This window comes from Bradyrhizobium sp. Ce-3 (assembly GCF_022835695.1).
Lineage (GTDB): Bacteria > Pseudomonadota > Alphaproteobacteria > Rhizobiales > Xanthobacteraceae > Bradyrhizobium.
In genome coordinates this window covers 54581-169923 of sequence record NZ_BQUV01000010.1, presented here as the reverse complement: position 1 = coordinate 169923, position 115343 = coordinate 54581, and the positions used below count along the sequence as shown (strand labels likewise).

Annotated in this window: 97 protein-coding genes (2 of these 97 running past the window's edge); 45 read left to right on the top strand and 52 right to left on the bottom strand. The window is 65.6% G+C overall.

All coding sequences use genetic code 11. From position 1 onward, the window contains the following. From BRSPCE3_RS30220 to BRSPCE3_RS30175, 10 genes are all read left to right on the top strand, one after another. A protein-coding gene (locus BRSPCE3_RS30220; RefSeq protein WP_244069985.1) for an acyl-CoA dehydrogenase crosses the window boundary here: on the top strand, positions 1 to 540 show its 3' portion. Its footprint begins 522 nt before the window's first position; only the last 540 of its 1062 coding nucleotides appear in the window; its start codon lies off the left edge, out of view; the stop codon is at positions 538 to 540. Then, complete coding sequence (locus BRSPCE3_RS30215; protein WP_244069984.1) at positions 537 to 1700, top strand: acyl-CoA dehydrogenase family protein; 1164 nt, start codon at positions 537 to 539, stop codon at positions 1698 to 1700. Before BRSPCE3_RS30220 ends, BRSPCE3_RS30215 begins: the two co-directional genes overlap by 4 nt. A 41-nt stretch (positions 1701 to 1741) precedes the next feature. After that, positions 1742 to 3175, top strand: coding sequence for a CoA-binding protein (locus tag BRSPCE3_RS30210; protein WP_244070141.1), 1434 nt, complete (start codon positions 1742 to 1744; stop codon positions 3173 to 3175). Further along, positions 3172 to 4281 (top strand): acyl-CoA dehydrogenase family protein, encoded by a 1110-nt coding sequence (locus tag BRSPCE3_RS30205; RefSeq protein WP_244069983.1) that lies wholly within the window; start codon positions 3172 to 3174, stop codon positions 4279 to 4281. The genes BRSPCE3_RS30210 and BRSPCE3_RS30205 overlap by 4 nt, the downstream gene beginning before the upstream one ends. Positions 4282 to 4292: 11 nt before the next feature. After that, entirely contained in the window at positions 4293 to 5471 is a 1179-nt protein-coding gene (locus BRSPCE3_RS30200) for an acyl-CoA dehydrogenase family protein (protein WP_244069982.1), read from the top strand. 141 nt (positions 5472 to 5612) lie between these two features. Next, on the top strand, positions 5613 to 6878 hold the full coding sequence (locus BRSPCE3_RS30195) for a 3-hydroxyacyl-CoA dehydrogenase (RefSeq protein ID WP_244069981.1): 1266 nt from the start codon (positions 5613 to 5615) through the stop codon (positions 6876 to 6878). Positions 6879 to 7056: 178 nt separating this feature from the next. Beyond that, complete coding sequence (locus tag BRSPCE3_RS30190) at positions 7057 to 8487, top strand: MFS transporter (RefSeq protein ID WP_244069980.1); 1431 nt, start codon at positions 7057 to 7059, stop codon at positions 8485 to 8487. A gap of 19 nt (positions 8488 to 8506) precedes the next feature. Further along, positions 8507 to 9844 (top strand): alpha-amylase family glycosyl hydrolase, encoded by a 1338-nt coding sequence (locus tag BRSPCE3_RS30185; protein WP_244069979.1) that lies wholly within the window; start codon positions 8507 to 8509, stop codon positions 9842 to 9844. A 122-nt stretch (positions 9845 to 9966) separates the two neighbouring features. After that, positions 9967 to 10158: a hypothetical protein gene (locus tag BRSPCE3_RS30180; protein ID WP_244069978.1), complete on the top strand. Its 192-nt coding sequence runs from the start codon at positions 9967 to 9969 to the stop codon at positions 10156 to 10158. Positions 10159 to 10249: 91 nt separating this feature from the next. Then, positions 10250 to 10393, top strand: a complete 144-nt coding sequence (locus BRSPCE3_RS30175; protein WP_244069977.1) for a DUF5996 family protein — start codon at positions 10250 to 10252, stop codon at positions 10391 to 10393. A gap of 135 nt (positions 10394 to 10528) precedes the next feature. On the opposite strand, the gene BRSPCE3_RS30170 is transcribed toward BRSPCE3_RS30175, so the two are convergent. From BRSPCE3_RS30170 to BRSPCE3_RS30155, 4 genes are all read right to left on the bottom strand, one after another. Then, a complete protein-coding gene (locus tag BRSPCE3_RS30170; RefSeq protein WP_244069976.1) occupies positions 10529 to 12187 on the bottom strand; it encodes an alkaline phosphatase family protein in 1659 nt (552 codons plus the stop codon). A gap of 294 nt (positions 12188 to 12481) precedes the next feature. Beyond that, the gene (locus tag BRSPCE3_RS30165) at positions 12482 to 13315 is read right to left on the bottom strand and encodes an alpha/beta fold hydrolase (protein WP_244069975.1); all 834 of its coding nucleotides are present in this window, start codon (positions 13313 to 13315) and stop codon (positions 12482 to 12484) included. Continuing rightward, the gene (locus BRSPCE3_RS30160) at positions 13305 to 13703 is read right to left on the bottom strand and encodes a carboxymuconolactone decarboxylase family protein (RefSeq protein ID WP_198960895.1); all 399 of its coding nucleotides are present in this window, start codon (positions 13701 to 13703) and stop codon (positions 13305 to 13307) included. Before BRSPCE3_RS30160 ends, BRSPCE3_RS30165 begins: the two co-directional genes overlap by 11 nt. Positions 13704 to 13726: 23 nt before the next feature. Further along, positions 13727 to 14869 carry an FAD-dependent monooxygenase gene (locus BRSPCE3_RS30155; RefSeq protein WP_244069974.1) on the bottom strand — a complete coding sequence of 381 codons (1143 nt, stop codon included), beginning with the start codon at positions 14867 to 14869 and terminating at the stop codon, positions 13727 to 13729. Between the two features lie 345 nt (positions 14870 to 15214). Here BRSPCE3_RS30155 and BRSPCE3_RS30150 point away from each other — a divergent pair, with 345 nt between their 5' ends. The 10 genes from BRSPCE3_RS30150 to BRSPCE3_RS30105 all read left to right on the top strand — a co-directional run bounded on the left by BRSPCE3_RS30150 (position 15215) and on the right by BRSPCE3_RS30105 (position 23202). Continuing rightward, the gene (locus BRSPCE3_RS30150) at positions 15215 to 16531 is read left to right on the top strand and encodes a dicarboxylate/amino acid:cation symporter (RefSeq protein WP_244069973.1); all 1317 of its coding nucleotides are present in this window, start codon (positions 15215 to 15217) and stop codon (positions 16529 to 16531) included. Positions 16532 to 16555: 24 nt separating this feature from the next. After that, entirely contained in the window at positions 16556 to 17485 is a 930-nt protein-coding gene (locus BRSPCE3_RS30145) for a LysR substrate-binding domain-containing protein (RefSeq protein ID WP_244069972.1), read from the top strand. A gap of 126 nt (positions 17486 to 17611) precedes the next feature. Continuing rightward, a complete protein-coding gene (locus BRSPCE3_RS30140; protein WP_244070140.1) occupies positions 17612 to 18508 on the top strand; it encodes a tripartite tricarboxylate transporter substrate-binding protein in 897 nt (298 codons plus the stop codon). Positions 18509 to 18699: 191 nt separating this feature from the next. Beyond that, entirely contained in the window at positions 18700 to 19710 is a 1011-nt protein-coding gene (gene pstS / locus BRSPCE3_RS30135; RefSeq protein ID WP_244069971.1) for a phosphate ABC transporter substrate-binding protein PstS, read from the top strand. 191 nt (positions 19711 to 19901) lie between these two features. After that, entirely contained in the window at positions 19902 to 20618 is a 717-nt protein-coding gene (locus BRSPCE3_RS30130; RefSeq protein ID WP_244069970.1) for a TetR/AcrR family transcriptional regulator, read from the top strand. A 48-nt stretch (positions 20619 to 20666) separates the two neighbouring features. Continuing rightward, complete coding sequence (locus BRSPCE3_RS30125) at positions 20667 to 20918, top strand: hypothetical protein (RefSeq protein WP_244069969.1); 252 nt, start codon at positions 20667 to 20669, stop codon at positions 20916 to 20918. Positions 20919 to 21077: 159 nt separating this feature from the next. Beyond that, entirely contained in the window at positions 21078 to 21794 is a 717-nt protein-coding gene (gene minC / locus BRSPCE3_RS30120; protein WP_244069968.1) for a septum site-determining protein MinC, read from the top strand. A gap of 21 nt (positions 21795 to 21815) precedes the next feature. Continuing rightward, on the top strand, positions 21816 to 22631 hold the full coding sequence (gene minD / locus BRSPCE3_RS30115) for a septum site-determining protein MinD (RefSeq protein ID WP_244069967.1): 816 nt from the start codon (positions 21816 to 21818) through the stop codon (positions 22629 to 22631). Beyond that, a complete protein-coding gene (gene minE / locus BRSPCE3_RS30110) occupies positions 22631 to 22909 on the top strand; it encodes a cell division topological specificity factor MinE (protein ID WP_244070139.1) in 279 nt (92 codons plus the stop codon). The genes minD and minE overlap by 1 nt, the downstream gene beginning before the upstream one ends. Then, a complete protein-coding gene (locus BRSPCE3_RS30105) occupies positions 22906 to 23202 on the top strand; it encodes a hypothetical protein (protein ID WP_244069966.1) in 297 nt (98 codons plus the stop codon). The genes minE and BRSPCE3_RS30105 overlap by 4 nt, the downstream gene beginning before the upstream one ends. A gap of 110 nt (positions 23203 to 23312) precedes the next feature. Here BRSPCE3_RS30105 and BRSPCE3_RS30100 read toward each other — a convergent pair whose 3' ends face one another. Then, positions 23313 to 24155: an NAD-dependent protein deacetylase gene (locus BRSPCE3_RS30100; protein WP_283843182.1), complete on the bottom strand. Its 843-nt coding sequence runs from the start codon at positions 24153 to 24155 to the stop codon at positions 23313 to 23315. A 114-nt stretch (positions 24156 to 24269) separates the two neighbouring features. On the opposite strand from BRSPCE3_RS30100, the gene BRSPCE3_RS30095 reads away from it, so the two are divergent. Further along, the gene (locus tag BRSPCE3_RS30095; RefSeq protein WP_244069965.1) at positions 24270 to 24650 is read left to right on the top strand and encodes a cytochrome c family protein; all 381 of its coding nucleotides are present in this window, start codon (positions 24270 to 24272) and stop codon (positions 24648 to 24650) included. A gap of 20 nt (positions 24651 to 24670) precedes the next feature. Here the strand turns inward: BRSPCE3_RS30095 and BRSPCE3_RS30090 are convergent, their stop codons facing one another. From BRSPCE3_RS30090 to BRSPCE3_RS30080, 3 genes are all read right to left on the bottom strand, one after another. Continuing rightward, positions 24671 to 25840, bottom strand: coding sequence for a LysM peptidoglycan-binding domain-containing protein (locus BRSPCE3_RS30090; RefSeq protein WP_244069964.1), 1170 nt, complete (start codon positions 25838 to 25840; stop codon positions 24671 to 24673). A 119-nt stretch (positions 25841 to 25959) separates the two neighbouring features. Further along, positions 25960 to 26634, bottom strand: coding sequence for a hypothetical protein (locus tag BRSPCE3_RS30085; protein ID WP_375709978.1), 675 nt, complete (start codon positions 26632 to 26634; stop codon positions 25960 to 25962). 2 nt (positions 26635 to 26636) lie between these two features. Then, positions 26637 to 28037, bottom strand: a complete 1401-nt coding sequence (locus BRSPCE3_RS30080) for a selenium-binding family protein (RefSeq protein WP_244069963.1) — start codon at positions 28035 to 28037, stop codon at positions 26637 to 26639. 358 nt (positions 28038 to 28395) lie between these two features. On the opposite strand from BRSPCE3_RS30080, the gene BRSPCE3_RS30075 reads away from it, so the two are divergent. Then, on the top strand, positions 28396 to 29958 hold the full coding sequence (locus BRSPCE3_RS30075; protein ID WP_244069962.1) for a serine hydrolase: 1563 nt from the start codon (positions 28396 to 28398) through the stop codon (positions 29956 to 29958). Between the two features lie 79 nt (positions 29959 to 30037). Here BRSPCE3_RS30075 and BRSPCE3_RS30070 read toward each other — a convergent pair whose 3' ends face one another. Further along, the gene (locus tag BRSPCE3_RS30070) at positions 30038 to 30244 is read right to left on the bottom strand and encodes a hypothetical protein (RefSeq protein ID WP_244069961.1); all 207 of its coding nucleotides are present in this window, start codon (positions 30242 to 30244) and stop codon (positions 30038 to 30040) included. Between the two features lie 296 nt (positions 30245 to 30540). Between BRSPCE3_RS30070 and BRSPCE3_RS30065 the strand changes: the two genes are divergently transcribed. After that, complete coding sequence (locus tag BRSPCE3_RS30065; RefSeq protein ID WP_106324687.1) at positions 30541 to 30783, top strand: hypothetical protein; 243 nt, start codon at positions 30541 to 30543, stop codon at positions 30781 to 30783. A gap of 21 nt (positions 30784 to 30804) precedes the next feature. Here BRSPCE3_RS30065 and BRSPCE3_RS30060 read toward each other — a convergent pair whose 3' ends face one another. Beyond that, entirely contained in the window at positions 30805 to 31269 is a 465-nt protein-coding gene (locus BRSPCE3_RS30060) for an Lrp/AsnC family transcriptional regulator (protein WP_244069960.1), read from the bottom strand. Positions 31270 to 31457: 188 nt separating this feature from the next. Here BRSPCE3_RS30060 and BRSPCE3_RS30055 point away from each other — a divergent pair, with 188 nt between their 5' ends. From BRSPCE3_RS30055 to BRSPCE3_RS30045, 3 genes are all read left to right on the top strand, one after another. Continuing rightward, positions 31458 to 32471: a 1-aminocyclopropane-1-carboxylate deaminase gene (locus BRSPCE3_RS30055; RefSeq protein WP_244069959.1), complete on the top strand. Its 1014-nt coding sequence runs from the start codon at positions 31458 to 31460 to the stop codon at positions 32469 to 32471. Between the two features lie 199 nt (positions 32472 to 32670). After that, entirely contained in the window at positions 32671 to 32919 is a 249-nt protein-coding gene (locus tag BRSPCE3_RS30050) for a hypothetical protein (RefSeq protein ID WP_244070136.1), read from the top strand. A 205-nt stretch (positions 32920 to 33124) separates the two neighbouring features. Then, positions 33125 to 34390 (top strand): S1C family serine protease, encoded by a 1266-nt coding sequence (locus BRSPCE3_RS30045; protein WP_244069958.1) that lies wholly within the window; start codon positions 33125 to 33127, stop codon positions 34388 to 34390. Between the two features lie 160 nt (positions 34391 to 34550). Here BRSPCE3_RS30045 and BRSPCE3_RS30040 read toward each other — a convergent pair whose 3' ends face one another. The 5 genes from BRSPCE3_RS30040 to recQ form a co-directional block, all read right to left on the bottom strand. Next, positions 34551 to 35492 (bottom strand): metallophosphoesterase, encoded by a 942-nt coding sequence (locus BRSPCE3_RS30040; protein WP_244069957.1) that lies wholly within the window; start codon positions 35490 to 35492, stop codon positions 34551 to 34553. An 83-nt stretch (positions 35493 to 35575) separates the two neighbouring features. Then, complete coding sequence (locus BRSPCE3_RS30035; RefSeq protein ID WP_244069956.1) at positions 35576 to 37324, bottom strand: NAD(P)/FAD-dependent oxidoreductase; 1749 nt, start codon at positions 37322 to 37324, stop codon at positions 35576 to 35578. Between the two features lie 167 nt (positions 37325 to 37491). Then, positions 37492 to 38694 carry an MFS transporter gene (locus tag BRSPCE3_RS30030; protein WP_244069955.1) on the bottom strand — a complete coding sequence of 401 codons (1203 nt, stop codon included), beginning with the start codon at positions 38692 to 38694 and terminating at the stop codon, positions 37492 to 37494. A gap of 139 nt (positions 38695 to 38833) precedes the next feature. Further along, on the bottom strand, positions 38834 to 39532 hold the full coding sequence (locus tag BRSPCE3_RS30025; protein ID WP_244069954.1) for an alpha/beta hydrolase: 699 nt from the start codon (positions 39530 to 39532) through the stop codon (positions 38834 to 38836). Between the two features lie 138 nt (positions 39533 to 39670). After that, positions 39671 to 41539, bottom strand: a complete 1869-nt coding sequence (gene recQ, locus BRSPCE3_RS30020) for a DNA helicase RecQ (protein ID WP_244069953.1) — start codon at positions 41537 to 41539, stop codon at positions 39671 to 39673. Between the two features lie 133 nt (positions 41540 to 41672). On the opposite strand from recQ, the gene BRSPCE3_RS30015 reads away from it, so the two are divergent. From BRSPCE3_RS30015 to BRSPCE3_RS30005, 3 genes are read left to right on the top strand one after another with little or no spacing between them, the layout of a single operon-like run. Next, positions 41673 to 43016 (top strand): cytochrome c, encoded by a 1344-nt coding sequence (locus BRSPCE3_RS30015; protein ID WP_244069952.1) that lies wholly within the window; start codon positions 41673 to 41675, stop codon positions 43014 to 43016. Next, entirely contained in the window at positions 43013 to 43504 is a 492-nt protein-coding gene (locus BRSPCE3_RS30010) for a (2Fe-2S)-binding protein (RefSeq protein ID WP_244069951.1), read from the top strand. The genes BRSPCE3_RS30015 and BRSPCE3_RS30010 overlap by 4 nt, the downstream gene beginning before the upstream one ends. Continuing rightward, on the top strand, positions 43501 to 45723 hold the full coding sequence (locus tag BRSPCE3_RS30005; protein ID WP_244069950.1) for a molybdopterin cofactor-binding domain-containing protein: 2223 nt from the start codon (positions 43501 to 43503) through the stop codon (positions 45721 to 45723). Before BRSPCE3_RS30010 ends, BRSPCE3_RS30005 begins: the two co-directional genes overlap by 4 nt. Before the next feature lie 5 nt (positions 45724 to 45728). On the opposite strand, the gene BRSPCE3_RS30000 is transcribed toward BRSPCE3_RS30005, so the two are convergent. Next, complete coding sequence (locus BRSPCE3_RS30000; RefSeq protein ID WP_244069949.1) at positions 45729 to 46946, bottom strand: DUF2235 domain-containing protein; 1218 nt, start codon at positions 46944 to 46946, stop codon at positions 45729 to 45731. A 63-nt stretch (positions 46947 to 47009) separates the two neighbouring features. Next, on the bottom strand, positions 47010 to 47279 hold the full coding sequence (locus tag BRSPCE3_RS29995) for a hypothetical protein (RefSeq protein ID WP_244069948.1): 270 nt from the start codon (positions 47277 to 47279) through the stop codon (positions 47010 to 47012). Here BRSPCE3_RS29995 and BRSPCE3_RS29990 point away from each other — a divergent pair. Then, positions 47271 to 47798 carry a hypothetical protein gene (locus tag BRSPCE3_RS29990; RefSeq protein WP_244069947.1) on the top strand — a complete coding sequence of 176 codons (528 nt, stop codon included), beginning with the start codon at positions 47271 to 47273 and terminating at the stop codon, positions 47796 to 47798. The genes BRSPCE3_RS29995 and BRSPCE3_RS29990 overlap by 9 nt on opposite strands. 14 nt (positions 47799 to 47812) lie before the next feature. Here BRSPCE3_RS29990 and BRSPCE3_RS29985 read toward each other — a convergent pair whose 3' ends face one another. The 10 genes from BRSPCE3_RS29985 to BRSPCE3_RS29940 all read right to left on the bottom strand — a co-directional run bounded on the left by BRSPCE3_RS29985 (position 47813) and on the right by BRSPCE3_RS29940 (position 56947). After that, a complete protein-coding gene (locus BRSPCE3_RS29985; RefSeq protein WP_244069946.1) occupies positions 47813 to 49189 on the bottom strand; it encodes a VWA domain-containing protein in 1377 nt (458 codons plus the stop codon). A gap of 6 nt (positions 49190 to 49195) precedes the next feature. Then, positions 49196 to 50149, bottom strand: a complete 954-nt coding sequence (locus tag BRSPCE3_RS29980) for an AAA family ATPase (protein ID WP_375709985.1) — start codon at positions 50147 to 50149, stop codon at positions 49196 to 49198. Positions 50150 to 50415: 266 nt separating this feature from the next. After that, the gene (locus BRSPCE3_RS29975; protein ID WP_244069944.1) at positions 50416 to 50733 is read right to left on the bottom strand and encodes a hypothetical protein; all 318 of its coding nucleotides are present in this window, start codon (positions 50731 to 50733) and stop codon (positions 50416 to 50418) included. 172 nt (positions 50734 to 50905) lie between these two features. After that, on the bottom strand, positions 50906 to 51538 hold the full coding sequence (locus BRSPCE3_RS29970; protein ID WP_375709984.1) for an HAD-IA family hydrolase: 633 nt from the start codon (positions 51536 to 51538) through the stop codon (positions 50906 to 50908). 170 nt (positions 51539 to 51708) lie between these two features. Then, positions 51709 to 52389, bottom strand: coding sequence for an isoprenylcysteine carboxylmethyltransferase family protein (locus tag BRSPCE3_RS29965; protein ID WP_244069943.1), 681 nt, complete (start codon positions 52387 to 52389; stop codon positions 51709 to 51711). A gap of 97 nt (positions 52390 to 52486) precedes the next feature. Further along, positions 52487 to 52825: a hypothetical protein gene (locus BRSPCE3_RS29960; protein WP_244069942.1), complete on the bottom strand. Its 339-nt coding sequence runs from the start codon at positions 52823 to 52825 to the stop codon at positions 52487 to 52489. Positions 52826 to 52861: 36 nt separating this feature from the next. Next, positions 52862 to 53041 (bottom strand): hypothetical protein, encoded by a 180-nt coding sequence (locus BRSPCE3_RS29955; RefSeq protein WP_244069941.1) that lies wholly within the window; start codon positions 53039 to 53041, stop codon positions 52862 to 52864. 54 nt (positions 53042 to 53095) lie between these two features. Continuing rightward, positions 53096 to 53290 (bottom strand): hypothetical protein, encoded by a 195-nt coding sequence (locus BRSPCE3_RS29950; protein WP_244069940.1) that lies wholly within the window; start codon positions 53288 to 53290, stop codon positions 53096 to 53098. Positions 53291 to 53466: 176 nt separating this feature from the next. Then, positions 53467 to 55920, bottom strand: coding sequence for a S8 family serine peptidase (locus BRSPCE3_RS29945; RefSeq protein ID WP_244069939.1), 2454 nt, complete (start codon positions 55918 to 55920; stop codon positions 53467 to 53469). A gap of 352 nt (positions 55921 to 56272) precedes the next feature. After that, positions 56273 to 56947, bottom strand: a complete 675-nt coding sequence (locus BRSPCE3_RS29940) for a response regulator transcription factor (RefSeq protein WP_244069938.1) — start codon at positions 56945 to 56947, stop codon at positions 56273 to 56275. 436 nt (positions 56948 to 57383) lie between these two features. On the opposite strand from BRSPCE3_RS29940, the gene BRSPCE3_RS29935 reads away from it, so the two are divergent. After that, positions 57384 to 58145 carry a trypsin-like serine protease gene (locus tag BRSPCE3_RS29935; RefSeq protein WP_244069937.1) on the top strand — a complete coding sequence of 254 codons (762 nt, stop codon included), beginning with the start codon at positions 57384 to 57386 and terminating at the stop codon, positions 58143 to 58145. A gap of 172 nt (positions 58146 to 58317) precedes the next feature. On the opposite strand, the gene BRSPCE3_RS29930 is transcribed toward BRSPCE3_RS29935, so the two are convergent. From BRSPCE3_RS29930 to BRSPCE3_RS29920, 3 genes are all read right to left on the bottom strand, one after another. Beyond that, entirely contained in the window at positions 58318 to 60540 is a 2223-nt protein-coding gene (locus BRSPCE3_RS29930) for an acetate--CoA ligase family protein (protein WP_244069936.1), read from the bottom strand. A 166-nt stretch (positions 60541 to 60706) separates the two neighbouring features. After that, a complete protein-coding gene (locus tag BRSPCE3_RS29925; RefSeq protein WP_244070134.1) occupies positions 60707 to 61297 on the bottom strand; it encodes a class GN sortase in 591 nt (196 codons plus the stop codon). Positions 61298 to 61530: 233 nt separating this feature from the next. After that, a complete protein-coding gene (locus BRSPCE3_RS29920) occupies positions 61531 to 63747 on the bottom strand; it encodes a marine proteobacterial sortase target protein (protein WP_375709983.1) in 2217 nt (738 codons plus the stop codon). Between the two features lie 251 nt (positions 63748 to 63998). On the opposite strand from BRSPCE3_RS29920, the gene BRSPCE3_RS29915 reads away from it, so the two are divergent. Beyond that, positions 63999 to 64763, top strand: coding sequence for a helix-turn-helix transcriptional regulator (locus BRSPCE3_RS29915; RefSeq protein ID WP_244069934.1), 765 nt, complete (start codon positions 63999 to 64001; stop codon positions 64761 to 64763). A gap of 239 nt (positions 64764 to 65002) precedes the next feature. Here BRSPCE3_RS29915 and BRSPCE3_RS29910 read toward each other — a convergent pair whose 3' ends face one another. Continuing rightward, positions 65003 to 66223 (bottom strand): ABC transporter substrate-binding protein, encoded by a 1221-nt coding sequence (locus tag BRSPCE3_RS29910; protein WP_244069933.1) that lies wholly within the window; start codon positions 66221 to 66223, stop codon positions 65003 to 65005. A 122-nt stretch (positions 66224 to 66345) separates the two neighbouring features. Continuing rightward, positions 66346 to 67887 carry a long-chain fatty acid--CoA ligase gene (locus BRSPCE3_RS29905; RefSeq protein ID WP_244069932.1) on the bottom strand — a complete coding sequence of 514 codons (1542 nt, stop codon included), beginning with the start codon at positions 67885 to 67887 and terminating at the stop codon, positions 66346 to 66348. 216 nt (positions 67888 to 68103) lie between these two features. Between BRSPCE3_RS29905 and BRSPCE3_RS29900 the strand changes: the two genes are divergently transcribed. The 4 genes from BRSPCE3_RS29900 to BRSPCE3_RS29885 all read left to right on the top strand — a co-directional run bounded on the left by BRSPCE3_RS29900 (position 68104) and on the right by BRSPCE3_RS29885 (position 72160). Further along, positions 68104 to 69240, top strand: coding sequence for an acyl-CoA dehydrogenase family protein (locus BRSPCE3_RS29900; RefSeq protein ID WP_244069931.1), 1137 nt, complete (start codon positions 68104 to 68106; stop codon positions 69238 to 69240). A gap of 144 nt (positions 69241 to 69384) precedes the next feature. After that, positions 69385 to 70551 (top strand): acyl-CoA dehydrogenase family protein, encoded by a 1167-nt coding sequence (locus BRSPCE3_RS29895; RefSeq protein ID WP_244069930.1) that lies wholly within the window; start codon positions 69385 to 69387, stop codon positions 70549 to 70551. Further along, positions 70551 to 71207 (top strand): glutathione S-transferase family protein, encoded by a 657-nt coding sequence (locus tag BRSPCE3_RS29890; protein ID WP_244069929.1) that lies wholly within the window; start codon positions 70551 to 70553, stop codon positions 71205 to 71207. Before BRSPCE3_RS29895 ends, BRSPCE3_RS29890 begins: the two co-directional genes overlap by 1 nt. Positions 71208 to 71323: 116 nt before the next feature. Further along, a complete protein-coding gene (locus BRSPCE3_RS29885; protein WP_244069928.1) occupies positions 71324 to 72160 on the top strand; it encodes a helix-turn-helix domain-containing protein in 837 nt (278 codons plus the stop codon). Positions 72161 to 72299: 139 nt separating this feature from the next. On the opposite strand, the gene BRSPCE3_RS29880 is transcribed toward BRSPCE3_RS29885, so the two are convergent. Continuing rightward, positions 72300 to 73523 (bottom strand): ABC transporter substrate-binding protein, encoded by a 1224-nt coding sequence (locus tag BRSPCE3_RS29880; RefSeq protein WP_244069927.1) that lies wholly within the window; start codon positions 73521 to 73523, stop codon positions 72300 to 72302. Between the two features lie 215 nt (positions 73524 to 73738). Here BRSPCE3_RS29880 and BRSPCE3_RS29875 point away from each other — a divergent pair, with 215 nt between their 5' ends. From BRSPCE3_RS29875 to BRSPCE3_RS29860, 4 genes are all read left to right on the top strand, one after another. Beyond that, complete coding sequence (locus BRSPCE3_RS29875) at positions 73739 to 74605, top strand: 3-keto-5-aminohexanoate cleavage protein (protein WP_244069926.1); 867 nt, start codon at positions 73739 to 73741, stop codon at positions 74603 to 74605. A gap of 120 nt (positions 74606 to 74725) precedes the next feature. Beyond that, positions 74726 to 76324, top strand: a complete 1599-nt coding sequence (locus tag BRSPCE3_RS29870) for an AMP-binding protein (RefSeq protein WP_244070133.1) — start codon at positions 74726 to 74728, stop codon at positions 76322 to 76324. Next, positions 76324 to 77940 (top strand): acyl-CoA carboxylase subunit beta, encoded by a 1617-nt coding sequence (locus BRSPCE3_RS29865; protein WP_244069925.1) that lies wholly within the window; start codon positions 76324 to 76326, stop codon positions 77938 to 77940. Before BRSPCE3_RS29870 ends, BRSPCE3_RS29865 begins: the two co-directional genes overlap by 1 nt. Beyond that, positions 77937 to 79916, top strand: coding sequence for an acetyl-CoA carboxylase biotin carboxylase subunit (locus BRSPCE3_RS29860; RefSeq protein WP_244069924.1), 1980 nt, complete (start codon positions 77937 to 77939; stop codon positions 79914 to 79916). Before BRSPCE3_RS29865 ends, BRSPCE3_RS29860 begins: the two co-directional genes overlap by 4 nt. A 152-nt stretch (positions 79917 to 80068) precedes the next feature. On the opposite strand, the gene BRSPCE3_RS29855 is transcribed toward BRSPCE3_RS29860, so the two are convergent. The 9 genes from BRSPCE3_RS29855 to BRSPCE3_RS29815 form a co-directional block, all read right to left on the bottom strand. Continuing rightward, complete coding sequence (locus BRSPCE3_RS29855; RefSeq protein ID WP_244069923.1) at positions 80069 to 81085, bottom strand: ABC transporter ATP-binding protein; 1017 nt, start codon at positions 81083 to 81085, stop codon at positions 80069 to 80071. Then, a complete protein-coding gene (locus BRSPCE3_RS29850) occupies positions 81082 to 82095 on the bottom strand; it encodes an ABC transporter ATP-binding protein (protein ID WP_244069922.1) in 1014 nt (337 codons plus the stop codon). The genes BRSPCE3_RS29855 and BRSPCE3_RS29850 overlap by 4 nt, the downstream gene beginning before the upstream one ends. After that, on the bottom strand, positions 82095 to 82988 hold the full coding sequence (locus BRSPCE3_RS29845) for an ABC transporter permease (RefSeq protein WP_244069921.1): 894 nt from the start codon (positions 82986 to 82988) through the stop codon (positions 82095 to 82097). Before BRSPCE3_RS29845 ends, BRSPCE3_RS29850 begins: the two co-directional genes overlap by 1 nt. A 4-nt stretch (positions 82989 to 82992) precedes the next feature. Beyond that, positions 82993 to 83940 carry an ABC transporter permease gene (locus tag BRSPCE3_RS29840; protein ID WP_074129975.1) on the bottom strand — a complete coding sequence of 316 codons (948 nt, stop codon included), beginning with the start codon at positions 83938 to 83940 and terminating at the stop codon, positions 82993 to 82995. A gap of 36 nt (positions 83941 to 83976) precedes the next feature. Further along, a complete protein-coding gene (locus tag BRSPCE3_RS29835; RefSeq protein WP_244069920.1) occupies positions 83977 to 85572 on the bottom strand; it encodes an ABC transporter substrate-binding protein in 1596 nt (531 codons plus the stop codon). A gap of 285 nt (positions 85573 to 85857) precedes the next feature. Continuing rightward, on the bottom strand, positions 85858 to 86745 hold the full coding sequence (locus tag BRSPCE3_RS29830) for a TauD/TfdA family dioxygenase (RefSeq protein ID WP_244069919.1): 888 nt from the start codon (positions 86743 to 86745) through the stop codon (positions 85858 to 85860). A 79-nt stretch (positions 86746 to 86824) separates the two neighbouring features. After that, a complete protein-coding gene (locus tag BRSPCE3_RS29825; RefSeq protein ID WP_309296341.1) occupies positions 86825 to 87523 on the bottom strand; it encodes a DUF2270 domain-containing protein in 699 nt (232 codons plus the stop codon). Between the two features lie 122 nt (positions 87524 to 87645). Further along, entirely contained in the window at positions 87646 to 89196 is a 1551-nt protein-coding gene (locus tag BRSPCE3_RS29820; RefSeq protein ID WP_244069917.1) for an AMP-binding protein, read from the bottom strand. 39 nt (positions 89197 to 89235) lie between these two features. Beyond that, positions 89236 to 90390 carry an iron-containing alcohol dehydrogenase gene (locus BRSPCE3_RS29815; RefSeq protein ID WP_244069916.1) on the bottom strand — a complete coding sequence of 385 codons (1155 nt, stop codon included), beginning with the start codon at positions 90388 to 90390 and terminating at the stop codon, positions 89236 to 89238. Positions 90391 to 90843: 453 nt separating this feature from the next. On the opposite strand from BRSPCE3_RS29815, the gene BRSPCE3_RS29810 reads away from it, so the two are divergent. Then, a complete protein-coding gene (locus BRSPCE3_RS29810; RefSeq protein ID WP_244069915.1) occupies positions 90844 to 91146 on the top strand; it encodes a DUF6916 family protein in 303 nt (100 codons plus the stop codon). Here the strand turns inward: BRSPCE3_RS29810 and BRSPCE3_RS29805 are convergent. The 5 genes from BRSPCE3_RS29805 to BRSPCE3_RS29785 form a co-directional block, all read right to left on the bottom strand. Continuing rightward, positions 91128 to 91685: a GNAT family N-acetyltransferase gene (locus BRSPCE3_RS29805; RefSeq protein ID WP_244069914.1), complete on the bottom strand. Its 558-nt coding sequence runs from the start codon at positions 91683 to 91685 to the stop codon at positions 91128 to 91130. The genes BRSPCE3_RS29810 and BRSPCE3_RS29805 overlap by 19 nt on opposite strands. A 7-nt stretch (positions 91686 to 91692) precedes the next feature. Then, positions 91693 to 92223: a phage tail protein gene (locus BRSPCE3_RS29800; protein WP_244069913.1), complete on the bottom strand. Its 531-nt coding sequence runs from the start codon at positions 92221 to 92223 to the stop codon at positions 91693 to 91695. 12 nt (positions 92224 to 92235) lie between these two features. Beyond that, positions 92236 to 92724 (bottom strand): phage tail protein, encoded by a 489-nt coding sequence (locus BRSPCE3_RS29795; protein ID WP_244069912.1) that lies wholly within the window; start codon positions 92722 to 92724, stop codon positions 92236 to 92238. 42 nt (positions 92725 to 92766) lie between these two features. Further along, on the bottom strand, positions 92767 to 93264 hold the full coding sequence (locus BRSPCE3_RS29790) for a phage tail protein (protein WP_244069911.1): 498 nt from the start codon (positions 93262 to 93264) through the stop codon (positions 92767 to 92769). Between the two features lie 328 nt (positions 93265 to 93592). Continuing rightward, the gene (locus BRSPCE3_RS29785; RefSeq protein ID WP_244069910.1) at positions 93593 to 101632 is read right to left on the bottom strand and encodes an S-layer family protein; all 8040 of its coding nucleotides are present in this window, start codon (positions 101630 to 101632) and stop codon (positions 93593 to 93595) included. A 797-nt stretch (positions 101633 to 102429) separates the two neighbouring features. On the opposite strand from BRSPCE3_RS29785, the gene BRSPCE3_RS29780 reads away from it, so the two are divergent. From BRSPCE3_RS29780 to BRSPCE3_RS29770, 3 genes are all read left to right on the top strand, one after another. After that, positions 102430 to 103701, top strand: coding sequence for an efflux RND transporter periplasmic adaptor subunit (locus BRSPCE3_RS29780; RefSeq protein ID WP_244070132.1), 1272 nt, complete (start codon positions 102430 to 102432; stop codon positions 103699 to 103701). After that, complete coding sequence (locus tag BRSPCE3_RS29775; RefSeq protein ID WP_244069909.1) at positions 103698 to 106868, top strand: efflux RND transporter permease subunit; 3171 nt, start codon at positions 103698 to 103700, stop codon at positions 106866 to 106868. Before BRSPCE3_RS29780 ends, BRSPCE3_RS29775 begins: the two co-directional genes overlap by 4 nt. Positions 106869 to 107104: 236 nt before the next feature. Further along, the gene (locus BRSPCE3_RS29770; protein ID WP_244069908.1) at positions 107105 to 108295 is read left to right on the top strand and encodes an ABC transporter substrate-binding protein; all 1191 of its coding nucleotides are present in this window, start codon (positions 107105 to 107107) and stop codon (positions 108293 to 108295) included. A 160-nt stretch (positions 108296 to 108455) separates the two neighbouring features. Here BRSPCE3_RS29770 and BRSPCE3_RS29765 read toward each other — a convergent pair whose 3' ends face one another. The 5 genes from BRSPCE3_RS29765 to BRSPCE3_RS29745 all read right to left on the bottom strand — a co-directional run bounded on the left by BRSPCE3_RS29765 (position 108456) and on the right by BRSPCE3_RS29745 (position 113932). Then, positions 108456 to 108845, bottom strand: a complete 390-nt coding sequence (locus BRSPCE3_RS29765) for an MAPEG family protein (protein WP_244069907.1) — start codon at positions 108843 to 108845, stop codon at positions 108456 to 108458. Positions 108846 to 108948: 103 nt separating this feature from the next. After that, positions 108949 to 110034, bottom strand: a complete 1086-nt coding sequence (locus BRSPCE3_RS29760) for a lipocalin-like domain-containing protein (RefSeq protein WP_244069906.1) — start codon at positions 110032 to 110034, stop codon at positions 108949 to 108951. After that, a complete protein-coding gene (locus BRSPCE3_RS29755) occupies positions 110024 to 112483 on the bottom strand; it encodes an ABC transporter permease (protein WP_244069905.1) in 2460 nt (819 codons plus the stop codon). The genes BRSPCE3_RS29760 and BRSPCE3_RS29755 overlap by 11 nt, the downstream gene beginning before the upstream one ends. After that, positions 112480 to 113133 carry an ABC transporter ATP-binding protein gene (locus tag BRSPCE3_RS29750; protein WP_244069904.1) on the bottom strand — a complete coding sequence of 218 codons (654 nt, stop codon included), beginning with the start codon at positions 113131 to 113133 and terminating at the stop codon, positions 112480 to 112482. The genes BRSPCE3_RS29755 and BRSPCE3_RS29750 overlap by 4 nt, the downstream gene beginning before the upstream one ends. A gap of 40 nt (positions 113134 to 113173) precedes the next feature. Then, positions 113174 to 113932 (bottom strand): class I SAM-dependent methyltransferase, encoded by a 759-nt coding sequence (locus BRSPCE3_RS29745; protein WP_244069903.1) that lies wholly within the window; start codon positions 113930 to 113932, stop codon positions 113174 to 113176. 237 nt (positions 113933 to 114169) lie between these two features. Here BRSPCE3_RS29745 and BRSPCE3_RS29740 point away from each other — a divergent pair, with 237 nt between their 5' ends. Next, a protein-coding gene (locus tag BRSPCE3_RS29740; protein ID WP_244069902.1) for an MFS transporter crosses the window boundary here: on the top strand, positions 114170 to 115343 show its 5' portion. It continues 155 nt past the right edge of the window; 1174 of the gene's 1329 nt are visible here — the first part of the coding sequence; the start codon lies at positions 114170 to 114172; its stop codon lies beyond the right edge, outside the window.

Sequence of the window (115343 nt, the reverse complement as noted above, 5' to 3'; positions counted from 1 at the left end):
GCCCTGCACGCCGCAGGCGCCAGCAGCGTTCGGTTCGACGGCACGCCGATCCTGACTTGGCATGATCCGCTACGCGCGGCGCGAGCCCTGGCCAGAATCAGGGTCTATTACGCGTCGCTGATCCTGGGTGTGCTCTCTGACGCGGCCGGGTTCTCGCGCGGCTACGCGCTCGACCGTGTCGCGTTCGGCAAGCCGATTGCCCATCATCAGGCGCTCGCATTCCTGATCGTCGACATGTTCGTCGCCGTCGAACGGCTGGGACTTCTGATCGAAGACGCGGCTCGCGCGATCGACGCGGGTGAAGGCCGCGCCATCGGCGCGGCGGCCGCGGCTTTCGTCGATGCCGTCGAGGCGAGCCGCTTCATCGGTCCGAATGGCGTTCAGATCCTCGGCGGCCACGGCTTCATGCGTGATTTCCCCGTCGAGAAGGCGATGCGCGACTGTCGCGCGCTCGGCCTGCTGGCGGGCGGATGCGATGCCGCGCGCGAGCAGGCCGGCGCGGCGCTTGCGGCCACGATCTCGGAGAGGAGCGTCGCGTGAACAATTTCAGCGCCGCGCTCAATGCGCATATCGAGCGGGCCCGGGAGTGGGGGCAGCGTGAGGTCCGGCCGGCCGGACTGGAGGCCGATCGCAACGCTGCACCGTTGCCGCCCGATCATCCCTATTTCGCCGGCTATATCGCGTTCCGGAAGACGCATCCCGCACCGGCCGAGGACGGCGCGGTGCCCGAAGGTCCCGCGGTTCGAATGGCCGCGATCAATGAGGAGAATGCCTATTGGGATCGCGGCATGGGTGTCGCCGCGCCTGGGCCGGGACTGCCGGCGCCGATCGTGACGGTCGCCGGCACGCCGGAGCAGCGCGAGCGCTTCCTGGGGCCGTTCCGCGGCACCGACATCCCGCGCTGGGGCAGCTTCGCGCTGACGGAGCCGGGCGGAGGCTCGGACACCGCAGCATTCCGCACCCGCGCGACGCGCACTGATCGCGGCTATCTTCTGAGCGGCGCCAAATGCTTCATCGGCAATGCCGCGCGCGCCGACTGGGTGCTGGTGCAGGCCAATCTCGATCCTGACAAGGGCCGTGCCGGTCAGCGGTCGTTCTTCGTCGAGCGCGGCAACCGCGGCATGACCGCGATCAAGATCGAGAGCAAGATGGGGCTCCGCGCCTATGAGTCGGTCTCGTTCATCCTCGAGGATTGCGAGGTCCCGCACGACAACATCCTGGGCGGTGAACGGCCCGAACCGACGTCGAAGTCGAGTGCCTACGGCGCGACGATGGGGACACTCAACACCACGCGGGTTGGCGTAGCAGCAAGCGCCGTCGGCCTGGCGCGCTCCGCCTACGACGAGGCGCTGAGTTTCGCCAAGCTATCTGGCGCGCTCGGGTCGACACGGGTGCGCGACCGGCTAGAGGGGATGTACCGGCAGCTGCGCGCCGCCTGGCTGATGACGCTGCGCGCCGCCTGGAAGGCCGACAACCGGATTCCCAACATCGTGGACGCTTCGATGGCCAAGGTGTTTGCCGCCGAGACCGCCCAGGATCTCGCCACCGCGGGCATGGAGATCGTCGGGCTCGAGGCCGGTGCCGGCCATCACCTCGTCGAGAAGCTGTTTCGCGATGCGAAGGCGCTGAACATCGTCGAGGGCACCGGGCAGATCCAGCGCATCATCATGGCGCGGCATCTCGTCGGACTGCCGCGCTGACGCGATCCAACACATTTTTCATGGATGGTCCCTTGAACAAAATGCTCCGACCTTTCGACGCGGCGTCGATCGCTGCCTTTCTTGCACCCCGCTCGATCGCGGTCATCGGCGCCGCTCCCGCCGAACAGCGCTCGATCCGTGGCATGTTGCTGCGGGTGCTGCGCCGCGCCGGCTTCACCGGACGGCTTGCACCGGTCAATCCGAGCTACCGCGAGGTCAACGGTTTGCCCTGCTATCCGACCATCGCCGCGGTCGAGTTCCCGATCGACCTCGCCATCATCGCCCTGCCGGCGCAGCTGGTCTGCGACGTTGTTGAGCAATGCGCCGCGGCCGGCGTTCGCTGGGCGATCGTCATTTCCTCGGGCTTTGCCGAAGAAAGCGCGGCGAAGGCCGAACGGCAGTTGCGGCTGTCGGACATTGCGCGCCGCACCGGGATCCGGATCTGCGGTCCGAACTGCGAGGGATTTTACAACGTCGGCGATCGCGTCGCGGCGACGTTCAGCGCGGCAGCGGAGCCTTCGCCTTCGCCGCCGGCGCAAACCGCCAATCGCGTGGCGATCGTGGCGCAGAGCGGGGGTCTCGGCTTCTCGCTGCTCAGTCGCGGGCGCGCCGCCGGCCTCGAGATCGGCCATGTCGTCACGACGGGCAATGAGTGCGATCTGACCGCGGTCGACTTCATCACCCATTTTGCCGGCGATCCCGGCTGCGCCGCCATCATCGCTTACCTCGAGGAGATTCGTGACTTCGAGCGGTTCGCGGCCGCGGCGGGTGAGGCACGGGCGGCGGGCCGGCCGGTGATTGCGATCAAGATCGGCCGGTCCGATGCCGGCCGTCGCGCGGCTGTCGCGCACACCGCGAGCGACACGGGGGTGGCCGCCGATTTCGACGCGATGTTCGCGGCCGCCGGCGTGATCGCGGTCGCCGATCCCGATGATGCGGTTGCGGCAGCACTTGGATGCCTGACCAATCCGGTGGCCGCCGGGCGTCGCGTCGGCATTGTCACGACGGCGGGAGGCGCCGGAACCGTGCTGAGCGAATGTCTCACGGAAGCCGGCTTCAGCGTTCCCCTGTTCGATCACAAGCTGCAGGCGCGGCTCCGACCGACGTTCCCTTCCTACGGCTCCGCCGCGAACCCGGTCGATGTCACCGCGCAGGGAATCTTCACGGGCGGCGTCCTTCAGTCGCTCGAGGTGCTACTTGACGGCGAGGAAGTCGATGCCGTCGTGCTCGCGCTGTCCCTGTCGAACGAACACAGCATCTCGCTCGACGTGGAGGCGCTCATCGCGCTGCGCGCGCGCCGATCGAAGCCGGTCCTGATCTACAGCTACACCTTGCTGTCGCCCTTCGCGCGTGAAGCGCTCTCGGCTGCGGGATTTGCGGTGTTCGAGCGGGCCCGGGACCTCGTCGTCGCGATGCGGGCGCTGAGCACAATTGGCTGCGACCATGCGCGCGACCGCGGGGCCGTCGCGCCATGATCAGCTTCGATGTCACCGACGAGCAGAGCCAGATCCGCGACATGCTCGTCGCGTTCGCGAACAACGAGCTGGCACCGCGGGCACGACAAGCCGACGAAGCGTGCACCGTGCCGGCCGATGTGCTCGACCAAGCGTGGTCCCTGGGGCTGGTCCAGCTCGCGATTCCGGAGGCCTATGGCGGCAGCGGTGCGCCGCGTTCGGCGTTGACCGGCGCATTGATGCTGGAAGCGATGGGCTCCGGATGCGCCGGGCTCGGCGGCACCGCCGTTGCGTCCTCGCTGTTCGTCAACCCGCTGATCGATCTCGGGTCGGAAGCGCAGAAGCTGCGTGAGCTGCCGAAATTCTGCGGAAGCACGCGCCGCGTGGCGACGCTGGCGCTGCACGAGAGTTCACTTGCGTTCGATCCGTCGCGAATCGTCACCCGGGCCGAACCGGATCGGGACGGTTGGCGGATCACCGGCGTCAAGCGGCTGGTGCCGCTCGGCGAGGAGGCCGAGGACATGCTCGTGCTGGCGCGGGCATCTGGCGCGCCCGATATCGCCGGGATCAAGGCCTTCATCGTCCCTCCGCGTGCCGAGGGCGTCACGATTGCCCGCGAGAGCGCCACCATCGGGCTGACGCCGATGCGGTTTGCCCGGGTCGAGCTGGCCGGCGTGTCGCTTCCGCATGACGCGATCCTCGGCGAGGGCCGTGGTGCGGATATCCGCCCGCTGCTCGCTAGCCTGCGCATCGGTGGCGCGGCGCTCGCGGTGGGGCTGGCGCGCGCGCTCACCGATTTCGCAATTCCCTACGCCAGGGAACGCGTCGCATTCGGCGAGCCGATCGCGAAGAAGCAGGCGATCGCCTTCATGCTCGCCGACATGCATATCGAGTGCGACGCCATGCGCTGGCTGGTCTGGAAGGCGGCTGCCGCGTTCGACCGGGGAGTCGATGTGTCGAAAATGGCGGTCCTTGCGCAGAACTACGTCAACCGCCGCGCGATCAGGATCGCCGACGACGGGCTGCAGATATTCGGAGGCCACGGCTATATCCGCGACCTTCCGCTCGAGATGTGGCTGCGCAACGCGCGGATGCTGACCATCCACAGCGCGCTCGCGGCGGCGTGAAGGAGCAGAGCATGGTGGATTTCACGCTGTCGGACAGCGATCGGGAGATTCTTTCGGGAGTAGCCGAAGAGGCAAAGGCCAGCGAGAAATATGCGCGCCACTACGACGCGCACGAGGACGAAATCCTGCCCAAGGCGTTTGCCGAGGCCGCGGCGTTCCCCTCGCTGCTCGAACGGATGCGGCGCCGGCCGGGCGACGACACGCCGTCCGTGATCATGCAGATGCTGATCAAGATCGAGCGTGAGGCGCACAACGGCGTGCCGTTGCGCCAGGCGCCGTCGGCGCTGGGCAATGCGGCGCTGGGTGCGGCCGGCACGCCCGCCCAGCAGAAGCGGTGGGGGCATCTGATGCTGGCGATGTCGATCACCGAGCCGGGCGCCGGGTCCGATACCAAGGCGATTCAGACCACCGCCGTGCTCGACGGCGACGAGTGGGTGCTGAATGGCGACAAGATCTTCGTCACCAATGGCGTGCGGTGCCACGGCACGATCGTCTGGGCGACCGTCAACAAGGCGGCCGGTCGCGGCGGCATCAAATCGTTCCTGGTGCTTAAGGGCACGCCCGGGTTCGAGCTGGTCCGCAAGGAGAAGAAGCTCGGAATTCGCAGCAGCGATACCGCGGCCTATGCGTTTCGCGATTGCCGTATCCCGCGTGATCATCTCATCGGCGGCGACGAGCGCGTGCCGCAAAGCGCGGACGAGGGCTCGGCGTCCTATAAGGGCGTGCTCAAGACGTTCAACATCACCCGTCCGACCGTCGCCGCGGGCGGCATCGGAAAGGCACTCGGCGCCTTCCGCTATGCGCGGGATCATCTGGCCAAAGAAGGGATCGCGGTTGACTGGGACAAGGGGCCGCACGACCGGACCGCCACCGAGCAGACGCTGCTGGAGCTCGAGGCCGATATCGAGGCCGCAACGCTGACGGTGCTGCGCGCCGCCTGGCTCGCGGCACGCGGCGAACCCAACAACCTCGAGGCGTCGGTCGCCAAGGCGAAGGGCGGCGAGCTCTGCCGCAGCGGTCCGCAGCGCGCGATGGAGCTGCTGGGGGCAATGAGCCTCAGCCACGATCATCCGGTCGAGCAATTCCTGCGCGATGGCCGCATCACCGACATCTATGAGGGCACCGGCCAGATCCAGCGGCTCGTCATCGCGCGCGCCATCCTCGGATATTCGTCGGCCGAGCTCAGTTGAACGCAGTACACGGGCGAAAGCCCGGCGACATTTGATGCACGAGGGACGACGCCGCAAGGCCCGCTACGGCGTGGTGACGATGTGCTGCGCAGGCGGCATCGGCGCCGCCGGCCTGTTCGAGATTTTTCATGGGGGGATTGCATGAGCAAGCATGAGGCCGATCTGTCGGAGGTGCAGCGGCACATCATCGCCGCCGAGCGCGATGCGGCGCGGATCGACGGCGTGCGTGCCGATACGCCGCGGATTCCGATCGAGCGCGTCGGCATCCTCGGCGCCGGGACGATGGGGGGCGGCATCGCCATGAACTTCCTGTCGATCGGGCTTCCCGTGACGATCGTCGAGCGTGACCAGGCCGCGCTGGAGTGCGGCATCGCCACGATCCGCCGAAACTACGCGCGCGCCGCGAGCCGCGGCCGCCTCGCCGCGGAAGACGTCGAGCGCGCGCTGGCGCTGCTGACGCCGAGCCTCGCCATCGACGCGCTTGGCGACAGCGACCTCATCATCGAGGCCGTGTTCGAGAACATGACGGTCAAGCAGGATGTATTTCGCAAGCTCGATGCGATCGCCAGGCCGGGCGCCATCCTGGCGTCGAACACCAGCCGGCTCGACATCGACGCCATCGCCGCCGAGACGCGCCGGCCCGAGGCGGTGATCGGCCTGCACTTCTTCTCGCCGGCGAACGTCATGCGGCTGCTGGAGATCGTGCGTGGCGCGAAGACCGGACCGTCGCAGCTTGCGACCGCGATGGACCTCGCCGGCCGGATCGGCAAGATCGCGGTGGTTTCCGGCGTCTGCCCGGGGTTCATCGGCAACCGCATGCTTGGCCGGCGCCAGGCACAGGCGCAAAAGCTGATCCTCGAGGGAGCAAGGCCCTGGGACGTCGACCGTGTGCTGACCGAATTCGGGTTTCCGATGGGGCCGTTCCAGATGAGCGATCTGGCGGGCCTCGATCTCGGCTGGCGCCGCGAGACCTCGAAGGGCGAAAGCATTCGCGATCTGTTGTGCGAGCGTGACCGCCGCGGACAGAAGACGTCGAAGGGCTACTACGACTACGATGCCGAGCGTGTGGCGACGCCGTCGCCGGAAGTCGAGGCGCTCATTGCCGAGTTTGCCAGGGCGCGCGGCTATCGTTCGCGCCAGGTCACGGACGATGAAATGCTGGAGCGGCTGCTCTATCCGATGATCGACGAGGGCATGAAGATTCTCGACGAGGGTATCGCGCAGCGCGCCTCCGACATCGACGTGGTCTGGCTCAACGGCTACGGCTGGCCTGCGCGTACCGGAGGACCGATGTTCTGGGCGGAGGGCGTCGGGCTCGGCCGCATCGCCGCGCGTCTTCGATTCCATGCCGACAAGCTCGGCGCGGATGGCGCGCTGTCGCCGCGGCTCGCACGCAGCGCGCCTTGAGCCGGCATGAGCGGCCATTTCCATATCCATGGAAGTGCGTGTGCGTCCCGCGCAGATGAGGCGGATCGCGATTTGCGGCGATAGGATCGAGGCAAAGGCCGGCATGGTGCCCGATCGCAGCATGGCTCGCCGCAATAAACGCGCGCAGACGTAGCAGTCGCCACGGGGAAACGCTCGGATGTCCGAAGAAGCTATCGCCGCATCGCGACCGGCCACGACCGCGAGCTCCGACTCTCATGCCCTGACGCTCAGCGCGTGGTCCTGGGTCGGCTACGAGGCGACGCGGATCCCGTATCTGGTGCTGCTCAAGATCTACATCTTCGCGCCCTATGTCAGCAAAGTCATGATCGGCGATGCGGTGCTCGGGCAGACGCTGTTTGCGCGATACGGCTTTGCCGCCGGTTTGGTCGGAGCCGTGACAGTGCCGTTTCTCGGCGCCTCGCTCGACCGGATGGGGCCGCGAAAGCCGTGGATCACGGCCAGCATCCTGATCTCGCTGCCGCTCCTGGTCAGCCTGTGGTGGGCCAAGCCGGATCACAGCGGACTGTCGGTGCACACCGTGCTGGTGATCGTGATGGCGCTCAATCTGCTGTTCGTCTATTCCGAGATCATGCACAACGCGATGCTCGGACCGGCGGTCGGGATGTCGCGGGTCGGCCGCTACTCGGGCGTCAGCCTCGGTATCGCAAATCTCGTGTCGGTCGCCATCATGACGTTCCTGTTGTGGGGATTTGCGCTTCCCGGGCAGTTGCATTGGTTCGGGATCCCCGATCAGCCGTTGTTTGGCGTCTCGCAGGCAAGCTACGAGATGGAGCGGTTGATCGGGCCGCTGATCGCGGCGCTCGCCTGCGCCGGCCTGTTGATGCTGCTGCGCTTCACCTTCGACGCGCCGGCATCGGGCGAGACCTTTCTGAGGGCGGTCCGCCTCGGCTCAAGGGACGTGTTCGTCCTGATCGCCGGCCTGCGAAAGCAGCCAAATCTGCTGAAGTTCCTGATCGCGCGAACCTTCTATGCCGACGGCTTTCACACCCTCATCATCTTCGAGGGTATCTATGCCTCGGGCGTGATGGGTTGGCACGGCTTCAAACTGCTGAGTTTCGCCGTGGTCAAGATCGCATTCGCCGCTCTCGGCGGCTTGCTGGCGGCAGGGCTGAACGCGCGACTTGGCACGCGCCGCGCCATCATCCTACAGATATCGATCACGGTCGTGCTGCTGGCCATGGTTCTCGGCACGACACCGGACAGGATGATCTTCTTCTGGCCCCATGATCCGGCCACGCCGCCGCTGTGGCATGGTCCGGTGTTTCGAACCCTGCCCGAGGTGGCCTTCATGCTGCTGTCGGGATCGATGACGGCATTCGCGGTGGCTTCGATCGCGTCGGGGCGCGCCATGATCATCCAGATCGTGCCGCCGATGCGCGTCGGCTCCTATTTCGGGCTGTTCGGCCTGACCGCCAGTACCACGGTCTGGATCGCTCCGATGCTGGTCGGCATCCTGACGGCGCGGTTTCACTCCCAGGCGGTCGGTCTTGTCCCGATCGCCGTGCTGTTGACCCTCGGCGCAATCGGCATGACCTTCGTCAGGGGTGGCGACCGGCTTGAGGAGTGAAAGCGGCTTGGAGCGGCAGGTGAGCAACTGGATCGAGCACGCCGTCTGGTGGCAGGTATATCCGCTCGGCTTCGTCGGTGCCGAACGGGAGGCCGGTGCGTGTGCCGGCATCGTGCACCGCCTTGACCACCTGGTGCGATGGCTCGATTACGCCGTGGAGCTCGGCGCGTCCGGTATCCTGCTGGGGCCGATCTTTGCCTCATCGACCCATGGCTACGACACCATCGATCACTTCCGGATCGACGGCCGGCTGGGGGACGACGCCGACTTCGATGCATTGGTCGCAGCGGCCCGCAGCCGCGGCCTGCGCATCATCCTGGATGGCGTGTTCAACCATGTCGGCCGCGGCTCGCCACGTTTTCAGCGCGCCGTCGCCAGCGGCCCACAATCGCTGGATGCCGCCTGGTTTCGCTTGACCTGGTCGCCGGGCGGCAACGAGCCTGATTGCGCGACCTTCGAAGGTCACCACCAGCTTGTGACGCTCAACCATGACGCGCCCGCGGTCGCCGACTATGTCATCCGCGTGATGAATCATTGGCTTGATCGCGGCGCCGATGGCTGGCGCCTCGACGCGGCCTATGCTGTCCCGCGGTCATTCTGGCAGCGTGTCCTGCCGGCGGTTCGCGCGCGGCATGCCGACGCCTATATCTTCGGCGGGGTGATCCACGGCGATTATGCCGGCTTCGTCGACGAGACCGGTGTCGATGCGGTCACGCAGTACGAGCTCTGGAAGGCGATCTGGAGCGCCCTGAACGATCGCAACCTGCATGAGCTGGCATGGGCGCTGGCGCGCCACAATGCGATGATCGACCGCTTCGTGCCGCAGACGTTCATCGGCAATCACGACGTCACGCGGATCGCGAGCCAGCTTCTGGACGAACGGCATCTCCCGCACGCGCTGGTCATCCTCATGACCTGTGGCGGCACACCCTCGATCTATGCCGGTGATGAGCAGGCGTTCCGCGGCATCAAGGAGCAGCGGGCCGGAGGCGACGACGCGATCCGTCCGGCCTTTCCAGCGGCGCCAGCCGAGCTGGCGCCATTCGGCTGGCCGGTCTACCGGCTCCATCAGGAACTGATCGGGCTGCGGCGGAGGCATCCATGGCTATTTCGGGCGAAGTCTCGTGTGATCGAGCTTCGCAATACGGACCTCGTCTTCGAGGCATTCGATGCAGGCAATCGGCTATGGGTCGCGCTGAACCTGGCCGATGCAGCGGTCATACGCACCATCGACGCCGGCGTCGACAGGCTCGCCGGATCGGGTGCGGTGCGCCGGGCAGGCGCAGGGACCGAGCTCACGCTGTTGCCACATGGGTGGGCTATCCTGGGCCAAGGTCGAAGCAGGCGGAACGTTTGATCCAGGCAAGTTGCCGCGAGATTTCCTCCGATCGCGCAACGCCTCGACCTTCATATGAAGGCTGCCATCAGCCTATACTGAATCGGCGTATCCGGATGGGATCGAGGTTCAGGAGGTGCCCTATGACGATGAATGAACTCGCTGACGCGCTCGAAAAGATCGACGAGGATGCGTTCGCCTCATTCCTCCTGGAGTATGAGATCACGCACGATGACGGACCCGAGGCGACGAAGACGATGATCGTCGAGGCGCTCCGGTTCGCGGACGCGCACGGCCTTCAGGCGCCCCGGCCGCCTCTCGACGAAGCCGACTAAAGCGCGATGAGATTAGGTTGAATCGTCATCGCGCTTCAGCTTCCTGCTGGAGCATGATCTTTCGGAAAACCGCTTCACACTTTTCCGGATCATGTTCCTGCTCGATTACGACGACCTGCGCCAGTCCAGCGATCCCGAACGTGACCTGCTGACCTTCCTCGAGTCCACCTACCGCGCCGGCGCGACCGCCGCGGGATGGGATCCCGGTCTATTGGGCAGCGGCTGTCCGGAGTGAGCCGCGAGCTTGCTCGCGATCTCTGCGACGAGATCGAAAGCATCGCACGCCACGCGGAGCTCGATCCGCGTGGCGGCGATGCCTGGCTTCAATTGATGGCGCGAACGCCGCTGGCGCCCGTGCCCCTTCGCGGCTTCATTTCAGCTTCAGGGCCTCGACACCTTCGTCGCGAACCGCCTGGAGGCTGCGCGGATCGAGATCGAGCGCATGGAGGATCGTCGGGGCGATCTGGGTGGTGAAGGTCGTCTCTTCGACGACCCGCGCATGCCTGATGCGCGGCGACGACACCAGCAGCAGCACGTTGCGATCGTCGTTGGAGAAGCCGCCATGCTCGGCGAGCTTGCTACCGCCGGTGCAGATGACGCCATGATCGGTGATGGCGATGAAATCAGGCACCCGGCTGTTGTGGAACGGATCTTCGTACAGCCTGGTCAGCTCGTCGCGGTCGAGCAGCTTCTGGATATGAAGATCGGCGGCGTGGGCCAGGATGTAGGCCTTGGCATCGGCATAATAGGGATTGCCGGTCGCCGGATTGGTCGCCTGTTGCAGCTCAGGTGACAACCAGACCAGCGCCTCGTCATCGCAGATCTCGAAGCCGTTGGCCTCGAAACCGGGCGCCTTGCCGTACAGCGCGTCCGAGATTGCGACGCGGTCCTGGACATTGATAGGCGACTGGCCGTGCTTGGCGCTGACGATGATCAGCGTCGAATCGTAGAGGTTCTGCGTCTTGAGTTCGTTGACGAACTTGCCGAGCGCGTCGTCGACGAACTGGAATTGCAGCGTGAGCGCATTGCCGGGCGTCGCCTTGCCGTCGGCATAGCCGCCGACCAGCGACTTGTCGCTATCGGCGTGGCCGGCCTTGGCGAGCTTCTGGCCGACGCTGACCGCCTGGAAGTTCATGCCGAAGATCGCGGGCACCGGCTGATGCTTGGCTCGCGTGCCGTCATAGCCGTCGATCCAGTTCAACACCGCCTTCACCTTCAGCGAGTCGTAGGAGCGGACGCCGGTGTAGCTCGTGGTGTAGTCGTCGCCCGGCTGCGCACCGGGGTCGATCGTATCCTGCGAATTGATCTCCGGCGTGAACAGCTCGTCGAGGCCCTTGCCCGACGGGCCGGCGAGATCCTCATAGGCCGGATGCTTGTCGGACCAGGCCGTACGCATTCCGGCCTGCTTGATCACCTCGAAGATCGTGTTGGTGCGCACATAGTCGTGCGGGTAGACCGGCTTGCACTCGCCGTTCACCAGCTTGCGCTGCATGTGATCCGGATCGAGCTGGGTGTAGACCTGACCCAGCGTGCCGCCGGCGGTGTAGTCGGCGACCAGCCCGCTGGAATAATTGTAGCTCTTGTCGAGCGCTTCGAAATTGGTGAGCTCGGTTCCTGCCGGGCTCACGCAACCGGGGTCGTTGAGGCCCTGGCTGGTATAGAAGGCCTTGGCCGGAAATTCGGTGCGATCATAGCTGTCGTCATAAAACAGGCCGCCGCCCTTCGGCGTGGCGCCCGTGACCTGCGCGAGCATGCCGGGGTAGCTGTCCGACGGCGCGGTGGTGAAGGCGTTCGGATAGACGACGCCCTTGCCGCTGAGCTGGGCGAAGTTGCCGCCGGGACGGCTTTCGACCCAACGCTTCAGATCGACGGCGTGCATGCCGTCGACGCTGATCAGCAGGACGTGCTTGTAGCCATGTCGCTGCGAATGGTCATTGTCATCATCCGCTTGCGCGATTGCGACGCCGCAAGCCAGCATCGCTGCCGCGATCGCGGCGGTTGATAGGAAATAGTCACGAAAACCATTCATGAGTTCGCCCCTGTCTATTTCCGGTGAGTTTGGAATCGCCTGCGCTGGCCCGCGACAACTTGTCGCGGTCAGTTAACGGAGGGATGACGCTTTCTTGCGGGTTCGATGACTGCGGCCGGGGCTGACCGTCATCCAATGATCGCGGGAGTTGCCCCAAGGTGGGGCTGCGCGCGAGCCGGGCGATGGCGCGCGACGGTAGGCGTTTGCCGTTTACGTCACAGGTGTTGCTGCCGCCCGCTCCTTTGCATGGGGTTGCTTTCGATATTTTTGCCGGGGAGCCCGGCGCGACGCGATTTAGCGCAAATGCCGTTCGATCGCGGCGTCGACCTCGTCCGGATGATCCACTTGAGGCAGATGCCCGGCGTCCGGAATGATCGCCAGCCGGCAACCCAGCATCGTCGAAAGCTCCGTCATCGGCTGCACCAGCAGCTGGTCGTTGGCGCCGACAATCATCGTCAGCGGCAGTTGCAGCGTCTTGATGCCGTCGAGATAGGCGAGCGACTGGATGGCGCGAGCGCAGCCGATGAAGCCCTCTGGGTTGGTCTCGTTGATGCAGTCGAGCAGCGTCGTGGCGATCGCCGGATGCGCCGCGAGAAACGCGCGCCCGAACCAGCGCTCGGCGGTCGGTTGAGCCAGCGGCGCGATGCCTTGCGCTTGCACCAGCGCGATCCGGTCGTCCCATGCGGCCGCGAAGGGCGGCGGCGCATCGGCGCGTGCCGCGATCACGCAGAGGCTGAGCAGGCGGTCGGGATGGCGCACGCCGAGGCCGAACGCCGTCATGCCGCCCTGGGAGACGCCGATCGCGTGTGCCCGCGCGAGGTGGAAATGATCGAGCACCGCGACGGCATCTGCCACCAGATCGTCCATGGCATAGGGGCCGCGCGGTGCCTCGGATCGTCCGTGTCCGCGGCTGTCGAGCGCGAGCACGTGATGGCCGCGCCCGGCGAGCGCGACGGCCTGGCGATGCCAGATCGCGCTGCTGGTCAGGATCGAATGGCAGAGCAGCACCGGCGCGCCGCGCTCGGGGCCGCCGGCGCGCACGCTGAGCCGGCCGGCCTTGCCCTGCACATCGTGCCGGACAAAGCCCTGCCATGCGGCTGTTACGATCGGAGCGACTTCAGTCGACAAGGCCCATCTCCGCGAATACGTCCTTGGCGATGCGGAAGCTGTCGAGCCCGGCCGGCATGCCGCAATAGACAGCGATCTGCAGGAACACCTCGCGCAGCTCGGTCTTGCTCAGTCCGTTGTTGAGCGCGCCGCGGATATGCACCTTGAGCTCGTGCGGCCGGTTCAGTGCCGCGATCATGCCGAGGTTGAGCAGGCTGCGGCTGCGCTTGTCGAGGTCCGGGCGATTCCAGATCTCGTCCCAGCAATATTCGGTCGCGAGCTTCTGGATCGGCCAGTTGAAGTCGTCGGCGGCCTTCAACGATCGCTCGACATAGGCGTCGCCGAGCACGGTGCGGCGGGTTTGCAGGCCGCGCTCGAACTTCTCGCCGCGGGGATTGGCGTCGGTCATCGTATTCTCCTCTTGAATGATGGTCAGGCCAGCGCCGGTTCGGCGAGCGGCGTGTTCCAGGCGTCGTAGCCGTAGACCCAGTCCGGATCGGTCGGGGTCTTGAGCCAGGTGTTGGTGCGCGAGCTCGCCTGCACGCGCGAGGTCCGGGGCTTGCGCGTCGCCTCGAAGCGGCGGAACGCGTCACTGACGCTGTCGCGATCGACACCCGCAAGGCAGCGCGACAGCACGGCGGCATCCTCGATCGCCATCGCCGCACCCTGCGCCATGTAGGGCGTCATCGGATGGCAGGCGTCTCCGAGCAGCGTGATGTTGCCCTCGCTCCAGCGCGGCAGCGGATCGCGGTCGACCAGCGCCCATTTGTGCACCGACGGGCAGGCCTCCAGCACCTTGCGGACCTGCGGGTGGAAGCCTTCGAACGCCTTGCGCAATTCGTTGACGTCCCCCGTGGCCGACCAGGACTCGACCGTGAAGCCGGGCTCCGGCTGGCTGGTCACGAAGTAGACCTCGCTGCGATCGGGCTTGACGTAGTAGATGACGATGTGGCGATCGGGTCCCCACCATTTGGTGCAGTCGTCGATCGGATAGCCGTTGAGCAACGATGCCGGAAACACGGTGCGATAGGCGATGCGGCCGGTGAAGTTCGGCTCGTCGCGGCCGAACAGCCGCTCCTTGACCAAGGAATGCACGCCGTCCGCGGCCACCACGGCGTCGACGGTCGTGCTGTGGCCATTGGCGAAAGTCAGTGTCACCGCGCGATCCGCGCGCTGCTCGATCGTGGTGAGCTTGTGATCGAGACGGACGAGGTTGTCAGGCACGGCGCTGGCAAGCGCCGCATGCAGGTCGCCGCGATGTCCGAGCAGATAGGGTGCGCCATAGCGCTCCTCGGCGGAGGGACCGAACACCATGTCGAAGCGCACTTCGCCGGTGTCGTATTCCTTGTTGTTCCAGGAGCGCGGATAGAACGCCTCGCGGCGCAGCACCGGCTCCAGGTCCCATGCCCGCATCACCTTCATGGCGTTGCAGCCGATCTGGATGCCGGCGCCGAGCCGGGTGAAGCGCTGGGCCTGCTCGTACACCGTCACGTCAACCCCTGCGCGGCTCAGCGCCGCGGCGGAGGCCAATCCGCCCATGCCGGCGCCGATCACCGCCACCGAAAGTCTGCTCATCGTCGTTCCTCACAGCTTGCGCCGGTTGACAACCGGCTTCCCCGTCCTTGTCGGCCAAAGCGGGCTGCGCCCGCAAACGAGTAATGCTGACGGAGCGTGAGGTGGGCTCACGCGGGTCCGAGGCAATGTGCGGCGCGGCCGCTGCCGCGGCAGACCGGGTGCGTCGCCGGGTGCGCCGTCGGCGGCGGATCTGCTGCCGGCCTGTGAGCTGAGGTCACGCTGCCTGAGCTTAACTCGTTTGCGCTTCGGTCATTCGCCCGCCAACGTTGCAGCGCTGCCGCATCGGTGTCTGCCGATGATCTCTGCCGCGCGGCCAACATCAAAGACTCCCGAGGATCAACGCCCATGTCCACGATCACCAATGACGGCGCCACCCGTCTCGACGCTGTCGCAGCGCCCTGGCATGCGCGTCTCTATGTCCAGGTGCTGATCGGCATCGGGCTTGGCGCACTGGTCGGCTATCTCTGGCCTGACATCGGTGCGGCGCTGAAGCCGCTCGGCGACGCCCTGATCAAGATGATCAAGATGGCGATCGCGCCGATCGTCTTCCTCACCGTGGTGCACGGCATTGCGAGCCTCGGCGACATGCGCAAGGCCGGACGGATCGGTGTCAAAACCCTTGTTTATTTCGAGATCGCCACGACCGCGGCGCTGATCATCGGTCTGATCGTGATCAATCTGGCGCAGCCCGGCGCCGGCATGCACGTCTCGGCGGCTTCGCTGGATTCCCGCCTGGTCGCCTCCTACGTGACGCAGTCGCACGAGCAGACCGTGGTCGGCTTTCTGATGAACGTGATTCCGTCGACCGTGGGCGGCGCCTTCACCAGCGGCGATACGCTCCAGGTGTTGTTCTTCGCCGTGCTGTTCGGCGTCGCCCTGCAGCGCTACGGCGAGCGCGGCAAGCCGGTGCTGGAGGCGATCGAGAGGCTGTCGAAGATTCTCTTCATCCTGATCGGCATGATCATGCGGATCGCGCCGATCGGCGCGTTCGGCGCCATGGCGTTTACCATCGGCAAATACGGCGTCGGCTCGATCGTCGCGCTGTCGCACTTCATGCTGGTGTTCTATCTCACCTGCGTGCTGTTCATCGTCGTCGGGCTCGGCATCGTGTCGGGCCTCGCCGGCTTCAGCATCTTCAAGCTGATCCGCTATCTGCGGGAAGAGCTGCTGCTGGTGCTCGGCCTGTCGGGCTCGGAGTCGGTGATGCCGCGCTTCATCGACAAGATGAAGGCTGCGGGCTGCGCGGAATCCACCGTAGGCCTCGTGATCCCGACCGGCTACACCTTCAACCTCGACGGTACCTGCATCTATCTGACGATGGCCGCGGTGTTCCTTGCCCAGGCCACCGACACGCCGATGTCGCTGGTGCAGCAGATCGGCCTCGTCGTGGTCTGCCTCTTGACGTCGAAGGGCGCGGCCGCCGTGCCGGGCAGCGGCTTCATCGTGCTCGCCGCGACGCTGGGCTCGATCGGCCATGTGCCCGTCGCCAGCATCGCGCTGCTGCTCGGCATCGACCGTTTCATGTCGGAAGCGCGTGCGCTGACCAATTTCATCGGCACGGCGGTCGCGACCGTGGTGGTGGCGCGCTGGGAAGGCGACCTCGACCGCGCCCAATTCGCTCGCGCCCTCGACAATCCGGACGCCGCCACGCTATCCTCCTGAGCTTTCCGGAGACGCGACACGATCATGAGAAAGTTGCCACCGCTCAACGCGGTGCGGACATTCGAGGCGGCGGCGCGGCATGTCAGCTTCACCAAGGCCGCTGAAGAGCTGCTCGTCACCCACGGCGCCGTCAGCCGTCAGGTCGCGCTTCTCGAGGACTGGTTCGGCGTCAAGCTGTTCCGCCGCGCGCCCTCGCAACTGACGCTGACCGCGGCCGGACAGATCTATTATCGCGAAGTCACGGCAATCCTCGACCGCCTTGCACTGGCGTCGATGGACATGAAGGCGTATGGCTCGCCGTCGGTGCTGCGCGTCAGCGCGCCGCCGACCTTCGCGATGCGCTGGCTGATCCGCCGCATCGCCTCGTTCCAGCGCATGCGCGCCGATGTCGAGCTGCGGCTGTTGACCTCGATCGGGCCGCTCAACGTCAACGACCGTTCGTTCGATGTCGCGATCCGCGGCAATGTCGGCGAACCGGTCGGCTGGATGTCGCAGCACTTCATGACGGAGCTGATCGCGCCGGTCTGCCATGTCGATCTCTTGAGCCGTGGGCGGCTCGCCACGCCCGACGATCTGCGCCACCATACCCTCATCACCTATTTGACCGAGCCGTACGACTGGCCGCGCTGGCTGGCGCAGGCCGGCGGCGAGATGAGTGCGGATCAGGAGACGCTGCGGTTCGAGCAGATGTTCTTCGCGCTGCAGGCGACCATCGAGCGCATCGGCATCGGGCTGTTTCCGCTGTTCCTGGTGATCGACGAACTGATGGCGGGCCAGCTCTGCCTGCCGTTCGGCGATCTCGGCCTGCGCAAGCGCGAATACCGCTCGTTCTATCTCGCCGACAATGAAAGCGCCGGCGCCATCGCCGATTTCACCGCATGGCTCGCCGACGCCGGTCGCGAGACCGAGCAATTCATGATGGACTGGGGCTCGTCGAAGGGCTGGAGCTTCTAGACACGCGGCTCTATGACAGCACGAGGGGGAACGCGCATGCCCAGCATGTCTCGCCGGCCATTCCTGCAATTGGCGCTCGGTGCCGCGACGCTGCCGCTTGCGTCGATTCGTGCTCGCGCCGAGACGATGGCGCGCCCGATCACCATGATCGTGCCGTTCGCCGCCGGCGGACCGACCGACGTGTTGGCGCGGATCCTCGTCGAATATATGCGCAACACGGTGGGCCATCCCATCATCATCGAGAACGTCACGGGCGCCTCCGGCACGGTCGCGGGGCTCCGCGCCTCGCGTGCGGCGCCGGACGGCTCCACGATCACGATCGGGCATTGGGGCACGCATTGCCTCAACGGCGCGATCTACCAGCTGCAATATGACGTACGCGAATTCGCGCCGGTCGCGCTGATCGCGAGCGGGCCGCAGCTGATCATCGGCCGACCGGACTTGCCGGCGAAAAATCTGAAAGAGCTGATCGGCTGGCTCAAGGCCAATGGCGACAAGGCCACCGCCGGCACCGCGGGCCCGGGATCCGGTGCGCATGTCGCCGGCGTGTTCTTCCAGCAACTGACGAACACGAACTTCTCCTTCGTGCCGTATCGCGGCGCCGGCCCCGCGCTGAACGATCTGATGGCCGGGCATATCGACATCATGTTCGATCAGGCTTCGAACTCGCTGCCGCAGGTCAAGAGCGGGACGGTGAAGGCGTTCGCGGTGACGCAGTCGTCGCGGCTCGCATCGGCGCCGGAGATTCCAACCGTCGATGAAGCGGGGTTGCCGGGTCTCTATATCGCCTATTGGCACGGCATCTGGGCGCCCAAGGGCACGCCGGACGAAATCGTGTCGACACTCTCGAAGGCAGTAATGGCCGCGCTCGCCGAGCCCGCCGTGCGGCAACGCTTCGCCGAACTCGGGCAGGAGATTCCGCCGCCGGACAGACAAAGTCCCGCCGCGCTGCGCGCGCATCAGGCCGCCGAAGTCGAGAAATGGTGGCCAATCGTCAAGTCGGCCAACATCAAGGCGGAATAGGTTCCGCTGCAACGCTGCATCAAGCCGGACGCATCGCGATCGGCGGTATCCGCTGCCGTTTCGAACTTTTGACGTAGGCCGAAGGTCAGGTGGCTCTGTCATCCCATCGTCATCGCCGTTCGGAAAAACGGTGCGGCCGTTAACGACAGCATCCAGCGCGCGAGACCTCTCGCGCTTCCACGGAGATCAACATGAAATTCGTCAAGACAATCGTGGCCGCCGGTCTGGTGGCCATGGCGACACCGAGCTTCGCGGCCGACATCACCGGTGCCGGTTCGACCTTCATCTTCCCCGTCCTCTCGAAGTGGGCCGACGCCTACAAAAAGGATTCCGGCAGTGGCGTGAACTATCAATCGATCGGTTCGGGCGCCGGCATCAAGCAGATCGAAGCCAACACCGTGACCTTCGGTGCGACCGATGCGCCGCTGAAGTCCGACCAGTTGCAGAAGGATGGTCTTGCGCAGTGGCCGATGATCATGGGCGCGATCGTTCCGGTGGTGAACCTCGAAGGCGTCAAGGCCGGCGATCTGGTGCTCGACGGCGCGACGCTCGCCGACATCTATCTCGGCAAGATCACCAAGTGGGATGATGCGGCGATCAAGAAGCTCAACCCGAAGGCCAAGCTGCCGTCGGAAGCGATCTCGGTGGTGCATCGCGCCGACGGTTCGGGAACGACCTTCAATTTCACCGACTACCTCAGCAAGGTCAGCCCGGACTGGAAGAGCAAGGTCGGTTCCGGTACCGCGGTCGAATGGCCGGTCGGCGTCGGCGCCAAGGGCAACGAAGGCGTCGCGGGCAACATCGCGCAGGCCAAGAACTCGATCGGCTACGTCGAGTATGCCTATGCCAAGCAAAACAAGCTGACCTACACCGCGCTGATCAACAAGGCCGGCAAGACCATCCAGCCGACCAACGCAGCATTCCAGGCTGCCGCCTCGAATGCCGACTGGACCAGCGCGCCTGGCTACTACCTGATCCTGACCGACCAGCCGGGCGACAAGTCCTGGCCGATCGTGGCCTCGACGTTCATCCTGTTGCACAAGGATGCGAGCGACAAGGCGGCCTCGAAGGAAGCGCTCAAGTTCTTCAAGTACGCCTTCGAAAAGGGCGCCAAGAGCGCCGAGGAACTCGACTACATCCCGATGCCGGACAGCGTCGTGAAGCAGATCGAGAAGACCTGGGCTGCCGACGTGAAGAGCTGAGCTTCCTTTCGAATCGATCAGTTGCATGAAGCCGGCGTCGTTCGACGCCGGCTTTTTTCTTTGGGCGGCCGCCTCTCACGTTCCCGTCATTTCACCTATCTATCTGAACTTTCGACACTTTTAGATGGCGCTCCGATCTTGAAATGCGGGTTCACCAATTTATATGTTCGCCTGAACATATTTGGTGAGCGATGATTGGAACGAAGCCTGCCGCCGCGCCGCTGGCCTCCCGGCCCAAGGGACGGCGCAGCAAGGACATGCCGGACGGCCGCCAGGCGCTGCTGATCGCGGCGACCGAGGCCTTTGCCAACCTCGGCTTCGACGGCGCGGATCTGCGTAGCGTCGCCGCGGCGGCAGGCGTCGCGCCGAATCTCGTGCGGGTGCATTTCGGCAACAAGGCCGCGCTGTGGGAGGCCTGCCTCGACCGCATCGTGACGCTCGCCGTGCCCGCGATGGCCGAGGTGCATGCGATCGCCCACGACACCGGCCATTCGCTCGGCGACCGGCTCCGCGCGCTGATCATCCGCGTCGCGACGTTCTATGCGGCATATCCGGAGGTGCGCAATTTCGTGGTCCGGCGCGGCGCCGAGAGCCCGGAGCGCGCCACGCTCGTGACCGAGAAGCTGCTGCGTCCGGCGTACGAAACGGCGCGCGAGCTGTTTCAGGCCGGCATCGACGCCGGCATCATCCGCAGCCAGCACCCGGCGCTGTTCTTCGCGCTGCTCAATGCAGCCCTCAACCAGCCGCCGGCATTTCCGCTGCTGCTGACGCGGATTGCGCCCGAGATCGATGCCGGGACCGCCTGGGCGCAACTGCTCGACACCACGATCGCAACGCTTCTGCATCTTCCGCCGTCGCAAGCCGACGTCGTCCCCGCAGCCGGTGACGGCCGCACACGAGCGTCGTGACAGCCGTCCCGACCGACCCTTCAACCTGCCAGTAAGAGAGAGTGATCCATGAAACTTCGTCTTGCCGTCGTGCTTCTCGCCGCCACGATTGCGCCCGCTCTGGCGCAGTCCGGACCGAACGAATCGCTGCAGCGCCAGGCCTGCATGGGGGACGCGGTGCGGCTGTGCGGCGCCTACATCCCGGACCGCGGCCGGATCAGGGATTGCATGGCGGCCCAGGTCGAGCAGCTCAGCCCGTCGTGCCGCGCGGTGTTCGATGCGTCGGTGCAGGCCGAGCGCGCGCCGTCAGCGCGGCGTTGATCCGCGCCGCCGGATCCCGGAATTGTGCGTCCAGGCAACAGATCACGGCGCCGGAGGACCGGCCGTCTCAAATCCGTGAAAACACGCCCCCTCGTTAACCTTCGGTTAACCATGCGGTCCGATTGTTAACCATTCGACAAGACAACCGAGTCAGGGGCGATGGACGCAACTCAACAGGTCGCACGTCAGCAGGTCCGCATGCGCGGCCGTTCCTATGTTGCGTTCGTTTTCTCGCCGGTCGTGCCTGTCGTGTCGTGGCTCGCCGAGATCGACGCGACGCTGGCGAAATCGCCGGGCTTTTTCGCCGGCAAGCCTGTGGTGCTGGACCTCGCGTCGGTCGACCTCAGCCAGGCCGCGATCGCGCATCTGATCGGCAGCCTCGCTGAACGCAACATCCGCATCCTCGGCATCGAGGGCGTCGACGAGGAGAAGCTCGGCGCCAACATGCCGCCGCTGCTGACCGGCGGCCGGGCCTGCGCGATCACTCATGTCGAGCCGAAGGCGCCGCCGGCGCAGGAAAAAACCAAAGACAAGGACAAGACCAAGCTGCCGTCGCTGCTGCTGGAAAGCCCGGTGCGCTCCGGCCAGTCGATCGTGTTTGCCGAAGGCGACGTCACCGTGCTCGGCTCGGTCGGCTCCGGCGCCGAGATCGTCGCCGGCGGCTCGATCCATGTCTACGGCACGCTGCGCGGCCGCGCCATGGCCGGCATCAACGGCAATTCGGCCGCCCGCATCTTCTGCCAGAGGATCGAGGCCGAGCTGCTTGCCATCGACGGCTACTACCAGACCGCGGATGACATCGCCGACAGCTTGCGCAACCGGCCCGCCCAGGCGTGGCTCGAGGGCGAAATGCTGCGCATCACACCATTGAATTGATCGACCACAAGGAGAGAGAGAATGGCCAAGGTATTGGTCGTGACGTCTGGGAAGGGCGGGGTCGGCAAGACGACCTCAACCGCCGCGCTCGGCGCGGCGCTCGCGCAAATGGGCCAGAACGTCGTCGTCATCGATTTCGACGTCGGCCTGCGTAACCTCGATTTGGTGATGGGCGCGGAACGGCGCGTGGTGTTCGACCTCATCAACGTGGTGCAGGGCGTCGCCAAGCTGCCGCAGGCCCTGATCCGCGACAAGCGGCTGGAAAACCTCTGGCTGCTGCCGGCGTCGCAGACCCGCGACAAGGACGCGCTGACCGAAGAGGGCGTCAAGCGCGTGATCGCCGACCTCAAGACCAAGTTCGACTGGATCCTGTGCGACAGCCCGGCCGGCATCGAACGCGGCGCGACGCTGGCGATGCGCTACGCCGACGAGGCCATCATCGTCACCAATCCGGAAGTGTCCTCGGTGCGCGATTCCGACCGCATCATCGGCATGCTGGATTCCAAGACGGCCCGTGCCGAGCGCGGCGAGCGGGTCGAGAAGCATCTGCTGGTCACCCGCTACGATGCCGGCCGCGCCGCGCGCGGCGAGATGCTGTCGATCGACGACATCCTGGAAATCCTTGCCACCCCGCTGCTCGGCATCGTGCCGGAGAGCCAGGACGTGCTGCGCGCCTCCAATGTCGGCTGCCCGGTCACGCTGAACGCGTCAGGCAGCGCGCCGGCGAAGGCCTATACCGACGCGGTGCGCCGCCTGATGGGCGAGGCGGTCGATATGGTGGTGCCGGTCGAACGCAAGGGGCTGATGGACCGGCTGCTGCGACGGAGGGCGGCATGATGAACGTCATGCGGCTGTTTGGCGGCCGCGCTGCATCGGCGCCCGTGGCACGGGAGCGGTTGCAGATCCTGCTGTCGCATGAGCGTGGCCGGACCGGCGCGCCGGACCTCCTGGAAACGCTCCGCTCGGAAATCCTGAGCGTGGTCTCCAAGCATATCGACGTCGATCCCGACAAGGTCGTGGTCAAGATGGATCGCGGCAAGTTCGTCTCGATGCTGGAAGTCGACATCGAGGTCCCCAACGGCGTGCAACGATCGAAGATGGTGGCGGCCACATGACAGCAGACAGCGACAGTCACATTGCCTGGCAGCGCGCGCAGCTCAAGAAGCTGCGTGCGGCACTGAAGGCGATCGAGGCCGATCAGCTCGGCAAGGCCAATTGCGGCCGCGCGACGCAGATGACGATCGACGAGTTGCAGCGCAAGATCCACGATTCGGGCCGCTGCATCGCCGAGTACGAGCGCCGCACCCGCCGCCCGCTAGCGACCGATCTCGGCAGCCTCGCCAGCGTCAGCTGGACGCATTGGAACGCCAACATGCCGATGGCCAAGGCGCCGCGCCATCGGGCGTAGAGACGCTAACCTCCGTCGTTGCGAGCGCAGCGAAGCAATCCATCCCTCCGCGCGCGAGGTGACAATGGATTGCTTCGCTGCGCTCGCAATGACGTGGAGAGTGCGGCGATCTACAGCAAGAACGCCAGCGCCGTCTCGCAACTGTCCTCGACCTTGAGCGTGAGCAAATCGTCGGCGCGGGTGCGGCCGAGATTGACGGCGGCGATCGGCAGGCCGCGCTGCTCCGCCATGCGGACGAAGCGAAAGCCGGAATAGACCATCAGCGAGGAGCCGACCACGAGCAGCGCGTCGGCCTGTTCGAGATGCGCCTGCGCCGAGTCAACGGTATCGCGCGGCACGTTCTCGCCGAAGAACACCACGTCGGGTTTCAGCATGCCGCCGCAGGCCTCGCAGGCCGGCACCACGAATGACGAGAAATCCTGCTCGAGATCGGCATCGCCGTCGGGCGCGTCGGCGGCATCGTGCGCGAGCCAGGCGGGATTGAGCCGCGCCAGCTCGCCCTGAAATTGTTCGCGCGGCATGGTCGCGCCGCAGCCGAGGCAGCGCACCACGTCTAGCCGGCCGTGCAAATCGATCACGCGCTGGCTGCCCGCGGCCTGATGCAGGCGGTCGACGTTCTGGGTCAACAGCAGCTCGCAGCGATCCTGTTGTTCGAGCTTCGCCAGGGCGCGATGCGCGCCGTTCGGCATGGCGCGGCCGAACCGGCGCCAGCCGACCATGCTGCGCGCCCAGTAGCGCTGCCGCGTCGCCGCTTCGCCCAGAAACGCCTGGATCGTCACTGGCCGCGTCCGCTTCCAGTTGCCGTCGCTGTCGCGATAATCGGGAATGCCCGAATTGGTGCTGCAGCCGGCCCCGGTGAGGACAAACAGGCGCTGGTGCCGGTCGATGAAATCACGCAAGGCGGGGTGTTGCATGGCAGCACATCTAGTGCGGCGGGCACGCTTGCGCCAGATGTGGGGGCTCAAGCGCGAGGACCTTTCACGCCGCCCCTGCGTTGACGGCATGGCACTCCGGCCCTCGTGTCGTAGGCGCCTGCCTGCCCGGTGCAATTGCCGACGGAGCGATCGATGCGGCCAGGATTGATTGTCGTCGTTTGCGGGGTGATGTCCCTGCCGCTGTCGCCGTCGTATGGCCAGGATGCCGGCGTGTCCGGCGAGCAGGCTTTCAACAATTCCTGCCGCACCTGCCACACCGTCAAGGACGGCGATAACCGCGTCGGCCCGAACCTGCACGACATCATCGGCCGCAAGGCCGGATCGGTGGCGAACTTTCCCTATTCGCAGGCGATGAAATCATCCGACATCGTTTGGGACGAGCGCACGCTGTTGCGCTTCATCGAGGATCCCGAGGCCGTGGTGTCCGGCAACGGCATGAAGCCGTATACCGGCGTGCGCTCGGCGGAGGATCGCGCCAGGATCGTGGCCTTCCTGAAATCCCCCGGCAAGTGAGCGCCGCCGGAATGCCGGCCTCAGCGTGACGGCAGCACGAAGACCTGGCCGGGATAGATCAGATTGGGATTGCGGATCTGCTGCGAGTTGGCCCGATAGATCACCGCATAGCGCTGCCCGGCGCCCAATGCGCGCTGGCTGATCCGCCACAGGCTGTCGCCTCGCGCCACGGTGGTGGTCGTGATCTTCGGCACCGTCACGGCAGAGGGTGAGCTCACATCGGATGCCGTAGGGGCCGTCGCCGCCGCGAGCTGCGGTGCGCTCGCGTCCGCACGGCCCGACGCGGCTACCGACGCCGGGATCGATGCGGTGGTCGTCGTATCCGGAACGTTGAACGGCACCTCGGCCCGCGAGCGGACCTTGCCGGAGCCGGGGTCGACGTCGTCGAGCCGCACCTGGTAGTTGCCTGATGTCACGCCCTTGTTGATCGTGACCGAGAGGTGCCCGGCCTGGTCGGCAATCGCCGACGTGATCAAGCTGCCGTTGAGATAGAGCCTGACGGTTGCGCCGGGCGCGGCCTGACCGCTGATATGGAGCTTGCCACCCGGCTCGGCCTCGACGGCCTCGATCGCCACTTTCCCGGCCGCCGGCGCCGCGGCCGCGGGTTGCGACAGCACCTTGACCGGTTTGTCCGGCGTCATCAGCGCCACCATCGGCCGCTCCTTGGTCGCAGCCTCGAGCGCCACGGCCACGCTCTGCGTCGAGGTCGCCTGCTTGCCGTCGCGCGTCATGCGCAGGGTCAGGTCGTAGTTTCCCGGCGGCAGCGGCTTTGGGACCATGACGAACTGGCCCGATTTGTCCGCCACGGCGCGATCGTGCACCTCGCCATTGCGCAGCAATTCCACCGTCGCGCCCGGCGCCGCCCGGCCCGCGACCACGGTCTCGCCGGTCGGCTCGATGTTGACGACGTCGAATTCCGGCACCGCGTCGTTGCCCGGCGCCGGCGACGGTCCCGCCAGCGCGTCGGCCAGCGCCGCGGTCTCGGTCTGCGCCTTGGCCAGTGCAGTTTTCTGGTTTCGTGTGTCCTGGTCTTGCGCGGGTGCCGCCGGCGCGGACGGCGCCGCCGCGATCAACTGCGGATTTCCGCTCAGGATTTGCTGGGTTTGGCGGATGCCGAACACGAGCGCCGCCGTGCCGCCGGCGGCAAGTGCCAGCAACGGTATCACCAGTCGCATCGCCGTGGCGTTCATGCTCGTATCCGCGGATCAATGTCCCCACGCGTCCGCGCCAGGGAGACTGCGCCGGTTTGCGCCGGCCATCAAGTCGGATGAAAGGATTACTTCTCCGGAGAGCGGGCCGGCCCGGCCGCTCACCGCCACGCCGCGACACTAACGGCAAGTGCTGCAGCGCCCACAAGAATCAGGCTGACCGCCCAGACCGTCTCCAAATTGAACCAGCTCCGCGCGACGAATCTCACGCCGAGATAGCGATACACCAGCCATGCCAGCAAACCGCCGGCACCAAGCATGGCGGCGGTGTGGATCAGCGCGACCAGCAGCGCCATTGCCAGATTCTGGTCGATCATGCGGGCCGCGGCGGTGTGGCCGTCATGCGCCGATGACGCCGCGCAGAGGCCGAGATAGATCGGCAGCAGCATCAGGCCCGCGCCATGTGCGATCGCCACCGCGAACGACCACAGCGCCAATCTCGTCGGCGGTATCCGCGCCAGCGCGCGCGGATGACGGCGATCGACCAGGCGCATGAGACCGAAGCCGATGACGATGATTGCGGCTGCGACCTGGATCGGGCGCTGCCATTCCACCAGCGCGATCAGCAGCGCGAACGGCAGCAGCACCAGCAGCATCGCCGCAAGGTGGCCCGCCGACAGCGGCAGCAGCGCACCGAGCACGGCCCGCGGGGATTTGTCCATCAGTCCCGCGGACACCGCGAGCGGCCAGCCCATGCCCGGATTGATTCCGTGATAGAGGCCGCTTGCGATGATCGCGAGCCACAGCCAGATCGCTGTCGGATCGACGCTGGCCAATGTCAGACCGACGGATAGCAGAACGAATCCGTCGAGCAGTCGCCGCCCTCGAGGCGGATCTGATGCGGGCGATAGCCCTCGGGGAAATCGACGAAATAATCCTTGGCGAGCTCGAGCCCGCCGTTGGCGCCGACATGGGCCATGACCTCGGCGCCCGGCATGCCGTCGGGATAGAACTGGTCGTCCCAGGTCGAATAGAGCGAGTTGGTCCAGTACACCCGCTTGCCGTCGCGGCTGATCTCGACCATCTGCGGGCCGCCGGCAAACGCCTTGCCGTTCGGATGCGGCGTGCGGCGGGCGATGCCGCCGATATGCACCGAGCCCGCGAGCTTCGGCTTGCGTGGATCGCGCACGTCGTATTGCCGCATCTCGCCGGTGCCCCAGCACGAGACGTAGAGGAAGCGGTCGTCCATCGACAGGTCGATGTCGGTGACCAGCGGCGGCACGGCGCCGAACCCCTGCAACAGCGGCGGCAGCTTTTCCTTCGGCGCCGGCTCGGGCGGGATCACCGCGGTCTTCTCGGCGTGGAATTTTCCGCCCTCGCGCCACCAGGTCCAGATCGAGGCTTCGAGGTTGGTGGTGTCGACGACGACGCCGACGAATCCGTACTCGCGGATCGGGTCATGCGCGGGCCTGACCTCGAGCGCCATCTGGTGATTGGCGCCGAGGTCGATGGTCTGCACGTTGCGCCGAGCCCGCAAATCCCAGAAGTGCAGCCGATGACCGTATTTGTTCGACAGCAGGTCCTCAGGCACGATGCCGTTCTCGAATTGCGGCGGCAGCGCCCACTCGCTCGACACCATGTAGTCGCGCGGCAGATTCCACCAGAAATCATAGTGCAGCGTCTGCGGTCCGCGGTCGATCTCCCAGCGGCCGAGCACGTCGAAGGTCTCGCAATCCATGATGAAGATGCCGGGCGGGCCCTGCGTGCCGTCCTTGCCGCCGCCGCCGAGAGTGGAGACGTAAATGCCGTCGGGGCCGCAATGAATGGTGTGCGGCCGCGAGTAGCCGGTCTTCTTGAACACCTCTTCCGGCTCGATGATCTTGTGGATCCTGGCCTCGAGCGGCGAAGGCTTGGTGTCGATGATGTAGATGCGCGACGACCGCAGTCCTGGGATGATGAGAAAGCGCCGCTCGACGAAGGCATGTCCGGTGAGCGGAGACAGTGCGGAGGAGCAGGCGTTCCAGCCGAAATGATGGAACTCGTCGCCCTTGTTCGGCATCGTCACGGTGTGGACGATCTTGCCATAGGTCTTCGAGCCCGGCTTGACGTCGATCACCGCGAGCGCGTCGGGCTTCTTGAAGTCGGGACTGAGCAGCAGCGTGTAGGCGAATTGTTCCGGCGGCGCCTCCATCGCAAGCTTTGGCGAGGCGTGAAACGTGGGGTCGGGTCGCATCGTCATGACGTCCTCCCGGTTTGATCGGCTTGTCGCCAACGTCGGGTCGCTCGCAGCGTTGCAACGGTCTGCAAATAGGTCTGCAAATCGGTCTGAATGCGTCGGCCTGGCACTCCGCTGGACGCGAGGTTGGCTACGGACAGCTTACGGCATCATGCGTGTTCCGGAAACACACGCGCCTCCGGTTGCGCTGTGGCGTTCTGCCACGAGTTCGTGAGCCGTATCACAGTTGGGATTTCACATTTGGAATGGCCGGCCGCTCGGCTCTCGCTGCCCGGCAGCGATGTCTGCAAGTTGTGAGACAAGACGGTCGCCGCTCGTGGTATATGCCTTGCGCGCAGGTGGATCACTGGCAGGGCGGGCTATGCAGGCAGCCGATCTCGTCGTCGGGCTTTCGTCACGGACCAGGGCCGCGCTGGGCGCGCTAGTCCTGTTCACATCGCTGCACACCGGCGCGGCCAATGGCCAAAGCGCCGAGCCGGTCTGGCCGACGGCGCAGTGGGAAACTTCGACGCCGGAGCAGCAGGGCATGGATTCGGCGGCGCTGGCAAAGCTGGTGGCGACCGGCACCGCGCGCAGCTTCGACAGCCTGCTGGTGACGCGCCATGGCCGCCTCGTGCTCGATGCCTATTACGCGCCGTTTACCGCCGACATGCCGCACGCGATCAACTCCTCCACCAAGGCGGTGGTCTCGACGTTGCTCGCGATCGCCTACAAGGATGGTCTGCTGGATCGTCTCGATCATCCGATGCTGGATTTCTTTTCCGATCGCAGCATCGCTGATCTCGACGAGCGCAAGAAGGCCATCACGGTCCAGCATCTGCTCAACATGACGTCGGGCCTCGACTGGGACGAGGGGTTTCAGGGTGGCCGGGAGCAGTCGCTGCGCGACATGGGAAAGAGCCCGGACTGGGTCCAGTTCATTCTGGACCGCCCGATGGCGCATGCGCCGGGCGAGGCGTTCTATTACAACAGCGGCGGCTCGCACGTGCTGTCGGCGATCGTCAGCAAGCTCACCGGCAAGAGCACCGCCGACTATGCCCAGGAGCGGCTGTTCGGTCCGCTCGGCATCGCCCCGCCGTTCTGGCGGCGGGATCCGCAACGGCTCTCGATTGGCGGGTTCGGCCTCGCGATGCAGCCGCGGGACATGGCGAAGATCGGGTATCTCTATCTGCGCAACGGTGCGTGGGAAGGCAAGCAGTTGCTGCCGGCGGATTTCCTCGATGCGATCAACCATGCCAGCGTCGACATGCATTCGCGGTTCGATCCCTCGCTGCGCTACGTCAATCAGTTCTGGGCGATCCCCGACAAGCACGTCTACATGACGGTCGGCTATCATTGCCAGGTGATCATGGTGTTGCCGGAACGGGACATCGTCGCCGTGATGACGGCGAGCAATTTCTGCCCGTTCGGCAGGCTGGCCGACGAGATTTCCGGAACGGTCAAATCCGACCAGGCCTTGCCGGCCGATGCGGCCGCGGCCGAACAATTGGCAAAGGCGATTGCCGACGTCGCCACGGAGAAGCCGACGCCGGTCGGCGCGACGCCCGCGACGGCGTCGGCGATCTCGGGCCGCACCTATAAATTCCCGGACAATGACCTCGGCCTCAAGACGCTGACGCTGTTCCTTGCCGATGAGAATCCGCGCTACGTCGTGGAGACCAACGCCGGCGATCCTGCGCGGCGCCATTTCGACGGACCGATCGGCCTCGACGGTCTCTCGCGCAAGAGTGCCCCCAGCTTCCTCGGCGTTCGCGCCGTCAAGGGCGCGTGGAAGGACGCGCAGACCTTCGTCGTCGACCTGCAATATGTCGGGCTCGGCGACGCCTGGACCTGGACGCTCACCTATGACGGCGACAAGGTGGCGGTGCGCGGCAAGGCGAGGGATGGACGCCAGGGATCAGCGGAAGGCGCGGCGGGCGGCTGAAGCGCGACGCGCGCTTCCCGGTGGCGCGCGCAGCTGCAGCGGCCGGGTCGATCGCCCGCTCGGACCGGCCGCTTATTGCTCATTGCGAGTACGTCAGCTGCTCTTCCGTCACCACGCGCTCGATATTGCCTGCCTTGCTCCTGATCCGGTATCGAAGCCGCCCGTCTGCTTCAATCGGCATGCGTTGAACGATGGTGTAGACCGCCGGCTCATCGGCCTCGGCACGACCTTGCGGCCCCTGGGCCCGGTGGTGAACGTCTTCGTTCAGCTTGTAGGCATATGACATCTGTCCACCTCAGTCGTTTAGGGGGTGCTCTAACGCTGGACTGTGCTGTGACGCAATGGAGCTGTGGCTTCCCGTGCGGACGCGACTTGCTGCTTCGATCGCCGCGTCAGGCCTCTCCGGAGTCCGCAGGAGCGTGCTGGTCACATTGACCGAATACGCCGCAAATAGCCACTGAAACCTCGCCTTCGACCGGGGATGCGGGAGGGCGTCGCGAGGGTTCCCGGCCGTTTTGCAGCTTCAGTTGCCATTTGATCACCTCAGGCAGATGCTGCCGGTGAGGGCCAAGGGAGAGCAGCATGAGCAAGGCAGGTCTCGACAACCGGCATCCCAACAAGGACGGCGAAATCAGCGGCAAGCACGGAAATACGCTGCTGCGCACCTTGCGCAAGGTTTACGGGCCCGGTTTCGCGGCGGGTTACCCCGAAACCGAGAAGCTGAGCGATGTCCTGGTTGCGCTGAATGAGACGTCGCTGAGCCAACTGCGCAGAGATCATCAGACCGGCCATCTCGGGCACAAGATCGCCAAAGCCTCGAAGTAGGTTGCCGGGCGGCGACGCGGTTCAAAACTCCAGCGCTGCATTGTCCACCACCTCCTTCATGACGAAGAAGGTGCGGGTCTGCCGCACGCCGGGCAGCGCGATCAGCTGGTCGCCATGGATGCGCTTGAAGTCGTCGACGTCGCCGGCGCGGATCTTGAGGAAGTAATCGAAATCACCGGCGACGAGGTGGCAGTCGAGCACGCATTTCAGCTGCGCCACCGCCTGCTCGAAGCTCGCAAAGCTTTCCGGCGTCGAGCGGTCGAGCACGACGCCGACCATCACCAGCGTGCCCTTGCCGAGCTTGCGCGGCGCCACCATGGCGCGGACGCCGCTGACATAACCCTCGTCGAACAGCGCCTGCGTTCTGCGGTGGCAGGTGGCGGGGCTGACGCCGACCTGTTCGGCCAGCTCGGCATTGCTGAGCCGGCCGTTCTTCTGCAGCAATCTCAACATCTTGAGGTCGATGCGGTCGAGCCGGGTGGACATGGAAGAATCTCTCACGATTTGGCGATTTGGTGAGAGAAACCATATCATGGTGGCCGGATTCAGCAATCTTCGCTAACCGCAGGGGCAGACTTAGAGAGCACCTTTCGCGCCCGGGGTGATAGGTCTGGCCGCCGTTCCAGGACACTAAATTCAAGACACCAAATTCACGACACCAAGAGGATGCCAGCATGCTGGAGAAGTTCGCGCGCTATCCGCTCACCTTCGGGCCGACCGCCATCGAGAAGCTCGATCGGCTTTCAAAGCATCTCGGCGGCAAGGTCGAGCTCTATGCCAAGCGCGAGGATTGCAATTCCGGGCTCGCCTATGGCGGCAACAAGCTGCGCAAGCTCGAATACATCATTCCCGATGCGATCGCCTCCAACGCCGACACGCTGGTCTCGATCGGCGGCGTGCAGTCGAACCACACCCGCATGGTCGCGGCCGTCGCCGCCAAGATCGGCATGAAGTGCCGGCTGGTGCAGGAAAGCTGGGTACCGCATGAGGACGCCGTCTACGACCGCGTCGGCAACATCCTGCTCTCGCGTGTGATGGGCGCCGATGTGCGCCTGGTCGACGATGGTTTCGACATCGGCATCCGCAAGAGCTGGGAGCAGGCGATCGAGGAAGTGAAGGCGGCGGGCGGCAAGCCCTACGCAATTCCGGCCGGCGCCTCCGTGCATAAGTTTGGCGGGCTCGGCTATGTCGGTTTCGCCGAGGAGGTGCGCGCGCAGGAGCGCCAGCTCGGCGTCAAGTTCGATTACATCGTGGTCTGCACGGTGACCGGCTCGACCCATGCCGGCATGCTGGTCGGCTTCGCCGCCGACGGGCGCGCGCGCAACGTGATCGGCATCGACGGTTCGTTCACGCCCGCGCAGACCAAGGCGCAGGTGCTGTCGATCGCGCAGAACACCGCAAAGCTGGTCGAGCTCGGCCGCGACATCGTCGAGGATGATGTCGTGCTGATCGAGGACTATGCCTATCCCGCCTACGGCGTGCCGTCGGAGGAGACCAAGGAGGCGATCCGGCTCAGCGCGCGGCTCGAAGGCATGATCACCGACCCGGTCTACGAGGGCAAATCGATGCAGGGCATGATCGACCTGGTGCAGAAGGGCTACTTCCCGGCCGGATCGAAGGTGCTCTACGCCCATCTCGGCGGCGCCCCGGCGCTCAACGGCTATGCCTACGCATTCAGGAACGGCTGAGGCGGAAGGGCTTCCGATTTCGTGGCTTCGTAGCCCGGATGCAGCGAAGCGCAATCCGGGTCGGTCTCTCGACGGCGGGAGATCCCGGATTTCGCTGCGCTGCATCCGGGCTACAGGCCCGCCCCACGTCAGGTCCCCGTCAGCTTCACCCGATATTTTCCCGTATGGCCGGGGAGAGTCGGGAGACCTTCGCGTGAGGATGATGAATGCGGCCGGCCGAGCCATCGCCGCGCTCGGCCTTGGCATCGTCGCCATGGGGCATTGGGTCTGGACCTACCAGGGCCACGGCGCCGTGCCGCGCGCCCGCCTCCTGCTGGCGATGAACAGCGAGGTCGAACTCTACGCCGGCATCTTCCTGATCGGCGTCGGCGTCCACGCCTTCGCATCCTGGTACTGGTTCAGCGAGCCAAATCCGCCGGCGCAGTCCTCGGTCGGCGAGCCGCAGTAGCATCCGCCTTCGCGGCGGATCGGATTGTGTCTGGGTTGACATCTTCGGAACAAAATAGGAACATGCCTTCCGTAACCTGAGGATGTAGCGATCGCCTCATCCGCGGCGGATTTGCGCGGCCGCAGCACCAAAGACCAAGCCGAGCACCACTTGCGGATGAATTTACTCGCCTCCTATAAAGGGTTGTGGCTGGGGAGTGTGTATCATGAGAGTTGCGATCTGGGCGGCCGTTGCGGCCGCGTGGCTGTTTGCGTCCGCAACTCCGTCGAACGCCCGCGGTCCCTACGGCTCGATCACGGTCGGCAACTGGAAGGGCGGCGCTTTCACCGACGACAAGAGCGGCGCGTTCACACATTGCTCGGCGGGGAGCACCTACCAGAGCGGCATCTTCTTCATGGTGGCGGTTGCCGCGAATGGCAGCTGGCGGCTGGGCTTGGCTCATGACAGCTGGCGCCTGACGCCGGGCGAAGCCTTTCCGCTTGCGCTGACCTTTGACGGCCAACCCGCGTTCAATGTCTACGGCATGCCACTTGGCGAGAAGCTCGTGAATGTCGAGATGCCGGTGAATTCGGCGCTGATCAACCAGTTCCGCAAGGCGCGCCAGATGACGGCATTCGCGCAGGGACAATTGTTTCAGTTCAACCTCAATCAGACCGCGCAGCTGCTGCCGGCCCTGCTCAACTGCGTCGTCTCGGTGAAGAAGAACGGCGTCGCCAATGCCGGCGAGTTCGCGGTCGCGGCCAAACCTGCGGCTGCGCCGCCGCAGCAGGCCGCAGCACCCAACGCGCCGCCCGCGAAGCAGGCGAGATCGGGAACCGGCACCGGCTTCGTCGTCAGCGATAGCGGCCACGTCGTCACCAACCATCATGTGATCGACGGCTGCAACGAGATCACGGGCAATCTGAGCGGCGCGGCGGCGGTCAAATTGCGGCTGGTGTCCGACGACGAGACCAACGATCTCGCGCTGCTGCAGGCGCCGTCGCCGTTCAAGGATGTCGCGAGCATCCGGCAGAACTCGATTCGGGTGGGCGATGGCGTGGTGGCGATCGGCTATCCCTATCATGGCCTGCTGACATCCGATTTCACCGTGACCACGGGCATCGTCTCGTCCTTGAGCGGCATCCTCAACGACACGCGTCATCTGCAGATCAGCGCCGCGGTGCAGCCCGGCAACAGCGGCGGACCGCTGTTCGATCTCGGCGGCGCCGTGGTCGGCGTGGTGGCCGCGAAGCTCGACGCGGTCAGGATGGCGCGCGCCACGGGATCGATCCCGGAAAACATCAACTTCGCCATCAAGACCGGCGCGCTGCGCGACTTCCTCGACAACAGCGCGGTGGAGTACCGGACCGCCGAGCGGCACGACGCCACGAAGCGTGAGACCTCCGACATCGCCAAGGAGGCGCGCGGCTACACGCTGTTGATCACCTGTACGGTGAACGAGCAGAGCGCGAGCGCGAAGAAGGGCAATTGAGACCTCGCCGCTGCTCCTTCCCATCGTTACGGCTGGGCGATCGCGTAGGGCGGTTTTTCATACTATTTTACCGCTGACTGCGCGTCCGGGCGGCCGCCGGCTACTGTGCATGGGGTTGTTTTGGATATTTTGGCAATGGGCCGGCGGTGCGCGGGCGGGCTCAACCGAGCCGCTGCAGCGTATGCACCGTGATCTCGGCCGGGCAGTTCAGCCGCACCGGCGCGAGGCTGGTGCCGGCGCCGGCCGATGTGTATCCGGCAAGGTCGCCGAACCGCCAGGCGCCTCGGCCCATCCGGCGCGGCAGCCGCGCCTCGAGCTTGATCGCGATGCCGCCGGGCAGGCAGAGCTGGCCGCCATGGGTATGGCCGCTCAGCATCAGGTCGAAGCCGGCCGCCTGCGCCGCGCGATAGGATTCCGGCGTGTGCGCGAGCAGGATCGAGAACGCATCGCGGGGGATGCCGGCGGCCGCCTTTGCGATGTCGTCGGTGCGATAGAAATGCGCGTCATCGATCCCTGCGAGATGGATCGTGGCACCGTCGCGTGCGATCGTCTCCTGCTCGTTGAACAGCATCCGGATGCCCATCGCCTCCAGCGCCGGCGTCATGCGGATGCTGTCGTGATTGCCGAGGATGCCGTAGAGCGGCAGCTTGATCCGCGCGCACAGATCCCGCATCAGCGCGAGGCTGGTCTCGAACGGGCCGAACGTCCTGCCGCGATAATCGCCGGTCAGGACGCAGACGTCGCAAGCGATGTAACGGACGATGTCGGTCAGATGCCGCATCGCGCCCTGGCTGATGTCGGCGTGGAGATCGCTGATGTGAAGGATGGTGAAGCCGTCGAACGCCGCCGGCAGCCGCGCCGACGTCACCAGATTGCGCCGCACCTCGACCCGGTCGGCGTTGCGCCTTGCGCGGCCATGCAGGCCGACGACTTTCAGCGCCGTCTCGACGACCCGCGGCGCCAGCTTCCAGTTCTCGACGTTGAACACCAGCGTGCCCTGGCCGAACAGCTGCTTCTCGTGCGCGGCCTCGATGCCGAGCCGGCGCACGACGTGATCCGCGCCGATCCGCTCGACCAATCCCTGCAATGCCGTGTCGGCCATCGTCCCCCGTGCGGCCCGCGATGCGACACGCGGGCCGGCGCGACACTATCATGCGCAATCCCGGCGGCGATACCGCCGGCGGCTCAGACCACGGGAACCCGCTTGGCGGCGACCGCGGCCGGCGAGATCACCTCGATGTCGAGCGGCACCTGCCAGCGCTCGGTGAAGCGCACCTGCGGCGGCGAATTGCCGTTGCGGCCGCCCTGCAGCACGAAGCCGTCATAGCCCGAATTCATCACCTCATTGCACTTCTGCACATAGATCGGGAAGCCGCCGATATAGGGCATGAACACGCGGGGGCGGCCCGGGATGTTGGCGCCGACATACCAGGAACTGCAGGTCGAGCGCAGAGACACCGTGGAGACGTCGTTGACATGGGCGACCCAGGCGTCCTCGTCGTCACGGATCGCCTCGATCGTGCCGGCGCCGATGTCGCGCATGTGACTGATGCAATCCGCCAGCCAGTCGACATGCTGCTCGATCGCCTGGATCATGCTCGCGAGCACCGACGGGCTGCCGGGCCCGGTGATCATGAACAGGTTCGGAAAGCCTTCCGAGGCGAGGCCGAGATAGGCGCGCGGGCCGGCACGCCATTTCTCGGCCAGCGTCCGCCCGCCGCGGCCGGTGATCGCGATCTTGTCGAATGAGCCCGTCATGGCGGCAAAGCCGGTCGCCGAGACGACCGCGTCGAACTTGTGTTCGGTGCCGTCGACCACGATGCCATCGCGTGTGAAGCGCTCGATCGGTGTTGTCGACACGTCGACCAGCTTCACGTGTGGCAGATTGTAGGTCTCGAAATAATTGGTATCGACGCAGAGCCGCTTGCAGCCGAATACGTTTCGAGGGGACAGCAGCTCGGCGGTGGCGGGATCCTTGACGATGCCGCGGATCTTGTCGCGTGCGAAATCGGCGATGGTGTCGTTGGCCGCCTTCTCGAACAGCAGATCGCCGAACGCGCCGAGGAAGGGCAGGCCGCCGCGCTGCCAGGCCTCCTCATAGAGCCGCTCGCGCTCCTGCTCGCTCGCCTGCAAGGCAGGCTGGGCGTTGAACAGAAAATAGAAGCCGGTCGGGCGCGCGCGGGCCTTGGCGCGCAGCTCCGGATAATGCGCCTTGGCCTCCTTCAGATACTCCGCCGACAGCTTTTCATTCCATGCCGGCACCGACCAGGTCGCGGTGCGCTGAAACACCGTCAGCTCGGACGCTTGCTGCGCGATGATCGGGATCGACTGGATCGCCGACGAGCCGGTGCCGATCACGCCGACGCGCAGGCCGGTGAAGTCGACACCCGCATGCGGCCACTCGCCGGTGTGATAGATCGGCCCGCGGAAATCTTCCATGCCGGGAAAGGCTGGACGGTTCGGCGCCGACAGGCAGCCGACCGCCATGATGCAGAATTTCGCGGTGACCTTGTCGCCGCGGTCGGTCTCGATCGACCAGTTGCCTTCCTGTTCGTCGAAAGCCGCCGCGGTGACGCGGGTGTCGAACACGATCTGGTCGCGCAAATCGAAGCGATCGGCGACGTGGTTGGCATAGGCGAGAATTTCGGGCTGCGGAGAATATTTCTCCGACCAGCTCCAGTCCTGGTCGAGTTCCTCGGAGAACGAGAAGGAATATTGCAGGCTCTCGACGTCGCAGCGCGCGCCGGGATAGCGATTCCAATACCAGGTGCCGCCGACGCCGCCGCCGGCTTCATAGACCCGCGCGGTGAAGCCGAGCCCGCGCAGCCGATGCAGCATGTACATGCCGGCGAAGCCCGCGCCGATCACCACGGCATCGAACGTTCCAGTTTCGGCAGGGCGCGCGGTTGTGCGTGCGGTGCTCTCCTGAGCCATGGCCCGTCTCTTCCCTATCTCTTGTCGTTCTATCTTGGCCGCGCCTCGTTGGACGCAACGACAGAAAGATTAGGGCTGTTGCGGCGCGGCCCGCAAGCGCATGCGTTGCCGCGCCGGGTATGGCTCCTATGCCGCGGCGCCGAGGGCTGCGGTATCCGGGCGCTGCCTCACTCCAACCGCTCGACCTTGCGCAGCGAGGGGAACCACCGCATCCAGAGCAGCGCCACCGCGACGGTGCCGAGGCCACCGATCAGGGCTGCCGGCACCGCGCCGAACAGTGCAGCGGTGATGCCGCTCTCGAACTCGCCGAGCTGATTGGAGGCGTTGACGAACAGATAGTTCACGGCGCCGACGCGGCCGCGCATCTCGTCGGGCGTCGCGAGTTGCACCAGCGAGACGCGGATCACGACGCTGATCGTGTCGGCCGCGCCCATCGCGGCGAGCGCCAGTGTCGACAGCCAGATATGTCGCGAGATCCCGAACGCGATCACCGCCTGGAACATGCGCAAGCCCACCCGCCGCGCGATCGGGTGCCGCGTCAGCACGGCCGTCATCACCAACGCGCCGACCGCGGGCGCAGCGCGCATCACGCCGAGCGCCCAGGGGCCGGCATCCAGGATGTCGCGCGCATAGATCGGCAGCAGCGCGCTGGCGCCGCCGAGCAGCACCGCGAACAGGTCGAGCGAGATGGTGCCGAGGATCGCCGGATTGTCGCGGACGAATTTCACCCCGGCGAACAATTGCCCGAGCGATGGCGGGTCCGGCTCGGCCGCCGGCCGTTCGAGCCGGATCGCGCCGCAGAAGATGGTGGCGAGCAGCCAGCACGCCGCCATCACGGCATAGGGGACGACCGGCGAGATCGCGTAAGCGAGGCCGCCGATCGCCGGACCTGCGACGATCGAGATTTGCCAGGCACCGGTCGACAGCGCGGTGGCGCGCTGCAGCTGGCCCTCCGGCGCCACGGCCGGCAGCAGCGCCGAGGACGCCGGATCACCGAATGCGCCGGCGATACCAAACCCGACCAGCACCGAGAAAATCTCGGGCACGGTCAGATCGCCGGCAAAGCTGCGCCAGCCGAGATAGGCGGCCCCAAGACCCTGGATCAGTTGGCAGGCCTGCACGACGCGGCGGCGATCGTAGCGGTCGGCGGCGTGGCCGGCGATGAATACAAGCAGCGCGTTCGGGATGAACTGCACCAGCCCGACCAGGCCGAGATAGACGGCGCTGCCGGTCAGCGCGTAGACCTGCCAGCCGATCGCAACCGTGGCGATCTGATAGGCGAATTCGGAGAAGCAGCGCGACGCCACGAACAGCAGCAGCGGCGGATGGCGAAACAGGTCGGCCGATGCGGCCTCAGGTTGCGGGGACATGCGCCACGCATGGCGGAGCGTGTGGCGGCAGTCAATAGGCGGTGCTTAGAGCTGCTTTAGAGTCGAGCCGGCTTCCTCGTCGTAGCGACACAAACCATCATGGCCGGGACACGTCCGGCCACGACAGAGCAACCGGTGTCTACGCCTGCGCCAGGCTGGTCGCGGCCTCGTCGATCAAGGCGGTCACCTCGTTCGGCTTCGAGGCCAGCGAGGCGTGGCCGGCCGCGAGCGTGATGATCTTGCGGGGCTTCATCCGTTCCGACATCCGCTTCTGGTTGTCGGGGTTGATCATCCGGTCTTCGCTGGAGATCTGGTACCAGACCGGCTTCTTCTTCCATGCCGGCGCGCTGACGTTGTCGCCGAATGTGCTGGCAAGCGGCGCCTTCTGGGTGACCGCCATCACCAGCGCTTCGTCGGCAGGCAGATCCTGGCAGAAGCTCTCGTGAAACTTGTCGGGCTTGATCCAGAGATAGCCGTCGCTATCCGGTGCGACATTGGCGATTGCTGCCGGCGGCAGTCCGGCACTGATGCCGCCGGGGCTCTCGCCGGCATCGGGCGCGAAGGCTGCGATGTAGACCATGCCGACCACGTTCGGGAGATCGCCGGCTTCGGTGATGACGGCGCCGCCGTAGGAATGGCCGGCCAGCAGCACCGGACCGCTCTGCTGCTTGACCATCTTGCGCAGGCGCTCGGCATCGTCGGCGAGCGAGGTCAGCGGCATCTCCACCGCTTGCAGGCCGGTGTGCCCCTTGCGCGAGAGCGCGACGATCACCTTGCTCCAATGCGCCGCGCCTCCCCAAAATCCATGAACCAGAACGATCGTCGGCTTGCTGCTCATGCTCGGCTCCTCTGCTGGATGGGTGAAGGAAACGCGGTCAGGATGAGCGGACATCCGCGGGCCGTCAACGAGACAAAGCGCGGCCAGATCGCGCCGGTGTCACGATGGCGTCACCGACAAGCGGCAGTCGGCGACTGCTCAGCCGTCGTTGGACTTCACGATCCGGATCAGCTCGGCGCCGTAATGCTCGAGCTTCTTGTCGCCGATCCCGGCGATGTTGCGCAGTTCGTTCAACGTGTCCGGACGCATCGCGGCGATGCCGTCGATCGTGGAATCATGCAGCACCACATAGGCCGGCACGCCGCGCTGGCGCGCGACCTCCGAGCGCCAGGCGCGCAGCGCCGCATGCAGCGTCGGGTTGGCGGTGCCGCCCGGACTGTCGGCCGCGGGCGCCAGCTCGCCACGGCGCGACTTGCCGCGGACCGCGCGGTTGCGCGCGCCTTCCGGTTGCTCGCGCAGCATCACCGCGGTCTCGCCCTTCAGCACGCCGCGGGCGCTGTCGGTCAGCTTCAGCGCGCCGAAGGCGTCGCTGTCGGCGCGCAGATGACCGATCGCCACCAGTTGCCGCAACACCGCACGCCATTGCTTCTCATTGAGCTCGCGGCCGATGCCGAACACCGACAATTGGTCGTGGCTGAACTGCTTGACCCGTTCGGTCAGCCGCCCGACCAGCACGTCGATCAGGTGCATGGCGCCGAAGCGTTGCCCGGTGCGGTAGGCGCAGGACAGCAGTTTCTGTGCAAGCACCTTGCCGTCGCGGACGCGCGGCGGCGTCAGGCAGTTGTCGCAATTGCCGCAATTCTCGTGCGCGTGCGTTTCGCCGAAATAGCCGAGCAGCCGCTGCCGCCGGCAATGCACGGTCTCGGCGAGCCCGACCAGCGCATCGAGCTTGCCGATCGAGACGCGCTTGAAGGCATCCGAACCGGTCGATTCATCGATCATGCGGCGCTGCTGCACGATGTCGGAGAGGCCATAGGCCATCCACGCCGCCGACGGCTTGCCGTCACGGCCGGCGCGTCCGGTCTCCTGGTAATAGGCCTCGATGCTCTTCGGCAGATCGAGATGCGCGACGAAGCGCACGTCGGGCTTGTCGATGCCCATACCGAACGCAACCGTGGCGACGATCACGAGGCCATCCTCATTGAGGAAGCGATCCTGATGCCGGGCGCGCACGCCGGCATCGAGCCCGGCATGATAGGGCAGTGCGGGAATGCCGGCTTCGCTCAACGCCGCCGCGACGTCCTCGACCTTGGCGCGCGAAAGGCAATACACGACGCCGGCGTCGCCGGCATGCCGATCCCTGATGAAGTTCTTCAGCTGCGTGGTCGCGTTCTGCTTGTCGACGATCTCGTAGCGGATGTTGGGCCGATCGAAGCTCGCGACGAACTCCGGCGCGTCGGTGAGCTGGAGCCGCTCGGCGATCTCCTTCCGCGTCAGCGCATCCGCGGTCGCGGTCAGCGCGATCCGCGGCACGTTGGGGAAGCGCTCGGCGAGCGCGGACAGGCCGATATATTCCGGGCGGAAGTCATGGCCCCATTGCGAGACGCAATGCGCCTCGTCGATCGCAAACAGCGCGATCTGCGACTGGCCGAGCAGATTGAGACAGCGCGGCGTCAGCAGCCGTTCCGGCGCCACGTAGAGCAGGTCGAGATCGCCGGCGAGCAGCCGCCGTTCGACCTCGGAGCCCTCCTCATACGACAGTGTGGAATTCAGCACCGCGGCATTGACGCCGGCCTCGGTGAGACCAGCGACCTGGTCGCGCATCAGCGCGATCAAGGGCGACACCACGATACCGCAGCCGTCGCGCAGCAGCGCCGGCAGCTGGTAGCACAGCGACTTGCCGCCGCCGGTCGGCATCAGCACCAGGCAATTGCCGCCATCGGTGACGTGGCGGATGATCTTCTCCTGCGCGCCGCGGAAGCCCGACAGACCGAACACGGAACTGAGCACGGATCGCGCGTCGCGAGGCGGAGCCGGGGCGCGATCGAGGGCGGGCTGGGCAGTCATGGTCCCTTGCATGATCCCTTGCGATTTCCCCTGATGTCCTTGGGGTCAACAGGCGGTGATCGAGGTCTTCGGAGCGAACGATACCGGAACGAAACGTGTTAATACACGTCCCAACAACAAACTCAATTCAAGCATGGCTCGTCAGCTGCGGTTCATCACAGGCATTGCCGCGATCGTGCTGGTCGCGGGCGCGGCCGTGGGCGTTGCGGTCGCCTGGCGGCCGCAGATCGCGGCCATTGCGCCGCCCCGGCCGGACATCTTCGATCCCGATATCGTCAAGCGCGGCCGCGATCTCGCGGCGATCGGCAATTGCAACACCTGCCATACCGTGCAGGGCGGCGCCAATTACACCGGCGGGCTGCCGGTTCCGACGCCGTTCGGCACCATCTTCTCGTCGAACATCACGCCGGATGCCGAGACCGGCATCGGGGGCTGGCCGGAGGAGGCGTTCGTCCGCGCGATGCGCTCGGGCGTGGCCCGCGACGGCCGGCACCTCTATCCGACCTTTCCCTATGACCATTTCACCAATGTCTCCGATGCGGATGACCGGGCGCTGTACGCGTTCCTGATGACGCGACAGCCGGTGCACGCGTCGCCCCCGGCGAATCAGCTGGCGTTTCCGTTGAATTATCGGCCGCTGATCGCGGGGTGGAAGCTGCTGTACCTGCGCGGCGGCGAGGTGCCGTCCGACCCGGCGAAGGGCGCGGAATGGAACCGCGGCGCCTATCTGGTGGAGGGGCTCGCGCATTGCGGCGCCTGCCATACGCCGCGCAACGCGCTCGGCGCCGAGCGGGTGAATGCGCAGTTCGCCGGCGGCGAGGTCGACAATTGGCACGCCTATGCGCTGAACGACGCCTCGCACGCTCCGGTGCGGTGGACTGCCGAGGCGCTCTACGCCTATCTGCGCCATGGCTGGCATTCCGATCACGGCACCGCCCGCGGCCCGATGGCCGAAGTGGTCGGCAATCTGGCTGATGTCGCCGACAGCGACGTGCGCGCCATCGCCGTCTATATGGCCGATATCTCGGGCGCCCCGCCGCCGGATCGCAAGCGGCCCGCGGATGCCGTGGCGCAATCGGCATCAGCGGACGCAGCGCAAGCCAACACCGCAGGCGCGGCGATCTATGCCGCGGCGTGCGCTTCCTGCCACGAGGGCAACCGGGCGCTGCCCTATGGCGGCGTCAATCTCGCGCTCAGCACAGCGGTCGCAAGCCCCGACCCGCGCAACCTGCTCAACATCGTGCTGTCGGGCGTCGGCGCCGTCGCGGGCGAACGCAGCCCGATCATGCCGGGCTTCGCCGCCAGCATCGACGACGCGCAGATGGTTGCGCTCGCGAGCTATCTGCGCGCCGGGTTCGGCAAGCGCCCGGCGTGGAACGATCTCGACAAGGCCGTGCGCGATGCGCGCGCGGCGCAAGCCACCTCGGTTGCGGCGCGCGACGCGCCCGCGGACTCCAGACAGCGAGGCACGCCATGACGACATTGAAGGTCAATGGCCGGGATCATCGGGTCGACGCCGATCCGGATACGCCATTGCTCTATGTGCTGCGCAATGATCTGGCGCTCAATGCCGCCAAGTTCGGCTGCGGGCTCGGGCAATGCGGCTCCTGCACCGTGATCGTCGACGGCAAGGCGGTCTTGTCCTGCGTCACGCCGCTGCTGCTCGTCGAGGGCAAGCAGGTGACGACGCTCGAAGGCCTCGGCACCGTGGCCGCGCCGGCGCCGATCCAGCGCGCCTTCATGGAGGAGCAGGCGGCGCAGTGCGGCTACTGCATCGCCGGGATGATGATGCGCGCGCAGGCGCTGTTGATGCGCAACCCGAAGCCCTCGGATGCGCAGATCCGTGCCGAGCTCGAGCCGCATCTTTGCCGCTGCGGCACCCATATGCGCATCCTCCGCGCGGTGCATCGCGCCGCCAGGCTGATGGACACCGCCGACGCCGCAAGCGACAGGAGCGTCCGATGAGCGCGCCGGTGGTTCTCGATCGCCGCAGCGTGCTGGCCGGTGGCGGCGCGCTGATCGTCAGCTTCTCGATGCGCGGCGCGATCGCGCAGGAGCAGAAGCCTCAGGGCCCGAAATTGCCGGGGAGCCTCGCGACTTCACCCGATCTGGATTCCTGGATCCGGATCGACGCCGACGGCCAGATCACCGCCTTCACGGGCAAGGCCGAACTCGGCCAGGGATTCCGCACCGCGTTCCAGCAGATCGCGGCCGAACAGCTCGACATTCCCTTCGATGCGCTGAAGGTGATCGCCGCCGATACGAAACTCACGGCGAATGAGGGCTACACCTCCGGCAGCCATTCGATGCAGGACAGCGGCACCGCGATCCTGCATGCCGCGGCGCAGGCGCGCGCGCTGCTGGTCGCGGAGGCGGCCAGGCGGCTCGACATGTCTCCCGACGCGCTGCGAACCGAGAATGCGGCCGTCATCGCCCCTGATGGCCGGCGTTTGAGCTATGGCGAGCTTGTCGGCTCGGACATGCTGCATGTCCAGGCGCAGCCGACATCGCGCCTGAAAGATCCGGCGAGCTTCAAGGTGATGGGGCAGCCGGTGCCGCGCGTCGACATCCCCGCGAAGGTTACGGGCGGCGCCGCCTATGTGCAGGACATGCGGTTGCCCGGCATGGTGCATGCCCGCGTGGTGCGCCCGCCAAGCTATGGCGCGCAACTCGCGGAATGCGATACGGCCGCGGTCGAGAAAATGCCCGGCGTGGTCGGAATCGTGCGCGACGGCAATTTCCTTGCCGTGGTGGCGGAGCAGGAGTTTGCCGCGGTCAAGGCCATGCACGCGCTGGCCGGGGCGGCGAAATGGCGCGAGAGCGCGAAGCTGCCGAACCAGCAGGACCTGGCCAATGTGCTGACCGCGCTGCCGTCGCAGGATTTTGCGATCTTCCAGCGCAATGATCCCGCGGTGAGCGGCACGCGCTCGCTCGAAGCCACCTACACGCGGCCCTACCAGTCGCACGGCTCGATCGGGCCGTCCTGCGCGGTCGCGCAGTTCGTCGACGGCGCGATGACGGTGTGGACGCACACGCAAGGCGTCTATCCCGACCGGCAGGCGATCGCCGAGATGCTCGGCATGCCGCAATCGAGCGTCCGCCTGATCCACGTCGAGGGCTCCGGCTGCTACGGCCATAACGGCGCCGACGATGCCGCAGCCGACGCCGCGCTGATTGCCCGCGCGCTTCCCGGACGACCGGTTCGGGTGCAGTGGATGCGCGAACAAGAGCACGGCTGGGAGCCCTATGGTCCGGCAATGGTGACGAAGCTAAGCGCCTCGCTCACGGCCGACGGCAAGATCGCCGACTGGAATTTTGCGGTGTGGAGCAACACCCATTCGATGCGGCCGGGCGGCGCCGGCTCGCTGCTTGCCGCGCAGCACATGGCGCGGTCATTTGCGGTGCCTGCGCCAAAGCCGTTGCCGCTTCCCGAAGGCGGTGGCGATCGCAACGCGATCCCGATCTACACTTTTCCGAATGCGCATGTGATGCACCACTTCATCGCCGCGATGCCGCTGCGGATTTCCGCGATGCGCGCGCTCGGCGCCTATCACAACGTGTTCTCGATCGAGAGCTTCATGGATGAGCTGGCGGATCTCGCCGAAGCCGATCCGGTCGAATTTCGCTTGAAACATCTCGACGATGCGCGCGGCCGTGCGGTGGTCGAGAAAGCGGCCCGGGAGTTCGGCTGGACCCGCGGGCAAAAGCCGCCGCCAAATCGCGGCTACGGCTTTGCGTTCGCGCGCTACAAGAACCTCGCCGCCTATTGCGCCATCGCGTCCGAGGTGGAGGTCGATCGCGAGACCGGCAGGGCCCGGCTGGTGCGCGCGGTCGCCGCCGTCGATGCCGGCCAGGTCGTCAATCCCGATGGCATCACCAACCAGATCGAGGGTGCGATCGTACAGTCGACCAGCTGGACACTGTATGAAAGCGTCACCTTCGACGAGTCCCGGATCACCAGCATCGACTGGCAGACCTATCCGATCCTGCGCTTCAATGCCGTGCCGGACAGCATCGCCGTTCATATCATCAACCGGCCGGGCCAGCCGTTCCTCGGCAGCGGCGAGACCGGGCAGGGCCCGGCCGCGGCGTCACTCGCCAATGCCATTGCGCATGCGACCGGCAAGCGGCTGCGCGACCTGCCGCTCAGCCGCAAGCGGATCAAGGATGCGATCGACGCGTAGGGAAGTCAGGCAACGGGTGCGGGCGGCGCCGGCGGCGGCGTCAGGGGCTCGACCTGGTAGGTCGTCGGCAGGTTGATCGGCTTGTAGCTCGAATCCTTCATGCGCTCCACCACCGAGGCATGGATGATCGCGCCCTCCGGTATTGGCCGCGGCTCGCCCATCGGCAGATAGAAGCCGAGGAAGGATTTCCGCTCCGGCCATTCCTTCCATTTGTCGCTCTTCGGAATCCACTCCAGGATTTCCCAGGCGGCGGTCAGCGAATTGTGCAGCGGCGCAGTCGCACTCGGCGGCACATAGTCGTGCGTGTGCGGTGGCAACGGCATCCCCCAGGCGAGATGATCGATCAGCGCCTGGTCCATGCGCAGCCCGGCGGCCTTGGCCTGCTCGAGCATCCAGATCAGCGGAAACTTCGACGGTCCGCTCTGGTCTTCCGGATAACCGCCGCCGACGTCCGAGTGCACGCCGGCGAACCAGACCTGGCGGATGTCCTGCTCCACCGCGGTCGACGGATCGAACGGATCGGAGCGGAATTTCTGCGGCTCGATCCAGCGGTTGAGGCGGAACATGCGCCTGCGCTCGTCGATCGAGATCGCCTGGCGAAACCGCCTGACGCTGGAATTGGTGCGGGTGAACAGCAGCGTCTGCAGGTCGAACAGGAAGTTGTCCTGTCGCGGCACGATGATCGAGGCCACGGTGTCCCAGACGCCGACGAATTCGATGTCGATGTTGCGGCCGCCCGCGATCTGGCTGAAATGCCAGGCTTCCTTCAGCGGCGCATCGTCGAACGTGCCGTCGGGCTTCTGGGCGTCCGAGCTCGCCTTCTTGTAGGTCGAGAACGCATAGCCGGCGAGGTCGAGCTGATCGACCGGCAACAGGCCCATCACATGGACGAAGGCCGCCAGCGTGCGCACGGTATAGGCGCCGCGGCTGAAGCCGAACATCCAGACCCGGTCACCGGGCTCCCAGAGCCGGCACAGAAACCGGTAGGCGCCAAGCGTGTCCTCGTCGAGACCCGCGCCGAAGGCCAGCCCGAACAGGCCGCGGACCTGCTGCTTGAAGCGGCCCCAGGTGTTCTGCAGGCCGATCGTGCCGAGACCCGGATGATAGTAGATGCGCTGCCGGTCATTCTTGTCGGCGACGCGGAACAGCTTCAGCACGTTGGAAATGTTGGCGCCGATCTCGTTGCCGGTGCCGTCGCACAAAATCACAATATCCTTCGGCATCCGTTGCCCCCGCGGTCGCCGTGAAAATACTGGCCTCTATGTACGGCAGAACGCGGGGAAAATTCAATCTCCAATTGAAGACGGTTCTGTGTACCCGGCGTGACCGCCTGGTCGTGCCGAAATCCGCGGAGCGGGATCGGCGTCGGGATCGCTCTGCAATGCCGTCACAGAATTCAATTGCAACACTTTGGAAAAGGTGGGAATCTGCCGGTGAATCATTTTGTGTTGTGTTGATATTATCTCCCGTTCAGGGATTTCGCCGGTGCGCGCGATCATGCCTGCTGCTTTCTGCGGCTTCCTCGACAACGACAGGAACGGATCGGCATGAGCCATCAAGCTCTCGTGACGATCATTCTCGCGGGACTGGTGGTGGGTGCGTTCGGACTGTTCTGGTGGGTCGGCAGCTATTCCGACCGCGTCTTCGCCAACCGATTCCGCACCCGCTTTCCGGAAAAGACGCTGAGCTACAGTGGCGACCAGCTGGGCGAGCTGGTGCAATCCGATCTCCGGATGAAGTACGTCTTTCCAGTGCTGTTTCCGCTCGATCTCATCGTCATGCTGGCGCTCGCCGGCGCGATGGGGGCGGCGTCATCGCACTGGCTCAACCAGATCTATCCGTCCGCGGCGTGGCTCGGCCTGGTCGTGCCGGCGGTCTATCTGCTCAGCGATCTGATCGAGGATTGTCTGCTGGCGTGGCTGCTGCTGCACGGCGACCCGCATGCCGCGGCGCGGTCGGTCTCGATCCTGAAGGCGATCACGACGATCAAGCTTGTCAGCGTCTCTGCCTCGATCGCGCTGACGCTGGTTGCGTTCGTCGGGTGGCTGCTCCACAGCGAATCGCTCGCGATATAGCGCCTCGGCCGATCCTATTGATAGGTCGCCACGATGTCGGAGACGGCGCGCTCGAGTTGCCGGGCGGTCGCGCATTGCCGCACCACGGTGCAGAAGGTCGCGTAGCGCGGCATCTCGGAATCGCCAAAACCCCAGACCATGCGGCCCTCGGGGTTGAGCCAGACCAGCCGCTTGGAGCGCTCGCCGATGCGGCGCAGGATGTCGGCGCGCGGGTCGAGATTGTTGCTGCGGGCGTCGCCGAGCACGATCACTGTGGTCTGCGGCGTGATCGCGCTCATCCAATTGTCCTCGAAATCGGCGAAGGAATTGCCGTAGTCGGACGAGCCGAAGCCGACCTTGGACATGATTTCCTTCATCGCTTCTTCCGGCGAGTTCGATTCCAGGATGTCGCTGACCTCGATCAAATGGCCCGAGAAGGCGAACGAGCGGACGTCGTCGACGACCTCGTGCAGGCTGTGGATCAGCAGCAGGAAGAAGTCGGAGACGCGGGCGACCGAGCCGGAGACGTCGCACAGCGCGACGATCTTCGGCCGGTCGCGATGCTTGCGCTTCCACGCGGTGAGGAATGGCACGCCGCCCCAAGCCGCGTTTCGCCGCAGCGTGCGGCGGACGTCGAGATGGCCGCGGCGCTGACGCTTGCGCGGCTTGGAATAGCGTTCGCGCAGCCGGCGCGCGATCTGGCGGATCAGCGCGCGCATCTGCTCGACCTGGCGCGGCTCGATCCGCGCCAGCGGCGCGTTGCGCAGGATCTCGTTGCGCAGGTTTTCGGTCTCTTCGCGCCCGTAGAGCAGCAAGGCTTGCGAGACCGCGTCGCGAACGGTACCGCGCAGGCCGTTGAGCGCTTCCTGCAGCCGCTCGGCGAGCGCCGGATTGCGCGTGGTCTGCTCGTCGATATCGTCGCGCAGGCGCTGGATCCCCATCGCATCGAGGATGCGGGTCTGGAAGATGCCGCGCTGGGTGAAGTAGCGGATGTCGGGCAGTGAGGCGGCGCCGGAGGCGTTGGCGATCGCGGTCGATATCGCGGAGCGATCCTGCGACAGCAGCATCTGGGCCAGCGGCCCGACGTCCTCGTTGGCGGCGCCGCCCGCGCTGTCGCCATGCTCATCGGCCGACGGGTTGGCGCTGGATTCGCTGTTGTCGTTGGCCTTGTCCTGCTCGGCGCTCTCCTGCTGCGGCTCGGGCTGGCTGAAGAACAAATCGAAGCATTCGCCGAGCGCGCGCTTCTCGTCCTGGGTCTTGGCGAGCGTCAGCAGGAAGGTGTCGCGCAGGATGTCGCGGTCGGCAAAACCGACCTGGGCGACCGCCCGCATCGCGTCGATGCTTTCGGCGGGCGAGACCCGGACCCCGGCTCCCCGCGCCGCACGAAAGAAGCGATGCAGGTTCTCGCGCATCTTGATTTAGCTAAATACGCCCTGGCGCGACGCCTTGGCGATGAAGGACGATATCTGCGGCGTCGCGGCCTCGATGTCGGCCTCGTATTTCAGCAGCACGTTGAGCGTATCCTTGACGATCTCGGTGTCGAGTTCGCTCGCCTGCAACAGCACCAGCACGCGCGCCCAGTCGATCGCCTCGCTCACCGAGGGCAGCTTCTTCAGGTCCAGCGAGCGGATCTCGTGGATGAAGCCGACCATCTGCTTGCGCAAGGTCTGCGAGATGCCGGGCACCCGGCTCTCGACGATGCGCTCTTCCAGCTTCTGCTCGGGGAAGCCGATATGCAGATGCAGGCAGCGCCGCTTCAAGGCGTCGCCGAGATCGCGCTCACTGTTCGAGGTCAGGATCACGGTCGGCGGCGCCACCGCGGAGACGGTGCCGAGTTCGGGGATCGTGACCTGGAAGTCCGAGAGGATCTCCAGCAGCAGCGATTCGAACTCGGCATCCGATTTGTCGATCTCGTCGATCAGCAGCACGCAGCCGGCCGGCTGCTCCAGCGCCTGCAGCAGCGGCCGTGGCTCGACGAACTCCTTGGAGAAGAACACGTCGCCGAAGGTGTGGAGCTGGTCGAGCGCCGCGGCCAGCGTCTGCGCGCCGCCGAGCACCTCGCCGAGCTTGTCCTTCAGGATCTGGGTGTAGAGCAGCTGCTTGGCGTATTTCCACTCATACAGCGCCTTGGCCTCGTCGAGGCCCTCATAGCACTGCAGGCGGATCATCTTCATGCCGCGCCAGGCGGCGATCGCCTTCGCCAGCTCGGTCTTGCCGACACCGGCAGGGCCCTCGACCAGGATCGGCTTCTCGATCTGCTGCGACAGATAGACCGCGGTCGCGATCTGCCGACTCGCAATATAGCCCTGTGCGGCGAGGCCGCTCTCCACGGCCTCGATCGAGGCGGTGGGCCTGGTGTCAGCCACGAGGATCAGCTCCGGATTTGCCTTGAACTCGGACCTGTTCTGCGCCCGTTGCGGCCAAAGCACAAGGCTCGTTTGGCCCGCAAAGGCATGGGCTTAGCGCATGGTTCCGGAGTATTCCGCCGAGCGCAATACAGAGGGGAGCGCGTAGCCCGGATGAAGCGAAGCGCAATCCGGGAAGGTCTTTCCGCGGATAGTCTGCCCCGCATTTCGTTGCGCTCCATCCGGGCTACAAGGGACATGCATGCAGGGCTCCATCCGGGCGACGAAACGCTCTAGCCGGCGCAGCTCTTCACGAAATCCTTGCGCTGCGGGCCGGTGATCTTCTGGTCAATCGCCTGCTTCAGGCAGTCGAGATGCGCCTGCGCCATGCAGAGCTGCATCTGGTCGTGCCGATCCTGCCCCTTCAGCGCCTTGGCCGCGCTCTGGCAGGCTGCGCGCTTGGCACCGGGCACGGGCGCCGCGGCCGCCGTGTTCTCCTGCGCGGGAGCAGCCGCCGGCGCGGCTGCCGGTGCGGATGTTGACTGCGCGAACGCTGCGCCCGAGGCCAGCAGCGAACCAGCCGAGACCAGGGCTATGACGAGACGTTTCATGGGATGTGCCTCCGCGGGCATGATCCGGAGACGTGGACGCTGGCGTTCCGGAACATCATGCTCAGACCAGGAAAGGATCACGATGCGATCGCGAGATCGCGCCGTGACCCAGGGGAGGCCGAGACCTAGAAGCCGCCGCCTGAATGCGGCGTGAATGTGCGGCGTAGCCGCTTCACCTCAGCGTGAGGCCGGTCGCCGCTTCGAGCTCGGAGATCGCCTGCGCGGCGCTCGCGACCTTGATCGTGGTCATGCCCATCTCGCGTGCCGGCTTCAGATTGACGCCGAGATCGTCGAGATAGACGCAGTGCTTCGGGTTCACCTGCAGCGTCTCGACCATCATCCGGTAGATGCGCGGGTCGGGCTTGCGCAGGCCGATCTTTGCGGACTCGATGACGTGGTCGAACAGCGACATCACCTCGGCGACATAGAGCGTGCGCCCGCTATGGCTGCCGATCGCGTTCGACGGCAGATTGTTGGTGATGCAGCCGGTCTTGAATTTCGCCTTGATGCGCTTCAGCGCCTCGACCATCTCGGGGCGCAGGTCGCCGGAGAGCAGCGGCAGCACGTCCTTGCCGCGTACCTCCGCGCCGAGCGCCTTGGATTCCGCGGCGAACAATTCGTCGAACGCATCGATGCCGATCTCGGCGCGCTCGAACTTGGCCCAGGCGTTGTCGAGATGGTTGGCGGCGTTGGTGCGGCGGATGATATCGATCGGCAGGCCGCGCTCGGTCTCGTAGCGCGCGAATGCCTCGAACGGCGAGGTGGTCAAGACGCCGCCGAAATCCCAGATCACTGCCTCGATCATCAAAGTCTCGATCATCTAAACCCTGCCCGTTGCGAAGCGGCGGCTTCGCCTCGGGTCGTCCGGCCGTTCTGGCCGAAGACAGGGAAACGCGCGTTCCGCCCTCTTTATTGGAAGTGCCGCCGATCAGGCAAGCCGCCAGTTTGCGGCAAACTCCGCCAGGCGGAACGGGTTCACCAGACCATCGGCACCAGGCGGTAGCGCACGCGCCCGAGATATTCGGCATAGCCGTCGAGCTCGGCGGCGAGCATCCGCTCCTCCATCATCGACCGCAAGCCGAGCAGCGCCGCCATGACGGGCACGATGGCAAGGCCATACCATGATCCGAGCAGCAGCGGCGTGCCGACATAGGTCAACAGGCCGCTGGCATAGATCGGGTGCCGCACATAGGCGTAGGGTCCCGTGGTCACCGCGGCGTGTCCGCGTTCGCGCTGGATCTTGACGACCGGCGCGGCGTAGCTGTTTTCCCGGTAGGTTCGGTACACGATGTAGAACGATGCGGCGATCATCACCGCGCCGACGCATTGCAGCCAGAAGGGGACCTGCGATGTCTGGTAGCGCACCGCGTCGAGCGCCATCAGCGGCAGCCATGTCAGCCAGAGCAAGGGCATGATCGAAGTGATGACGCGATCCCATCCGGCTTGGCCACGCGCGGTGCGCCGCTCGGCCAGCAATCCCGGATCATGCCGGGAGAGCCAGGCCTCGGTGACCAGCCCGCCGATCGCGATCTCGCCGAGGAATATCCAGGCTCCGGCCCATCGCATGGTGCCTGCCGCAAGAAACAGCAATATTCCGAGGCCGACGAACGTGCAGACGGCGCGGCGCGGAAGCGGGTGGTGGGGGCCGTCGCTCATGCTGTCCTCCGACGAATGGCAACGGCTGCGTCACCGGATCCGACGCGCCGTTGCCTGTCAGCCTGTCTGATCGAAGCTTCGCTCGGTACGGAGCGGGTCATCGACGACTCCAGTTTCGCGCCTGTCCGGAATAGACCTTGCTCGGAAGCGCGCGCGCCGCCGGATCGAGCAGGATCCTCATCGCGGTGTTGAGCCGCTCCTCCGCGTGTGGCGATCCGTCATGGCGCAATTGTTGCGGAGCGCCGGCGCCCTGCGGGGGCGCCATGTAGGCCCGCGTTGTCGGCGGCTTGGGCGTGGTGGCAATGTCCGGACGGGCCGCGCGGGCGAGGTCTGTCGGACGCGGCGCCTGGGCACTGCCTGAAGCTGCGGACGGCGCCTCCGCGGGCGGCGGTGCTGCGGCGCTGTCGGATCCGGATTTGCGGGGCGTTCTTGCCATGGCATCGGCTCCATAGGTTGGGTGGCGACGGCGACGTCAGGTGTCGTCTTCGTCTGATGTGGTGCGTTTGGCTATGATCGGGTTGCGGTCGCTGATCGCGGCGAGCAGCGAGGCGTGGCTCACGACTGATGACACGACGATCTTCCCGGAAGGCTGGATCCGGCGACCGTTCTGCTGCTGTTGCTGCGGGCTCCTGGCGGTGGATTTCTGCATCATGTCGATCTCCTTGGGCAGGTGGGGCCCGACGGTGTCGGGCCCCGAGTTCGGCGATCAGATACCGAGTGCGCCGAGGACGCCGGGGATCGCCGCGCCGAGCACATCGCCCCAACCCTGCGGGTTGACCGATCCGTTCGTCGCCACCTCGGCAATCCGCTTCGGACCGCGCTCGATGCCCTCACACTGAGTCGGGCTACGCACGCTGCCGCCGCCGCTGCTGATCGTCTCAAAGTCATTCTTTGCGTACATGTTCAGCTCCTATCTTCAGGTTTGAATTGACGGCAACTACGGAAGGTGGACACCGACCGGGGCGGCCGTCGCTGGACGTTGCCCAGGTGATCGCTCACATCGTGTCGATCCCCTGGACCACGTGACGCAATTCGCGCCACGTTCTGATCTCCTCCAGGCGCAGAGGAGCAATCGCGTCAATAGACCTCCCAATGCCGCAGCGGTCCGACCGCCACCGGCACCACGTCGCTCACGTCGATCGTGTACTGATAGACCTCGCGCGCCTGGGTCAGGACCTCCGTTGGGTTGAAGAAGCGGTAGGTCACGTCGTGGCAGATCGAATCCGGGCGGCAGATGACGCTCTGATCGACTTCGACGGTGTCGAGCCGCAGGCCCTTGGTGGCGACTTCGGAAAAGATCTTCCGCGTGTTATAGGCATTCATCGCCGAGTAGTTCAGTGCCCGATCCTGCGGCGAAAGACCGACATTGCGGAACTCGTTGTAGATGCGCTCGAGGAAGCCCTGGGCGCCCTTAGGCCAGGACTCTGGCTCTGGCCCGAACAGTGTGAAGAGATCCCACTGGTAGAAGCCGCGCCAGTCGGTCACCAGCGTCGGCACGACGGTGCCGTTGAGCAGCTTGGTCGTGTCCGTGCTGTCGACCCAGCCGGCCATCGAGACCCGCGCGACGCCGCCGGGCCCCGGGAATGCGGGAGGCGGGGTCGCTGGTGTGTCCTCACTGTACGTCGTGGCCGGCACCACGGTCTGGGCGTTGGCCGGATCCAGATGCGAGACTTCCTGGTGCCAGAGCGCCAGGATCAGCGCGGCGAAAAAGCCGAGGCCGAACACGTCGAGCGGCTTGATCGCGTAGATCGGAATCGAATCGATTGTCAGCGTCCAGATGATCGCATCGGCGTCCGGGAAGTTGTTGCCCAGGCCGGCCGGCGTCACATGCTCACCTTCGGGTTGGTTGAGCAGGTAGCGCGCCATGATCGCCGGATTATACGGCGCCGAGGTATCGCCGGAGCGGTCGCGGTCCGGTCCGAACGCCGGAAGGCCACGCCCGACCAGGCTGTCGCGCCAGTTGGCGATCGCCTGCACGAAGTAATCGAGGCGGGCTTCCTTGCCGAAATCGTAGAACAGCCTGCCGATCGGGAAGGCGAGTTGGCCGGTGGATTCGGCTGCAGCGCTCTGTGGACGCATGCCGCCGCCACAGCCGCAGCTCTTCCCGCTGGTCCGCACGGCGGGTGCTTCGTACATCGGCAGTGTCTGCGGCATTGCGACGGGCAGCGCATTGCTCGGCATCAGCGCAGGCAGCTGCTGCGGCTGCAGCCAGGTTTGCGGCATCATGCCGGCGGTCGGCATCGCCATCTGCGGCATCATCATCGGCGGCATCACCATCTGTGGTGCCGGTGCCGGCATCCAGACCATGTCGCCGCCGGCATGGGGGGCGTGATACGCATAAGGCGCGGGTGCTGCGATCGGCGCGGCGACGGCGCCCTGATCAACGGCGGCCGCCACGGCCGCAGGTGCCGCCATTGCGGCAGGCTGCGCCTCGCTCGGCATGATCCCGGCGCTGCTTCGCAGGACCGAGCCATCGGGCCCGAAGATGCGCGGAGCCGATGGTGCAGACATTGCTGATAGATCTCCCATGGAACCCTCTCTGGTTGCAGTTGGCTGAGCGGCGGATGACGGTTGGACGAAAGGGCGCGCGAACACTCCCCAGAAGCGGGGAGGCGCGGCCGTGGCACCCGACGGCATGACGGCGTCCGCCTGCTCGCCAAGCAGGGCGGCGACAGCCGCGGGAATATCGAGCCGTCCGGCGAGACAGCGCGAGGCGCTGCCGTCGTTGACGCAGGGCACCGCGCTTTCGAGCAGTGCCGCACGGACGGCTTGCGGATCGGCCTTGCGTCCGTTCTGGCGCAGGCATGAGAGCAGCAGCGCGACGACGCCGGCGACGATCGGCGTCGCGAAGCTCGTTCCGGAGCGCAGGCTGATGTTGCGGACCGGCGAAGCGCCGGCGATCTCCTTGCCCGGAGCGAGGATGCCGTTCTCGAGATAGGCATCGCCGAAATTGCTGAAGGGCAACGGATTGCCGGCCAGATCGCAGGCGCCGACCGCAAGCACCGGAGCGAGGCTGCCGGGCACCTGGACGCAGCGGCAGCCGTCATTGCCGGCGGCGGCGACGATCAGCTTGCCGGCGCGGTCGCAGGCGCGGACGGCGTCGAACAGGATGCGATCGGCCTGTCCGGTCGCGGATTGCTGGCCGCTGCTGATGTTGATGATGTCGGCGCCCGCCGCCAGCGCCTGGTTGATCGCGAGCGCCAACGTGCTTTGCGAAGACGGCTCGATCTGCCCGGCGGCATTCTCGCGATAGATCGAGAACACCGTCGCGCTGCAATTCGGCGCGACGCCGAGCACCGGGCTGCCGGGCGTGCCCATCAGCACGCTGGTGACATGGGTGCCGTGCTCGGACTGGATCGTCGGCGAGGACGGTGCGACGAACTCGCCGCCCGTCGCGACGCGGGCCTGCCTGAGCGAAGGATGGGTGAGGTCGACGGGGCCGTCGATGATCGCGATCTTCACCGCGGGGTCGCCACCCGACGTTCTCTGCCACAAGGCAGCCAGACCAGCGATGTCGGCAACTGGATTCATGAAATCAATCCCGGCCGATCCGCTGCGTATGCGTGCAGCCGATCCGCCTTCCGCGGCAATTTGCATTCACGCAGCGAACCAGAAGAGCGCGATGTCGCTGCGTCGGTGCTGTTGTGGCAGGTGTGCGGCGGCAGGCCTATTCACCGCGGTGGATCAGAAAGGATCGAGCCGATGATACGGATCGATCGATCCATGAGGTCGATCTCGTGTCCGGAAAGATCGATCAAAGGATTTAGTCGGGGATCGATCTCACGGCGCGATACGCACGCGCATGTACAAGGACGCGCCGCTCCTCCACGCTGCTGCGTGAATGCGCGGCGATCGGCCGAACACGGAATTCAGATGCCGGGGATCAGTCGAGTTCGCGGCGCCGATCGGGTGCCGGAGAAGCCGATGCGATCCACGGCGCTTCGCGCACCCGCCGCATCGCCTGCGCCCGGCGCGGCAGGCCGAGTTTCTGCAGCACGTGATGGACGTGATGCTTGACGGTCGCAAGGCTGAGATTGAGATCGCGCGCGATCTCCTTGTTCGACAGGCCTTGTCCGATCAGCTTGAGAACCTCGCCTTCACGGCGCGTCAGTCCCTGGTCCGCATCGATCGTATCCGTCTGACGCTCCATGCAAAACAGTGCGCGCAGCAGGCCGCCGGAGATCTCGGCGCTGCACGCGAGCCGTCCCGATGCGACGTCCGACAAGGCGCGGCAGAGCTCGTCGAAGCTGGCATTGCGGGAGATGTAGCCGCTGAATCCGGCCTTGCCGCAGCGGACCACGTCGCGGCGATCCTCGTTGAGGCCGAGTGCCACCAGTGCGATCTCCGTGTGCTCGCTCGCAATCACGCGCACCTCGTCGAGATCGATGCCCTGTGTAACGTCAATCAGGATGACGTTCACGCTGGCGGCCTCGAGCGTCTCGCGCAGGCCGGCGAGATCGCAAACCGCCGCCTCGACGGCAAACTCGGCATGGCTCTGGAAACTCGAGGTAAGTCCCTCGCTGAACAGCCTGATCGGCGTGACGACCGCGATCCTCATATTATCCTCGAACTCAACAAAATGGCGGATGGAAAGCCGTCTGAAGGTCAACGGCACCGGCATCCAGAAAGTCATGAAGGTAAGTATGCGGTATGCTGCCAGAGGTTGTATCGCTATCGGGTCGAAATTACGGCGCCGATGCGCGCGGGATCAAGAGACACAGTTCACATTGGCGCATCGTCGGGATCGCGTGGCCCGCGATCGGAAGTGTTGCATATCGCGACAGGGCTGTGATGGGCGGCGCGGGCGCAAGATCGCGATGCGGGAATCTGGCGGCGACTTCAACGCTGTAGTGATCGACGCCTAGATATTTAGGCAATTGACGCGTGTGGGTCCGGATGCTCTGTACAACATTGCGTGTTCTTCGAGGTCGGTGTGAGCGACGCAATGCCGCGCCTCGGATGTGCCTGGTTTCAATGCAGATCGACGGTGATCCATGAAGAGCTTGATTCGAGCGGCAGCCTTGCTGACCGTATTGATGGCGACGCCGGCGGCGGCCATCGTCGGTGGCGGTGCGCCGTCGACCGATGGCGTTGCGCGCTCGGTTGTCACCATCGTCGGCTCGCGCGGCAATTTCTGCACCGGCGCGCTGATCGCGCCGAAGGTGGTGCTGACCGCGGCGCATTGCGTGCAGCCCGGTGCCGACTACAAGATCGTCGAGTACGGCGCGGACCGGCAGCCGAAGCTGCAGGACGTCAAGACGGTTGCGATCCATCCCGGCTTTCGGATGCAGGCGATGACCAATCATGTCGCGACCGCCGACGTCGCGCTGCTGCAGCTCGCGGCGCCAACCGCGGGCAAGGCGCCGGCCGCGCTCGGCATGCCCAACATTCCGATCCAGGTCGGTGGCCGCTTCACCGTCGCGGGCGTCGGCGTGACCGTGCGTGGTGACGGCAAGAGCGGCGGCAGCATTCGTGTCGCCGGCCTGATCGCGAGCGGCAAGCCCGGCACGCTGCAGATCCGCCTGGTCGACCCGGTCGGGCAAGGCGTGCGCGACGGGCTCGGCGCCTGCACCGGCGACTCAGGTGCGCCGGTGTTCGAGGACAAGCAGAGCGGGCCGGTCATCGTCGGTGTGGTGAGTTGGTCGACGGGGCCGAACGGCGCCGCCGGCTGCGGCGGCATCACCGGCGTGACGCCGCTCACGCTGTATCGCGACTGGGTGATGCAGACCGCGCGGCAGTGGGGCGCGGGGCTTTAGCGCGCGGTGGCGGTCGCACCGCTGACGCGGCTCAGAGTTTCGTCATCCTGAGGAGCCGCGAAGCGGCGTCTCGAAGGATCGACGGCCACCAGCCGGGCCGTGCATCCTTCGAGACGCGCGCAAGAGCGCGCTCCTCAGGATGACGGGGAGAAGCAAGGCGAGCGTCTGAATCCTAATGCCCCGCGGCCTTGTTCGCGGCGGCGTTGTTCAGGACGATCAGGCCGTCGACGGCGACGCCGAGCTTGCTGTTGATCAGGAACGGGTTGACGTCGATCGAGGCGATGCGGCCATTGGCGTCGGCCATCAGGTTGGAGAGCCCGACCAAGGCCTTCACCGCCGACGCTTCGTGCAGCGCCGGCTTGCCGCGATAGCCCTTCAGCTTGACCCCGGCCTTGGTCTTCGCGATCAGCTCCTTTGCCTCGGCGGCATCGAGCGGCGCGCCGGCCAGCGCGACGTCCTTCATCAATTCGATATCGACGCCGCCGGTGCCGAACAGCACCACGGGGCCCATCTCGGCATCGAGCGAGGCGCCGACCACGAGCTCGAGGTCGGCCTTGACCTGCTGCGCGATCAGGATGCCCTCGAGCTTCGGCTTGCCCTTCAGCTTCTTCACCCGCGCGGTGATGTCGTTGAACGCCTTTTTCACCTCGGCCGCATTGCCGAGGTTCAGCACCACGCCGCCGATATCCGACTTGTGCAGGATGTCGGGGCTGACCACCTTGGCGACCACCGGGAAGCCGATCTGCTTGGCGATCTTCACCGCCTCGGCCGCGGTCTGCGCGACGTCTTCCTTGGAGATCGGGATGCCGTAGGCCTTGAGCAGCTGCTTCGAGGCGACCTCGTCGAGCGCCGCGGCGCCGTTGGCAGCCTTCAGCGTCTTCTCCAGCACAGCGCGCGCCGACGCCTTCGAGCTCGACACGATGTCGGGGACTTCCTTGCGCAGCCCGGCATATTCGATCAGCGACTTGATCGCGCCGACCGCGCGGTCGAGGCCCTGCATGACGGCGATATTGGGCAGCGACTTGCGCAGTCCCTTGGTGAACTCGGTGAAGCCGATCGACATCGCGCTGATGTAGATCACCGGCTTGTTGGCCTGGCCCGTCATCTCGTTGACGATCCGCAGATTGCGCTCGCGCAGCTCATGCGGCGCCTTCGGCAGCTCGGCATCGATGATGACGATGTCGGTATCGGGATCGTCGATCATGATCTTGATCGACTTCATGTAGACGGACGGATCGACCACCGCCGCGAAGCCGGCATCAAGCGGGTTGCCGACGATACTGCCGGGACCGAGCATCTTCGCCAGCTGCTCCGATGCGCTCTCGCTCAGCGGCGCGAAGTTGAGCCCGGCGGAATAGAATGCGTCGATCAGGAGGCCGCGCTTGCCGCCCGACAGCGACACCGCCGCGAGGCGGTTGCCCTTCGGCGGATCGACGTGCACGAAACATTCGGTGGTCTCGATCAATTCATCCAGCCCGCGCACGCGGATCACGCCCTCGCGGGTCGAGATCGCATCGAACGTCTCGATCGAACCGGCGAGCGCGCCGGTATGCGCCATCGCGGCGGCGCGGCCGCCTTCCGAGGCGCCGAGCTTGAGCGCGATCACCGGCTTGCCGGCGGCGCGGGCCGCCTTGCAGGCATCGCGGAATACCTTGGTGTTCCTGACGCCTTCGAGATAGACCACGATGACGCGGATGCTCGGATCGGCGGCGAAATAGCTCATCAGGTCCGGCGTCTCGAGGCCGGATTCATTGCCGGTCGTGACCATGTAGCCGACGCCGACGCCGCGATCCTCCAGCGCCTGGCGGATCGCCATCACGATCGCGCCGGATTGGCCGGCGATCGCCACCGCGCCCTGCTCCATGGTGACGATGCGGTCGTCGATATTGGTGAACAGGTTCTCGCCGGCGCTGAGATTGCCCAGGCAATTCGGGCCGGTGACCGCAAGCCCGGTCTCCTTGATCGCCTGCTTCAGCTCAACCGCGAGCCGCTGGCTCTCTTCATCCTGCAGTTCGCTGAAGCCTGACGTGACGATGGTCGCCGAGCGCGCGCCGGCTGCGGCCGCATCGCGGATCACCTGTACGGCAAAGCGGGCCGGCACCAGCACCAGCACATGGTCGGGCTTTTCGGGAAGGCTGGCGAAATCCTTGTAGCAGGTGACGCCCCAGATCGCCTCGCGCTTGGCGTTGATCGGATACAGGCCCCCGGCATATCCGTACTTGACCAGATTGTTCCAGATCCGCTCGGCGTAGTTGCCGGGCTTGTCGGTGGCGCCGACCAGCACGATGTTGCGCGGGTGCAGCATCGCATGGATGCTCTTGACGATATCGCTGGCGTCAGCGGGCGGCGCCCATTTGTGGGACACGTGAGACGCGGTGCTTGCGTAAGCTTCCATGGAGCCTGCCCTTATCCTTTTTCTGCTTGTTTCCTCTGGCCCACGGTCGACCACCGCAGGAGGCGATTTTTCATTGTTTTTATGGCTGAGGAAAGGGGGTGGCAACTCACGCGGACGCAAGTCTGGGTATCGCGCGCAATATCCCGGCAGGCGAAATTGATGCGGATCAGGAACCCGATTTGTCCTGGCGCGAATCCGGTTCGATCATGGTCGCGTGCAACAGATAGCGCTCCGGGCCCGATGTCAGCGCGTCGAATGGCCAGCAGGTCGACAGCACCAGTTCATAGCGACCCGTAAGAGGATCGATGCCGGATTGGTCGAAGCGGACGACCTCGCTGCGGTCAGCCCGGTAGCGAAACATCTTGCCGTCGCTCCGCGTGACGTCGATCTCGTCACCGATCGTGACATCTCTCAGAAAGTGGAAATGGGTGTCGCGGTGCGCGGAATAGACCGCGACACCGCGCTCGCCGGCATCGACGGTCTGCTCGACATGGCCGGGGCCGAACGCCAGCGCCTGGCCGCTGCTGCCGGCCAGCGCGATCGCGGAAGCGCGCAGGCGCTTCACCTCGATCCGGGCTACCGGCCAGGTATCGGCCCAGCGCCACGGCTTCACCGGTTGGCCGGTCGCGATTGTCTGTGCGAAGGCGCGTTCCAGCAACACCTGCGCGAGCAGCGCCTTGGCGTGAATATAGGCGCCCTCGCCGAACAGGATCAGGCCGATGAGGGCGAAGGCGAGCGGGAGGATGACGCGGCGCATCTTCATTGTTCCTCGTCATTGCGAGGAGCGAAGCGACGAAGCAATCCATCTTTCCCCGTGTGGCGACATGGATTGCTTCCGCCTTCGCCAAGGCTTCGGCGGACAAATCGCTTCGCTCGCAATGACGCTTGGTGAGAAAAGTTGCGCGCGCGGCCCCTGGGGGACGGGTGGGAAGGCCGCGCGCGCTCTTGGAAAGGAGGAGGTCGGGGGGCACCTCCTCCTTTCATCCGACGTCATTGGGGCGACGTCTGACGCCGGTTGAACACCAGAAGCAGCAGGCTGACCGTGAGCAGGATCACGCCCGCGATCATCTTCAGCTCGGCATCGGTCGCGGTCTTCGGCAGCTGGATGGTACCGGGACGTTGTGTGGCGACCGGTGACCGCTTCAGCGCGGCGAGTTGCACCTTGCCGTTGCCGGCGTCGGCGCGACGCTCGCCAGGAGCGGCAGGCAGGCTCGGACGCTCGCCGAACACCTTTGCGAAATCCCAGCCGGCGGGCAGGTTGAGCGGCAGCTCGGAAAGCTTCAGCGGCTCGCCTTCGGGCCGGCTCGGCGTCTTGTCGACCGCAACGAGGCTGGTCAGCCGCGTGACGAGCTGATGCTCCAGCGCCAGCGCGAGGATGGTCTTGTCGGCGTCTTCGGGGCTCGCCTGCCGCGTGGTGCGCGCAACCTCGGCATCCGCGATCTTGCGGCGCGCCCACAGTTTCGACAGGCCCTTGCCTTCGGCGGCATTCGCGAGCGGCAGCGTCACGCTCCACGGACGGTCGCCGATGCGGCCCTTGATCTCGACCGCGCCGGCAAGCTTGTCGAGCTTCGCGGCCAGCACCAGCGGCTCGTCGCGATAGACGTCGGGCATCGCCGACGGCGTCAGGTCGGCGGTCGCCTCGGAGAATTTCGCGGAGAGATTGGTCACCGCCGGGTTCTCCAGCTTGGCGAACAAATCGCGCATCCGCTCGTCGACCTGCTCGACCGAGCCGATATGGGTGAAGGTGCCGCGGCCGAGCTCGGCGGCGCGCGTCATCAGATAGGTGTTGGGCGCCGAGCCAATCCCGACCATGAAGATCCGCGAGCGGCCGCGCAGCGCGCTGATGGTCTCGAACAATTGCTGCTCGTTGCCGATCGCGCCGTCGGTCAGGAACACGACCTGGCGAACATAATTGTCGTCGTGGTTGGTGTCGGAGAGCGCGGCGCGCATCGCCGGCACCATCTCGGTGCCGCCGCGGGCCTGGATCGCGCTGACGAACGATGTTGCGTTGCCGATATTGGCGCTGTTGGCCGCGACCGGCGCCGGGAACAGCATGTCCATGGTGTCGTCGAAGCGGATCACGTTGAAGCGATCGGTCGGCTGCAGGCGGCCGAGCGCGTAGAGGAGGCTGGCCTTGGCCTGGATGATCGAGGTGCCGCCCATCGAGCCGGAATTGTCGATCACGAAGATCACCTCGCGCGGCAGCTGCTTCTGTTGCGCCTGCTCGACCGAGGGCGGCGTCACGAAGGCCAGCAGATAGTCGGAATTGCCGACATGCTCGCGGAACAGCCCGACCGACGGCGCCTTCTCGGCGGCCGGCTTCCAGGTCAGCTCGAAATCACGATCGGCCGGCACCGGGCCTTCGGCGAGCTTGACGATGCGCGTGGCATTGTCGGGGCTCTCGATCCTGACCTGGTGGAAATGGCTCTTCACCTCGCCGAGCGGGAAGCCGGCGTTGAGGTGCACGGTGATGTTGGTCGGATTGATCGGCGCATTGGTGGCGGGATCGAGCACCTCGGATGAGATGCGGTCGCGGTCCGGCACCGGATCGGTCGTGGTGGCGCCCCAGCCGCTGCCATCCGCACGAAGGTCGACGCTCTGCACGACAGGGCGCGGATTGTAGCGCGGCCCGACCACCATCGGCACCCGCAGCGAGAACTCGCTGCCGTTCTGCTGCACCGGTTCCTGATATTCGATCTGCACCAGCACGGTTTCGCCGGGACCGATATTGGCCACCGAGTTGGTGAAGATGTTGGGCCGCTCCTGTTCGGTGAGCGCGGCCTTCTGGCCGTTCTGCTTGGCCTGCTCGTAGATCGCGCGGGCCTGCTGCCGCTCCTTGATGTCGCCGACCACGATGCGGTCGCCGACCACCATCTTCAGCGTGTCGACCGCGCCGCCGGCCGGCAGCGGATAGACGTAGGTCGCTTCGACCCAGTCCTTGGTCGGGTTGCGGAAGATCTGGGTGACGCGGGCGCGGACGGTCGGGCCCGACACGGTGAGGTCGACATCGACCCCGAGCCGCAGCGCATCCCGGTAGCCGTCGTCGGTCTTGAACAGCAGCGAGCCGGAGCGCGCGTCAGACGGCCGCAGTACCGCCTGTTGGGGTAACTCCGCCGACCACACCGGATCGAAGCTCACGAACAGCGCCGCAAAGCCGATCGCCAGCGCGGCGACACCTTCCACCAGGAAGAACAGCGCAATGCGCATCCGGCGCGACAGGCGGATCTGCGGGCTGCTCTCACATGCATCGTAAATCGTCATTTTCGTCACTCCGAGCGAGGCTTTCGCTGCTTCGCAATCATGAAGAGCGGCGGTTTCGGCGCGAGCAGAATGATCGGCAATGATTGGCCGCCGTCCGGCGCGGCCCGCCGTCCGCCGAGGCGGGTTTGTACGGTTTTGTGATGGATTGTCCGGTCTGCTAGACTGCGCGGAATCAAGGAATCGGGCAGGAATCAGGGATGCCGACGCCGGACAAGCAGCTTTCAGCCGAACAGAGCCGGCAGGTCGCGGAGACCATTCGCGAGGAGATCGCGCGCCGCCGGATCTCGCGGCAGGCCTTGGCCGAGCAGGCCAAGCTCAGCCTCTCGACATTGGAGAAGGTGCTCGGCGGCCGCCGCCCGTTCACGCTGGCGACCACCGTGCGGCTCGAGCAGGCGCTCGGTGTGTCCTTGCGCAAGCTGCCGGAGGCGATCACGGTGGCAACGCCGGCCAATGGCGGGATCGCGCCCGACAGCCTCGGGTCCTATTCCCGCCGCGCGGTGGCGCGGATCGAAGGCACCTACATCACGGTGCGTCCATCGTTCGGCGAGCCGGGCGCGTTCTATGCCTATCGCACCGAGATCGCCTGGGACGAAGCGACATCATCGCTCGGCTTTCGCGAGGGCGAGCGGCAGGACACCGATTACACCCAGTACGGCGAGGTCGCGGTGCCGAATGAATCCGGCTTCGTCTATCTCGTGACCAACAGGCACGGCCAGCACCGCGTGATCACGGTCTCACGGCCGCGCAATTCCGGCGAGATGTACGGCATCATCACGACCTTGCTCGCCGGCCGCGGCTCGCTGCTGACGCCGGTCGCCGCGCCGATCGCGTTCCTGCCGGTGAAGAACGTATCGAAGCCGAGCCTTGGCCGGGTGTCGGCCGATGATGCCAACTACGCACTCTATCGCGAGCATCTGCGTCGCACGATCGACGAGCCGTTCGCGATTTTTTTGCCGGGATAACGTCGACAGAATCGCGATGCCTGTCCCGTCATCCTGAGGTGCGAGCTCTTGCGAGCCTCGAAGGATGCACGGCCACCAGCGGGGGCCGTCGACCCTTCGAGACGCCGCTGCGCGGCTCCTCCAGCGACAAAGGCGAAGCCTTTGCGCGGGGGTGACGGTGACAGGGCTGGCCGAAACAACGAAGCCGCCCGATTGGGCGGCTTCGCGACGGCTGATGGTTGGTTGCGAAGCGCCTGGCGCTAGCCGCCGGTTTCGGCGCTGATGATGTCGCCGAACAGCTCCCACTGTCCGTTCTTGAACTGCATCATCTTGAGCTGTTCGACCGGCGCGAAGTCGGTCGCGCTGGTGTTGATCCGGATGCCGGGGATCAGGGTGTCGGGCGTGAAATCCTTCAGGCTGGCGGCCTGCTTCATCACGTTCTCGCGCGTCAGGTTGTCGCCGGCCTGCTTCAGCACCTGCACCATGGTCTGCGCCGCGGCGTAGCCATAGACCAGGTTGGCGTCGGCGAGGTTGGCGCCCGGCATGTACTTTTCGGCGAAGGCCATGAACTTCTTCATGCCCTCGTCATTCTTCCACTGCGGATCGGAGGCGTCCTTCAGATAGCCGGCCGACAGCACGCCTTCCGAGGCCTCGAGCCCGGCGGGCTTCATGACCGCGCCGATCGAGATCGAGACGTCGGTCATCACCTGCATCGGTTTCCAGCCGAGCTCGGCGATCTTCTTGATCGCCTGGGCGGCGAATTTCGGCGTCGAGATGTTGACGAACACGTCGGCGCCGGTGTCCTTCAGCTTGACGATGTGGGAATCGATCGAGGGCTCCGTGGTCTCGTAGCTTTCCTCGGCGACGATCTTGACGCTCGACTTGTCGAGCACTTCCTTGAGGCCGATCAGGTAGTCCTTGCCGAAATCGTCATTGGCATAGAAGATCGCGACCTTGGCATCCGGCTTGGCCTTGAGAATGTACTTGCCGAAGATCCGCGCCTCGACGCGGTAGCTCGGCTGGAAGCCCATCGTCCACGGGAAATCCTTCGGATCGTTCCACTTGCTGGCGCCGGTGGCGAGGAACAGCTGCGGCACCTTCTTGGCGTTGTGATACTTTTGCACCGCGGTCTGGGTCGGCGTGCCCAGCGCGTTGAACACCAGGAACACCTCGTCGCTCTCGATCAGCTTGCGGATCTGCTCCACGGTCTTGGGTGGCGAGTAGCCGTCGTCATAGGAGATCCAGTTGATCTTGCGGCCGTTGATGCCGCCCTGATCATTGATCATCTTGAAATAGGCATCTTCGGTCTTGCCGATGACGCCGTAGGCGGAGGCGGGACCGCTATAGGCCTCGACATTGCCGATCTTGATCTCGGTGTCGGAGGCGCCGGTGTCATACTTCTTCTGGGCAAAGGCGGCCTGGGTGGAGAGCAGGCAGAGCGCCGCGGCGGCGGCCAGCAGCGACAATTTGGTGGTTTTCATAAAAGCAATTTCCTCGATCTATTTTGGTTGGGGACTCAACGCAACGAACCCATAGCCGGTCCCGGCAGACGGTTACGGGCAACTCTCGACATGACCACCAAGACGCGACGTGCGTCCCGAGATCATGCCGCAGTATCGGTCGGCTTCGGCTGGCTGAATTGCTGCCGCAGCGTCGGCTTATGAATTTTGCCTGTCGCATTCCGCGGCAGGGCATCGATGAACTCAATCAGGCGCGGGCATTTGAACCGCGCCAGATTGGCCTGGCAATGCGTGTGGATCTCCGCCGGCGTCAGCGTATGGCCCGGCTTCACCGCGATCACAGCCATGCCGACCTCGCCCCATTGCTCGTTCGGGATGCCGATCACGGCGGCTTCGGCCACGGCCGCCAACTGGTGCAGCACGCTCTCGACCTCGGCCGGATAGACGTTCTCGCCGCCGGAGATGTACATGTCCTTCCAGCGGTCGACGATGTAGTAGAAGCCTTCCTCGTCGATCCGTGTGGCGTCGCCGGTGTGCAGCCAGCCGTCGGTGAACGACGATGCATTGGCGTCCGGCCGGTTCCAGTAGCCCGGCGTGATGTTCGGCCCCTTGACCCAGAGCTCGCCGAGCTCGCCGACCGCGGCATCGCTGCCATCGGGCCGCACGATCCGCACTTCGGTATGCAGCACCGGCTTGCCGGACGATCCGGCCTTGCGCGCGGCATCCTCGCGGTCGAGCACCATCACGGCCGGAGAGGTCTCGGTCATGCCGTAGCCCTGCTGCAGCGCGACACCACGCGCCTCCCAGGTTTTCAGCAGCGGCACCGGCATCGGCGCACCGCCGACGCCGCCGATCATCAGCCGGCTGAAATCCGCGGTCGCAAAGCTCGGATGCTGCGCCATGAACTGGTAGATCGCGGGCACGCCGAAGAACACGTTGATGCCCTGTGCGGGATCGCCGATCAGCCTCAGCGCCTCGCCGGGATCGAACGCGCGCATGATCAGCACGGCGCCGCCGGCATGCAGCACCGGGTTGGTGTAACAATTCAGCCCGCCGGTGTGGAACAGCGGCAACACCGTCAGCAGCACCGAGGCCGGCGAGATATAGGCGGGGCCGCCGAGATTGACGCAATTCCAGAACGTCATCCCGTGCGTGATGATCGCGCCCTTGGGCTGGCCCGTGGTGCCTGAGGTGTACATGATGGTCGAGATGTCATCGAGCGTGACCTCCTCGAACCGTTCGAGCGGCTTGGCCGCTGCGATTCCGGCCTCATAGGCACCGCCGGGACCAAGCCGCACCGTCGCAGCGACATTGCAGAGCTTGGCGACCGCAAGCGCGGTCTCGGCGAGGTCGTCGTCATGGATCATCACCTTGGGCGAAGCGTCGCCCGTGATGTAGCGCAGCTCGGGGACGGTGAGGCGGGTGTTGAGCGGCAGGAAGACCGCGCCGATCCGGAAGCAGGCGAACTGCACTTCCATCGTATCGGATGTGTTCAGCGCCAGCACCGCCACGCGGTCGCCGCGCGCGACCTTCAGCCCGTCGCGCAGCCAGGCGGCGAGCCGCGATACGCGGGCGTCGAGCTCCGCATAGCTAAAGCGGCGTCCGCTTGCGAGATCGACAAGCGCCATCTTGTCCGGCGTGCGCCGGCGATGATGCGCGATCCAGTCGTAGTAACGAACCGGCACATGTCCCTCCTCCGGAACGGTGGTCTTGCGCCGCCTGTTCCCGGCTCGATTGATGCCATGAATTGGCAGTGGAGGGGGCGTATCGGGATACTGTCTTGCGTTTACTGGCTGGCCAATAGTCTACCCCGAGACCCGGTCCGGCCGACAGCCACTCGACGCAAGTGAACCGGGAGAAATCCGGACATCGTCGGGCGCGAGAATCAATGGAGCATGCGGATGGCAAACCCGTTCTACACCGGCGAGCATGAGGCCTTTCGCGAGGTGATGCGGCGCTTTGTGGCCAGGGAAATCGAGCCTTATGCCCATCAATGGGACGAGGAGGGCGAGTTTCCGCGCGAGCTCTATGCCAAGGCGTCAGAGATCGGGTTGCTTGGGCTCGGCTTCCCCGAGGAATATGGCGGGATCGCCGCCGACCAGTTCATGAAGATCGTGGCCTCGCAGGAGCTGGCGCGCGCCGGCGCCGGTGGCGTCTCCTCGAGCCTGATGAGCCACACCATCGGGTCGCCGCCGATCGCCCGTGCCGCGCGGCCCGAGGTCAAGGCGCGGGTGCTGCCGGAGGTGCTTGCCGGCAAGAAGATCTCCGCGCTCGCGATCACCGAGCCGAGCGGCGGCTCCGACGTCGCGAATCTGCGTACCAAGGCGCGGCGCGACGGCGACCATTACGTCGTCAGCGGCGAGAAGACCTTCATCACCTCGGGGATGCGCGCCGACTACCTGACGGTCGCGGTCCGCACCGGCGGCGAGGGCCCCGGCGGCGTCAGCCTGCTGCTCGTTGAGGGCAACACGCCGGGCCTGTCCCGCACCAAGCTGAAGAAGATGGGCTGGTGGGCGTCGGATACCGCGACCTTGCATTTCGACGAATGCCGCGTGCCGGTCGAGAATTTGATCGGGGAGGAGGGCCAGGGCTTCAAGATCATCATGCAGAACTTCAACAGCGAGCGCATGGGCATGGCGGCGGGCTGCACCGCCTATGCGCGGGTCTGCCTCGACGAGGCGATCGCCTATGCCAAGGAGCGCAAGACCTTCGGCAAACCGATCGCGCAGCATCAGGTGATCAGACACAAGATCGTCGACATGGCGCAGAAGGTCGCGGCCTCGCAGGCGATGCTGGAAATGCTGGCATGGCGGCTCGGCCAGGGCGAAAGTCCGGTCGCCGAGATCTGCATGATGAAGAACCAGGCGACGCAGACCATGGCGCATTGCGCCTCCGAGGCGGTGCAGATCTTCGGTGGCGCCGGCTTCATGCGCGGCGTCAAGGTCGAGCGCATCTACCGCGAGGTCAAGGTCAACGCCATCGGCGGCGGCACCGAGGAGATCATGAAGGATCTCGCGTCAAGGCAGATGGGGTTGTGATCCATTGTCGGTCCGGGGCGCGCGGAGCGCGAGCCCGGAATCCATCGGGCCGCAGGATTCGATTTGAAATGGATTCCGGGCTCGCCCGCTAGGCGGTCGCCCTGAGGTGCGCAATTGCGCACCGAGAATGACGAGGAATAGACCATGCTCTTCACCGCCGACCATGACGAACCGCGCCGCGCTCTCCAAAAATTCATCGCGGCCGAGATCAATCCGCATGTCGACGAATGGGAGAAGGCCGAAATCTTCCCTGCGCATGAACTGTTCAAGAAGCTCGGCAATCTCGGCTTCCTCGGCCTCAACAAGCCGGTCGCGTTCGGCGGCCAGGGGCTGGATTACTCCTATGCGCTGATGATGGCCGAGGAGTTGGGGGCCATCACCTGCGGCGGTGTGCCGATGGCGATCGGGGTGCAGACCGATATGGCGACGCCCGCGCTGGCGCGGTTCGGCTCCGACGAGGTGCGCCGCGAATTCCTGACGCCGGCGATTGCGGGCGACCAGGTCGCCTGCATCGGCGTCTCCGAGCCCGGCGCCGGCTCCGACGTCGCCTCGATCAAGACCCATGCGCGCTCCGACGGCGACGATTACGTCATCAATGGCGGCAAGATGTGGATCACCAACGGCACCCAGGCCGACTGGATCTGCCTGCTCGCCAACACCAGCGACGGTCCGGTCCATCGCAACAAGTCGCTGATCTGCGTGCCGATGAAGACCAGGGGCGTGCAGGTCGCGCGCAAGCTCGACAAGCTCGGCATGCGCTCGTCAGACACCGCGCAGATCTTCTTCGACAATGTCCGGGTGCCCAGGCGCAACCGGATCGGCGAGGAGGGCCAAGGCTTCACCTACCAGATGATCCAGTTCCAGGAGGAGCGGCTGTGGGGCGCGGCGGCCTGCCTGAAGGCGCATGAATTCATCATCAACGCGACCATCGACTACACCCGGAGCCGCAAGGCGTTCGGCGGCTCGATCCTCGATAACCAGGTGGTGCACTTCAAGCTCGCGGAGATGCAGACCGAGGTCGAGCTGCTGCGCTCGCTGATCTACCGCGCCGGCGAGGCGCTGGTGGCTGGCGAGGACGTCACGCGGCTCGCGACCATGGCCAAGCTGAAGGCCGGCCGGCTCGGACGCGAGCTGACCGATGCCTGCCTGCAATATTGGGGCGGCATGGGCTTCACCAACGAGACGCCGGTCAGCCGCGCCTATCGCGACAGCCGCCTGACCTCGATCGGCGGCGGTGCCGACGAGGTGATGCTGATGGTATTGTGCAAGATGATGGGTACGCTGCCCAGCCTGAAGAAGGGAAATGCCTGATGATCACGCTCTATCACTGCGACGCTGCGCGCTCGTTCCGTCCGCTTTGGATGCTGGAGGAGCTCGGGCTGCCCTATGAGCTGAAGATGCTGCCGTTCCCGCCGCGCGTGTTCGCCAAGGAGTATCTCGGCATCAATCCGCTCGGCACCATCCCGTTCATGGTCGACGGCGAAACCAAAATGACGGAGTCCTCCGGCATCTGCCATTACCTCGGTACGAAATATGGCCCGTCGCCCTTGGTCGTCGGCGTCGACGAGCCGGCCTATGGTGCGTTCCTGAACTGGATGTATTTTTCCGATGCGACGCTGACCTTTCCGCAGACATTGGTGCTCCGCTACAGCCAGCTCGAGCCGGAGGAGCGGCGCAACCCGCAGGTCTCCGGCGATTATGCAAAATGGTTCCTGGGCCGCTTGCGCGCGGTGGAAGCTGCCGCCGCGAAATCGGAATTCCTCTGCGCGGAACGCTTCACCGCCGCCGACATCGCCAACGGTTATGCGCTGCGGCTCGCCAGCAATATCGGCCTCGCCAAGGATTTCGGGCCGAATGTCGCGGCCTATTGGACGCGGCTGCAGCGGCGCGATGGCTACCGGCGCGCAGTAGCGGCGGAGCAAAAAGCCGGGCTGGAACAGAACGTTGCGCCGCGGACGCGGCCTTGATCCCGGCAGCGTCGATGTGTCCTTGAATTGATCCAGCGCGTCGGTGACAGGCTTCGAATTTGCGCTATGGTAGCTCCGCCGCAGCGGCCCAAAGAGCCGCGCGAGGAGGAACCGCCATGGACGCGATCGTGGACGCGAAGTGCAAGGAATCCGTTCGCCGCTCCGGCCAGCAGCAGTCCGGTCACCGGATGCTGATCACGCCGGAACGGGTGTTCTATGCCGGGTTGCTCGGTCGCCCGCGCGAACGCTGTCCCGGCGCATTCCATATCTATGTCGCAATCCGCGACGGCTTGCATCTGTCGACCAGCGAGGGCCGCGAATCCCATGGCGAGCTCGCGGTGACGATGCCGAACCTGCGCCACACCATCACCAGCGAATATCGTTCCGCGATCTGCGTTGCGATCGAGCCGGAAAGCGTGCCCGACGGCACGCTGGAAGCCGTCGCGCGCCGTCTGCAAGGGCCCGACTCACATCTGTTCGCGAATCGGATTCGCAACGCCTATGCGATGCTGGCCGAGATGCAGCACCGCGACGCGATCCCGAATGCCGAGTTCGACACCATGTGCTTTGGCGACGCGCTGCCGCAGCGCGTGCTCGATCCGCGCGTCGTGCGCGCGATCGGCCGCATCGGGCAATTCTCCGGCGAGCCGGTGACCGCGGCCGGCTGCGCCGCCGAGGCCGGGCTGTCGCCCTCGCGCTTCCTGCATCTGTTCAAGGAGGAGACCGGAATCTCGTTCCGCTCCTTCCGCGCCTGGAAGCGTGCGCGACATCTGCTGCACTTCGCCAACCAGGACATCAACCTCGCGCATCTCGCGCAGGATATCGGCTATCCGGACAGCACCCATTTCAGCCACTCAATCCGCCGCTTCTACGGCCTGAAGCCGCGCGCGATCTTCTCCGGCTCGCGGGATCTTGCGATCTACCGGACCGGGCAGGAGCGCGCGCTGACCTAACTGTCGTCCCGGCGAAGGCCGGGACCCATGCCGCGTGATCTATCTGTGGCACGAGATGGCAGAGATCTCGTGAAGCAATGAACGGCTGTGGTTATAGGTCCCGGCCTTCGCCGGGACGACGCCTGGGTTTGTTCCCCGCTCACAAATTCGCGCCCTGAATCACCTCGCCGAACCGCAGCCAGCCGGGCCCTTCGATCCGTTGCAGCTGCAGCTGTTGCAGCGGGTGATGGTTGGTCGGGCTGGTGTTGACCTTGATGCCGGGCAGCAGCGTCGGCACTTCGACGTCTTTCAGGTTGTTGGCCTGCGCCATGATGTTGTCGCGGCTGAAATTGCCCTTGCACTGCTCGAGCACGATCTTGAGTACCTGCGCCACCGTGTAGGCGTAGAGGCTGTAACCCTCCTTCGGATTGCCGTCGGGGAAGTACTTCGCCATGAAGGCGAGGAAATCCTTGACGACGGGGTCGTTGGCCCACGCCGGATCGGCGACGTCCTTGACATAGGCCGATGAAATCGTGCCCTGCGACTTGTCGAGCCCGACCGGCGCAATGGTCGAAGAGATCGAGGCTGCGCCACTCGCAATGAAATGCATCGGCTTCCAGCCGAGCTCGTAGATCTTGCGGATCGACTGCGCGCAGAACTTTGCCGTACTGCCGGAGATCAGCACGTCGGGATTGGCGCCGCGCAGCGCGACGATCTGGGAATCGATCGTCGGATCGGTGACCTCGTGCGAGGCGACCACCGCCGATGTCGCAAACCGCTCGCCCAGCACGTCCTTGGCGCCGGCGACGAAATCCTTGCCGAGATCGTCATTCTGGTAGAGCACCGCGAACTTCGCGTCCTTGTTCTGGCCCAGCGCATACTTGACGAACACCTGCGCCTCGGTACGCGCGCTCGGCGCAAAGCCCATGGTCCATGGATAGCTCTTGTAGTCGCCCCATTTGTCGCCGTTCACCGACAGGAACAGATGCGGCACCTTGGCGGCGTTGATGTATTTGACGACCGATGAGTTCGGCGCGGTGCCGAGCATGTTGAACAGGAAGGCGACATTGTCGCTCTCGATCAGGCGGCGCACCTGCTCAACCGTCTTCGCCGGATTGAACGCGTCGTCGTAATAGATATACTTGATCTGCCGGCCGGCGATGCCGCCCTGCTCGTTCAGCATCTTGAAATAGGCTTCCTGGCAGCGCGCCTGCACGCCGAGCGCGGACACCGGGCCGCTCAGCGAGGTGGTGCTGCCGATCCTGATCTCGGTCGCGGTGACGCCGGGCGTGTCGTCGGCGAGCGATGGCCTAAGGCCACCGACCGCGGCCAGCCCCGCGCCTGCTGCGCCGGTGAGCCAGGTGCGCCGGTTGATCGAGACCATGACGTTCTCCCCGTGATGCCGGCTTGCTGCGCCGCTTCTGCTTGGCAAGCAAGGCTATGCGTCACGCGGGCCTCTCGTCTTGTGTTAACCGGCTGGCGGCGAATTACGGCGCGAGCGCATTGACTTAGCCAGTCAACGCAAGATGGCGCGAAGGCAAAGTTCTCATCATGGTAACATCAGCAGTGCATGTGCACTGCACAGTGGACACGAAACCCATGAGCGACAAGGCTGTCATCACCTGCGCGCTGAACGGCGTGCTGACCGACCCGAAGCAGCACAACGTTCCGGTGACGCCGGAACAGATGGCGCGCGAGGCCAGGGCCGCGTTCAACGCCGGCGCCAGCATCATGCACATCCATCTGCGTCAGCAGGAGCTGAACAAGGGCCACCTGCCGTCATGGGAGGTCAACGTCAGCAAGGAGATCCAGCAGGCGATCCGCGAGGCTTGCCCCGGCGTGATCATCAACCACACCACCGGCACCTCGGGCCCGAATTACCAGGGTGCCCTCGATTGCGTGCGCGAGACAAAGCCCGAGATCGCCGCCTGCAATGCAGGTTCGCTGAATTATCTCAAGGTCAAGGCCGACAACACCTGGGCCTGGCCGCCGATGATGTTCGATAACGCGGTCGAGAAAGTGCAGGACTATCTCGACGTGATGAAGGCGGCCGGCACGATCCCCGAATTCGAGTGCTTCGATGTCGGCATCGTGCGCTGCGTCGGGATGTACCGGCAGACCGGTATGTATTCCGGCCCGCTCGAATACAATTTCGTCATGGGCGTTGCCTCGGGCATGCCGGCCGATCCGGAGCTGCTGCCGATCCTCCTCAAGCTGAAGGCGCCGGAGGCGCATTGGCAGGTCACTGCGATCGGCCGCGCCGAGATTTGGCCGCTGCACCAGCGCGCCGCCGACCTCGGCGGCCACCTGCGCAGCGGGCTGGAGGACACGTTCTATCTCGGTGATGGCACCAAGGTGACGTCGAACGGGCAGCTCGTCGAAGGCCTCGCCGCCTGCGCGCGGCGTGCGGGACGCGAGATCGCGAGCCCGGCCGAAGCTCGGCAGATTTTTGGAACGAGACACTGACCGTCATTCCGGGGCGCGCGGAGCGCGAACCCGGAATCCATACTCACGATCGTGGTTATGGATTCCGGGCTCAGCCCTACGGGCTGCCCCGGAATGACGAGAGACGAGGACATGATGACGATGGACAATCTCGCAGCAACCGGTGGCGTCACCGGGCCGGGCCGCATCGGGCGGGTCGCGATCGGTGACCTGCTGAAGCGCGCCGCGCGGCGGTTTCCGGATCGTGTCGCGCTGACCGACGGCAACAGGCAGGTCCGCTTCACCGAGCTCGAGCGCGACGCCAACCGTTTCGCCAATCATCTGGTGCAACGCGGATTGAAGCCGGGCGAAAAAATCTCGACGATCTGCAACAACTCCGTCGAGTTCATCAAAGCGCTGTTCGGCATCCACCGCGCCGGCCTGGTCTGGGTGCCGATCAACACCATGCTCGGGCCGGCTGACATGGATTACATCCTCGGCCATGCCGAGGTGCGTTTCGCCGTCATCGACGACAATCTCCACGCCCAGGCCGACCGGCGCGCCGCGCTGGAGGCGCGTGGCATGGAGATGATCGCGATCGACCTGACCGGAAATGCCGGCAAGACCGGATTGCAGGAGTTCAACGGCCTGCTGGAGGGGCAGTCCGATATCGAGCCTGAGATCGAGATCAACGACCGCGATCTCGCGATGATCATCTATACGTCAGGCACGACCTCGCGGCCGAAGGGCGCGATGCATTGCCACCTCGCCGTGGTCATGGCCGTGATGAGCAACTGCATCGAGATGCAGTTGTCGCGCGACGACGGGATCACCGGGCAGTTTCCGCTGTTCCACTGCGCCGGCCATGTGTTGTTGCTGAGCTATCTCTCGGTCGGCGGCCGGATGGCGCTGATGCGCGGCTTCGATCCGGTGGTCTGCATGGAGGCGATCGTCCGCGACAAGCTCACCGTGTTCGTCGGCCTGTCCTTGATGTATCAGGCGATCCTCGATCATCCGCGCCGGCGCGAATACGATTTGTCCGGCCTGCGCTGCTGTATCTACACCATGGCGCCGATGGGCAAGCCGCTGCTCGAGCGCGCCATCGCCGATCTCTGTCCGAACTTCGTTCTGACCAGTGGCCAGACCGAGATGTATCCGGCGACCACGATGTCGCGGCCGGAAGTGCAGCTCGACCGCTTCGGCAATTACTGGGGCGAGTCGCTTGTCGTCAACGAGACCGCGATCATGGACGACAACGGCAACCTGCTAGCGCGGGACGAGATCGGCGAGCTGGTGCATCGCGGGCCAAACGTCATGATGGGCTACTACAAGGACCCGAAGTCGACCGAGGAGGCGCGCAAGTTCGGCTGGCATCATACCGGCGACCTCGCTTTGATCGATGGCAACGGCGAGGTGCTGTTCCTCGACCGCAAGAAGGACATGATCAAGTCCGGTGGCGAGAACGTCGCCTCCGTCAAGATCGAGGAGACGCTGCTGGCGCATCCGGCGGTGCAGAACGCCGCCGTGGTCGGCCTGCCGCACCCGCAATGGGGTGAGGCCGTCTCCGCCTTCGTCAAGCTGAAGCCGGGCGCAGTGGCCGACGAGGCCGGCATCGAGGCACATTGCCGAAAGCATCTCGGCGGCTTCCAGGTGCCGAAGCTGGTGCGTATTCTCGAAGAGATGCCGATGACCGCGACCGGCAAGCTGCGGAAGGTCGAGCTGCGGCAGCAGTACAGCGGATATTTTGTGGAGCGCGCCTAGTGGCCATCATCGAGAACACCATCTCCACCGGCAGCGCCGCGTTCCAGGGCAATCGCGACGGCATGCTGGCGCTGATCGGGCGGATGCGCGCCCTGGAAGAGCGGACGCGCGCGGCCTCCGCTGCGGCCAAGGACCGCTTCCACAAGCGCGGTCAGCTGTTGCCGCGCGAGCGCGTCGCGCTGGTGCTGGATCCCGGTTCGCCCTTCCTCGAACTGTCGACGCTCGCCGGCTACATGTTCGACGTGCCGGATGTGGAGAAGAGCGTGCCCGGCGGCGGATTGGTCGCCGGCATCGGCTTCGTCTCCGGCATCCGCTGCATGGTCAGCGCCAATGATGCCGGCATCGACGCCGGCGCGCTGCAACCCTACGGCCTCGACAAGACGCTGCGGGTGCAGGAGCTCGCGCTGGAGAACAAGCTGCCCTATGTGCAGCTGGTCGAGAGCGCCGGCGCCAATCTGCTGCGTTACCGCGTCGAGGACTTCGTTCGCGGCGGCAACATTTTTCGCAATCTGGCGCGGCTGTCGGCGGCGGGGCTTCCGGTCGTCACCGTCACCCATGGCTCTTCCACCGCGGGCGGCGCCTACCAGACCGGTCTCTCCGATTACATCGTGATGGTGCGCGGCCGCACCCGCGCCTTCCTCGCCGGGCCGCCTCTGCTCAAGGCCGCCACCGGCGAGATCGCGACCGAGGAGGAGCTCGGTGGCGCCGAGATGCATACCCAGATATCCGGCCTTGGCGATTATCTGGCCGAGGACGACCGTGATGCGCTGCGCATCGCACGTGAGATCATGGCCAAGCTGCCCTGGGATCGGCCGAAATGCGAACCGACCACGTTCAAGCCGCCGCGCTATTCCGCCGACGAGCTGCTCGGCATCATGCCGATGGACCACAAGCGCCCCGTCGACATGCGCCAGGCGATCGCGCGCTTCATCGACGATTCAGATTTCACGGAGTTCGGCGCCAATTACGGCCCGGCGACGGTGTGCGGCCATGCCCGCATCGAGGGGCAGGCGATCGGCATCATCACCAACAACGGCCCGCTCGACGTGCCCGGCGCCAACAAGGCGACGCATTTCATCCAGGCCTGCTGCCAGTCGCGCACGCCGATCCTCTATATGAACAACACCACCGGCTACATGGTGGGCAAGGCCTATGAAGAGGCCGGCATGATCAAGCACGGTTCGAAGATGATCCAGGCGGTCACCTCGGCGACGGTGCCGCAGATCACACTGTATTGCGGGGCGTCGTTCGGCGCCGGCAATTACGGCATGTGCGGCCGCGGCTTCCATCCGCGCTTCTGCTTTTCCTGGCCGAACGCCAAGACCGCGGTGATGGGCGGCGAGCAGGCCGCCGAGACCATGGCGATCGTCACCGAGGCGGCGGCCGCGCGGCGCGGCAAGCCGATCGAGAAGGAGAAGCTGGAGGCGATGAAGGCGCAGATCACCGGCGTATTCGACGGCCAGATGGACGTATTCTCGACCAGCGCCCGCGTGCTAGACGACGGCGTGATCGATCCGCGCGATACACGGACGGTGCTGTCGGAGGTGCTTGCGATCTGCCGCGAGGCCGAAGGGCGGACCCCGCAGCGCATGCAGTTCTCGGTGGCGCGGCCATGAGCGGAGCCATCGTGAAGCGGACGCCGTTCTTCAAAATCCTGATCGCCAACCGTGGCGAGATCGCGCTGCGCATCATGCGATCGGCGCGGCGACTCGGCTATGGCGTGGTCGCGGTCTACTCCGACGCCGACCGCGACGCGCTGCATGTGCGCGAGGCCGACCAGGCGGTACGGATCGGCGCGGCGCTGCCGGCGCAATCCTATCTGAAGATCGACGCGATCATTGCCGCCGCCAAGGCAAGCGGTGCCGGTGCCGTGCATCCCGGTTACGGCTTCCTCGCTGAGAACGAGGACTTTGCGCAGGCATGCCGCGATGCGGAGCTGGTATTCATCGGTCCGTCGCCGGAAGCGATCCTGGCGATGGGCAACAAGGCCGGCGCCAAGGAGATCATGCAAAAGGCCGGCGTGCCCTGTGTGCCCGGCTATCAGGGCGCCGACCAGAGCGATGCGGTGATGCTGGCGGAAGCGAAGACGATCGGCTTCCCGGTCATGATCAAGGCGGTGGCCGGCGGTGGCGGCCGCGGCATGCGGCTGGTCGCGGATGCCGCCGCATTTCCGGACGCGCTGCGCAGCGCGCGTTCGGAGGCGCAGGGCGCGTTCGGCGATTCCACCGTGATCCTCGAACGCGCGATCGCAGATCCCCGCCACATCGAGATCCAGGTGTTCGGCGACCGCCATGGCAATGCGATCCATCTCGGGGAGCGCGATTGCTCGGTGCAGCGGCGGCACCAGAAGCTGATCGAGGAGGCGCCGTCGCCGGCGGTGACGCCGGAGTTGCGGGCGCGCATGGGCGCGGTCGCGGTGCAGGCGGTCAAGGCGATCGGTTACGAGGGCGCCGGCACGCTCGAATTCCTGCTCGATCGCGCCGGTAATTTCTATTTCATGGAGATGAACACGCGTCTGCAGGTCGAGCATCCCGTCACCGAGGCGATCACCGGGCTCGATCTGGTTGAGCTGCAGCTTCGTGTTGCCAGGGGCGAGCCGCTCGGTGTGCGGCAGGAGGACATCACATTCTCCGGCCATGCCATCGAGGTGCGGCTGTGCTCGGAGGATGCCGGACACGACTTCATGCCGCAATCCGGCACGATGGCGCGGTGGCAGATGCCGCATGGCGTCCGCGTCGAGCATGCATTGCGGTCCGGCTCGGAGATCCCGCCGTTCTATGATTCGATGATCGCCAAGGTCATCAGCCATGGCGCAACCCGCGACGAGGCGCGCGGCAAATTGATCTGCGCGCTTGAGCAGGTCACGGCCTTTGGTGTCACCACCAACCAGGGCTTCCTGATCGACTGCCTGCGCCATCCGGTGTTTGCCAAGGGCGAGGTAACCACGGCCTTCATCGGCAACAACCGCGAGGTGCTGCTGGCGCCGCGGCCGGATCGCGGCAGCGACCTCGCGCTCGCGGCGTTGCTGCTCTACGTCACTCATCCGCACGCGCCGCCATGGCAGGGCGGCCGGTCGCTGGCGGCGACGTTTGCGCTCGGCCTGCGGATCGATCTTGGCCACGGCGTGCAGGAGATCGAGATCGTCCGCGAGCGCGACGGCAGCTACCTAGCGACCCGCAATGGCGATTGTTTCAGCTTCGAGCTCGACGAGCTCGGCGAGGACACCATCCGCTTCCACCATGATGGGGTGATGGAACAGGCCAAATTCCTGCGCGATGGCAATCGGCTCTTCATCCTGCATCGCGGCGTCACGCTGTCGGCGCGCGATCTCACGCTCGCGCCGCCGGAGAGCGCGACCGCCGCCGGCGGCGACGGCAAGGTCCGGGCCGCCATGAACGGCCGGGTCGTCGCGGTGCTGGTGAAGGCGGGCGACAAGGTCGCGGCCGGCCAGCCGGTGATGACACTGGAGGCGATGAAGATGGAGCACGTCCACACCGCCGGCGTCGCGGGCACTGTGTCGTCGATCGATGTCGCGGAGGGTGAGCAGGTGACGACGGGCAAGATCGTGGTGGAGATCGAGGCGGCGGCTTGACCGAAGTGCTGGCGGCATCCTCCACTGTCGTCCCGGCCTAGTGCGCAATTGCGCACGGGGGCCGGGACCCTTAACCACCGCTGTATGTTGTTGGAACAGCCTGTAGCCCCAGCCCCGCAAATCAATGGACAGTCGGGGTAACGGGTCCCGGCCTACGCCGGGACGACAGTGGAGTATGAGGCAGCTTGCCCCGTCCCGTCATTCAGCCAGCACGCCACCTGATGCTTTGTGCCAGCCGCCTGCAACGCGGGCCGTTCGGTCTTGCAGCGATCGAACGCATAGCGGCATCTCGTGTGGAAGGCGCAGCCAGACGGCGGATTGATCGGGCTCGGCACGTCGCCGTCGATCAGCGGCGCGGTGCGCCTGGCCTTGGGGTCGGCAATCGGCACCGAGGCGAGCAGTGCCTGCGTATAGGGATGGCGCGGGTTGGCGAACAGCTCGTGCTTGTCGGCGATCTCGACAATGCGGCCGAGATACATCACGGCGACGCGGTGGCTGATATGGGCGACGACCGCGAGATCGTGCGCGATGAAGAGGTAGGAGAAATTCTGCTTGCGTTGCAGCTCGATCAACAGATTGATCACCTGCGCCTGGATCGAGACGTCGAGCGCGGAGACCGGTTCGTCGCAGACGATCAGCCGCGGGCCGAGCGACAGCGCACGGGCGATGCAGATGCGCTGGCGCTGCCCGCCGGAGAACTGATGCGGAAAGTTCTTCATCTGGTCGGGCCGCAGCCCGACCTGCTGGAACAATTCCGCGACGCGCTCCTGCTTCTTCGCACCACTCGCAAGGCCATGCACGGTCAGCGGTTCGCCGACGATGTCGCCCGCGGTCATGCGCGGATTGAGCGAGGCGAACGGATCCTGGAACACGATCTGCATCGAGCGGCGGTACGGTCGCAGCGCGCTCTTGCTGAGCGGGGCGATGTCCTCGCCGTCGAGCTTGATCGCGCCGCTGGTCGGCTCGACCAGCCGCAGCACGGTGCGCGCCACCGTCGACTTGCCGCAGCCGGATTCGCCGACCAGGCCGAGCGTCTCGCCTGCGCCGAGCGCGAAGCTGACGCCGTCGACCGCATGCACGGTGCCGACCTGTCGACGCAGCACGCCGCCACGCACCGCGTAGTGCTTGACGAGATCGGTGACCTCGAGGAGCGGGCGCTGTCCGGTCATGACGCCTCCGCCAGCTCGCCGGCGCGCCAGCACGCCGCCCAGTGATTGGGTTTGACCTCGTCGAGCGGCGGATACTCCTTGTGACAGCGGTCGACGGCGAGCTTGCAGCGCGGCGCGAAGGCACATCCCGGCGGCAGCCTGGTCAGTGACGGCACCATGCCGGGGATTTCGGTTAGCCGCACATCGTCCCTCGCGTCGGGCGAGGGCACCGCGGGGATCGAAGCCATCAGGCCGCTTGTGTAGGGATGCAGCGGCGTCTCGAACAGCGATTCAACCGTCGCCTCCTCGACCTTCTTGCCGGCATACATCACGATCACACGCTGCGCGGTCTGCGCAACGACGCCGAGGTCGTGGGTGATCAGGATCAGTCCGGTGCCGAGCCGCTGCTGCAAATCGACGATCAGCGCCAGGATCTGCGCCTGGATGGTGACGTCGAGCGCGGTGGTCGGCTCGTCCGCGATCAACAGCGCCGGCCGGCACGCCAGCGCCATCGCGATCATGGCGCGCTGCCGCATGCCGCCGGAGAGCTGATGCGGATACTCCTGGGCGCGCCGCTCCGGCTCCGGAATGCGCACCAGCCGCAGCATGTCGACCGCCTGCTTCCACGCCTCCTTGCTGCTGACCTTCTGATGCAGCCGCACCGCCTCGATGATCTGGTCGCCGATCCGGATCACCGGATTGAGCGAGGTCATCGGCTCCTGGAAGATCATCGAGATGCGGTTGCCCCTGATGGCGCGCATCGCGGCTTCATCGAGTGTCAAGAGATCGGTGCCTTCGAGCGTCACCGAGCCTCCGACGATGCGGCCGGGCGGATCGGGCACCAGCCGCATGACCGAGAGCGCGCTGACGCTCTTGCCGCAGCCGGACTCGCCGACGATCGCCAAGGTCTCGCCGCGGCGGACCGAGAACGAGACGTCATCGACCGCGCGGAACAGGCCGGAATTGGTGAAGAACACCGTTTGCAGGTTCTTCACGTCGAGAACCGTCTCTGCCGTGGTGGCCTCGCTCATCAGCCGCGCTGCCTCGGGTCGAGGATATCGCGCAGCGCGTCGCCGAACAGGTTGGTGCCGAACACAGCAAGACTGATCGCAATGCCGGGGAAGATCACCAGCCACGGCGCGGTGCGGACATATTCGGCGGCGGATTCCGACAGCATGCGGCCCCAGGATGGATAGGGTTCGGGGATGCCGAGGCCGAGGAACGACAGCGACGCTTCGGTCAGGATGGTCGAGCCGAGCTGCGCGGTCGCGAGCACGATCAACGGCGCGATGGTGTTCGGCAGCACGTGGCGGCATGCGATCCGCATCTCGCTCATGCCGATCGACTTGGCGGCCTCGACAAATGGTTGCTCGCGCAGCGCCAGGGTGTTGGCGCGGATCACGCGGGCAACGGTCGGGATCAGCGGAATGGCGATCGCAAGGATCACGTTCGGCAGCGATGGGCCGAGTGCTGCGGTCATGACAAGGGCGAGCACCAAGAGCGGCAGCGATTGCAGGATGTCGGTGATCCGCTGGAACACGAGATCGACCCAGCCGGACAGATAGCCGGAGGCGAGGCCGACGGTCACACCGAGCGTGGCGCCCAAGGTCGTGGAGCCAATGCCGACCGCAAGCGAGATCCGCGCGCCGTGGACGATGCGGCTCCAGACGTCGCGGCCGAACGAATCGGTGCCGAACCAGTGCAGTGCGGACGGTGCAGCCAAACGGTGCGCGGAATCGACGCTGAGCGGATCGTAGCGGCTGATGACGTTGGCTGATATTGCGGTCAACACGAACAGCAGCATGATGATCAGCCCGACCGTGCCGAGCACATGGCGCTGCGCGAGGAACGCGAGCCGTCCCCAGCCGCCGGTGGCGTTGGCCCCGGCGCGGCGCAGCTCGCTGTCGAAATTGATCGTTGCCACGCGTTCAGTCTCCGAATCTGATGCGCGGGTCGATTGCCGCATAGAGCATGTCGACGATGAAATTCACGACCACCACGACGACAGCGATGAACATCACGAGGTTCTGCACGATCGGGTAGTCGCGCCAGCGTAGCGCCTCGACCAGGAAGCGGGCGATGCCGGGGATGTTGAACACGGTCTCGGTGACGATCAGCCCGCCGATCAGGAACGCGGCCTCGATGCCGATCACGGTGATCACCGGCAGCACCGCGTTCTTCAGCGCGTGATGGTAATTCACCGAGGCTTCTGAGGCGCCCTTGGCGCGCGCGGTGCGGATATAGTCCTGGCGCAGGATCTCCAGCATCGAGGAGCGGGTGATGCGCATGGTGAGCGCCGCGCTGCGGAAGCCGACCGCCATCGCCGGCACCGCATAGATGGTCAACGCCTCGAGCCAGGTCTTCGGGTTCGGATTGAAGATCGGCATGGTGCCGAACAGCGACACCGAGGCCATCAGGATCAACAGACCGAGCCAGAATGACGGCAGCGACAGGCCGCTGAGGCTGACGACGCGCAGCGCGTAATCCAGCTTCGAGCCTTGATGCACGGCGCTGATGACGCCGAGCGGAATGCCGATCGAGGCGGAGAACAATAGCGCCAGCCCGGCCAGCCGCGCGGTGATCGGAATCCGCGGCAGGATCTCCTCCAGTGCCGGCTTCTCGGAGACATAGGAATAGCCGAGGTCGCCGTGCAGCAGGCCGCCGATCCAGTGCAGATACTGGATCACGATCGGCTGGCTCAGGCCGAGCTCGCGCTCGAGATTGGCCTTGTCGGCGGGATCGACGAAGCCCGCGGCGTCGAACAGGATGTCGACGATGTTGCCGGGCACCACGCGCAGCAGCACGAAGATGATGACCGAGATCCCGAACAGGGTCACGAGCATCAGGAACAGCCGCCGTACGATATAGGCAAACACCCTCGCGCTTCTCCCTGATCCCGCCCGAGTCTCGGATTACTGATCGAGCCAGACGTCTTCGTAACGATAGCCGTTATACGAGCTGTTGGACATGATCGTGACATTCTTCACGTAGGGCTTCCAGCAGGTGCCGGTGCGGGCATGGAAGATGATCGGCCGCGCGACGTCTTCCTGCAGCTTCTTGTCGATCTCCCAGACCAACTTCTTGCGCTTGTCGAGGTTGGTCTCCTCGGATTGCTGGTCAAACAGCTTCTCGATGTCCTTGTTGCAATAGTTGGTGTAGTTCCGCTCCGAGCCGCAGGCATAGTTCTCGTAGAACGACTGATCGGGCTCGTCGACCGCGTTGCCGGTGAGGTTGAGGCCGAGCGAATAATCCTTGCGCGCGATCTTCGGGAACCATTGCGCGGTGTCGACAACGTCGAGCTCGGCGTCGATATAGATGCTTTTGATCTGGTCGATCAGGATGATCGCGGGATCGCGGTAGACCGCGATGTTGCGGGTCGACACCTTGATCTGCAGGTGCTTGTCCGGGCCATAGCCCGCCTTCTGCATCAGCTTGCGGGCTTCCTCGCGATTCTTCTCGATGTCGGGGCCGTAGCCAGGGATTTGCTCCAGCATGTCCTTCGGCATCGCCCACAGGCCGTCGGGTGCCGGCTCCATGGTGCCGCCGATGTCGCCCTGGCCCTCGAACATGATCTGGATGAACGCCTTGCGATCGAGCGCCAGCGCCAGCGCGCGGCGGATGTCGAGATTGTCGAACGGCGGCGCGGTCGAATTGATGATGATGTTGGTTGAGACGTTGTTCGGTTCCACCACACAGACCGCTTTCGGGTCCTGCGACTTGACGTCCTTGAGCAGCGGGATCGAAACCTCGGTCGGGAACGTCATGTCGAACTTGCCGGAGACGAAACCGAGGATCGCAGTCGAGCGGTTCGGGATGATGGTGAACTCGATGCCGTCCAGATAGGGCAGGCCCTTTTTGAAATAGTCGGGATTCTTGGTGAGCTTGATCGATTCGTTGGCCTTGAACTCGACGAACTTGAACGGGCCGGTGCCAACCGGCTTGGTGCGCATCTCGGCCGGCGAGACGTGGCAGGGATAGACCGGCGAATAGCCCGAGGCGAGCAGCGACAACAGCGCCGGCTGCGGCCGCTTCAGCTTGAACGATGCCTCATCGTCGCCGTTGGTCGTGACCTCGTCGACCTGGTCGTACCAGGACTTGCGCGGATTCTGCCGGAACTTCTGCTGCGACTTGCCCATCAGCATGTCGAAGGTGCATTTGACGTCGGCTGCGGTGAACGGCTTGCCGTCGTGCCACTTCACATCCTTGCGCAGCTTGAAGGTGAGCGTCTTGTTGTCGGCGCTCCAGGCCCAGCTCTCCGCCAGTTCGGGCCGGATCGTGCTGGCGCTGTTCTGGGCGATGTGCTGATCGAAGATGACGAGGTTGTTGAAGATCGGCATGAACGGAACGTTCAGCGAATAGGTGGCGCCCTCATGGATCGAGGCGCTGCCGGGGCTGTCGCGGTGATAGATCCTGAAGATGCCGCCGGATTTCGGCTCGGCTGCGCGTGAAACGTCGCTGATGGTCAGCACAGACAACACCGCGACGGCCAGCGCTTGCACGCTCCGCATGGTCCCCTCCCACAAGTCGGTCTCAATGGCCGATTGGCATCGACGATACCACGGTGAGGCTGTCGGGCAACCAGCGAGGGCCGTGAGGGGATTGGCAATTCGGATGACGTGACGGCATTAAAATTTCCACGGACCGGGAATAATGCCTGCGATTGCGGGGAACTCAGTCTGTTTCGCTATGCAATGTTGAAACTCCGATCGAATTCGATCGATAACGCCGTAGCGTGCGGTGCCAAGCGATTCGCGATGAGCGACAGTTTGTCGCCTACGTTTTGCAAGTTTGTCTCACTTCGCCGCCTGCGTTGATGGCAGGTGCATGTTGGCGACGCCATCCGCCTCGGTCGCGGAGATCGTGGTGCGGATCATCAGGCGGCCTTCATGCGCTGGCCAGGGGCGGCCGCGATGCATGGTGGCGCGGTTGTCCCACATCACAACATCGCCCTGCTTCCATTGGTGCAGATAGCTGACGCCGGGTGCGGTCGCGGCCTCGGTCAATTGCTCGATCAGCGCCTTGCCGGCCTCGGCATCCATGCCTTCGACGCCATAGGCATGCGAGGCGAGATACAGCGCACCGCGGCCGTTGATGGGATTGCGCCAGACCATGCGCCAGCACACCGGCGGCAGCGCATCGGTTTCCTCGGTCGTTGCGAGGCCGGTCGCGACCTTGCTGCGCGAATGCGCGTAGGAATGCCAGGCGAAGGAGTTCTCCAGCCGCGCAGCCTGATCCTTGTCGAGCCGCTCAAAGGCGAGCCGCATCGAGACGAATTCGGTTTCGCCGCCATGTTCGGGGATGATGCGCGCCGACAGGATCGAGGTCAGCGCCGGCACGCGCTTGAAGGAGGAGTCGGTGTGCCAGAGCTGGTTGGCCTTGGCACGCAGCTGCTGGCGGTGATCCGACGGAACCACCTTGCCGTCAGGGCCGAAGGTCGAGAGGATCACGAAATGCGAGCCGGTGCCCATCGAGCCGACCTTGGTGGTCTCGGGCGGACCGAAGCGGCGCGAGAAGGCGAGCTGGATGTCGTCGCTGACCTCCTGGCCGCGGAACACCAGCACCGAATGTTCCTCGAACGCCGCGCGCACCGCGGCATAGGCGGTATCGCTGGCCGCAACATCCGACAGCGTCACGCCGCGCAGTTCGGCGCCGAAGCCCGGCTTGAGTGGGATCACGTCCATCGGCAGGTCCTCCCTGACTTTTCTTGTTGGACCAAGGTTAGGGGAAAAGCTCGCCTGCGGCAACGCGGCTTGCGCCGCCTCATCCCATTGCGATCAGGTTGTGCCGGGTGCGCCGGTCGGCGACCTCCATGCGTTGCGTGACCAGGGCGAACAGCGCCCAGCTGGAATGGAAGGCAACGCCGGCCAGGATCACGATGGTTCCGGGAATCGGACCGATCGAGGCGCGGTCCCAGATCGCGCTCACCTCGGTGAGCGGCAGAGGGTGGATCGCCAGCTTGCCGTAATAGGCGATCGCCTGGATCGCGAAGATCCAGCCATAGGTGCGGCGCAACCGCCGGCCGACCGCGCGCGCAAAACTGATGTGATAGCTCGGGTGGCGATAGTCATTGGCGAGCAGCTCGGTCCAGGCCGCGTTCGGCGTCGGACCTTCGCCGCGGATCATCGGCGCGTAGAAATCGGTTTCGAGCAATCGGGCGCGGGCGCGCCAGACGTTGAAGTAGCGGTAGCGCCGCGCTTCGAACAGCAGGAAGACGGTGACGAGCAGCCCGACCAGCACCATCGGTAACGGCGAGGCTTCGGCGTTGCTGTAGGTCGCCGACAGCGCGATCCCGGTCGTGACGACAGCCCAATTGGTCGAGCTGTCGAGGCGGGTGCGCCAGACCGTGCTGCGGTAGACCTCGCCGCGATAGAGGTGGGCGAGCGCACCGATCTCGGCGGCGGTGAATTCGAGCCTTCCGGCCTGCACCGGCTCCGGCTCGCGCGGCTGGGGCGACGGCATGGCGGCCTCCGGCGAAGCTGGCTTGCGATCGCGGAGCATAACGCGAAATCGGTGCGACGGGCGAGTCCGTTACGCCACCCGGCGCTCCCAGCTGCATTTGCCGGCTCGCCGCACTGCCAGGCTCACACGATCCGCGAGGTCTTGTTGCCCCAATAGCGATCGCGCAGCAGGCGCTTGTAGAGTTTCCCGGTCGGCAGCCGCGGCAGCTCGGCCTCGAAATCCACCGAGCGCGGCACCTTCTGCCGCGACAGCGCGCTTGCGCAGAACGCGATCAGCTCCTCGGCGAGCTCCGGCCCCGCGGCGATGCCCTCAGCCGGCTGCACCACCGCCTTCACCTCCTCGCCGAGATCGACATTGGGCACGCCGAACACCGCGGCGTCGGCGACCTTGGGATGGGTGATCAAGAGGTTCTCGCATTCCTGCGGATAGATGTTCACTCCGCCGGAGATGATCATGAAGGTGGCGCGGTCGGTCAGATAGAGGAAGTTGTCGTCGTCGACATAGCCGACGTCGCCGACCGTACTCATGCTACCGTCCGCCGAGCGGGCTTCGCTGGTCTTGGCTGGGTCGTTGAAATATTCGAACGGCGTCGCCGTCTTGAACCACACCGTACCCGGCGTTCCCTTCGGACACGGCTTCATGTTCTCGTCGAGGATGTGCAGGTCGCCGAGCAGGACCTTGCCGACCGTGCCGCGATGCGCGAGCCATTCTGTGCTGTTGCAGGCGGTGAAGCCGAGGCCCTCGGTCGCGCCGTAATATTCGTGGATGATCGGCCCCCACCATTTGATCATGTCGTCCTTGACCAGCGCCGGGCAGGGCGCGGCAGCATGGATCGCGATCTCGAGCGTCGATAGGTCGTAGCGGCTGCGAACCTCCTCAGGCAGCTTCAGCAGGCGCGAGAACATGGTCGGCACCAGCTGGCTGTGGGTGATGCCCCATGTCTCGACCAGCGCGAGATAGCGCTCCGGATCGAAGCTCTCCATGATGACGACGGTGCCGCCCATCCGGATGGTGAGATTGACCGCGGCCTGCGGCGCCGAGTGATAGAGCGGCGCCGGCGAGAGGTAGACCATGCCCTCGCGGTAGTGCCAGAGCTTGGTCAGGAAATCGAACAGCGGCAGGTTTTCTGATGGCGGCTGTTCTGGCAGCGGCCGCACGATGCCCTTTGGCCGGCCGGTCGTGCCGGACGAATAGAGCATCGCAGTACCCGCATATTCGTCGGCGATCGGCGTTGCCGGCATGCCGGCGGTGGCCTCGCGCAGCCCGACGATGCGATCGCTCTCGCTGTCGCCGTCGACCACGATGCAGAGCTCGACCTGCGGGCACTCCTTCAGCGCCTCGCGCGCGATGTCGAGCTTCAGCTTCGAGGTGATCAGGATCCGCGACTGGCTGTTGGTCAGGATGTAGCCGAGCTCGCCCGGCGTGAGGTAGGAATTGACGCAGGTGAAGTAGAGCCCGGAGCGCTCACCGGCGCCACAGGCTTCGAGGTAGCGGTTGTTGTTCTCCATGAAGATCGAATAATGGTCGAGCCGCTTCATGCCGCGGTTGCGGAACAGATGCGCGAGGCGGTTGCTGCGCGCCTCGAGCTCGCGATAGGTGACGATCTCGCCGGTCCCGGCCATGATGAAGGCCGGTTGCAGCGGGCGCAGGTAAGCATGCTTGCCGGTGTACATCGAACTTTACTTCCCCCTCGCTCGCGACTCGTTTTTGCTCTAGGCCGCCATCTCCAGAATCTCGCGCACCTCCGACGGGCCCTCGATCTTGCGCGGATTGCGCGGCACCCAGGGTGTTCGCATCGCCTGCGTTGCAATGCGGTCGAAATGCTCGGGGCCGACGCGAACCTCTTGCAGGCTGCGCGGCATGCCGAGATCGCGGATGAAGCGGTCGAGCACGTCGCCGGCGTCGGCGCCCGGATGCCCCATCGCGGCCGCGACCAGCGCCTGGCGGTCGGCATTATCGCGCTTGTTCCAGCGCATCACCGCGGGCAACATCACGCAGGACGTGTAGCCGTGCGGCACGTCGAACTCGGCGCCGAGCACATAGCCGATGCCATGGCTCGCGCCCATCGGCACGCCCGAGGCGAGCGGGCCGGTCGAGAGCCAGGTGCCGATCTGGCAATCCATCCGCGCGGCAATGTCCTTCGGATCGGCCTTCACCCGCGGCAGGCCAGCCGCCAGCATCTCCAGTCCCTTCAGCGCCTGGGCGTCGCCATAAGGATGCGCCTCGCGCGAGCAGATGCCCTCGACGCAATGGTCGACGGCGCGGATGCCGGTCGACAGGAACAGCCAGTCCGGCGTGTGCACCGAGATATCAGGATCGAGGATGGTGGCGCGCGGCATCACCAGAGGATGGCGCAGCATCTCCTTCTGCCGCTTGGCCTCGTTGGTGACGCCCGCGATCGAGGAGAACTCGCCGCCGGCGATCGTGGTCGGCACGCTGATCTGGCGCACCACCGGCGGCTTCATCTCGGGCGCGACGCCGCCATGGGTGCGGATCGTGTCGATGCCGTCGGATGTGGTGACGTTGTTGGCAAGGCAGAGCTGGACGGCTTTGGCGCCGTCGGTGATCGAGCCGCCGCCGATGGTGACGATCAGGTCGGCCTTGGCGGCGCGGGCCTGTTCCGCCGCCGCGATCACGGCGGCGCGCGGCGTATGCGCCGGCATCCGGTCGAAAGTGCCGACGCAGCGGGCCCCGAGCGCCTGGCGAATCTTCTCGATCTCGTCGGTCTCGCGGTTCAGCGTGCCCGACACCATCAGGAAGGCGCGCTGGGTGCCAAGCCGGTCCAATTGCTCGACGACGGCCTCACGGGCCGGGCGCCCGAACACGACCTCGTCCATGGCGCCAAATACGACACGGCCTCGATGCACGCGCCTCTCCCTCAACATGGTCCGCCTTGCCGGCGGGCCTTTGCCGGGAGGTTAGCGGAGGAAAGTGGGGCCGTCATCAGGGGTGTCGGTTGCAGGGCTGGACGCTCCGCTTCCACCGCCGTCGTCCCGGCGAAGGCCGGGACCCATACCCCGCAGCAGATATATCGAACGGGACTTGTCATTCCTGCATCGCGCAACGACTGGCTTTCGGGGTAATGGGTCCCGGCCTTCGCCGGGACCACAGCGAATGTGTGGCGCGTTTGGTGAGCCATACACCGCATCCTCGCGGCGCCGGCGCGTCCGAGTCTTGCGTTTACTTGCCTCCATCCACCCGTCATTCCCCGGTGCGCAACTGCGCACCGGGGAATGACGCCGAAGTTGGATCGCGGGCAGAAATCTTGACGGCGGCGGCGCGGCCTATGCTACAGCTGCGAAAGCAACCGGGGCGTGCGCATGACATCCACCGTCGATCTGTCGAAATTGCATATTGATGACTTCAGGCCGCATCAGGATGCCGAATTCGAAATGCAGGTGGCGGAGCGCGTGGTGACGCTGAAGCTTGCCGAGGTCGAGCCCGCGGGCAACAGCGGCCGGCCGGGTGGCGCGTTCTCGCTGGTGTTCGCGGGGCCGAAGGGCGCCTTGCAGCAGCAGGGGATCTATCCGGTGCGGCACCCGGTGCTGGGCGTGATGGAGATTTTCCTGGTGCCGATCGGGCCGCTTGCGGACGGCAATGGCTATCAGGCGATCTTCACCTGATCGCCGGAAGCTGCGGCCGCGCGCCAGCGCATCAGGTCGTAGACGCCCTTGTCTTCCTCGGTCGTGAAGCCAAGCCGGCGGTAGAGCCGCATCGCCGGGTTGAGCTTCTCGACATGGATCGAGATGTCCTTGCGGGCCGCCGCGGCCTCGTCCGTCGCATCGCGCAGCAGCGCCTCGCCATAGCCCTTGCCGCGATGCACCGGCATGAAGGCGATGTCGATGATGCGGTGCTGGCTCGGCCAGCGCTCGATATAGAAGCGGCCGATGTCCTCCTCGCCATGTGTGATCACCAGCCAGTCGGCGTTCGGATAGTAGTGCTGGTAATGCGCGTGCTGGGCGCGGAATTGCTGATCGAGAAAGGCCGCCTTGTCCGTCTCGCTCCACGGCACCGGCGCCAGCTCCTCGGCGCGGGTCGCGGCATAGAGCCGGCCGAGGAACGGCAGGTCGGCCTCCGTGAGGCGACGAAAGCCGCAGCCGGCTTGCGCCGCACGCGCCCAGCCGAACGCGCACGAGCCAGATGAGAGAACGTCGAGCGGCAAGACGACCTCAGCTCCGCGGCGGGAAGACGCCCTGCAGCGAAATGCAGAAATTGAGCGTGAGATAGGGCATCAGATTGTTGTGCGGCAGGTTGGAGCCTGTCAGTCCGATCATGCTGGGGCTCATCTGCACCAGCGCGGGCGTCGGAGTGCCGGCGACATAGGCCGCGCCGTTGAGCGATCGCGCGATGCCCCGATTCGGCGCCGGTGCAGCCTGGTCGGCTTGCAAGTTGATCGCCATCATGTCGTGGGGGTGCGAGGCGAGCTCCGATTGCAGCAGAATTACCGCGTCGGAGCCGCCGTTCTCGCCGAGGTCGTAGAGCGAGAGGCCGGGTCCCTGTCCTGGCGCCAGTGGCGCGTTGCCCTGCATGTTGGGCAGCGCGAAGTTCGACGTGCCATTGCCACCATAGGTGACGCCGAGCAGCGAGAACAACGCGGTGTTCTGCGAGATCGCCACAAGCTGACCGTTGCAGAAGGCCCAGCCCTTGGGCGCGAAGTTGAACGGAAAGATACGGATCTCGGCGACGAAGGGGTCAGCCATGGTGTCGCGCTCCTAGCTCTGGCTCGGGAAGATGCCGAACAGCGAAATAATGAAACCGACGCACAGGAAGGGCTGGATGTTGCTGTGCGGCTGGCTGCCGCCGGTCGGTCCGATCACCACCGGGCTCAGCGGCGTAGTCGGCGTTTGCTCCTTGTAGAGCAGCACCGCACCGCCCATTTGGTCGAGCACGTTGCCTTGCGGGTTCGAGCCCGTGCCGGTGTTCTGCGATGCCATCATCGTGTGGGTGTGTGCCGGGATCGTCTGCGTCGTCAGGGTGACTTGCTCGACGCCGCCGATTTCGCCCATCGCGAACGCGGTGCCCGCACTGAAACCAGTATGTACCGGCAGCCGGCCGCGAAGATCTGGCAATCCAAAGGTCGACTGGCCGTCTCCGCCATAGGTGGTGCCGATCAGGTTGAACAGCGCGTCATTTTCGGAAATCGCCAGCAGCCTGCCATCGCAGAACTGCCAGCCGGCCGGCGCGAAATTGCCGGCGAACATTTTGATTTCGCCGATAAACGGTTGTGGCATGAGAGGTCTCCGTCAATTCTGCGAAGGGAAGATACCCTGCAGCGCGATGCAGAAATTGATCGTCAGGAAAGGTTGCATGTTCTGATGCGCCTGGCTGCCGCCGACCGTGGAAATGCTGCCTGGCACGAGCGGGGTCAGCGCGGCGGGCGCGGCGTACGCGTTGTTCAATGCGCCGAGAACGTTGTTGGCCGGCACCAGAACGGCGCCATTGGTGTTGGTGGCGTTCGCGACATGAGTGTGCTGCGGCATTTCGCCAATCAAAAGCGTATGCGCCTGCTCGCCACCGAGTTCACCGAGCACATGGCCGTTGCCGACATGCATCGGGGTGCGGCCCTGCAGATTGGGCAAGGCGAAGGTGGTTTGCCCGTTGCCGCCATAGACGGTACCGAGCAACGAAAACAGCGGCTGGTTCTGATTGATCGGAAGCACTTGCCCATTGCAAAAGGCCCAACCCTTGGGCGCAAAGCCGAACGACATCATGCGGATTTCGGAAAGAAACGGATCGGCCATAAGTCCCTCCGCGGAGACGTCGTAAGATTTGTGAAAAATACAAGACAATGATGCCGCGTCGACAACATGTGCACGATAGCGTGTTTTCCGCGAAGTGCAACCTAAACGATTGTGCCGCGTTGGCAATTTTTCTTCAATCACCGGTTGAATATGCGTTCCGCGAGTCGAGATCGCTGGTGTGGAGTCCGCGCCATCAAGGGGATGTCCCCGCGTGTATGCTGCCCGACGATCGGAGCTTTTCGCTCCGGGCAATTCGGATTCGATCGTCCTGAATAAACAACGCCTGCCGCAGCGATCCGGCAGGCGCTGCGGTTGATGCGGTGCCCGATCAGACGATCAGGTCATGATGCACCTGGGTGTGGGCGTGATTGTCGGTCGGCGTGCCGCCCATCGCAGCGAACACGGCCTCGTGGCCGGTCCACCACGGGGCTGCTGCATTGGAAACGCCGCTGAACAGATCGGACAGGGTCTGGGTGTTCGCGGCCAGGTCCACATGGCTTGTGTTGGTCTGCGACGGCGACTGGGTGAACGACGAGAAGTTGAAGCCGTCGCGGCTGGTCAGCTCGACCTGCGAAGACGTCGTGCCCTGCGTCGGCATGACGTGTGGTGCGGCTGTGCTGGCATCAGCAGCACTTGGCAGCCGGCGCTCGCCATCGGCCAGGTTGATGTACATCAGGTCGCCGGAGTGGCTCGGCGTCGTGTCGTCCGCCAGGCCGACGACGTGACCGAGTTCGTGCGCCACCGCGGTCAGAAGGTCGAGATGTCCGGCTGCCACACTGGTCGGGTCAGCGAACAGGTCGGTCGCGGTCGCGGCATGGGCAAACTCGAAATTGTCCGACGGTGTCGGGTCGACGAACCAGCCGTGTCCGGCGGCGCTGGCATCGATCGTGACATGGCCGTTCGATTCCGCGCTAATGACGTTGCCGCCGAGGCTGGCGATGCTGAACGTGACCGCCTTCATGGTGGCGAGCTGGCTTGCCGTCGCACCAGCCGAGGCCCATTGTGCAATCGCCGCGGAGATGACGGAATTCAGTTCGGTCTGAGTGAGGTGGGTCTCGCCCGCCGTCGGCGAGGTCGCTTCGACGCCGCCTGAGACGGCCACCATGAACTGAGCGCCGCCGAAATAGCCGCCGCCTGCGGATTGCCCGGGGTCACCGATGGCCTGTGTGCCAACTGCCCCGTTTCCGGTTCCGGTCACCGTGTTGTCGCTCGCCACGTAGCTCGCAACCGCACCGAAATTATACGGCGTGCCGGAATAGTTGGGACTGCCGATCAAGCCGGTTTTCGAAACGCCCTCCTGCTCGAGGAAGATGCCGGCGACCAAAGCGAGGCCCGTGTTGCCACCGAGATCGACAGTGTTCTTCAGCGCGCCGGCGCCGCCGATCGTGGCGTCCAGCAGGTTGTTGTCGCCGCCGGCTCCGGTCGCTGAGCCGTTCTGCACGTAGATGCCGGCAAATCCGTTCGCCGAATCCAGGGTATCGATCGTGTTGCCCTGGATCACCACGGTCATTGCTCCGCCGGCGCCGTTATGGTTCAGCGTATAGATGCCGCCGACGGCGCCGGAGATATGGTTGTTGGTGATGGTCGTGCTCGACGTGCCCGCGCCGTCCTGGAAGACGTTGATGCCGATGCCTTGAGTCGAGCCGCTGCCGGCCACGCCCTGGGTGCCGATCGTATTGCCGTCGATCGTGCCAGTGAAGTGCGCGTCCGTGCCGGTGCCTTTCGTGACTGCGAGAGCGGCGCCGTGAGCGCCCTTGATGATGTTGTTCGCGATGTCGTAGGTCAGCGTGATATTGTTGGTTGGGCCGCCGCCGCCGATCGTGATGCCGCCGCCGCCGCTGACGATGTTCTGGTTGGTGTTGCTGAAATTATTGCCCGTCATGGCCAGGTCGGACGACACTGTGCCGAGCAGATTGAGCTGGAACATGTCGCCACGCGCGGAGGTGACGGTCGAGTTCTGGATCGTGGCGTTGAACGTGCCGCCGGTGGCCTCGAAGCCGATCGCGTCGTTGGACGCGTTGCCGGCCGCGGAGTTGGTCGCGAAGGTCGAGCCGGTCACGGTAATACGGTTCAGCGTTTGGCCGCCGTCGTTGTACACGTGCAGGGCATCATAGGCTGCGCCGGTGAGGGTCGAGTTCGTGATCGACGCCGATCCGGACAGGCCGGTGAAATAGACGTCGCCCTCACCGATACCGCCAACGCTGGTGCCGTTGGTGCCGGTCACCGTGGTGTTGCCGAGGGCAAAGCCGGTGACGCTGGTGCCGACGATGCCGTAGTTCTGGAAGTCGTGCATCGTCACATAGGAGATCTGAACGTCCTTGGTGTTGTTCAGATAGATGCCGCTGCCCTGCGTGGTGCTGCCGTCGGCGCCGCTCTTGTTGGCGATGGAGCCGCCGCTGCCCGCCGTCGAGCCGTCTCCGGTGATATGCAGGCCGCCATTGCCGGCCGCGGTGCCGGTGTTCGACAGGATGATGCCGTTGCTGGACCCGCCGCTCGAGGTGATGCTCTTGAGGATGAGGTTGGACGACCCGATCTGGGTGTTCTCGACATCCAGCGCGGTGCCGGTCCCTGACGTGATGGAGTTGGCGCTGCCGGTCAGCGTGATGGAGCCGCCATGGGTGAAGCTCATGCCGGTGCCGCTGGCGGTCTTGATCGTGAGGTCGGACATCGTGACGGTGCCGACATTGTTGCCGTCGTCGCTGATGCCCATGCCGGTCGAGGCCGAGGTATCGATGCTGACGCCGCTGATGGTGTGGCCCGACGTGCCGAGCAGGTCGATGCCGTTGTCGGCGCCGGTGACATGGATGACCGGATCGGTGCCGCTCGCGGTGTTCGCCGTCACCAAGGCGCCGGTCACGGGATTGGTGAACGTCAAGGCGTGACTGCCGCCGACCAGATTGACGCCGTTGGCGAGGTTGATGCCGTTGGCTTCGGTGTAGGTGCCGGACCTCAGCACGACGTAATCGCCGCTCCCTGCCGGGTTCGCCGCGTTGAAGGCGGCGATCGAGGTGTACGGGTCGGCCGCGGTGCCGAGATTGTGGCTGTTGGCCAGCGCCGTTGGCGAGTTGTCGATGTAGAACACCTGCGGGACGACGCCGACATGGAAGGTCTGGTTACCCGACGAGAGCGGGCCGCCGGTGCCGGTGTGGCCGTTGTCGCTGACGTTCAGCGTAACGGTATCCGAGCCGGCGAAGCCGTCGTCGCTGTTGTAGGTCAACGTCGCCAGCGCCGTGTTGACCTGCGCGGCCGTTCCCGTGAGCGTGACGGTGTGGGTGTTGTTGTTGGTGAAGCCCGAGAGCCCGTTGGTATCGAAGCTCAGCGCCGCATGAGCTGAGCTGATCGTGGCTGTGACGGTGCCGGGGTCGGAATCGACGTCGGCGACGGACAGGCCGGAGATCGCAAGATTGGTATGCGAGAAGGCAGTGCCGATCGTATTGTCCGCCGGTACCGTTGCAGTCGGCGCATCGTCCACCGCGGTCACGGTTCCCGTCGTCGACGCCGTCCCGGTGTTGTTGCCGCCGTTCGCGGTGCCGCCGTCATCGTGCACGGTTAGCGTATAGGACCGCGCGGTCGTGTCGGGGTTCTCGCTGGTGTTGTTGAACTGGATCAGGTCGAGCGCCGCGTTGTAATGCGCCAGCGTGTCGGTGCCGGTGAAGCTGATGGTTTCGGTGCCGGCCGTGCTGGTGATGTCGAAGTGGATGCCGCCGATGTCGCCGCTGCTGCCGGCGTGTCCCGCGATCGAGAGCGCGTCCGACGGCTTCAGATCGTTCAGCACGAAGGTCGCATCGGTCAGGTTGTTGCCTTCGGCGTCCGTGATCGCCAGGTTCGGCGTGATCGTGACCGGTGTCGAGTTCGCCGCCGGCGTGCCGTTCGGCGGCTCGGTGAATCCGGTGATGGCGCCGAAAGTGATGACGGGCGCGTCATTGACCGGCGTGACGTGGATGGTCGAGGTCGAGGTGTTGCTGTTCGCCGAGCCGTCATTGACCGTGAAACTGACGGTGCGATCCGCGCTGGACGGGTTGTCGCTCGAGTTGAAATAGGTGATGGAATCGAGCGCGGCCCTGTAGTTGGCGACGCTGGAGGAGCCGGTCAGCGTCAGCACGCCGATCGCGGCGTTGTAGGATCCCGTGATGCCGTTCTGGGCGACGAAGCCCAGCACATCCTGGCCCGCGGCGAAGCCGCCGGTAATGGCAACCGTGGCGCCGACCATGTTGGCGCTGTCGACGTCGGATACGCTGACCGACGGATCGATCGCGGTCGCGACCTGGTTTTCGGTGTAGTTCAGCGTGCCGCCGGCGGTCGTCACCGGCGGATCGTTGACCGGGGTGACGTTGATGGTGTCGGTGACCGGCGTGGAGTTCGCCGCGCCGTCATTGGCAATGATCGTGACGGTGCGCGCCAGGCCCGACGGGTTGTCGCTGGTGTCGAAATAGGTCACCGAGGCGATCGCGGCCTGGTAGTTGGCGACGGAGGACGATCCCGTCAGCGTCATCGTGCCGGTCGCGGCGTCGAACACGCCGCTGATACCGTTCTGGCTGGTGAAGCCGAGAACGTCCTCGCCGCTGACGTAGTTGCCGGTGATCTGCACGGTCGCGCCGGCCAGCGTGGTGTTGTCGACGTCGGTGACCGTGACCGCCGGGTCGAGCGCGGTCGCGACCTGGTTCTCGGTGTAGTTCAGGGTGTGGCCGGCGGTGACCACGGGCGGGTCGTTGACCGGGGTGACGTTGATGGTGTCGGTGACGGGCGTGCTGTCGAGCGTGCCGTCATTGGCCGTGATCGTGACGGTGCGCGCCAGGCCGGACGGATTGTCGCTGGTGTTGTGATAGGTCACCGAGGCGAGCGCGGCCTGGTAGTTGGCGACACTGGAGGAGCCGGTCAGCGTCAGCGTACCGGTCGCGGCGTCGAACGATCCGGTGATGCCGTTCTGGGCCGTGAAGCCGAGGACGTCCTCGCCGCTGACGTAATTGCCGGTGATATGCACCGTCGCGGACGCCAGATTGGCGTCGTCGCCGTCGGTCACGGTGAGCGCCGAATCGATCGCGGTCGCGGCCTGGTTTTCCGTGTAGTTCAGGGTGTGGCCGGCGGTCACGACCGGTGCCTGGTCGACGACGACCTGGATGGTGAAGGTCTGCTGGCTGTGCAGCGTGCCGTCGGAGGAATCGACCGTGATGTCGTAGGACGGATCGGCTGCGTGGATCTTGGTGGGATCGGCAACCGTGACCTTGCCGGTGTTGGGGTCGATGGTGAAGGCGCCGCCGGAGGTGTCGCTGCCTGAAACGATGGAATAGGTCACCCCAGGTCCGTTCACGTCGGTCGAGGACGCCGTCAGGTTGACATAGCTGCCCACCGGGGCACCGACCGCGACCCGGTTGACGCCGCCGTCGCTATCGACCGGCGTCGACGGTGCGACATCAGTGACATCGATGGTGAAGGTCTGCGAACTCGCGAGCGTGCCGTCGCTGGCTTGCGCGGTGACGGTGTAGGAATGGGTCGGGCCGCTGGTTTCGTAATCGATCTTGGTCGGATCGGAGACGGTGATGACGCCGGTCGTCGCGTCGATGGTAAAGCCGCCGCCGGAGGTGTCGCCGATCAGCGAATAGGTCACGGCCGGGCCGTTGACGTCGGTCGACGACGCGGTGATGCCGACGGTCGAGCCGGCGGCCGCGCCTTCGGCGATCGTATTGGTGGCGGCGTTGGCATCGACCGGGGTCGAGGGCGCGGCGTCGTCGACGTTGATGGTGAAGGTCTGCGCGCTCGTCAGTGTGCCGTCGCTGGCTTGCGCGGTCACCGTGTAGGTATGGGTCGGGCCGCTGCTCTCGTAGTCGAGCTTGGTGGGATCCGCGACGGTGATGACGCCGGTCGTCGCGTTGATGGTGAAGCCGCCGCCGGAGGTGTCGCCGATCAGCGAATAGGTGACGGCGGGACCATTGACGTCGGTTGCGTGCGCGGTGACGCCGACCGTCGAGCCGGCGGCGGCGCCTTCGACGACGTGGTTGGCGGTGGCGTCGCTGTCGACCGGGATCGATGGCGCGACGTCGCTGACGGCGATGGTGAATGTCTGTGAACTCGTCAGCGTGCCGTCGCTGGCCGTCGCGGTGACGGTGTAGCTGCCGCCCGAGCTTTCGAAATCGATCTTGGTGGGATCGGCGACGGTGATGACGCCCGTGGCGGCATTGATGGTAAAGCCGCCGCCGGAAGTGTCGCCGGTCAGCGAATAAGTCACGGCCGGGCCGTTGATGTCGATCGCCGACGCGGTGATGCCGACGGTGCTGCCAGCCGCTGCGCCCTCGACGACGGTGTTGGCGGCGCCGTCGCTGTCGACCGGGGTCGTCGGCGCGACATCGTTGACCGCGATGGTGAAGGTTTGCGAGCTCGCGAGCGTGCCGTCGCTGGCTTGCGCAGTCACCGTGTAGGAATGGCTCGCGCCGCTGCTCTCGTAGTCGATCTTGGTGGGATCGGAGACAGTGATGACGCCTGTCGTCGCGTCGATGGTAAAGCCGCCGCCGGAGGTGTCGCCGATCAGCGAATAGGTCACCGGCGGACCGTTGACGTCGGTCGACGACGCGGTGACACCGACGGTGGTGCCGGCGGCGGCGCCTTCGGCGACCGAATTGGCGGCCGAATCGCTGTCGACCGGGGTGGACGGGGGAGCTTCGTTGACCGCGATGGTGAAGGTCTGCGAGCTGGTCAGCGTGCCGTCGCTGGCGGTCGCCGTCACGGTGTAGGCGTGGCCGGGTGCGGTGCTCTCATAGTCGATCTTGGTCGGATCGGCGACGGTGATGATGCCGGTGGTCGGATCGATGGCGAAGCCCCCGCCGGAGCTGTCGCCGGTCAGCGAATAGGTGACAGCCGGGCCGTTGACGTCGGTCGCGTGCGCGGTGACGCCGACCGCGGTGCCGATGGCCGCGCCTTCGACGACGTGGTTGGCGGTGGCATCGGTGTCGGCCGGAACGGACGGCGCGACGTCGGTGACGCCGATGGTGAAGGTCTGCGTGCTGGTCTGGGTGCCGTCGCTGGCCGCCGCGGTGATGGTGTAGGTGTGGCCCGGACCGCTGGTTTCGTAGTCGATCTTGGTGGGATCGGCGACGGTGATGACGCCGGTCGCGGCATCGATGGTGAAGCCGTGGGCGTCGCCGACCAGCGAATAGGTCACGGCGCCGCCATTGATGTCGGTCGCGTGCGCGGTGATCCCGATGGCGGTGCCGATGGCGGCGCCCTCGACGACCGAGTTGGCCGTCGCGTCGGTATCGACGGGTGCCGACGGCGGGGCGTCGGTGACGTTGATGATGAAGGTCTGCGTCGACGAGGTCGCGCCGGCGGTCGCGTGCACGGTGATGGTGTAGGCGTGGCCGGCCGCGCTCTCGTAGTCGATCTTGGTCGGATCGGCGACCGTGACGACGCCGGTGTTGGGGTCGATCTTGAAGCCGCCGCCGGAGCTGTCACCGGTCAGCGAGTAGGTGGTTGCGGGACCGTTCGGATCAGCCGCGGATGCGGTGATGCCGACCAGCGTGTTGGCGGCGGCGCCTTCGACGACGCTGTTGGCGGCGGAATTGACGTCGACTGGCGTGGAGACCGGAAGGTCATTGACGTTGATCGTGAAGCTCTGCGAGCTGACGCCGCCATGGCCGTCGCTGGCCTGCACGGTGATGGTATAGGCGTGGCCCGGCGCGGACTCGAAATCGATCTTGGTGGAATTGGCGACCGTGACGATGCCGGTGTTCGGATCGATCTTGAAGCCGCCGTTGGAAGAATCCGATGTCAGCGAGTAGGTGACGCCGGGGCCGTTGACGTCGGCCGACGATGCGGTGATGCCGACCAGGGTGTTGACGGCTGCGCCTTCGTTGACGGCGTTGGCGGTGGAATTGCTGTCGGTGGGTGTCGAGGGCGGCGCATTGCTGACCGCGATCACAAAGCTCTGCGACGAAACGAAGATGCCGTCGGTCGCTTGCACGTTGACGACATAGCTGCCACCGGAGCTCTCGAAATCGACCTTGGCCGGATTGGCAACCGACACCACGCCGGTGTTCGGATCGACCTTGAAGCCGCCATGCGAAGAATCTGATGTCAGCGTATAGGTGACGGGAAAGCCGAGCAGGCTGTCGCTATGCGCAGTGACGCCGACCGAAGTGTCGGCTGCGGCACCTTCAACGACCGTGTTGGCGCCGGAATTGGTGTCGCTCGGCGGTGCCAGGAAGCCCGAGACCGGCGGCCACGGCGTGCCTGGAGGGCACCCGAGATAGAGATATTGCACGCCATACGTATTTGCGAATGCCTGCGCGGCCGGATCCAGAACGATATTGCCGTTCGGATCGAGGTGAAGTTCGGGGCGCGTTAAACCACCGATTGTATAGGCAGGTATGGTCGTCATGAGCACTCCTGCGACCGGCCCGGAAAGCCGATCAATAGTTACATTTGTTGGGGACGATGACGTGTGAAGCCGTTCACACGTTGAAGTTGATCACCCGCGACCGGCGGTCGCGCCGAGTCGCCTGCAATTCGGGAAAGCCGCGATGTCCGCGGAGCCTTGAGGTCAGCAAGGTCAAATGCGCTTGCCATTTACATAGTCGCCTTCACACACTCGCGCCGCGACAAAACACAATGAATGTTCGAGAAAAATGCGGCCGGCCAACAAAATTCATGCTTTGGCAACCATGACCGTATTGGCGATGTTTCCGAGTGTCAATGTGTGTCGGCATGACAACCGTGCCATTAACCACGATTCTGCTGTGCAGCGGGAGGTAGAGCGTGCAGCCTGGCCGATCCTGCCGTCTGTTCACCGTAGGTTGCTACGCCAAAAGTCTATCTGGTGGCGGGTGTGACGAGTTTGTGAAACGAGTTCGCGCCACGATTGATTCGGAGCGCGCGTCCGTGACCTCGCGGCTCCGATAGGCCAGCCAAACTGCCCCTTTTTGTCGTCACGGTTTCGCGATCGCGTCGTAAGGCTTTCAGACTACGCAACTATTTGCTTGATCCGGCGGCCATCTTGAACAGACTGGGTGGCGGCTACATCTGTGACGTCCGCCGCCGCGGCACCGCGGTGGTCCATCCGCGCTGAATCACGGCAATTTCAATTGCGACTTTGGTAGCCCTGCTGGGTCGTCGTGCTTTCGTTGTTCTGGGGAGAAGAAATTGGGTTCGATTGACAGAGCGGAGCGTATGGCTTCGGTGACCGGTGTCGAGCGTCATTCGCTCCGCCGGCAAGGATTGGTCGGGGCGCGCTGGCTTGGCCTTGCGCCGATCGGGTTGCTGGCCGCGCTGGCGCTCGGCGGCTGCGACGACAAGAGCGCGCAATCGCAGGCCGCGCCGCCGGCGCCGCCCGTGACCGTTGCGCAGCCGGTCAAGCGCACCGTCACCGACTGGGATGAATTCACCGGCCGCTTCGAGGCGATCGAGGAGGTTCAGGTCCGCGCCCGCGTCGGCGGCTTCGTCAACAGCGTCGAGTTCAAGGATGGTGCGATCGTCCACGCCGGCGATCTGCTTTACATCATCGACCCGCGGCCGTTCGAGGCGGTGGTGCTGCAGGCCGAAGGCCAGCTCGCCGACGCGCGCGCCAAGGGGGAGCTTGCCAAGCGCGATCTCGAACGCGGGCTGAACCTGGTGCAGACCAGCGCGGTCTCGGAGCAGGTCGTCGACCAGCGCCGTCAGGCATTGCAGGCAGCGCGCGCCGCCGAGACCCAGGCCGAGGGTTCGCTGAAGGCCGCGCAGCTCAACGTCGAATTCACCCATGTGCTGGCGCCGATCACCGGCCGCGTCAGCCGGCATCTGGTCACCCCGGGCAATCTGGTGCAGGGCAGCGAGGGTGGCGCGACGCTGTTGACCTCGATCGTGTCGCTCGATCCGATCTACATCTATTTCGACGTCGACGAGGCGACCTATCAGCGCAACAGCAAGCTGTGGTTCGAAGGCCGCCGGCCGAGCTCGCGCGACACCGCGAACCCGGTGCAGGTGACGCTGACCGGCGAGACCAAGCCCTCGCATGAAGGCAAGATGGACTTCCTCGACAACCGCCTCGATGTCTCGACCGCAACGCTGCGCAGCCGCGCGGTGATCCCGAACAAGGATCTATCGATCCTGCCCGGCCAGTTCGGCCGCGTCCGCCTGATCGGCTCATCGCCCTATGAGGCGCTGCTGATCCCGGATACCGCTGTGGCCACCGACCAGTCGCGCAAGATCGTGTTCGTGGTCAAGGACGACAACACGGTGGAAGCCCGTGCGGTCACGCTCGGGCCGCTGGACGAGGGCCTGCGCGTGATCCGCGAAGGCCTCAAGCCGGAGGATCACGTGATCGTCGACGGGCTGCAACGCGCCCGCGTCGGCGCCAAGGTGACGCCGAAAATGGCGCAGGCTCCGGCCGATGCCAAGCCAGCGGCCGACGCAAAGCCCGCGGCAGGCGACAAGCCCGCAGCGGACAAGCCGGCGGCAGGTGCGAAGCCATGAATCTCGGAAGGCTTTCCATCAATCAGCCCATCCTCGCGATGGTGCTGTCGATCGTGCTGCTGATCGTCGGCGCGATCGCCTATCCGACGCTGCCGGTCTCGGAATATCCGCAAGTCGTGCCGCCGACCGTCGTCGTCACCACACAGTATCCGGGCGCCTCGGCGCAGACCGTCTCCGACACCGTCGCGGCGCCGATCGAGCAGGAGATCAACGGCGTCGAGGACATGCTGTATCTGTACAGCCAGGCGACCTCGAACGGCCAGCTCACCATCACCGCGACCTTCAAGCTCGGCACCGATCTCGACAAGGCCCAGGTGCTGGTGCAGAACCGCGTCGCGATCGCGCAGCCGCGGCTGCCCGAGGAGGTGCAGCGCAACGGCGTCACCACGCGGAAGAACTCGCCCGACATCCTGATGGTCGTGTTCATGCTGTCGCCCGACGACACGTTCGACCAGCTCTACATCTCGAACTATGCACTGCTGCAGGTTCGCGACCAGCTGCTGCGGCTCGACGGCGTCGGCGACATCCAGATGTTCGGCGCACGCGATTACTCGATGCGGCTGTGGCTCGATCCCGACCGGATCGCCAATCTCGGCCTGACGTCGACCGAGGTACTCGCGGCAATCCGGGCGCAGAATTTGCAGATCGCGGGCGGCCAGATCGCCGAGCCGCCGATCGCCGATCGCGCGTTCCAGCCCAATCTCGTGTTCACCGGCCGCCTCAAGGACATCAGGCAGTTCGAGGACATCGTGGTGAAGGCCGGCTCCGATGGCCGTACCGTACGGCTGCGCGACGTCGCCCGCGTCGAGCTCGGCGCGCTGTCCTACGCCACCAACAGCTTCCTGCTGCGCAAGTCGGCGGTGGCGCTGCTGGTGACGCAACGGCCGGGATCGAACGCGCTCGCCACCGCCAAGGGCATCACCGACACGATGGAGCGGATGAAGGCGGGTTTCCCGAAGGGGCTCGACTACAATATCGGCTACAACCCGACCGAATTCATCGCCCAGTCGGTGCATGAGCTGATCAAGACCATCTACGAGGCGATGGCGCTCGTCGTCATCGTGGTGCTGGTGTTCCTGCAGGGCTGGCGGCCTGCGATCATCCCGATCATCGCGATCCCGGTGTCGCTGGTCGGCACTTTCGCGGTGATGGCCGCGCTCGGCTTCTCGATCAACAATCTGACGCTGTTCGGCCTCGTGCTCGCGGTCGGTATCGTGGTCGACGACGCCATCGTGGTGGTCGAGAATGTCGAACGCCATCTCGAGCACGGCATGTCGAGGCGCGAAGCGGCGCTCAAGACCATGGAGGAGGTCGGCGGCGCGCTGGTCTCGATCGCGCTGGTGCTGTGCGCGGTGTTCGTGCCGACCGCGTTCCTCGGCGGCATCTCCGGCCAGTTCTTCCAGCAATTCGCGGTGACGATCGCGGTCGCGACCGCGATCTCATGCTTCTGCTCGCTGACGCTGTCGCCGGCGCTGGCCTCGCAGATCCTGGTCCCGCACGAGGAAAAGCGGCCGCCGGCGCGCTGGAACATCATCGCCCGCGGCTGGGACAGCTTCACCGCGCTGTTCAACCGCGTGTTCGACCGGCTGGCCCATGGTTATGCCGGTGTCGCCGACTTCGTGATCCGGCACACGGTGGTGATGGTCGCGATCTACCTCGTGTTGATCGGCAGCGCCGGCTGGCTGCTCGCGACGACGTCGCAGGGCTTCATCCCGGCGCAGGACCGCGGCTACGTCATCATCTCGGCGCAGCTGCCCGGCGCCGCGTCGCTGGCGCGGACCACGGCGGTGGTGCGCGAGATCGAGCGGATTGCGCTGGACACGCCGGGCATCGTGCGCGTCGCGGCGTTTGCCGGATTCTCCGGCGCAACGCGCACCCAGGCCGGTAACGCCGCGGCGCTATTCCCGGTATTCGACGAGCCGGAGGCGCGGCTGAAGAAGGGGCTGACGGCGACCGCGATCACGGCCGACCTGCGCAAGCGCTTGTCGGCGATCCAGGGCGCTTTCATCATCGTGATTCCGCCGCCGGCGGTGCCCGGTATCGGCACCGGTGGTGGGTTCACCATCCGCGTCCAGGATCGCCAGGGCCGCGGGCCCGAACTGCTGGCGTCCGCGACCGACGAGCTGGTGCAGGCCGCGCGCAAATCGCCGAGCCTGACATCGGTGTTCTCGCCTTATTCGGCGAACACGCCGCAGCTGTTCGTCGATATCGATCGCGTCAAGGCGCAGAAGCTCGGCGTTCCCATCGCCAACATCACCGACACGATCGAGACCTATTTCGGCTCGACCTATGTCAACGACTTCAACCTGTTCGGTCGCACCTACCACGTCACCGCGCAGGCCGATCTGCCGTTCCGCAAGGAGACCACCGATCTTTCGCGGCTGCGGACCCGCAACGCCAGTGGCGACATGGTGATGCTCGGCAGCATCGTCGACTTCAAGGACATTTCGGGCCCCGACCGTGTCGCGCGCTACAATCTCTACTCGGCGTCCGAATTGCAGGGCGAGCCGGCGCCGGGCGTCAGCTCGACGACAGCGCTCAACACCATCAAGAAGATCGCCGACGAAACCCTGCCCAGCGGCTTCTCGTTCGAATGGACCGATTTGTCCTACCAGCAGGTCAACGGTGCCAATGCCGGCCTCTACGTGTTCCCGATCTGCGTGCTGTTCGTCTATCTGGTGCTGGCCGCGCAATATGGCAGCTGGACATTGCCGTTCGCGGTGATCCTGATCGTGCCGATGTGCCTGTTCGCGGCCACGATCGGCGTGCGCATCATGGGCCAGGACGTCAACATCCTGACCCAGATCGGCTTCGTGGTGCTGGTGGGGCTCGCCGCCAAGAACGCGATCCTGATCGTCGAGTTCGCGCGCGATATCGAGCTCGAGGGCAGGCCGCGGCTGGAAGCGGTGATCGAGGCGTGTCGTCTGCGCCTGCGGCCGATCCTGATGACCTCGTTCGCCTTCATCCTCGGCGTGCTGCCGCTGGTGGTATCGACCGGCTCGGGTTCCGAGATGCGCCAGGCGGTCGGCGTCGCCGTGTTCTTCGGCATGCTCGGCGTCACGCTGTTCGGCCTGGTCTTCACGCCGATCTTCTACATGGTGGTGCGCAACCTCGCGGAAGGAAAGAACGAGGGCAAGCCGAAGGAACCCGCGGCTGTGGCGGGGTGAGCATTGACCTCTCCCCGTCATTCCGGGGCGTCGCGAAGCGGCGAGCCCGGAATCCATTTTTCCACCTGGGCTGCGACCTAATGGATTCCGGGCTCGCGCTGCGCGCGCCCGGAATGACGGGGATGGGTGCGGCGAGCCCATACTTTTGGCTGAGCGGAAATCGATGGGCAGGCGCGGGGTTATAAAATAATGTCGCGCCGATTTTTCCTGATAGAAACTGCTGGGAGAGCATAACAATGAAGTCGGGATTTTTGGCCGCGGTCGCGGCGTGCAGCCTGATGCTTGCGGCGCCGGCGATGGCCCAGGGTGTCAAGATCGGCATCCTGAACGACCAGTCGGGCGTCTACGCGGATTACGGCGGAAAGTATTCGGTCGAAGCCGCCAGGATGGCGATCGAGGATTTCGGCGGCGAGGTGCTCGGCCAGAAGATCGAGATGACCACCGCCGACCACCAGAACAAGCCCGATCTCGCGACCTCGATCGCGCGGCGCTGGTATGACGCCGACGGCGTCGACATGATCACCGAGCTGACGACCTCGTCGGTGGCGCTCGCGGTGCAGGAACTGTCGAAGGAAAAGAAGAAGATCGACATCGTGGTCGGCGCCGCGACCTCGGCGATCACGGGCGCGGCCTGCACGCCCTACGGCTTCCACTGGGCGTTCGATACCCATGCGCTCGCGGTCGGCACCGGTGGCGCGCTGGTGAAGGCGGGCGGCGACAGCTGGTTCTTCCTCACCGCCGACTATGCGTTCGGCTACGCGCTGGAAAAGGACACCAGCGAGATCGTCACCGCCGCCGGCGGCAAGGTCTTGGGTTCGGTGCGCGTGCCGCTGAACTCGTCGGACTTCTCCTCCTTCCTCCTGCAGGCGCAGAGCTCGAAGGCGAAGGTGATCGGCCTCGCCAATGCCGGTCAGGACACCACCAACTCGATCAAGCAGGCTGCCGAGTTCGGCATCGTCAGGGGCGGCCAGAAGCTCGCCGGCCTGCTGATGACGCTCGCCGAGGTCAACGGCCTCGGCCTCGACGCCGCGCAGGGCCTGGTGCTGACCGAAGGCTTCTACTGGGATCACGACGACAAGAGCCGCGCTTTCTCCGAGCGCTTCTTCAAGCGCACCGGGCGGATGCCGAGCATGATCCACGCCGGCACCTATTCGGCGACGCTGAGCTATCTCAAGGCGGTCAAAGCCGCCGGCACCAAGGATTCCGATGCGGTCGCCAAGAAGCTGAAGGAGCTGCCGGTCGACGACGCCTTCGCCCAGGGCAAGGTGCAGGAGAACGGCCGCATGGTCCACGACATGTATCTGTTCGAGGTCAAGAAGCCCTCGGAATCGAAGAAGCCGTGGGACTATTACAAGCAGCTCGCCGTGGTGCCCGGCGACCAGGCCTTCCCGCGGGCCAAGGACTCGGGCTGCCCGCTGACCAAGTGACGGGTATATCCAACGGTGGTGTCGTCCCGGCGCAGGCCGGGACCCATAACCACCGATGGATGTTGTTTCGGCAAGCTGGGGCCGTTAGTCCCGTCAACAATCTCTCCCTGTGGTTATGGTCCCGGCCTGCGCCGGGACGACAGCGGAGTATGTGGCGGCTTCAATGCACCAGCCGCCACACCGCGCCGCCGAGCGCGCCGACCCATAGAATGATCGCGGCCATCGCCTGGATGCCAAATCCGCGGCTGCGCTTCGCCACCGCCTCGCGGTAACCGATGAAGTAGACGATCCGGCCGATCACCCAGAGCGCGCCGACCGCAGCGGCCGCGGCATCGCCGATATAGATCGCAAACAGCCAGAGCGACGGCAGGAAGATCGGCATCCATTCCAGCGTGTTCATCTGGATGCGGAAGATGCGCTCGAAATCCGGATGGCCCGAGATCGCCGGCAGCTTGACGCCGTAGGCGGCGCGGGCGCGCGCGACCTGCGTCGTGGTGAAGAAATAGAACGCGACCGCAAGGCAGGTCACGATGGCCGTGTAGTGGTACATGTCAGGCGTGTCCTCATTATATTGGCCCCCGATGTCATGACGTGGCGGCGTCGACCGCTGTGACAGGTGGGGCGATTTTGGGCGACGCCGATCTCTGTCGGCTTCAGTACCCGGTCATCTCAAGATAGCCGATTCCGGCGTGGGTGCCGGAAAAGCGGATCGGACCTTCCCAATAGGGGAAGCTGGTTCCCATCCAGGCCTTTGGATTGAGCGGGGCGGTTTCGATGGCAAGGCCGCGCGCGGGCAGGCTGACGCGCCATGACGTCGGCAGCTTGCGGTCGCCGATCTCGGTGCTCGCGATCGGCGTGATGCTGTTGCCGCTCGCGGCGATCTCGGCCGAGCGGCCGTCCGGCGTGATCCAGTTGCCGAACAGGTTCTCGCGGCCGTCCTTCTGGCGCAGCCGGTACAGCATCAGCTTTTCGTCGCCGGGCAAATGCAGCGAGAACCAGTCCCAGCCGGTCTGGTCCGCCGCCAGCGGCTGGCTGCTCCATTCGCGATCCATCCAGGCCATGCCGGTGACGTCGACCGGCCTGTCGTCGATCACGACGCGCCCGGACGCCTTGTAGAACGGTTGGCTGTAGTAGTAGGAGGCCTGTCCGCGATCCGATTTGCGGCTATAGCCGTGGTCGCCCTGCAGCACCAGCGGATGGTCGGCGTCGAGACGGAGTGCGGTGCTGAAGTCGACAGCCGAGGCCTTCAGCTCGAGCGGCGCGATGCGTTGCGCATCGAGTGGGTCGATCCCGCGTATCTCCCAGGCATCGATCCAGGCGTGAAACGGCGCGGCCTCGACACCGGCCTGCCCGACGCCGCCGCGCGCAAACGTCTCGCTGAAGCGATGCGTGGTGGCGCTGGTGACAGCGGCATGGCCCATCCAGAGCTGCTGGTTGGCCCAGCCCTCGGCCGGCCCACCCGGCTTTATCGCCTGGCGGAACAGCGTCCATTGCGCGCCATAGGCCGCGCCGCTCGCGTCGGACAGGTTTGCCGTCACGTACCACCACTCGATCCGGAACTCCGGATGCGGGCCGTGATCGGCGGGAAATGCGAACTGCTTGCCCGGCGTGACCGCGGCAAAGCCTTCGGCATTCTCGCCGAGCCCGGCAAAGCCCTGCGCAAGACTCTTGCCGCCGAGCGCGAGTGCCAGCGCGCCGCCGGCAAAGGCGCGACGGGTGAGCGTGCCGCTAGCGCTCATTGACGAAGGTCCGGATCAAGGTGGCCGGCTGCATGCGCGCCAGTCTAGCCACCGGCAGCGCCGCCGCACAGAGCGCCGCCGCCATCGCCACCGCGACCAGCTCGATCAGCTGCAGCGGGAAGATCTGGAACGGCAGCCGCCAGCCGAAGGCTTTGACGTTGACGATCGCAAGCAGGCACCACGCGACCAGCAAGCCGAGCGGCAGTGCGAACAGCGCGGTGATCAACGCGACCGCCATGGTCTTCAGCAGCTCGAGCGCCGCGAGCCGCCGCCGCGTCAGCCCGATCGCCCACAGCGGTGCCAGCTGCGGCAGCCGCGAATTGGCCAGCGTCAGCAGGCTGGTCAACAGCGCGATGCCGGCGACGCCGAGCGTGAAGGCGTTGAGCGCCGCGGTGACCGAGAAGGTGCGGTTGAACACCCGCCTCGATTCCCGCTTCATCGTCGCCTGGTCGGCGATATTGCGGTCGTCGAGGCCGAATTTCGCCTGCAACGCCGTGATCAGCGGTGCGATGTGATCGGGCGCGACGCGCAGCCCGAGCCGGGTCTGCGGTGTCTGCGGGAAGCGCCGCGTCAGCGCGGCGAAATTGACCGCGATCTGGCCCTTGGGATTGCCGTAATCGGCATAGATGCCGACGATCTCGAGCGGCCAGCTGCCGCCGGGCGCGGGCACCTCGATATGATCGCCGATCGCGAGCTTCATCCGCCGCGACAGTTGTTCGCTGACGAGACAGGTGTCGCCTGGACGCAAGCGCACCCAGGCATTCGCGGTGCTCTCGAGCAACGGCCAGTTGTCGCGATAGGTCGTGTGGTCGGGCAGGCCGAGCACCTCGATCGGCGCACCGCCGAGCTGGCTGTCGGCGCGGCCGCCGGGCAGGATCGCTTCAACTTCGGGCCGGTCGCGCAGCCAGGCCCTGATCTCCTTTGCCTGCGTATCGCTGGCGGCGCTGATATAGACGTCGGCGGCGAGACGCCCGTCGAGCCAGACCAGGAAGGTGCGGCTGAAGCTTTCCACCATGGTGCCGACGCCGACATTGACCGCGAGCGCGAGCAACAGCGCCATCAGCGCCAGCGACAGGCCCGACAGCTGCTGGCGGCTGTCGGCCCAGAACCAGATGCCGACCGGCTGACGCGCGCCGCGCTGGCCGAACGCGAGCGCGATCTGCAGCACCATCGGCAGGATCAAGGCCGCGCCGAGCATCAGTGCGGCCAGCACGGCAAAGCCCGCGATCAGGGAATCGCCGAACTGGATGAGGGCCGCTGCGACCGCGAATACCGCGAGTGCCGCGGCACTCTGGAACATCAGCCAGCGGCGCTGCGCCTGCTGCCAGGCCTGCGGCTGCGCGGTCGCCAGCACCGGCATCCGGATCGCCTTGGCAAGGCTCGCGGCGGCTGCGGCGAGCGCGCCGAGGATGCTGATCGCGATGCCGGCGAACCACCAGACCGGCTTGAGCGAAAGCTGCCCCGGGATCTGCGCGCCATAGAGCCCGCGCAGCGAGGCCGCGACATCGGGCAGCAACGCCGCCGCGATGAAATAGCCGCAGACCAGGCCGATCAGGCCGGCGACCAGTGCCAGCGACACCAGCTCGATCACCAGCACGGTGTTGAGCAGCCGCGCCGAGACGCCGCAGGCGCGCAAGGTGCGCAGCATCGGCAGCCGCTGCTCGAAGGCGAGGCCGATCGCGGAATTGACGATGAACAGGCCGACGAAGAACGACAGCAGGCCGAATGCGGTGAGGTTGAGATGGAAGCTGTCGGTCAGCCGTTCGAGGTCGCTCTCGGCGCTCGGCTCGACCAGACGGAGCTTTTCGCCTGCCACGCTTTCCAGCGTCGCATGCGGTGCCTTGGACTTGCCGACCAGCAGCCGCGACACTTGGCCGGGCATCTTCAGAATGTCCTGTGCGATGCCGATGTCGACGATCAGCGCGCCGGGCGCGAGCTCCGCCTGCGCGCGCAGCGGCGGCAGGCTGATGCCGCCCGCCTGCGGCCGCTCACCCTCCTTGAGGCCGAGATCGCGCAGCGTTTCCGGCGCCACCAGCATTTCGCCGGGCGGTGTGACGAAGGTTTGCAGGCTGCCACGCCCGACCGCCGGGGCGTTGCCGACCTCGGACGGCAGCGTCACCGGCTCGACGCCGAGCAGGCGGAAGCTGCGCCCGTCGATCTGGACACGGCCCTCCAGCATCGGCGACACCGGCCAGCCGGCGCGGCGCAGATCGACGAACAGTTTTTGTGGGAAGGTCGCGCTGTCGCGACTTACCAGCATCCCGGTGCGCGCGCCGCCGAAGGTCGCGGCGGCGCGGTCATAGGCGATGCGGGCCTGCTGGTTCAGCGCCTGCACGCCGCTCCACAGCGCGGTCGCCGAGATCAGTCCGATCAAGAGCGTGGCAAGCTGCATTGGATGTCGCCGCCAATGGCTGAGCAACACCGCGAGGATCCAAACCGGCCGCCTCATGCGACTATGCCGGCATGCAGGGTGACCTGACGGTCGAGCGTCGCGGCGAGCCGCGCGCTGTGGGTGACCATCAGGAAGCCGCAGCCGGTGCGCGCAACCAGATCGCGCGCCAGCGCCAGCACCTCGTCGGCGGTGTCCTCGTCCAGATTGCCGGTCGGCTCGTCGGCGAGCAGCAACAGCGGTTTCGGCGCCAGTGCGCGGCCGATCGCGACGCGCTGCTGCTGGCCGCCGGACAATTGCTCGGGATAGCGCTTGAGCAGGCTTTTCAATCCGAGGCGCTCGACCAGCTCGTCATGCCAGGCGGCGTCATGCCGGCCGGCGATGCGCGACTGGAACACGAGATTGTCCGCGACCGAGAGGCTTGGGATCAAATTGAACTGCTGGAACACGAGCCCGAGCCGGTCGCGGCGCAATTCGGCGCGGCCGGCATCGTTGAGCCCGGAGACGGTGACATCAGCAAGCCTGATCTCGCCGCTGTCGGCGGCATCGAGCCCTGCGATCAGATGCAGCAGCGTGCTCTTGCCGCTGCCGGACTCCCCTGATAGCGCGACGCTCTCGCCTTTCGCAACGGCAAGGTCGACGCCGCGCAACACTGCGACGTCTTCTCCGGCTGAGCGGTAACTCTTGGTCAGGCCGGTGACGCGAAGCACCGCGGCGGTCTGGTCAGGTGAAGCGATGGTCGTGCCTCGTTTAGGGCTTCTGGTATTTCAGGACGAACTCGTCGATCGGCACCGGCGCCTTGAAGACGGGAATGTCCCTGGGGTCCTCCGCATGATGCAGGAAATCGCCCTCGGCCACCAGCTTGAAGCCGGCGGCCTCGATCTCCTGCTTCAGCGTGCTCTCCTCGATCCGGTGCAGCGTCTTGGCGACGCTGGTGCCTTCGCCCGGCTTGGCCGAGTGGTCCGCGATGATCAGGTAGCCGCCCGGCTTGAGCGCGGCGAACATCTTCTTGTTCATCGCGGTGCGGTCGACCGGCAGATAGCTGATGTCGTGATAGAAGAAGAACAAGGTGATCATGTCGAGGTTGTTGACCTCGGGCGGGATCGGATCGTCATAGTCGCGCACCACGTGGACCACGTTCTTCATCGCGGGTGACTTGGCGCGGGTGTCGAACTTGTCCTTGACGAAGCGCTCGAGCACGGTCGCCGAATCCTGCGCATAGACCTTGCCTGAGGGCGCGACGGTGCGCGCCAGCAATTCGGTGCTGTAGCCGGCGCTCGCCGCCATGTCGAGAATGGTCATGCCCGGCTTGACGCCGGCAAAGGCCAGCATCTTGGCCGGCTGGCGGCGCTGGTCGACCTGGCGATCCGCGTCGCTGCGATCGGGCGCGGCGACGATCGCCGCATAGTCGGGGCTGGCAGCGTCTTCTGCGCGGACAGCCGGTGCGGCGAGCAGCGTGGCGGAGACGAGCGCAGCGCAGGCGGCCGCGCGAAGTATCGATCTGTTCATGGAATAACCCAACCTTCAATAACCTCGGCTTTTCGTTGGCCCCGAGCATAGCAGCCGGTCGATGACAGATCACCGTTTCGCGGCCGCGCCGACGCGATCGTGATCGGTCGTTACAGCCGTGCCGGGGCGGGCGACCCCCGGGAAAATGCGTTGTTGCGTTGCCCGCCGAGGCGTGGCTAGCATCGCCAATCGGGGCCGATTTTACGAAGCCAAAAACGAAACGACGGGGAGCCAGACATGACGACGCAACCGACGCCCATGGGGATGTCAGAGAGGACGTCAAAGGGGACGCCCAAAGGCGCCTGGACGATCACCTTCCTCCTGTTCCTGTTCATGGTGGTGAACTTTGCGGACAAGATCGTGGTCGGGCTTGCCGGTGTGCCGATCAGGAAGGAAATGGGGCTCACGCCTGAGCAGTTCGGCGATCTCGGCGCATCCTTCTTCTATCTTTTCTCGATCTCGGCGATCGTGGTCGGCTTCATCGTCAACCGCGTCGATACCCGCTGGGTCCTGCTGATCCTGGCTGTGATCTGGTCGCTGGCGCAATTTCCGATGATCGGCACCGTCAGCCTCACGACGCTTACGATCTGCCGCGTCATCCTTGGCGCGGGCGAGGGGCCGGCCTTCTCGGTTGCCGCGCATGCGATCTACAAGTGGTTTCCTGACGAGAAACGTACGCTGCCGACCGCGATCCTGTCGCAGGGCTCGGCGTTCGGCGTGATCCTCGCGGTGCCCGCGCTGAACTGGATCATCGTCAATCACAGCTGGCATCATGCCTTCGGCGCGCTCGGCATCGTCGGCCTGCTCTGGACCGTCGCCTGGTTCGCGTTCGGCAAGGAAGGCCCGCTGGTGTCGACGGCGGCCGTCGCTGCCGACGAGCCGCGGATTCCGTACAGGAAGCTGCTGACGTCGCGAACCTTCGTCGGTTGCGTCATCGCGACGTTCGGCGCCTATTGGGCGTTGTCGCTCGGGCTGACCTGGTTCACGTCCTTCATCATCGAGGGGCTTGGCTTCTCGCAGCAGCAGGCCGGCTTCGTCTCGATCCTGCCCTGGATCTTCGGTGCGACCATCGTGATCCTGACCGGCTGGATCTCGCAGCTGATGCTGGCGCGCGGCTTCACCACCCGCGGTGCGCGCGGCGTGCTCGGCTCGGTGCCGCTGATCGTCGGCGGCTGCATTCTCGCGACGCTGCCCTATGCCCCGCCGGGCGGGCTGATGATCGCGGCCCTGGTGATCGGCTCCGGCCTCTGCGGTTCGATCTATGTGGTGTGCCCGCCGATGCTCGGCGAGTTCACGCCGGTGTCGCAGCGCGGCGCGATCATTGCGATCTACGGCGCGCTGTACACCATCTCGGGCATCCTGGCGCCGATGGTGATGGGCAACGTGATCCAGCACGCCGCAACGCCGATAG

What these genes read in the sequence shown, in the direction of transcription:
- BRSPCE3_RS29835 (WP_244069920.1), bottom strand. Translation starts at nt 85,572, where the DNA reads ATGCGGAGCGTGCAAGCGCTGGCCGTCGCGGTGTTGTCTGTGCTGACC.
- BRSPCE3_RS30035 (WP_244069956.1), bottom strand. Translation starts at nt 37,324, where the DNA reads ATGGCTCAGGAGAGCACCGCACGCACAACCGCGCGCCCTGCCGAAACT.
- pstS (WP_244069971.1), top strand. Translation starts at nt 18,700, where the DNA reads ATGAAATTCGTCAAGACAATCGTGGCCGCCGGTCTGGTGGCCATGGCG.
- BRSPCE3_RS30045 (WP_244069958.1), top strand. Translation starts at nt 33,125, where the DNA reads ATGAGAGTTGCGATCTGGGCGGCCGTTGCGGCCGCGTGGCTGTTTGCG.
- BRSPCE3_RS30090 (WP_244069964.1), bottom strand. Translation starts at nt 25,840, where the DNA reads ATGAACGCCACGGCGATGCGACTGGTGATACCGTTGCTGGCACTTGCC.
- BRSPCE3_RS30060 (WP_244069960.1), bottom strand. Translation starts at nt 31,269, where the DNA reads ATGTCCACCCGGCTCGACCGCATCGACCTCAAGATGTTGAGATTGCTG.
- BRSPCE3_RS30145 (WP_244069972.1), top strand. Translation starts at nt 16,556, where the DNA reads ATGAGAAAGTTGCCACCGCTCAACGCGGTGCGGACATTCGAGGCGGCG.
- BRSPCE3_RS29800 (WP_244069913.1), bottom strand. Translation starts at nt 92,223, where the DNA reads ATGGCTGACCCCTTCGTCGCCGAGATCCGTATCTTTCCGTTCAACTTC.
- BRSPCE3_RS29995 (WP_244069948.1), bottom strand. Translation starts at nt 47,279, where the DNA reads ATGGCTCATGCCGATCCGTTCCTGTCGTTGTCGAGGAAGCCGCAGAAA.
- BRSPCE3_RS29985 (WP_244069946.1), bottom strand. Translation starts at nt 49,189, where the DNA reads ATGCGCGAGAACCTGCATCGCTTCTTTCGTGCGGCGCGGGGAGCCGGG.
- BRSPCE3_RS30070 (WP_244069961.1), bottom strand. Translation starts at nt 30,244, where the DNA reads ATGTCATATGCCTACAAGCTGAACGAAGACGTTCACCACCGGGCCCAG.
- BRSPCE3_RS29950 (WP_244069940.1), bottom strand. Translation starts at nt 53,290, where the DNA reads ATGTACGCAAAGAATGACTTTGAGACGATCAGCAGCGGCGGCGGCAGC.
- BRSPCE3_RS29760 (WP_244069906.1), bottom strand. Translation starts at nt 110,034, where the DNA reads ATGAGCGCTAGCGGCACGCTCACCCGTCGCGCCTTTGCCGGCGGCGCG.
- BRSPCE3_RS30170 (WP_244069976.1), bottom strand. Translation starts at nt 12,187, where the DNA reads ATGAATGGTTTTCGTGACTATTTCCTATCAACCGCCGCGATCGCGGCA.
- BRSPCE3_RS30050 (WP_244070136.1), top strand. Translation starts at nt 32,671, where the DNA reads ATGATGAATGCGGCCGGCCGAGCCATCGCCGCGCTCGGCCTTGGCATC.
- BRSPCE3_RS30000 (WP_244069949.1), bottom strand. Translation starts at nt 46,946, where the DNA reads ATGCCGAAGGATATTGTGATTTTGTGCGACGGCACCGGCAACGAGATC.
- BRSPCE3_RS30130 (WP_244069970.1), top strand. Translation starts at nt 19,902, where the DNA reads ATGATTGGAACGAAGCCTGCCGCCGCGCCGCTGGCCTCCCGGCCCAAG.
- BRSPCE3_RS29940 (WP_244069938.1), bottom strand. Translation starts at nt 56,947, where the DNA reads ATGAGGATCGCGGTCGTCACGCCGATCAGGCTGTTCAGCGAGGGACTT.
- BRSPCE3_RS30095 (WP_244069965.1), top strand. Translation starts at nt 24,270, where the DNA reads ATGCGGCCAGGATTGATTGTCGTCGTTTGCGGGGTGATGTCCCTGCCG.
- BRSPCE3_RS30190 (WP_244069980.1), top strand. Translation starts at nt 7,057, where the DNA reads ATGTCCGAAGAAGCTATCGCCGCATCGCGACCGGCCACGACCGCGAGC.
- BRSPCE3_RS29895 (WP_244069930.1), top strand. Translation starts at nt 69,385, where the DNA reads ATGCTCTTCACCGCCGACCATGACGAACCGCGCCGCGCTCTCCAAAAA.
- BRSPCE3_RS29900 (WP_244069931.1), top strand. Translation starts at nt 68,104, where the DNA reads ATGGCAAACCCGTTCTACACCGGCGAGCATGAGGCCTTTCGCGAGGTG.
- BRSPCE3_RS29910 (WP_244069933.1), bottom strand. Translation starts at nt 66,223, where the DNA reads ATGAAAACCACCAAATTGTCGCTGCTGGCCGCCGCCGCGGCGCTCTGC.
- BRSPCE3_RS30030 (WP_244069955.1), bottom strand. Translation starts at nt 38,694, where the DNA reads ATGTCCCCGCAACCTGAGGCCGCATCGGCCGACCTGTTTCGCCATCCG.
- BRSPCE3_RS29930 (WP_244069936.1), bottom strand. Translation starts at nt 60,540, where the DNA reads ATGGAAGCTTACGCAAGCACCGCGTCTCACGTGTCCCACAAATGGGCG.
- BRSPCE3_RS30065 (WP_106324687.1), top strand. Translation starts at nt 30,541, where the DNA reads ATGAGCAAGGCAGGTCTCGACAACCGGCATCCCAACAAGGACGGCGAA.
- BRSPCE3_RS29820 (WP_244069917.1), bottom strand. Translation starts at nt 89,196, where the DNA reads ATGTACACCGGCAAGCATGCTTACCTGCGCCCGCTGCAACCGGCCTTC.
- BRSPCE3_RS30195 (WP_244069981.1), top strand. Translation starts at nt 5,613, where the DNA reads ATGAGCAAGCATGAGGCCGATCTGTCGGAGGTGCAGCGGCACATCATC.
- BRSPCE3_RS30180 (WP_244069978.1), top strand. Translation starts at nt 9,967, where the DNA reads ATGACGATGAATGAACTCGCTGACGCGCTCGAAAAGATCGACGAGGAT.
- BRSPCE3_RS29970 (WP_375709984.1), bottom strand. Translation starts at nt 51,538, where the DNA reads ATGATCGAGGCAGTGATCTGGGATTTCGGCGGCGTCTTGACCACCTCG.
- BRSPCE3_RS30155 (WP_244069974.1), bottom strand. Translation starts at nt 14,869, where the DNA reads ATGAGCAGACTTTCGGTGGCGGTGATCGGCGCCGGCATGGGCGGATTG.
- BRSPCE3_RS29915 (WP_244069934.1), top strand. Translation starts at nt 63,999, where the DNA reads ATGCCGACGCCGGACAAGCAGCTTTCAGCCGAACAGAGCCGGCAGGTC.
- BRSPCE3_RS29860 (WP_244069924.1), top strand. Translation starts at nt 77,937, where the DNA reads ATGAGCGGAGCCATCGTGAAGCGGACGCCGTTCTTCAAAATCCTGATC.
- BRSPCE3_RS30005 (WP_244069950.1), top strand. Translation starts at nt 43,501, where the DNA reads ATGAGCGCGCCGGTGGTTCTCGATCGCCGCAGCGTGCTGGCCGGTGGC.
- BRSPCE3_RS30080 (WP_244069963.1), bottom strand. Translation starts at nt 28,037, where the DNA reads ATGACGATGCGACCCGACCCCACGTTTCACGCCTCGCCAAAGCTTGCG.
- BRSPCE3_RS29755 (WP_244069905.1), bottom strand. Translation starts at nt 112,483, where the DNA reads ATGAGGCGGCCGGTTTGGATCCTCGCGGTGTTGCTCAGCCATTGGCGG.
- BRSPCE3_RS30010 (WP_244069951.1), top strand. Translation starts at nt 43,013, where the DNA reads ATGACGACATTGAAGGTCAATGGCCGGGATCATCGGGTCGACGCCGAT.
- BRSPCE3_RS29885 (WP_244069928.1), top strand. Translation starts at nt 71,324, where the DNA reads ATGGACGCGATCGTGGACGCGAAGTGCAAGGAATCCGTTCGCCGCTCC.
- BRSPCE3_RS29990 (WP_244069947.1), top strand. Translation starts at nt 47,271, where the DNA reads ATGAGCCATCAAGCTCTCGTGACGATCATTCTCGCGGGACTGGTGGTG.
- BRSPCE3_RS29870 (WP_244070133.1), top strand. Translation starts at nt 74,726, where the DNA reads ATGGACAATCTCGCAGCAACCGGTGGCGTCACCGGGCCGGGCCGCATC.
- BRSPCE3_RS29890 (WP_244069929.1), top strand. Translation starts at nt 70,551, where the DNA reads ATGATCACGCTCTATCACTGCGACGCTGCGCGCTCGTTCCGTCCGCTT.
- BRSPCE3_RS30175 (WP_244069977.1), top strand. Translation starts at nt 10,250, where the DNA reads ATGTTCCTGCTCGATTACGACGACCTGCGCCAGTCCAGCGATCCCGAA.
- BRSPCE3_RS29810 (WP_244069915.1), top strand. Translation starts at nt 90,844, where the DNA reads ATGACATCCACCGTCGATCTGTCGAAATTGCATATTGATGACTTCAGG.
- BRSPCE3_RS29795 (WP_244069912.1), bottom strand. Translation starts at nt 92,724, where the DNA reads ATGTTCGCCGGCAATTTCGCGCCGGCCGGCTGGCAGTTCTGCGATGGC.
- BRSPCE3_RS29935 (WP_244069937.1), top strand. Translation starts at nt 57,384, where the DNA reads ATGAAGAGCTTGATTCGAGCGGCAGCCTTGCTGACCGTATTGATGGCG.
- BRSPCE3_RS29960 (WP_244069942.1), bottom strand. Translation starts at nt 52,825, where the DNA reads ATGGCAAGAACGCCCCGCAAATCCGGATCCGACAGCGCCGCAGCACCG.
- BRSPCE3_RS30015 (WP_244069952.1), top strand. Translation starts at nt 41,673, where the DNA reads ATGGCTCGTCAGCTGCGGTTCATCACAGGCATTGCCGCGATCGTGCTG.
- BRSPCE3_RS30125 (WP_244069969.1), top strand. Translation starts at nt 20,667, where the DNA reads ATGAAACTTCGTCTTGCCGTCGTGCTTCTCGCCGCCACGATTGCGCCC.
- BRSPCE3_RS29850 (WP_244069922.1), bottom strand. Translation starts at nt 82,095, where the DNA reads ATGAGCGAGGCCACCACGGCAGAGACGGTTCTCGACGTGAAGAACCTG.
- BRSPCE3_RS29745 (WP_244069903.1), bottom strand. Translation starts at nt 113,932, where the DNA reads ATGAACAGATCGATACTTCGCGCGGCCGCCTGCGCTGCGCTCGTCTCC.
- BRSPCE3_RS30040 (WP_244069957.1), bottom strand. Translation starts at nt 35,492, where the DNA reads ATGGCCGACACGGCATTGCAGGGATTGGTCGAGCGGATCGGCGCGGAT.
- BRSPCE3_RS30105 (WP_244069966.1), top strand. Translation starts at nt 22,906, where the DNA reads ATGACAGCAGACAGCGACAGTCACATTGCCTGGCAGCGCGCGCAGCTC.
- BRSPCE3_RS29775 (WP_244069909.1), top strand. Translation starts at nt 103,698, where the DNA reads ATGAATCTCGGAAGGCTTTCCATCAATCAGCCCATCCTCGCGATGGTG.
- BRSPCE3_RS29830 (WP_244069919.1), bottom strand. Translation starts at nt 86,745, where the DNA reads ATGGACGTGATCCCACTCAAGCCGGGCTTCGGCGCCGAACTGCGCGGC.
- BRSPCE3_RS30200 (WP_244069982.1), top strand. Translation starts at nt 4,293, where the DNA reads ATGGTGGATTTCACGCTGTCGGACAGCGATCGGGAGATTCTTTCGGGA.
- BRSPCE3_RS29975 (WP_244069944.1), bottom strand. Translation starts at nt 50,733, where the DNA reads ATGAAACGTCTCGTCATAGCCCTGGTCTCGGCTGGTTCGCTGCTGGCC.
- minE (WP_244070139.1), top strand. Translation starts at nt 22,631, where the DNA reads ATGAACGTCATGCGGCTGTTTGGCGGCCGCGCTGCATCGGCGCCCGTG.
- BRSPCE3_RS29925 (WP_244070134.1), bottom strand. Translation starts at nt 61,297, where the DNA reads ATGCGCCGCGTCATCCTCCCGCTCGCCTTCGCCCTCATCGGCCTGATC.
- BRSPCE3_RS30150 (WP_244069973.1), top strand. Translation starts at nt 15,215, where the DNA reads ATGTCCACGATCACCAATGACGGCGCCACCCGTCTCGACGCTGTCGCA.
- BRSPCE3_RS30205 (WP_244069983.1), top strand. Translation starts at nt 3,172, where the DNA reads ATGATCAGCTTCGATGTCACCGACGAGCAGAGCCAGATCCGCGACATG.
- BRSPCE3_RS30140 (WP_244070140.1), top strand. Translation starts at nt 17,612, where the DNA reads ATGGCGCGCCCGATCACCATGATCGTGCCGTTCGCCGCCGGCGGACCG.
- BRSPCE3_RS30055 (WP_244069959.1), top strand. Translation starts at nt 31,458, where the DNA reads ATGCTGGAGAAGTTCGCGCGCTATCCGCTCACCTTCGGGCCGACCGCC.
- BRSPCE3_RS30025 (WP_244069954.1), bottom strand. Translation starts at nt 39,532, where the DNA reads ATGAGCAGCAAGCCGACGATCGTTCTGGTTCATGGATTTTGGGGAGGC.
- BRSPCE3_RS29965 (WP_244069943.1), bottom strand. Translation starts at nt 52,389, where the DNA reads ATGAGCGACGGCCCCCACCACCCGCTTCCGCGCCGCGCCGTCTGCACG.
- BRSPCE3_RS29945 (WP_244069939.1), bottom strand. Translation starts at nt 55,920, where the DNA reads ATGAATCCAGTTGCCGACATCGCTGGTCTGGCTGCCTTGTGGCAGAGA.
- BRSPCE3_RS30210 (WP_244070141.1), top strand. Translation starts at nt 1,742, where the DNA reads ATGCTCCGACCTTTCGACGCGGCGTCGATCGCTGCCTTTCTTGCACCC.
- BRSPCE3_RS29955 (WP_244069941.1), bottom strand. Translation starts at nt 53,041, where the DNA reads ATGATGCAGAAATCCACCGCCAGGAGCCCGCAGCAACAGCAGCAGAAC.
- BRSPCE3_RS30075 (WP_244069962.1), top strand. Translation starts at nt 28,396, where the DNA reads ATGCAGGCAGCCGATCTCGTCGTCGGGCTTTCGTCACGGACCAGGGCC.
- minD (WP_244069967.1), top strand. Translation starts at nt 21,816, where the DNA reads ATGGCCAAGGTATTGGTCGTGACGTCTGGGAAGGGCGGGGTCGGCAAG.
- BRSPCE3_RS29855 (WP_244069923.1), bottom strand. Translation starts at nt 81,085, where the DNA reads ATGACCGGACAGCGCCCGCTCCTCGAGGTCACCGATCTCGTCAAGCAC.
- BRSPCE3_RS29785 (WP_244069910.1), bottom strand. Translation starts at nt 101,632, where the DNA reads ATGACGACCATACCTGCCTATACAATCGGTGGTTTAACGCGCCCCGAA.
- BRSPCE3_RS29770 (WP_244069908.1), top strand. Translation starts at nt 107,105, where the DNA reads ATGAAGTCGGGATTTTTGGCCGCGGTCGCGGCGTGCAGCCTGATGCTT.
- BRSPCE3_RS29880 (WP_244069927.1), bottom strand. Translation starts at nt 73,523, where the DNA reads ATGGTCTCGATCAACCGGCGCACCTGGCTCACCGGCGCAGCAGGCGCG.
- BRSPCE3_RS29790 (WP_244069911.1), bottom strand. Translation starts at nt 93,264, where the DNA reads ATGGCCGATCCGTTTCTTTCCGAAATCCGCATGATGTCGTTCGGCTTT.
- minC (WP_244069968.1), top strand. Translation starts at nt 21,078, where the DNA reads ATGGACGCAACTCAACAGGTCGCACGTCAGCAGGTCCGCATGCGCGGC.
- BRSPCE3_RS29920 (WP_375709983.1), bottom strand. Translation starts at nt 63,747, where the DNA reads ATGCGCATTGCGCTGTTCTTCCTGGTGGAAGGTGTCGCCGCGCTGGCG.
- BRSPCE3_RS29825 (WP_309296341.1), bottom strand. Translation starts at nt 87,523, where the DNA reads ATGCCGTCGCCCCAGCCGCGCGAGCCGGAGCCGGTGCAGGCCGGAAGG.
- recQ (WP_244069953.1), bottom strand. Translation starts at nt 41,539, where the DNA reads ATGACTGCCCAGCCCGCCCTCGATCGCGCCCCGGCTCCGCCTCGCGAC.
- BRSPCE3_RS29875 (WP_244069926.1), top strand. Translation starts at nt 73,739, where the DNA reads ATGAGCGACAAGGCTGTCATCACCTGCGCGCTGAACGGCGTGCTGACC.
- BRSPCE3_RS29765 (WP_244069907.1), bottom strand. Translation starts at nt 108,845, where the DNA reads ATGTACCACTACACGGCCATCGTGACCTGCCTTGCGGTCGCGTTCTAT.
- BRSPCE3_RS30160 (WP_198960895.1), bottom strand. Translation starts at nt 13,703, where the DNA reads ATGACCGACGCCAATCCCCGCGGCGAGAAGTTCGAGCGCGGCCTGCAA.